Here is a 115,343-nt window from a genome sequence, read left to right as displayed (position 1 = left end):
TGCGCTGGGAGTACACGAGGTTGACGGGGGCCTCGAAGCCGGGCACCAGGCGGTGGTAGGAGTTGATGGTCGGGTTGGTGAACGCCAGCAGCGCCGGGGCGTGCTTGAGCAGGCCGCCGATGTAGTAGCGCGCGGTGTCGGAGAGCTGGGCGTAGCCCGACTCGTCGAAGAACAGCGGTGCGCCGTCCTTCCACAGGCTCTGGTGGCAGTGCATGCCCGAGCCGTTGTCGCCGAAGACCGGCTTGGGCATGAAGGTGACCGACTTGCCCGCCTGGTACGCCGTGTTCTTCACGATGTACTTGTAGAGCTGCACGTTGTCGGCGGACTTCAGCAGGGTGCCGAACTTGAAGTCGATCTCGGCCTGGCCGGCGGTGCCGACCTCGTGGTGCTGGATCTCGACCTCGATGCCGGCCTCGATCAGGTTGCGCACCATGGTCGAGCGCAGGTCGCTGTAGTGGTCGACCGGCTCCACCGGGAAGTAGCCGCCCTTGTAGCGCGGCCGGTAGCCCAGGTTCGACTCGCCGTTGCGGGTGCCGGTGTTCCAGGCGCCCTCGACGGAGTCGATGTAGTAGAAGCTCGCGTTCTCCGAGGTCTGGAACCGGACGTCGTCGAAGATGTAGAACTCGGCCTCGGGGCCGAAGAACACGGTGTCGGCGATCCCGGTCGAGGTCAGGTACGCCTCGGCCTTGCGGGCGACGTTGCGCGGGTCGCGGCTGTAGGACTCCCGGGTGAAGGGGTCGTGCACGAAGAACGTGACGTTCAGCGTGGGGTGCTCGCGGAACCGGTCCACGACGGCCGAGGTGACGTCCGGCAGCAGGAGCATGTCGGACTCGTGGATGGCCTGGAACCCGCGGATCGACGAGCCGTCGAACATCAGGCCCTCGTCGAAGGTCCCCTCGTCGACGTGCTCGATGGGGAGCGTGAAGTGGTGCGTGGCCCCGAACAGGTCGGTGAATCGGACATCGAGAAACTTGATGCCCTCGTTGCGGGCGAAGGCCAAAAGCTCTTCGGCACTGCTGAACAAGACTTACCTCCGTGCAGGTGAAAGAGGCGCGGCCGGTTGCCCGCATCGTCGCGGAACCCTACCTAAACATCGCAACCTCCCGGCTACGGCAACGACGCTAGGAGCGGGCGATTTCCGGACCATGTCTCATATGTTTCTTGGGCGTTACGGAGACCGGTGTTTTCCCTGCCTACAGCGCATGCGCGCACGCTTGGCGGTGAAACCGGACACACGGGCGGCGGTGCGGACGCCATGTGCGAGAGCGCTACCCCGACCGTAACCCGCCTACCGCACCGATACGGTTGTGACCATGGGTGACACGACAGGCGCATCCGAGGAGACGCCGTTCCGCTACCGCGGCAACCGGCTGGGCATGCCCGAGCACGGCCCCGGGTCGGTGCCCGGCATCGGCCGCCGGCTCCTGGCCCTGCTGCTGGACTGGCTGCTGTGCCTGCTGGTGGCCTCGGCCCTGGCGGGCGGCGGCCCCGGCGACCCCGCCGGCGCCGCCGCGTCCTCGTGGCCGGCGCTGCTGGTCTTCGCCGGCTACAGCATCGTGCTGCTCACCCTCTTCGGCACCACCCTGGGCAAGCGCATCGTGGGGATCGAGGTCGCCGCCACCGGCGACCGGCCGCTGCCCTGGCCCGTGGCCATGGCCGTGCGCACGCTGCTGCTGTGCCTGGTCATCCCGGCCGTGGTCTACGACCGCGACCACCGCGGCCTGCACGACCGCGTGGCCGGCACCATCACCCGCCGCCTGTAGCGGCGGCGCGGGCGCGGATGCGCGCTCCACGAGGCCCCGCGTCAAACGCGACGGGCCGCGCCCCCGAGGGGGCGCGGCCCGCTGTGGTCTCCAGCCGTTCCCGGCCGTTGGGCGTGGGCGGGGCGGCGCCTCAGCGCCCGCCCTGGGCCTTGGGGCCCTTGGGCATCCGCACGCCCTTGGGGATCGGCCCCTTGGGCATCTGCACGGCCGGCGGCAGCGCCTTGAGCCGGTAGCGGAGTTCGGCGACCTCGGCCTTGTCGAGGTTGCGCGGCAGCTTGAGGAGGTGGCGCTGGAGGTCGGCGATGCGCACCTGCTTGTCGCCGTTGCCCACGTGGAGGTCGTAGATGGGGGTGTTGTAGGCCACCCGCGACACCCGCTTCTTCTCGGCGGCGATCAGCCCGCGCACCCGCGCGGGGTCGCCCTCGCCGACCAGCACCACGCCCGGGCGGCCCACCGCGCGGTGGACGACGTCCATCTGGCGGGTGGCGCCCACACCCGGCTCGGTGGTCCAGTCGCCGCGCATGTTGTCCAGCACCGCCATGGCGGCGCCCAGCCGGCCGTCGAGCATCTGGTACTGCACGCGCTGCGCCGACCGGGTGAAGTAGATGAACCCGGCGAGGAAGGCCACCGGGATGCCCAGCGTCAGCCAGTACAGCCAGCCGCCGAAGAGGAATCCGCCCAGGACCGACAGCGCCACCAGCACCACGAAGATGCCGACCGCGAGCGGGATGCTGCGGGGGCTCTGCTGGTGCACCACCCGGGCGACCATGCCGATCTGCTTGAGGCGGCCGGGGGGCTTCTCGGCGCCGCCGCCGCTGCCGCGGGCGCCGCCCGAGCCGCTCGCGGTGGCCGTGGTGTCCTTGGGCTTCTTCGCCATCGTCTTTCCAGGCAGGGTGCGCCGGCGCTGCACCGAAGGGGGCAACCTCCTGCTCTGCCTGTCCTCCTCCTCGGTCGAACGGATGGGGCGGTGCGACCGCGCGGGTCGGCACGGGATCGCCCGCTGACGCGCGGGCCGCGCTTTTCGGACGGCCCCGGCGGCGGCCGGAGCCGGACCGCCTGACCGTCCGTCTTCAGCATATGGCCAGTGCCCCGGCCAACGTGAAACGGCGGCCGCCCGGCCGCCGTCTCAGGTTGGTCACGGATGTGCGCGGCGGGCCGCTAGCGCGCGGCCTCGGCGCGCTTGTCGACCGCCTGCTGGTAGAGGCGCCCGGCGCGGTAGGAGGACCGCACCAGCGGCCCCGACATCACGCCGGCGAAGCCGATCTCCTCGGCCTCGGCCGCCAGCTCCACGAACTCCTCGGGCTTGACCCACCGGTCGATGGGGTGGTGCAGCTTGGAGGGCCGCAGGTACTGGGTGATGGTCAGCAGGTCGCAGCCGGCCTCGTGGAGGTCGCGCATGGCCTGGCTGATCTCGTGGCGCTCCTCGCCCATGCCCAGGATCAGGTTGGACTTGGTGACCAGTCCGTCGGCGCGGGCCTTGGTGATGACCTCCAGCGACCGCTCGTAGCGGAACCCGGGGCGGATGCGCTTGAAGATCCGCGGGACGGTCTCGACGTTGTGCGCCAGGACCTCCGGCCGCGACCCGAACACCTCGGCCAGCTGGTCGGGGTCGGCGTTGAAGTCGGGGATCAGCAGCTCCACGCCGGTGCCGGGGTTGAGCTCGTGGATCTTGCGCACGGTCTCGGCGTACAGCCAGGCGCCGCCGTCGTCGAGGTCGTCACGCGCCACGCCGGTGACCGTGGCGTAGCGCAGCCCCATGGTGCGCACCGAGTTGGCGACCTTGGTGGGTTCGAGGCGGTCCATCGGGCTGGGCTTGCCCGTGGCGATCTGGCAGAAGTCGCACCGGCGCGTGCACTGGTCGCCGCCGATGAGGAACGTGGCCTCGCGGTCCTCCCAGCACTCGTAGATGTTGGGGCAGCCGGCCTCCTGGCAGACGGTGTGCAGCCCTTCGCGCTTGACCAGGGAGTGCAGCTCGGAGTACTCCGGGCCCATCTTCGCCTTGATCTTGATCCAGGGCGGCTTCCTCTCGATGGGCGTCTGGCTGTTGCGGGCCTCAATCCGCAGCAGCTTGCGGCCCTCTGGCGCGATGGTCAACGCGGTTCCTTTCCTGCGACCCTCGTGGGGCGGTGGTGGCGGGCGGGCGCGGGCTCAGGCCTCGGCGAGCGCGGCCGGAGCGGCGGGCTCGGGCGCGCCCTGGTGGTGGCGGACGCGGTCGGCGCCCAGCACCGCCGCCAGGTGGCGCTCGACAAGCGGCACGACCTCGGCCACGGGCACCTCGCGGCCCAGCTCGCGGCTGAGCGAGGTGGTGCCGGCGTCGGTGATGCCGCACGGGATGATGCGGTCGAACCAGCTGAGGTCGTTGGCGCAGTTCAGCGCGAAGCCGTGCATGCCGACGCCGCGGGCGATACGGCAGCCGATCGCGGCGATCTTGCGCTCGGTGAGGCCGCGGTCGGGGTCGGCGTCGAGCCAGACGCCGGTGCGGCCCTCGACCCGCTTGCCGGCCAGGCCGAACTCCGCGATGGTGCGGATGATCGCCTCCTCCAGCATGCGGACGTAGGCCACGACGTCGATGGGGTCGGGCAGCCGGACGATGGGGTAGACCGTGACCTGCCCGGGGCCGTGCCAGGTGAGCCTGCCGCCGCGGTCGATGTCGACGATGGGGGCGCCGGGGTCGGTCGCCGGGCGGTCCCAGGGGCCCGTGCGCTTGCCCGCGGTGTAGACGGGTTCGTGCTCCAGCACGAGCACGGTGTCGGGGATGAGGTCGGCGACCCGGTCGGCGTGCACCCGCTTCTGCAGATCCCAGCCCTCGTGGTAGGGGACGGGGGCCTCGCCGAGGCGGGCGAAGACGAGCTGACTCATACATCCCACCTTATGCCCCGCCACCGGGCCGGGCGATGTCGCCTAGCGCACCGCCCGGCGCCGCCGCGGGGCGGGAATAACGCGCGGTGGCCGGGCGTTTCGGCGCGCTCCCGCACCGGCCCCCGCCCGCCCGCGCCGCGCGCCGAGCCGGTCCCGCCCGCGCCTCGGGAGGGCGGCGCGAAGGACCCCGCGGACGCCCGCGCGGCGGCCCCGGCGCGGGCCCCTGGCCGCACCCGGCCGGGCCGGACAGGTTTTTCCGCGGAATCAGGCGCCGATTTCCGCCAAACGGCTGCGCGCGGTCCCGCGGGGCCATACCTTTGAGTCAGGAACACGGGACTCCTCGTAACGGCCTGGGAGTTCTGGGGTTTCCGGCGGTGCCCCCTTCGCGGGGCCTCCGCCGAACACAGACCTTTGGTGATGGGGATCACCAGGGGGATGGTGAATGGTGGGGTAAAAAGCGGGGCGGTACCCGGGTCACCGGATACCGCCCCGCTGCCTTTCCGCCGCGCGGCGCGCGGCGCACCCCCGCGGGGCGGCCCCGGCCCCAAGGCCGCGGCCGCCCCCGCGCCGGGCGCTAGGCCAGGCCCAGCTCCGACTCGAAGTCGCCCTCTTCCAGGCGCTCGCGCACGTCGGCCAGGAACCGGGCGGCGTCGGCGCTGTCGATGAGCCGGTGGTCGTGGGTGAGCGCCAGGTACATCATCGAGCGCACCGCGATCACCTCGCCGAGCTCGGGGTCCTCCACCACGACGGGCCGCTTGACGACCGCGCCGGTGCTGAGGATGCCCACCTGCGGCTGGTTGATGACCGGCGTGTTGAACAGCGCGCCCACCTCACCGGTGTCGGCCAGGGTGAACGTGCCGCCGCTCAGCTCGTCGGGGTTGAGGTCGCCGGTGTGCGCGCGCTCGGTCAGGTCGGCGATCTTGCGGGCCAGACCGCCGAGGTTGAGGTCGCCGGCGTCCTTGATGACCGGCACCAGCAGGCCCGGCTCGGTGTCGACCGAGATCCCCAGGTTCTCGATGCTGTGGTAGGTGACCTCGTACTTGGCGCTGTCGATCACCGCGTTGAGCTTGGGGTGGGCCTTGAGCGCCTCGACCGTGGCCAGCGCGAAGAACGGGAAGAAGCCCAGTTCGACGCCCTCGCGGGCCTCGAACTGCTCGGCGGCGCGCTCGCGCAGCCGGGCGATGTTGGTGACGTCGACCTCGATCACCTGGGTGACCTCGGCCGAGATCTTCTGCGACTCCGCCATCTGGTCGGCGATGGTCTGGCGCAGCCGCGACATGGTCTCGGTGCGGCCGCGCAGCGTGGTGTCGGCCACCGGGCGCCGCGCCGGGGTGCGGGCGGGCTGCTGCTGGGCGGCGGCCGGGGCCGCGGGGGCCTCGCGGCGGCGGCGCGCGGCCTCCTGGACGTCCTGCTTGCGGATGCGCCCGCCCACGCCGGTGCCCTGCACCTGGCTGAGGTCCACGCCCTCCTGGGCGGCGAGCTTGCGCACCAGCGGGGTCACGTAGGCCTCGGTGACCGCGTCGGTGCCCGACGCCCGGCCGGTGCCGCTCAGGGTCTCGACGTCGACCGGCGGGGTGATGTCCTCGCGGCTGGGGCGGGGGGAGGGGGCCGGGGCGGCGGGCTCGGGCGCCGGCGCGGGCTCGGTGGCGGCCTGCTGCGGAGCGGCGCTCTCGGCCGGGTCGGACTCCGGCTCCTGGGCCTGCGGCTCCTCGGCCGCGGCGGCCTCCTGGGACTGCTCGGCGGCGGGCGCCTCGGCGGGCTCGGCGGTGTCCTCGGCGCCGGCCCCGGCGTCCTCGCCCTCACCGCTGATGATCGCGATCTCCGCGCCGATCTCCACGGTCTCGTCCTCGGCGACGAGGATCTTGCTCAGCACGCCCGCGACAGGCGACGGGATCTCGGTGTCGACCTTGTCGGTCGAGACCTCCAGGAGGGGCTCGTCGACCGCGACGGTGTCACCCTCCTTCTTCAGCCACTGGGTGACGGTGCCCTCGGTGACGCTTTCGCCCAGGGCGGGCATTGAAACGGAAGTCGGCATGGGTTCCTCTTAGATGGACGTGCGAAACGCGGGGATGCGAAAGCGGGGCGGGGACGGCCGCCCCGCCCCGCGGACGCGTCACTCGTGGACGTGCAGCGGCTTTCCGGCCAGTGCGAGGTGCGCCTCGCCCAGCGCCTCGGACTGGGTCGGGTGCGGGTGGATGAGCTGCGCGACCTCCGAGGGCAGCGCCTCCCAGTTGTAGATCAGCTGGGCCTCGGCGGTCAGCTCGCCCACGCGGCTGCCCACCATGTGCACGCCCAGCACGGGGCCGTCCTTCTGGGCGATGACCTTGACCGAGCCCTGGGTCTGCAGGATCTGGCTCTTGCCGTTGCCGCCGAGGTTGTAGTCCTGCTCGACGATCTCGTAGCCGCGCTCCTTGGCGGCCTTGGAGGTCAGGCCCACCGAGGCGACCTCGGGCTCGCTGTAGGTGATGCGCGGGACGCCGGCGTAGTCGATGGCCGGCGGGTTGAGGCCGGCCAGCTGCTCGGCGACGTAGATGCCCTCGGCGAACCCGACGTGGGCCAGCTGCAGGGTCGGGATCAGGTCGCCCACGGCGTAGATGTTGCCGACACCGGTGTGCAGGTTCTCGTCCACCTTGACGAACCCGCGCTCCAGCTGGATGCCCTGTTCCTCATAGCCCAGGCCCTCGGAGACGGGCGCGCGGCCGATGGCCACGAGCATCATCTCGGCCTCCAGGCTCTTGCCGCCCTGGAGGGTGACGCTGACGCCGGAGTCGGTGGTCTTGACGCTCTCGAACGGGGTGCCCAGCTCGTACTTGATGCCGCGCTTGCGGAAGGCGCGCTCCAGCAGCTTGGAGGAGGACTCCTCCTCGACCGGCACCAGGTGCGGCAGCGCCTCGACGATGGTGACCTCGGCGCCGTAGGAGCGCCACACGCTGGCGAACTCCACGCCGATGACACCGCCGCCCAGGACCACGACCGACTTGGGGACGCGGTCGAGCTTGAGCGCGTGCTCGCTGGTGATGATCTTCTCGCCGTCGATGTCCAGGCCCAGGGTCTTGGGCTTGGAGCCGGTGGCGAGCAGGATGTTGGTGCCCTTGTAGGCGGTGCCGTCGACGGTGACCTCGTCGGGGCCGGTGAGCTTGCCCTCGCCCTCGATCACGGTGATGCCGTGGGCCTTGATCAGGCCGGTCAGGCCGCGGAACATGCGGCTGACGACCTTGTCCTTGTAGGCGTTCACGCCGGCCATGTCGATGCCCTCGAAGCCGGCCTTGACGCCGAAGGTCTCGCTGTCCCGCGCGGCGTCGGCGACCTCGGCCGAGTGCAGCAGCGCCTTCGTGGGGATGCAGCCGACGTGCAGGCAGGTGCCCCCGAGCTTGTCTTTCTCGATCAGGCCGACCTTCATGCCCAGCTCGGAGGCGCGGATGGCGGCGGCGTAGCCGCCGCTGCCGGCGCCCAGGATCAGCAGGTCGAAGGTGCCGCCGTTGTCACTCACGGGAAGGACACTCCTTGATGTGGATGTTCGTGTTCGTCTGGTCTGACGTGTCCGCGCGACCCGGCGCGTGTCCCGCCCGGCCGCAGTCGGTCTTTCAATGTGCGCGGTCGGTCGGGCGCTCCCGCCCGGCCGCGGGTCAGTCCCGGTCGGCCGCCAGGTTCTCGGTGATCCGCACCAGGGTGCGGGTGGCGGCCCCCGTTCCGCCCTTGGGGGTGTAGCCGTAGGGCCCGCCCTGGTTGAACGCCGGGCCCGCGATGTCCAGGTGCGCCCAGCGGACGCCCTCGGCGATGAACTCCTTGAGGAACACCCCGGCGCTGAGCATGCCGCCCCAGCGCTCGCCGGAGACGTTGGCGATGTCGGCCACGGCGGAGTCCAGGCCCGAGCGGAGTTCGGCGGGCAGCGGCATCGGCCAGCCGGACTCCCCGGCGGCCGCGGCCGCGGCGACCACGTCGTCGCGGACGGAGTCGTCGTTGGACATCACGGCGAAGACCCGGGTGCCCAGGGCCACGAGCTGGGCGCCGGTGAGGGTGGCCACGTCGACGATCAGGTCGGGGTCGTCCTCGTGGGCGCGCACCAGCGCGTCGGCCATCACCAGGCGGCCCTCGGCGTCGGTGTTGAGGACCTCGACCGTGGTGCCGCCGTAGATCGTGATCACGTCGGAGGGGCGCTGCGCGCCGCCGCCGGGCATGTTCTCGGCGATGGCGAGGTAGCCCACGGCGTTGACGGCCGGGGCCAGCCGGGCGATGGCGCTCATGGCCCCCAGCACCGCGGCGGCCCCGCCCATGTCGGACTTCATCCAGTCCATGGACCCGGCCGGCTTGAGCGACAGGCCGCCGGAGTCGAAGGTGATGCCCTTGCCCACGAACGCCACCGTGCGGGTGGCCTCGGGGTGGGTGTAGGCCAGCCGCACCAGGCGCGGCGGGTTGTCCGAGCCCTGGCCCACGCCGATGAGGCCGCCGTAGCCGCCCTCGTGCAGCGCGGCCTCGTCGAGGACCTCGACGGCCAGGCCGTTCTCGCGGGCGACCTGCTCGGCGATCCCGGCCAGGTCCTCGGGCACGAGGTCCACGGGCGCGGTGTTGACGAGGTCGCGGGCGAGGTTCACGGCACCGGCGAGGGTGTCGGCGCGCTCGACGGCGGCCTGGGCGCCCGCGGCGGCCGAGACCACGCGGATCTCGGCGGCGGGGGAGCGGGTGTCGTCGCCGGTGCGGTAGCGGGTGTAGGAGTAGTCGCCCAGCAGCGCCCCCAGCGCCGCGGCGTGGGCGCGTTCGGCGGTGTCGGCGGGCAGCGCGACGGCCACCCGGGCGTGGTCGCGCCCGCGGGCGCGCAGCGCCGCGCCGGCGGCGCGCGCGAGGGTGTCGGGGTCCACCCCCTCGCCCTCGGCGGGGGCGTCGCCCAGGCCCACAGCGATCACCACGGGCGCCTTGAGGGCGCCGAGCGTGGGCACGGTGTGCACCTCCTCGGCGGCACCGCGGGCGCCCAGTTGCGCCAGCGCCCGGGAGAGGCCGCCGGAGAAGGCGGCGTCGACGTCGTGAGCGCCCGACGCGGGCTGGGGAGCGTCGGACGCCGCCGCATGGTAGCCGACCACCACCGCGTCGACGTCGAGCGAACTGGGGGATTCCGTGATTACTGACAACGACGTGCTCACGCCCCTGATGCTAGCCCTTGTGACGTCCCGCCCGGCACGCTGCCCACGGCGTGTGCGCATACACCGCGAAGATCCCCACAAGTTGCGTGCGCGGCGAAAAGCGGCCGAACTTCTCCGCGCAGCGGGGTCCGACATCCGCACCGGTCACGAACACGGCGGTCTTTGCCACTCCGGGCGCCGCCGGGATCCGGCCTGGTCGCCGCCGGAGCGGCGGCGGCCGCCCGGCGTTCCGGGCGGCGGCCGCGCGCCGAAGGCCGCCGAGAGCCCAGCTCAGCGGCCGGTCGACGCGGGGCCGTGTGAAAAATTGTGACGATGCCGACAGATCTCCCCGCTGGCGTGCCGGACACCCCGATCACGCGCCGCCACCCCCGCTGAGCGGCCAGGACGCGAAAGCGGCCGGTTCCGGCCTCATGTCCCCGGCGCGGGATTGGCCCCGCTGAGGGCGCCCGCCGGTGTGCCGGAAAGGGCGGGGTGCGTGGCGGCCCGGTGCCCGGTCGAGGGCGCTGGGGTGGCGGCCGAGGGGCGTTCGCGAGCGGGCCGCATCGGACGATCACCACCGGTTCCGCACCGTGATCGGCCCCGGCCCGCCCGCCGCCCGCGTACCCGGCCTCCCAGGTCAGCCCGCCTGGGCGGCGATGGCGGTTGTCACGAGGGCCGCTGTCGTGGCGGTCTCCGCGAGGGCGCCCAGGACGTCGCCGGTGATTCCGCCCAGGCGGCGCCGGGCGCGGTGGAGCAGCGCCGCCGCCGCGCCCGCGCCGACGGCGACCGCCGCGGCGCATCCGGCGGCGAAGGCGGGTCCCGCCGCCAGCCCCGCGAGGGCGGCGGCGGCCAGTGCCCCCGCGCTCGCGCCCGCCGCCGCGCCCCAAGGCACCGTGCCCGCGACGAACGCGCCCAGGCCCTCCGGGCGCGCCGGCGGCACGCCCGGCACACAGGCCAGGGTGATCGCCAGCCGGCCCGCCACCACGGCGGCCACGACGGCACCGGCCCCCGCCGCCGGCGACGCCTCGGCGATGCCGCCGAGTGCCGCCACCTGCACGAGCAGCACGAGCACGAGGGCCACCACCCCGAACGGCCCGATGTCGGAGCGGCGCATCACCTCCAACGCCCCCTCGGCCGGGCGGCCGCTGCCGAGGCCGTCGGCGAGGTCGGCCAGTCCGTCCAGGTGCAACCCCCGGGTGAGCAGCGCCAGCACGCCGATCGCCAGCGCCGCCGCGAGCAGGCCCGGCAGGTCCAGGGCGCGGGCGGCCAGCAGCACCAGGGCCGCCCCAAGGCCCAGCCCGGCGCCCACCAGGGGGGCCAGGGACATGGCCCGCCCCGCCACGGTGCGGTCGACGCGTCCCGCACCCACCGGCACCGCCGTCAGCGTGCCCGCCGACATGCGCAGCCCGTCGAGGCAGCCGCGCGGCAGGCGGCGGCCGCGCCGGTCGCCGGATCCGCCCGTGCCCGGACGGCCGCCCGGCTCACCGCCCTCGGCGCCCCCGCCTGGGGTACCGGTACCGCCACCGCCGCCTTCGGCACCGTTCCCGCTCCGGGTTCCGCCTGCGGCACCGCCGCCTCCGGCAGCGGTCACGGAAGCTCCAGCACGCGACCGGCCGTGGCCAGCACCACCTGCTCCGACTCCGCCGCCAGAAGCTGGTTGAGGCGCCCCAGCCAGTCGCGGAAGACGTTCCCGGCGGCCGTGGGCGGCACCACGCCCGAGCCGACCTCGTTGGTGACCGCCACCACGAGCGCCCGGCAGCCGCGCCAGGCCAACACCAGGTCGTCCACGCGCGCGGCCAGCGCGTCCTCGGCGCCGGCGGGCGCGGGCTCCTGCCACATCCCGCAGGCGTCCATGGCCGCGGCCAGCCACGTGCCCACGCAGTCGAACAGCACCGCCCCCTCGGCGCCGCGCAGCACGGCCGCCGCGTCGGGGGTCTCCTCGGTCTTCCACCACGACGGGCGGCGGGCGCGGTGCTCGGCGACGCGGCGCGCCCACGCCGCGTCCTCCGCCTCCGGTGAGGGGCCCGTGGCCAGGTAGAGGACCTCGGGCTCGCCCAGCAGGCGGCGCTCGGCCTCGGCGGACTTGCCCGAGCGCGCGCCGCCGGTGACCAGCACGCGGTGGGGGCCGCGCACCCGTTCCGGGGGCCAGGTCGACGGCGGGCACCACAGCTCCTGGCCGTCGGAGGGACAGAGCGCGCCCCACAGCCGCGCGCGGCGCTCGAACTCGGCGGGGGAGTGGACCCGGTGGTCTCCGCCGACGGCGACCACCGCGGTGGTGGCGCCCACCACCCCTGCCCGGCGCAGCGCGCCGATGGTGGCGGGGGACTCCCCGGCGTCCACGATCGCGACGTCCACCTGGTGGGCGGGTACGCCTGCGGCCGGTAAGGGGACGGTGTTCTCGCCGTCGACCCCCTCAGCGCCGGCGCCGCCGGAACCGGGCGCCGGTTTTGGCGGCGGGTCGGCGGGGGCGTCGGGGCGCGCGTACAGCAGCCGGCCGCCCCCCGGCCCCTCGACCAGGGTGCCGTAGGGCGTGCGGGCGACGGTGTAGCCGGGCGGGGCGGGGGAGACGGGTCCGGCGGCGGGGTCGCGCAGGACGAGCGCGTTGTCCACCGCGATCCGGACGGGGGCGCGCCGGTTCTCCGCCGCCCGGTTGCAGGAGGCGCAGCGGCACTGGGGCGCGGGCCATCCGGCGGGGCCGGAGGTGCCCGAGAGACGGATTCGCACGCTGGCCAGTTAACAGCATGGCGGGGTGCTTCCGGGCCGCCGAGCACCCCCTTCGCGCAGGTTGCGCGGTGTGCGCGGTGCGCGGCGGAGCGGCGCGGCCGCCGTCCGCGGTGCGCGGCGGCACCGCACCCGCCACCGGGCCGGCGCGGGCGGGGCGGCCTATCCTCGGAATTCCCACAGGGGGTCCGGCCCGAGCCCCGCAGGGGGCGGCGCCGGCCGCGCACACCGACGAAAGGGTGGCCCATGGCCTGGAGCTGGCGGTATGAGACGGAGCACGGCGAGGCGCTGGACGGCGGGTCGCTGCCCGGCGAGCTGTTCTCCTCGCGGGGCGACGCCGAGAGCTGGCTCGGGGAGAACTGGCGGAGCCTGGTCGAGGGCGGTGCGGCCCGTGTCACCCTCGTCGAGGACGACCGCGCCGTGTACTCGATGAGCCTGGACGAGCCCGCCTGACGCGCGCGGGACGCTCCCCCGCAACCCGGCGCACACGCCCGCGGGGGCGGCGCCCCGCGCCGCCCCCGCTGACCGGCGAAGGCCCTGCGCAAGGCCGGGGGCCTTACGGCCGCTTCGGGGGGCTGACCGTCAGTTCGGGGTCGCGCTGCACGCTGTCGCCCAGCACCTCGTCGATGCGGCGCAGCAGGTCGGCGTCGAGGCGCCTGCCCGCGGCGCCGACGTTGTCGCGCACCTGCTCGGGGCGGGAGGCGCCGATGATGGCCGACGACACGTTGTCGTTCTGCAGCACCCAGGCCACCGCGAGCTGGGCCAGTGACAGCCCCGCCTCCTCGGCGAGCGGCACCAGCCGCTGCACGCGCTCCAGCAGCGCGTCGTCGAGCAGGCCCCGGTTGTTGAGGAACCGCCCGCCGGCGGCGTCGGTGGCGCGCGAGCCCTCCGGCGGCGCCTGGCCGGGCCGGTACTTGCCGGTGAGCACGCCCTGGGCGATGGGGGAGAACACGATCTGCCCCAGCCCCGCGCGCTCGCAGACCGGCACGACCTCCGACTCGATCACCCGCCACAGCATGTTGTACTGCGGCTGGTTGGACACGATCCGGTCCAGGCCCAGTTCGTCGGCGATCTTCAGCGCGCGCTCGATCTGGTCGGCGCGCCACTCCGAGACGCCGACGTAGAGCACCTTGCCCTGGCGCACGAGGTCGTCGAACGCCCGCAGGGTCTCCTCCAGCGGGGTCTCGTAGTCGAACCGGTGCGCCTGGTAGAGGTCGAGGTAGTCGGTGCCCAGACGGCGCAGGGACTCCTCGACGCCGCGGACGATGTGCTTGCGCGAAAGCCCGCGGTCGTTCCTCCCCTCGCCGACCGGCCAGTAGACTTTGGAGAGGATCTCGACGCCGTCGCGACGCCGGCCCTTCAGCGCCCGCCCGAGGACCTCCTCGGCGCGGCCCTGCGCGTAGACGTCGGCGGTGTCGAAAGTCGTGATGCCCTCGTCCAGCGCGGCGTGCACGCACGCGATGGCGGCGTCCTCCTCGACCTGCGAACCGTGGGTGATCCAGTTGCCGTAGGAGATCTCACTGACGACGAGGCCACTGCTGCCCAGATGCCGGAATTCCATGGCAGCACCCTAGCCCGCCGCCGTCCGGCTGACGGGACGCGGGGCGCCCCGGCCCCGCCGCGCGGAGCGCCCGCGCCCGCCGGGCGGGCACGGGGAAGCGGCCTGTGGCGGCGGGGCCGCACCGCGGCCCCGCCGCCACAGGCCGCGGGAAGGCTCGGAGGTGTCAGCGCGTGGGCTCGGGAACCGGCTGGCCCGGCTTGACCCTGGGCTTGGGCAGCCGCAGCCGGCGCACCTGGAGCTGACGCATGGCCGCGTACATGCCCGCGCCCCGCACGGTGGGGTCGTCGGGGAACAGCTCGCGCGCCCGGCGCTTCACGCGGTTGCCCACGAAGACGCCCTCGGCCAGGATCGTGACCATCATGGCCGGCCACACCACATAGGTGACCGCGAGGTTGATCTGCGGGAACGGCAGGAAGAGCAGCGCGATGATGGCCAGGGAGAAGTACAGGAAGAACTCGCTGACGCTGCGCCGGGAGTCCACGACGTCGCGCGCGTAGGCCCGGACCGGGCCGAGGTCCTGGGGCCGGAAGTGGCGCTCCTCGCCCTTGGCGGCGCCGCCGCGCTGGGCGACGCGCTGGGCCTCGCGCTGCTGGCGCTCGCGGTACTGCCGGTAGGCCTCGCGCCGGCTCTGCGGCGCGTTCAGCGGCCGGCGCAGCGCTTTCTCGGCCTCGCGGCGCTTGGGAGTGGGCGCACCCTTCTTCGGGGTATATCCCTTAGGTTGGGTGGCCTCAGCGGTGGCAGAGCCGGGCGCGGCCGTATCTTCGGATGCGGGAACGGAGCGACGTCGGAACACGTCTTCCAGAGTAGCCGGTCCGAGCTTCATGGCGACCCCACGCGCGAGCGCGTAGGGTTGGATGCAGCGCCCGCCGGGAACAGCCGATTTACGGACCGAGAAGGGGACGGCCACGCCGATGAGCGTGTTTCAGCGACTTTCCATGATCTTCAAGTCCAAGGCCAACCGGGCACTGGACTCCGTCGAGGACCCGCGCGAAACCCTCGACTACTCCTACCAGAAGCAGCTGGAACTGCTGCAGAAGGTCCGCCGCGGCGTCGCCGACGTCGCCACCTCCCGCAAGCGCGTCGAGCTGCAGGTCCAGCAGCTCGAGCAGCAGTCCGGCAAGCTGGAGAACCAGAGCCGCGCGGCGCTGCAGGCCGGCCGCGAGGACCTCGCGCGCGAGGCCCTGACCCGCCGCTCGGGCCTGCAGTCCCAGATCGACAGCCTCAAGCAGCAGCACGAGCAGCTGCAGGGCGAGGAGCAGAAGCTCACCCTCGCCGCCCAGCGCCTCCAGGCCAAGGTCGACTCCTTCCGCACCCGCAAGGAGACCATCAAGGCCACCTACACCGCCGCCCAGGCCCAGACCCAGATCAGCGAGGCGTTCTCCGGTATCTCCGAGGAGATGGGCGACGTCGGCCTGGCCATCCAGCGCGCCGAGGACAAAACCGCCCAGATGCAGGCCCGCGCCGGCGCGGTCGACGAACTCCTCGCCTCCGGCGCCCTCGACGACGTCAGCGGCTCCTCCAAGGACGACATCCAGGCCGAGCTGGACCGCATGGCCAGCACCAGCGGCGTGGAGCTGGAGCTGGAGCGCATGAAGCGCGAACTCGGCCAGGGCAGCGGCTCCGGCACCGCCCCCCAGATCGAGGAGGGCGACTCCCGCGCCGGGGGCCCGGCCGGCAACGGCAGCCAGGTCCAGCCCTACCGCCAGGGGGAGGGCTCGTGATCGTCCGCATCATGGGCGAGGGCCAGCTGGACCTCAGCGACGCCGACCTCGACCTCCTCAACCAGTTCGACCGCACCCTTGAGGAGGCGATCGAGTCCGGCAGCGAGGAGACCTTCCGCAAGGCGCTGCACGACCTCCTGGAGCGCGTCCGCCAGGACGGCAAGCCGCTTCCCCCCGAGTCGCTGGAGCCGTCGGAGTTCATCCTCCCGCCCGCCGACGCCAGCATGGACGAGGTCCGGGACATGCTCGGCGACGAAGGGCTCATCCCCGACCTCACCTGATCGCACCGGCCGCGCCCTGACCCGGCGCCGCCTACCGGCCGCTCTCCGAAGGCCGCCGCGCACCGCGCGGCGGCCTCGGTGCCGCCCGGGGCCGGCCCCGGCCGCCGCGCCCCCGCGGCCGCCTCCCCGGAGCACCCCCGGCCCCCTCCCCGCGCCGGCACCCGCCCGCTCGGCCGCGCCCGCCGGGCCCGCTCCGCGGCCCCCGCACCGCCCGCCCCCGAAGGCCGCCGGTGCGCCCCCACGGCCCCGTTCAGCTGCGGCGACTACACTGCCAAGGAATCCGCGACGAAGCCGTCGATCCGCGGACGGAGGGGTCCCGCTGTGGCTGGTTCCAGATTCATCCCCGACCGCGGGCTGACCACCCGCATGGTCGCCACGATGGCGCTGCTGGGAATCCTCTACGTGGCGTTCGTCATCGCCCTGTACCTGGTGGGCATGCCCGTCGTCCTGCTCGTGCTGGTCGTGGTCGGCTTCGCCGTGGTGCAGTACTTCACCTCCGACAGGATCGCCATGTTCTCCATGGGCGCCCGCGAGGTCGCGCCCGCCGAGGCGCCCGAGCTCCACGCGGTCGTCGACCGCCTGTGCGCCATGGCCGACATGCCCAAGCCCAAGGTCGCCATCGCCCGCACCGACGTGCCCAACGCCTTCGCCACCGGCCACAACCGGGGCAACGCGGTCGTGTGCGTCACCACCGGCCTCCTGCGCCGGCTGGACACCGCCGAACTGGAGGCGGTCCTCGCCCACGAGCTGTCCCACGTGGCCCACCGCGACGTCATGGTCATGACCATCGCCGGGTTCCTCGGGATCGTCGCCGGGTTCCTCACCCAGATAGGCCTGCGCTTCGCCATGGTCACCGGCGGCGCCCGGAGCAACAACAACGGCCCCGCGCCCGCCGTGGTGGCGCTGCTGGTGGTGCTGGTCAGCGCCGTGGTGTGGGCGCTGAGCTTCCTGCTGACCCGGGTGCTCTCGCGCTACCGCGAGCTGTCGGCCGACCGCGCGGCCGCCTACCTCACCGGCCGCCCCTCGGCGCTGGGCAGCGCCCTCACCAAGATCAACGGCGACATGGCCCGCATCCCCACGACCGACCTGCGCCGCGCCGAGCCGTTCAACGCGTTCTTCTTCACCCCCGCGGTGTCCCAGAAGGGCTTCAGCCTCAGCCAGATGTTCGCCACCCATCCGCCCGTCGAGCGCCGCCTCGCCCAGCTCGCCGACATCTCCCGGCAGCTGGGCACGGGAGCCTGAGCCGCCCGCGCCCGGTCCACTCACACCCGTCCGCCCGCCGCCCGCGAACCCGCGAACCCGCCCGCCGCACCGGCCGACCTCGGGAGGAACCGCCCACATGAGCTTCCTGCGCGCCCTGCTGGGCCGGTCCAAGCCGGCCAAGCCCGACCTCGACGCGCTGTTCGCCCTGCCCTCGGCCGCTGTCACGCTGCGCGCCGGCGCCGGGTTCGCGCCCACCGGCACCGGATCGGTCGCCTTCCGCGCCGCCGAGGGCCGCGCCTTCGCCGACCTCCAGCGCGACATCACCGACCTGCTCAACGCCGACGACGGCCCGGCCGTCGAACCCGCCGCCGACGAGTACGGCTACACCTGGCTGGTCCTGCGCGCCGCGCCCGAGGCCGCCGCATCCGCCGACATCAGCGGCCTGGTCACCGACGTCCACGCCGTCAACACCTCGCTGGAGTCGGCCGGGTTCGGCCCCTCCCTGCTCTGCTCGCTGGTGGCCTTCGCCGACAGCGCCGGGCGCCGCGTCGCTCTCGTCTACCTCTACAAGCGCGGCACCTTCTACCCGTTCGCGCCGCTGCCCGGCCGGCGCCGCGACAACGCCCTGGAACTCCAGATCGAGGCCGCCCTCGGCGCCGACCTGCCGGTGGAGAAGGACAAGTCCCGCTGGTTCCCCGTCTACGGCGCCCCCGGCCTGTGACCTCGGCGGCCCCCGCGCCCCTGGCCGCGCCCCCGCCCGACCCCGTGCGGCCTCCCCGCCGACGGGCCCCGTCACGCGACAAGGCACACTGAACCCGTGCGTATCGTCATCGCCCCGGACAAGTTCGCCGGCACCCTCACCGCCGTCGAGGCCGCCCAGGCCATCGCCGACGGCTGGCACACCGTCGCCCCCGACGCCGACACCCGGCTGCTGCCGCTCTCCGACGGCGGCCCCGGGTTCGTCGAGGTGCTGCACACCGCCCTGGGCGGCACGGTTGCCGACCTGGAGGTCACCGGCCCCCTCGGCGCGCCCGTGCCCGCCCGCTACCTGATCGCCGGCACCACCGCCTACATCGAGAGCGCGCACGCCTGCGGCCTGCACCTGGTGCCCGCGGAGTCGCGCGACCCGGCGCGCACCACCACCCGCGGCGTGGGCGAGCTGATCGCCGCCGCGGTGGCCGCCGGAGCCGACACCGTCGTCGTGGGCCTGGGCGGCAGCTCCACCAACGACGGCGGCGCGGGCATGCTCGCCGCCCTGGGCGCCTCGCCCGCCGGCGCGCTGGGCTCGGGGGGAGGGGCGCTGGCCGCTCTGGAGGGGCCGATCGACCTCGCCGCCGCCCGCGCCGCCGTGGCCGGCGTCCGCCTGGTGGCCGCCACCGACGTGGACAACCCGCTGCTGGGCGTCAACGGCGCCAGCGCCGTGTTCGGCCCGCAGAAGGGCGCCGACCCCGACGCGGTGCAGCGCCTCGACGCCGCCCTCACCGCCTTCGCCGACGCCACCGACCCCGGCGGCCTGCGCGAGGCCCCCGGCGCCGGCGCCGCCGGCGGCCTGGGCTACGGCCTGCTGCTGCTGGGCGGCACCGTGGAGTCGGGCGTGGCCCGGGTGCTGGAGGCGGTCGGCCTGGCCGCCGACGTCGCGACCGCCGACCTCGTGATCACCGGCGAGGGCTCCTTCGACGGCCAGTCGCTGCGCGGCAAGCTGCCCCACGGAGTGGCGCGGGCCGCCGCCGACCAGGGGGTGCCCTGCGTGGTCACGGCCGGCGTGGTGGCGGTGGGCCGCAAGGAGGCCGCGGCGGCCGGAATCACCGAGACCTACGCCCTGGTGGAGTCCGCGGGCTCCGCCGAGGCGGCGCTGAGCCGCCCCGCCGAGGAGCTGACCCGGCTGGCCGCCGCGGTCGCCCGGCGCTGGGGCGGGGCCCGCCCGCGTACGCCCGGCGGCCACCCCCCGCACGGCGCGTGACGGCCGCGACTCATGATGGCCACAGTGCGCATGAGCGCCTAAGCTGGGGGAAAACAGGAGAGCGCGCCACGACCCCGCGCCCAGGAATGCGCGAAGCGAACCGCGCGTTGAACACGTGTGGCTCGACACGGGTCGAAACTACGGAGGAGCTAGCAGATGACGGTTCAGAGCGAGGCCCCCGCGCAGGGCATCATCCTGACGGACGAGGCGGCGAGCAAGGTCAAGGGCCTCCTGGAGCAGGAAGGCCGCGACGACCTTCGGCTGCGTGTCGCTGTGCAGCCGGGGGGCTGCTCCGGGCTCCGCTACCAGCTTTTCTTCGACGAGCGTGAGCTGGACGGCGACGTCGTCGCCGACTTCTCCGGCGTCGAGGTCGTCACCGACCGCATGAGCGCCCCCTACCTCATGGGCGCCACCATCGACTTCGTCGACACCATCGAGAAGCAGGGCTTCACCATCGACAACCCCAACGCCACCGGCTCCTGCGCCTGCGGCGACTCCTTCAACTAAGGGGGGTCGAGCGCCGCGCCCGCACGGGCCGGCGCCCTCGATGCGGCACGGGTCCGCGCGCCCGCGGGGCGCGCGGACCCTTTCGCGTGCGCGCCCCGCCGCGCGCGGGGCCCGCAGACGCCGCGGGGGCGGCTCTGTAGGCTTAAGCCCCGTCCCGTCTCCCGACCCAAGGAGCCCTCCGCAGTGCGCATCGCGGTTACCGGATCGATTGCCTCCGACCATCTGATGACCTTCGAGGGACGCTTCTCCGAACAACTCATCGCCGATCAGCTCGAACAGGTGTCGCTGTCGTTCCTGGTGGACGAGCTGGAGATCCGCCGCGGCGGGTGCGGCCCCAACATCTGCTTCGCCATGGGCGCGCTGGGCCTGCGCCCCCACCTGGTCGGGGCCGCCGGCACCGACTTCGACGAGTACCGCGCCTGGCTGGACCGCCACGGGGTCGACACCTCCGGCGTGCACATCTCCGAACTGCGGCACACGGCGCGGTTCGTCTGCACCACCGACCGCGACCACAACCAGATCGCGTCGTTCTACGCCGGGGCCATGGCCGAGGCGCGCAACATCGAGCTGCAGCCCCTGGCCGAGCGCGCCGGCGGGTTCGACCTCGTGCTGGTCAGCGCCAACGACCCCGGCGCCATGATCCGGCACAGCGACGAGTGCCGCGACCGCGACATCGCGTTCGCAGCCGACCCCTCCCAGCAGCTGGCGTTCATGGAGGGCCCCGACGTCCGCCGGCTGATCGAGGGCGCCGACTACCTCTTCACCAACGAGTACGAGAAGGCGCTCTGCGAGCAGAAGACCGGCTGGAGCGACGACGACATCCTCTCCCGGGTGCGGATCCGCGTCACCACGCTGGGCGCCAAGGGCGTGCGGATCGACCGGCGCGGTGAGCCCTCGATCGCCGTGCCCGCCGCCGTGGTCACCGAGAAGGTCGACCCCACCGGTGTCGGCGACGCCTTCCGCGCGGGCTTCCTGGCGGGGGTCTCGTGGGGCCTGTCCCTGGAGCACGCCGCCCAGGTCGGCAACGCCGTCGCCGTGCACTGCCTGGAGGTCAACGGCCCCCAGGAGTACGAGCTGACCCCCGCGAGCCTGCTCGACAAGATCACCGCCTCCTACGGCGAGGACAGCGCGCGGGCGATCAAGCCGCACCTGGCCTAGCCGCACCGGCCCGACCCGGGGCCTCCGCCGACGCGGGGGCCCTTCGGCGTGCGCGCTCCGGCCTCGGCGGGCGGGACTCCCGGCCCCGAACGCCCCCGACCCCCGCGCCGCCGTCCGCCCGCGTTCTCCCGAACCCGCCTGCCCCCGCTCAGCCGCGCGGGCGCCGGCGGCAGCCGCGCCGCGCCGCAGGAGGCTCCGCGGGCGCGGCCGCCTCGGCCGGGGCCGCCGCCGCGCGCTCGCCGCCGCCGGCCAGGAAGTCGAACACCGCCCGCTCCAGCTGGCAGGGCGCGCTCGCCGGCGCGCTCCAGGGCACCCGCACCAGCACCGGGTCGGCGCCCGAGACCGGGTTCACCCACACGGTGGCACCGCGGGAGTCCAGCTCCCACAGCCACGCCGCGCCGCGCGGCGCACCCGGCAGGGCGGCCGCGGCGGCGGCCAGTTCGTCGCGGTAGCGGTCGTTGACCCGGGCCAGGATGTCCTCGGCCGGGCCGACCAGCGGATCGGCCCGCGCGGCCAGGTAGGCCGGCCCCTCGACCACGCCCATGGCGTCGTAGGTGTGGTAGAGCACGGTCGCCGGAGCCACCCTGACCAGCAGCGGAGCGGGACCGGCGGGGGAGGGGCCCAGCGCCGCCAGCAGCTCCTCGTCGGGGTCGCGCTCCCACACCGCCAGGGCCGCCCCGCGCCGCTCGCGGGCCGGCACCGCACCCGCCCTGCCCTGGCACCACAGCCGAGCGCGTACAGTAGGGGTGCGACCCACACGCCGCAGCGCGGACAGTTCGACCCCGACCATCGGTCCGGTGTCACCCTGCCGCCCCTCCCGCAGCGCCTCGCGCAACGGGTGGTCGGCCGCGACCCACAGGAGCACGCGGCCGGCGTGATCGACCGCCCCGCGCACGCTGAAACGCGTGTCGGGATAGTCAGCCAACGTCGCCATGGTGGGGGTCGCCGTGGCGGCAAGGGAACGGACCCGTTCGATCGCGGACGGGCAGGGCTGTCGCATGACACCTCCTAGACTTAGGCAAGCCTTACCTAGGATTCCCGTTTTCGCAAGAGACACATAGACGGAGGACGTTAATGCGCTACACCGGACCTAAGGTGCGGTTGTCCCGGCGCGCGGGTATCCCGCTGACCCGTAAGGCGGTCAGCTACTTCGAGAAGCGGCCCTACCCCCCGGGTGAGCACGGCCGCCGAGTTCGGCGCTCCAGCAGCGACTACGCGGTGCGCCAGGCCGAGAAGCAGCGCCTGCGCTGGTACTACGACCTTTCCGAGAAGCAGCTGGCCCGCGCCTACGAGAACGCCAAGAAGCGGCCCGGCCGTACCGGTGAGGAGCTGATCGCCGAGCTGGAGCTGCGGCTCGTCTCGGTCGTGCTGCGCGCCGGCCTGGCGCCGTCGATCTACGCGGCCCGCCAGTACATCAACCACGGCCACATCACCGTGGACGGCAAGAAGGTCGACATCCCCTCCTACCTGGTGAAGCCGGGTCAGGTCATCGCCGTCCGGGAGAAGTCCCGGCAGATGGTGCCGTTCGTGGAGGCCGCCGAGGGCGTGCACGCCGACGACAAGATCGCCGGCTACCTCGCCGTCAGCCACAAGGACCTGCGCGTCGCGGTCGTCGACCGCCCCAAGCGCGAGCAGGTGCCGGTGCCCTTCGACGAGCAGCTCGTCGTGGAGTACTACGCGCGCTAGTCCCCGCTGACACGCGCGCGGGCCGTGCGACCCCTCGGGGGCGCACGGCCCGCTGTGCTCCGCGGGCCCGCCCGCGCGCGGCCCGGGCGGGCTAGTACATGCGGCGGATGTGGAACGCGCTGCCCCGGCTCAGCGGGACCTCGGCCACGAACTCCTGCATCTTCATCCGGCACCACGAGGGGATGTCCGTCCGCGCGGCGGGGTCGTCGGCCGTGACGGCGATGACCGAGCCGATGGGCACCTCCCGGATCCGCCCGGCCAGCATGATGATGGGGATCGGGCACTTGCGGCCGATCGCCTCCACGGTCACCAACGGCTGGTCCGACACCTGCGCTCTCCCCTCGACGCCTGCTCGTATCCCATTCTTTACCCAAGTCGCCGGCTAAGTGGCACCCGGTTAAGGGACGCGTGAAACCAGCGGTACTCTCGCCTTAGCCCGCTTGCGAGGGCCGCGCCGGCACCCGAGGCAGCCGGAGGCGACCCCGCCGGCGGGCCGGGCGAACACGCCGATCCGCCCCGGATCGCCGCAGGCGTCCGCACCGCGCCCCGGGCGCGGTACGGAGGCCCCAGCGCGTGTCCGGCCGGAAGCCCGCCGGGCACCCCGGTCAACACGCTGGTCAGGCATGCCCCTGGACTGCCCTGCGGGCTGATCGCGCTAGTGTTTCCCCCGAAAAGCTTTGGAATACCACCGCCCGCGCGACGACCGCGGGCATCACCGCTGGGAAGGCAATCCGTGAGTCCGACCCGCCATAGGAATCGGCGCCCCGCGCTGCGCCGATGGGCACCACGCGGCGCCGCGCTCGCCGCGCTGGGCCTGGCCGCGACCGGCTGCGCGTCGAACGAGTTCACTCGTTTGGGCGTGCCGGAGCCGATCACCGAACAGGGCCAGCGTGTCCTCACGCTCTGGCAGGGCTCGTGGGTGGCGGCGTTCGCGGTCGGCATCCTGGTGTGGGGACTGATCGTCTGGACGGTCATCTTCCACCGCAAGCGCTCCGAGCAGCTTCCGCCGCAGGTGCGCTACAACATGCCCATCGAGGCCCTGTACACCGTCCTGCCGATCGTCATCATCGCGGTCCTGTTCTACTTCACCGCGCGCGACCAGACGGTCCTGCTCGACACCGAGGAGCCGGCCGACACCAACATCGAGGTCGTCGGCTTCCAGTGGAGCTGGCAGTTCAACTACCTCGACCAGTCGCGTGTCGACGCCGAGGAGCAGGGCACCGAGCCCCAGACCGAGTTCTCGGTCGCGGGCACCCCCCAGCACCAGCCCACGCTGGTGCTGCGCGAGGGCGACGTCGTGCACTTCGACCTCACCTCGCCCGACGTGATCCACTCCTTCTGGATCCCGGCCTTCGCCTTCAAGATGGACATCATCCCCGGCCAGGACAACGAGTTCCAGGTCAAGGTCCAGGAGGGCACCGCGGGCACCTACGCCGGCCGCTGCGCCGAGCTGTGCGGTGTCGACCACTCCCGCATGCTGTTCACCGTCGAGGTCATGGAGCCCGACGACTACGACCGCTGGGTCGAGGAGCAGCGCCAGGCCGCCGCCGACGAGCAGCAGCAGCTGGAGTCCGGCGAGGAGCTGGAGCCGCGCGGCGAGGACACCGGCACCGCCATCGAGGGCCCCGGCACCGGGGACCAGGAGGGGTCGGGCGACGACGTGGCCCGCGACGAGTCCACCGAGACGCCCGAGCCTTCGGCGTCGGCCGAGGAGGAGGCAGGCCAGTAATGGCGACCGCAACACAGCCACGCGCGGAGGCGGCCCCCGCCCCCACCCGCAAGGGCTCCATCATCGTCAGCTGGCTGACGTCGACCGACCACAAGGTCATCGGGTACATGTACCTGATCACCTCGTTCCTCTTCTTCATCTTCGGCGGCATCCTCGCGCTGGTCATGCGCGCCGAGCTGCTGTGGCCCGGCCTGCAGGTCGTGACCAACGAGCAGTTCAACCAGCTGTTCACGATGCACGGCACGATCATGCTGCTGATGTTCGCGACCCCGCTGTTCGTCGGGTTCGCCAACATCATCATGCCGCTGCAGATCGGCGCGCCCGACGTGGCGTTCCCCCGCATCAACCTGTTCGGCTACTACCTGTACCTGTTCGGCAGCCTCATCGCCGTGGGCGGGTTCCTCACCCCCGGCGGCGCGGCCAGCTTCGGCTGGTTCGCCTACACCCCGCTGTCGGACGCCGTGCGCTCGCCCGGCCTGGGCGGCGACCTGTGGATCATGGGCCTGGCCGTCAGCGGTCTGGGCACGATCCTGGGTGCGGTCAACTTCATCACCACCGGCCTGTGCATGCGCGCGCCGGGCATGACGATGTTCCGCATGCCGATCTTCACCTGGAACGCGATGCTGACCAGCGTGCTGGTGCTCATCGCCTTCCCGGTCCTGACCGCGGCCCTGATCGCGCTGGGCGCCGACCGGATGATCGGTACGCACGTCTACGACGCCGAGCACGGCGGCGCCATCCTGTGGCAGCACCTGTTCTGGTTCTTCGGCCACCCGGAGGTCTACATCATCGCGCTGCCGTTCTTCGGCATCGCGACCGAGATCCTTCCGGTGTTCAGCCGCAAGCCGATCTTCGGCTACAAGAGCCTGGTGGGCGCGACCATCGCCATCGCCGGCCTGTCGGTGACGGTGTGGGCGCACCACATGTTCCCCACCGGCGCGGTGCTGCTGCCGTTCTTCTCGTTCATGACGTTCCTCATCGCGGTGCCCACCGGGGTGAAGTTCTTCAACTGGATCGGCACCATGTGGCGCGGCCAGCTCGTGTTCGCCACGCCGATGCTGTTCACCATCGGGTTCCTGGTGACGTTCCTGTTCGGCGGCCTGACCGGTGTCATCCTGGCCTCCCCGCCGCTGGACTTCCACGTGACCGACTCCTACTTCGTGGTGGCCCACTTCCACTACGTGGTGTTCGGCACCGTGGTGTTCGCGATGTTCGCGGGCTTCTACTACTGGTGGCCCAAGTTCACCGGCAAGATGCTCAACGAGGCCCTGGGCAAGTGGCACTTCTGGTTCCTGTTCTTCGGGTTCCACGGGACCTTCCTGGTCCAGCACTGGCTGGGCGCCGAGGGCTTCCCGCGCCGCTACGCCGACTACCTGCCCAGCGACGGGTTCACCGAGCTCAACATGGTGTCCTCCATCGCCTCGTTCGTGCTGGGCGCCTCCACGCTGATCTTCTTCTGGAACATGTGGGTCACCGCCCGCAACGCGCCCAAGGTGACCGTGGACGACCCGTGGGAGTACGGCTGCTCGCTGGAGTGGGCGACCTCCTGCCCGCCGCCGCGGCACAACTTCACGTCGCTGCCGCGCATCCGCTCCGAGCGTCCGGCGTTCGACCTGCACCACCCGCACGCCGCCGCACCCGGATCGGCCGCGCCGGCCTCCGCGGGCCTGAAGTAGCAAAGCGAGTACTGACATGAAGATGCAGGCATACCTGTTCATGGGCGTCTCGACCTTCTTCGGGCTGGTCGCGGCCGTCTACGCCTACTGGTCGTGGATGGCCGAGGGCTACGTGGAGTGGACCGGGACCGTCGCCCTGGTGGTCTCCATCGGCTTCGGCTGGATGGTCGGGTTCTGGCTGTGGCAGTCGGCCCGGCGCAGCGAGCGCTACCACGGGCTGCCGCCCGAGGAGCGGCTGGACGGCGAGATCGCCGAGAACTCCGGCGAGTACGGGTTCTTCAGCCCGCACAGCTGGTGGCCGCTGTTCGTGGCCCTGTCGGTGGCGTTCATGGCCGTGGGCGTCACGATCGGCTGGTGGATGGTCTTCATCGGCGCGTTCGCGGTGATCCTGACCGCCATCGGCTGGGTCTTCGAGTACTACCGCGGCGAGTTCCAGCACTAGCCCGACAGCGCGAGCCGCACAGGGCGGCGCGGGCCCGGGCCCGCGCCGCCCCGGGGGTCCGCAGTGGCCCCGAGCACCCCGGCGGACGGCGATTTCCGACGAGATCGACCATCCGCCGGGGTATTCTCTTTTGGGCGGCCGATACCCGTTCGGGGTACGGCATTCCGGGCCTGGGGCCCCGGCCGCCCCAATTCATCCCACAGGTCTCAAACTTCTCCGCCTCGCGGTGCGTCCATACTGGGTAGAGACGCGGTAAATCGCGGGCAATCCGGACACTGGAGGTCGCACGGTGAAGGGCAGCGCATTCCCAACGGCGGTTCGAGGCGCGGGCGCCGGCTTGGCCGGGCTGCTGCTCGTCCTGGCCGCCGGCTGCACGGGAGCCGACAGCGGCGCGGAGTCCACCGGGGGAGAGGGCGGCGGACCGGCGGTCGAGGTCACCATCAGCCCCGAGGACGGCGCCACCGAGGTCGCCCCGAACTCCCCCATCACCGTCGAGGCCGCCGACGCCACCATCACCGACGTCCGGGTGGAGCAGACCGGCGGCGCCGCCGACGCCCAGAACGCCCCGGCCGAGTCCCCCTCGGCCGGCCCTTCGGGCGGGGCCGCCCTCGGCGCCATGACCGGCACCTTCAACGAGGACAAGACCACCTGGGTCAGCGACTGGAACCTCACCCCGGGCGCCGAGGTCACCGTCACCGCCACCGCCGAGAACAGCGACGGCGAGGAGGCCGAGGTCGTCAGCCAGTTCAGCACGCTGGAGGCGGTCGAGGGCAAGCGGCTGGAGCTGCAGTCGAACTTCCCCACCAGCGGCCAGACGGTCGGCGTGGGCATGCCCGTCATCATCAACTTCGACCTGCCGGTGGAGAACAAGGAGCAGGTCGAGAACTCCATGGAGGTCACCTCCGAGCAGCCGGTGCAGGGCGCCTGGAACTGGTTCGGCGACCAGATGGCGGTCTTCCGGCCCGAGGAGTACTGGGAGCCCAACCAGTCGGTCACGGTCGACCTGCACCTGGCGGGCGTCGAGGCCGCCGAGGGCGTCTACGGCATCGAGAACCACCAGATCAACTTCGAGGTGGGCCGCGAGCAGATCACCACGGTCGACGACGACGCCCACACCATGACCGTGGAGCGCGACGGCGAGACCGTGAAGACGTTCCCGATCAGCAACGGCCGCGGCGACACCCGGCAGTACACCACCACCAGCGGCATCCACCTGACCATGGAGAAGTACGAGCACCTGGTCATGGACTCCTCGACCATGGGCATCCCGGTCGACAGCCCCGAGGGCTACAAGCTGGACGTGAACTACGCGGTCCGCTTCTCCAACAGCGGAGAGTTCACCCACGCCGCCCCGTGGAACGGCCAGCTCGGCGAGGCCAACGCCAGCCACGGCTGCACCAACATGAGCACGGCCGACGCCAAGTGGTTCTACGAGGAGTCGCTGATGGGCGACCCGTTCATCGTGACGGGCACCGACCGCCAGCTCGAGGTCGACAACGGCTGGGGCTACTGGCAGCGCTCCTGGGAGGACTGGCTGGCCAACAGCGCCACCGGCGAGCCCGACACCACCGACGGCAAGGGCACGCCGGGCGACGTCCACGGCGAGCAGGAGCAGGCCGACTAGGGCTTCTCCGCCAGGGGCCGCCCGGTCAGGGCCGGCCGGAAGGCGCCACACCGGCCACGGGGCCGCGGAGCACGTGCTCCGCGGCCCCGTCCGCGTTCGCGGGCCCGAGGCGCCCGCAGGCGCCGGGCGGCGGCCTAAAGCCACCGCCGCCCGGTGGGCCGGGGGCGGGGCGCCGGGCGGCGGGCGGCACGGGTGTCCGGGGGCCGGCGGCGGGCATGGCCCCGGCCGGCGCTCCCGCGTTCCGGCGGTGCCGCGCCCGCCGGGCGCAAGCGGCGCGGGCGGCCGGGGGAGGGGGAGGGGCGCACGCTCACCGGAGGGCTCGGCGGTGGCCGGGGACACCGCCGCCGGGCGCTCCAGTCGCCGCTGCGGCCGCCGGCGATCTTGGGGCGGGTTCGGGCTCGCCCCGCGAGGGCGGGGCCGTCCTCGTGCGGCTGAGCGCCGCCTCCGCCCCGGCGCCCCCGGGTCGCGGGCCGCCGCGCGCCCCGCCCGCGTCCCTACCCCGGACACGCCGAAGGGCCCGGCCCCCGCTTCCGGGGTGCCGGGCCCTTCGCCGCTCAGGTCACCGGGACGGCTAGGCGCCGCTGGTGGCCTCCTGCTTGGTGTCCGCGTCGGCCGACTCGTCGTAGTGGGCGCCGTGGTGCAGGTGGTGGCCGGTGTGCGGCTGGACGTCCTCGAACGGGACGTTGTCGCGCGTGTACCAGTCCGCCAGCCGCGTGCGCAGGCGGCCCATCATGCCGCGCGACGCCGGCGCCTCGACGCCGTTGTCGTCGTGGGACTCCACGTCGATCCGCGAGACCGGGGTCTTGCTCTGCAGCACGTGCACGGTCTCGTCCGTGGACTCCTTGTGGACCTCGATGAACTCGCCGCTGGGCAGCTGCTGGATGGTGCCGCTCTCGTAGCCGTGCTCCAGCTGCTCGCGGTCGCGGCGCTGGAGGCCCAGGCAGATCCGCTTGGCGACCATGAACCCGATGATCGGCCCGACGATCACCCCGATCCGGAAGAACCAGGTGGTGCCGTACAGCGACACCTGGAACGTCTCGGAGATGATGTCGTTGGACCCGGCCAGCCACAGCAGCCCGTAGAACACGATGCCGGCCACGCCCACACCGGTGCGCACCGGGGCGTTGCGCGGACGGTCGGCCACGTTGTGGTGGCGGCGGTCGCCGCTGATCCACGCCTCGACGAACGGCCACAGGGCCATGCCGCCGAAGAGGATCCCCGGGATCACCAGGCCCGGCACGAGCACACCGGTCGGGATGGAGTAGCCGGCGAAGTCGATGTCGAACCAGTTCGGGAAGATCCGCAGCGACCCCTCCATGAAGCCCATGTACCAGTCGGGCTGGAGCCCGGAGGTGATGGAGGTCGGGGTGAACGGGCCGAACAGGTGGATCGGGTTGATCTGGACGAAGGCGCTCAGGCCCACCGTGACGGCGAAGACGAAGAAGAAGAACCCGCCCGCCTTCACCGCGAAGCCCGGCAGCATGGGGACGCCGACGACCTTCTTCTCGGTGTGGCCCTTGCCCGGGTACTGCGTGTGCTTCTGGTGCCACAGGATCATGAAGTGGGCACCGATCAGCGCCAGCAGGATGGCCGGGATCAGCAGCACGTGGAAGACGTACAGGCGCGGGATGATGTCCTGGCCGGGGAACTCCCCGCCGAACAGGAACATCGACAGGTACGTGCCCACGATCGGGAACGCCAGCATGACGCCCTGGAGGATGCGCACGCCCATGCCCGAGGGCAGGTCGTCGGGCAGCGAGTACCCGAACAGGCCCTCCAGCATGGCCAGACCGAAGATCGCGATGCCGATCAGCCAGTTGATCTCGCGCGGCTTGCGGAACGCGCCGGTGAAGAACACCCGCAGCATGTGGATCAGCATCGAGCCGAGGAAGATCAGCGCGGCCCAGTGGTGGATCTGGCGGACCAGGAACCCGCCGCGGACGTCGAAGTCGATGTAGAGCGTGGAGGCGTAGGCCTCGCTCATCACGACGCCGTGCATCCGCTCATAGGAGCCGTCGTAGACGATCTCCGCCATGCTCGGCTTGAACCACAGGGTGAGGAACACGCCCGTGACGAGCAGGATGATGAACGAGTACAGGGCGATCTCGCCCAGCATGAACGACCAGTGGTTCGGGAAGACCTTGCGGAGCTGCTTCTCGCCGCTCTTGGCCAGGTGGAACCGGTCGTCGATGTAGTTTCCGGCGCCGCGCAGCAGCTTGGGCGCCTTGGTTGTCCTGCTCATGGGCTAGTTCCCCCTCTGCGCGTCCCAGAAGGTCGGCCCGACCGCCTCGGAGAAGTCGCCGTCCGCTACCAGGTAGCCTTCGTCGTCCACTGTAATCGGCAGCTGCGGAAGCGGCCGGTTGGCCGGCCCGAACACGACCTTGGCGCCGTTGGCGGCGTCGAACGTCGACTGGTGGCACGGGCACAGGATCCGGTGGGACCCCTTCTCGTACAGCGCGGCCGGGCACCCGACGTGGGTGCAGATCTTGGAGTAGGCCACGATCCCGTTGTGCGTCCAGTTGAGCTGCTCACGGGTCATGTCGGGGCCGAACTCGCCGTCGGGCATCCGGATGAGCAGGATGACGGTCTTGGCCTGGTCGTTCAGGCTCAGCCCGTGCGGGTGCTCCTCGGTGGGCTCGACGTAGGGCAGCGCGCTGATCATGCTGCCGGGCTCCAGGTCGTCCTGGTGGATCCAGTGGTTGTCGCCCGTGCGGTGCGCGCCCTCGACGACCATGTGCATGCCCGGTTCCCACAGCGTGTGCTTGAGGGTGTCGCCGGGCAGCGGGCCGGTGTCGCGCAGCAGCACGATCGGCGCCAGGCCCAGCGGGGCCATGGCCAGGAGCAGGGTGCGCCGCATCAGCGGGCGCTTGGTGAACCCGCTTTCGTCGGCGCTGCGCATGAAGAAGTCGCTGAAGCTGCTCTTCTCCTTGGGGGAGGAGGGCAGTTCGTCGTAGGGCGAGGACACCTCGTAGTGCGGCATCACCTGGCGCGCCCAGACGGTCATCCCCGCGCCGATCCCGAAGAGGGCCAGCGCGAGCGTGCCGCCCAGCGCCATGTTGGCCCACTGGCCGACCTGCGGGTCGCCGATGGCGGGCTCGCCCTCTGGGGGGTTCGGGAACAGGAAGTACGCCACGATGAAGCCCACGCCCGCGAGGAAGGCGACGGTGAACCACAGGGCGGCGACGCGCTCGCCCCTGCGCTGCATCGCCTCGGGGCGGACGTGGGTCTCCTCGGCGGGGTAGGGCCCCTCGTGGTCCTCGTGCGGGTCGGCCGTGCGGGTGACCACGCGCCCGCCCTCGGCGGAGGTGGGGGTGCCCAGAACCCGGTCGGGTCCCTCGGCGCCCGTCTCGCTGTCGTGGTTGCGGTTGTTGTCAGTCATGGGCTCGCTGCTTCGCGGTGATCCAGACGGCGCAGGCCACGATCAGGCTGAGCCCCACGGTCCAGCCGATGAGGCCCTCGGCCACCTGGCCCACTCGGTTGAGGTCGAAGATCCCGCCGGCGTTCGGCTCGGCCTGCAGGTTCTTCACATAGGCGATGAGTTCCTGCTTCTCGTCGGGCGTGATGGAGGCGTCGTTGAAGACGGGCATCTGGCCCGGGCCGGTCAGCATGGCCTCGTAGATCTGGCGGGGGGACGACTCGTGGATCTCGGGCGCCCACCGGCCGTCGGTCAGCGCGCCGCCCTCGCCCGACCAACTGTGGCAGTGCGCGCAGTTGGCGAGGTAGAGCCGCATGCCGACCTCGGTGTCGCTGGCCCCGGCCAGGTACTCCTCGTAGTCGGCCTCCCAGTCGGCGCGGGCCTCCTCGTAGGCGGCCTCGTCCTCGAAGTCCGAGCGCTGCGGGGCGCTGGCGGGCACGTCGGCCGCGGGAACCCGCGGAGCGTCCGCGTCGCCGATCTCGGCCTCGTAGTAGGCCACGAGGTCGTCGATCTCCTCCTGGGAGAACGCCGGCGGCTTGCGGGGCATCTGCGCGTTGGGGTTCATCGAGGGCATGCGCCCGGTGCTGACCTGGAAGTCGACGGCGGCGCCGCCCTCCCCGGTGATGTCGGGGCCGGTGTAGCCCTCGCCGCCGCGGCCGTCCATGCCGTGGCAGCTCGCGCAGCTCTTGACGTAGATCTCGCGGCCCTCGGCCACGTCGGTCGCGTCGGGCTGCTCGGCGCCCGCCGCGGCGTCGGCGGCCAGAGTCTGCGCCTCAGCGCGGTCAGCGCTGGGAGCGATGAACGCGTAGCCCGCACCGAAGAGCGTGAGCGCGAGTATGACGACGGCGTACCCCGCAAGGGGATGCCGTCGCCGCGCGGTAATCCATTTCACGGTTTCCCCGTTTCGGGTCACTGAAGGAAGTAGATGGTTGCGAACAAAGCGATCCAGACCACGTCGACGAAGTGCCAGTAATAGGACACAACGATCGCGCTGGTCGCCTGCTGGTGGGTGAAGCGCTTCGCGGCGTACGTGCGTCCCAGCATGATCAGGAACGCGATCAGACCACCGATGACGTGGAGACCGTGGAAACCCGTGGTGAGGTAGAACATCGAGCCGTAGGCGCTGGACTGCAGGGTCAGGCCCTCGTGGACGATGAGTTCGTAGTACTCGTATGCCTGGCCGAGTACGAAGACCAGGCCCATGAGGAACGAGATGAAGAACCACATACGGAGCTTCCGGACATCACCGCGCTCGGCGGCCCAAACGCCTGCCTGAGCGGTGAAGCTGGAGGCCACCAGGATGATGGTGATACCGAGGGCCCACGGCACGTTGAGGTGAGTGTCCGGCCACTCGCCAAGCTCGGGGTTGCCCTTGGTCACCGATCGGATGGTGTAGTACATCGCGAACAGCGCTGCGAAGAACATGAGCTCGTTGGCCAACCACACAATGGTGCCAACGCTCACCAGGTCAGGTCGCTTGGCCGCACCATGCACTGGTGTCGGTCCTGTCGGTTGATTCGCGGTTGCTGTCGCCACGGGAGCATTATTACGGCATCCTGCGGGGGTTGGTGCACGACCCCCCGAAAGGCGCCCGATCTGCCGTGACAACGGTATGGGCCCGTAACTGCCGGGGCCCGGTCCGCCGACCGGCTGCGCGGGGGTCGTCGACCGCGGCGCGTCCGCTGCACCGAGGATAGCGCCTCCGCCGCCGGGAGTCAGTGACCGCTGCGCGATCGTCTGAGTGCGCGGCGTAACCGGGGTTCGGGCGGGCGCCGGAGCCCGGGTGGCCGCGCACCCGGGGCGGCCGGGGCGGGGCGCGGGGGCGCCGCGCGCCCCCGCGGCGCGCGGCTCGGGCACCGCGGATGGCCCCGGGTGTGGCGCCGGTGGCATGCTGGGGTGGCGAAGGTCTCAACTCGACGGCCGCAGGGCATAGGCTCGCCTGGACGGGCGGCCCGCGCCCGCCCCGCTCCGGCGCGGCCGAGACGTACAGGGATGGTGACGGTTGACCATGGCGCCCAACGCCTCCGACTCCGCGGAGCGCGCCCCCCGCATGCGCGTCCTCCTCTACAGCGACAAGCCCGGCACCCGCGAGAAGGTCCGACTGGCCGTGGGCCGCCGCCCCGCCGCCGACGTCCCCAAGGTGGAGTTCGTGGAGTGCGCCACCGGTCCGGGCGTGCTGGCGCGGCTGGAGGAGGGCGGCATCGACGTCGCGATCTTCGACGGCGAGTCCGCGCCCGTGGGCGGCATGGGCCTGTGCCGCCAGGTGAAGGACGAGATCTACCGCTGCCCGCCCGTGCTGCTGCTGATCGGCCGCCGTGACGACGGCTGGCTGGCCACGTGGTCGCGCGCCGACAAGGTGGTGAGCCACCCCATCGACCCGGTCGCCCTGGCGGAGTCCCTGGCCGAACTCATGCGCGACCGCCTGGCCGAGACCCCCGCCCTCGGCTGAGGCCGGCGCCCGCCGGGCGCGGCGGCCACCGGCGCCGGGCGGGCCCGCGCGGCGGCCCGCCCCGCCCCGGCAGGCCGGGGCACCGGGTGGCCCGAAACTCCGCATGGTGACGGACCGACCTGCGCGGACGGCGGCCCGGACGGCAGCCCTGCCCGGGCGCGCGCGGCGGGCCGCCCGAGCGGCGCGGGCGCCCGGCGACGCGGCGGTCGGCAGCCCGCCGGGCCGCGCGCTCGGGTAGTCTCCCGCTAACGGACACCGCTTCTCCTCCCACCCCTCGTGCCGCCCGGCGGCGCCGGGGCCGGTGTCCGGGGCCCGAGAACTCCGACGCGTCGAGCGGGAGACCTTTCGATGGTGCAGCAGCCGGCCGCCGCGGCGCGCGGTGGCCGTACGCCCCGGTACTTCGGCGGTGCGGCCCACCACGGGGCCGACATCGCGCGATGGCGCTGACCCGCGTCCGCCGTCGCCCGATCCGTCCGCCGCCGATCCCCCGAACGAGGAGTAGCACCGCCGTGAGCGCCACCGAACGCACCTGGTCAGAACTGATCACCGTCCTGCTGGAGGGCCGGGCCCTCTCGGCCGAGGACACCAACTGGGCCATGAACGAGATCATGTCCGGTTCGGCCACCGACGTGCAGATCGCCGGCTTCGCCGTCGCGCTGCGCGCCAAGGGCGCCTCCGCGGAGGAGGTCGCCGGCCTGGCCGAGGGCATGCTCGACAACGCCGTGCGGATCACCGTGCCGGGACAGACGGCCGACATCGTCGGCACCGGCGGCGACCGCGCGCACACCGTCAACATCTCCACGATGGCGGCCGTTGTGGCGGCGGCGGCCGGGCTGAAGGTCGTCAAGCACGGCAACCGCGCGGCGTCGTCCTCGTGCGGCACCGCCGACGTGCTGGAGCGCCTGGGCGTGGTCATCGACCTGCCGCCGGAGTACACCGCCCGCGTTGCCGACGAGGCCGGCATCACCTTCTGCTTCGCCCCGCTGTTCCACCCGGCGCTGCGGCACACCGCCAAGACGCGGCGCGAACTCGCGGTGCCCACGGTGTTCAACTTCCTGGGACCGCTGACCAACCCGGCGCGCACCCAGGCCGCGGCGGTGGGGGTCTTCGACGCCGGGATGTGCGAGGCCATCGCCGGGGTGTTCGCCCGGCGCGGCACCTCCGCCCTGGTCTTCCGGGGCGACGACGGCCTGGACGAGCTGACCACCACGACCACCTCGCGGGTGTGGGTGGTGTCGGGCGGCGGGGTCCGCCATGAGGTCGTCGACCCCGCGGACCTGGGGATCGAGCGCTCCACGCCGGAGGCGCTGCGCGGCGGTGACGTCGAGTACAACGCCCGCGTGGTGCGCGACCTGCTCGCCGGCGCCCCCTCGACCGAGGGCGCGGTGCGCGGGGCCGTGCTGCTCAACGCGGCGGCGGCGCTGGCGACCACCCTGCCCGACTTCGGCCGCCGCCCGGCCGTGGAGTCCCTGCGCGCGGGCCTGGAGCGGGCCGAGGCCGCCCTGGCCGACGGCCGCGCGGCGGCCCTGCTGGACCGCTGGGTCGAGGTCAGCCAGTCCTACGCCAAGCAGCACGGCGAGGGCTAGCGAGGACCGGAGCACAGCGAGGGGCCGGGGCACGCGGCCGCGACCGCGCCGGGCGGCACGCGCCCGGCGCGGTCCGCTGTTCGCGGCCCCCTCGCCGGTGGCGAACCCGCAGGTCGCAGGGCGCGCGCACGCTCGGCGGCGGGCGGCGGCGCGTGACATCGCGCCGGTGGGGGGTAGGCCATGGGCACACCGACCCAGCGACCCCAGCGACCCTTCTCCCCCCGGAGGCAGCAGTGCGCGGCAGAGTCGTCCTTCCGACGATCCTGGTGATCTGGCTACTGATCGGGCTCCTCGCCGCCGTCCAGCGCGGCTACTTCAGCGACAGCGACCAGAACTGCGCCGACATCGGCAGCACTCTGGTCACCATCGGCGTGGGCCCGCTCAACTACATCGGCGTCAACCCGACCGTGGAGTGCCCCGGCCTTCCCGAGCCCTCGGAGTAGGCCGCCGCCCCCCCGGTCGGCCGGCCCGCGCGCCGGGCTCCGGCCGGACCGGGGCCCGGCGCGCGGGCCCCCGCGCGGCGCGCCCCGGCGCTACTCCATGCCCAGGGAGAACGCGGCCTCCAGGTCGTGGCTGGAGTAGGCGTGGAAGGCGATGTGGGTGTCCGACGACAGCACGCCGGGGATCTTGTTGACGCGCCCGGGGATCACCTCGGCGAGGTCCTCGTGGCGGCGGACGCGCACCATCGCGATCAGGTCGACGCCGCCGGTGACCGAGTAGACCTCGCTGACGCCCTCGATCTCGGCGATGGCCTCGGCTACCTCCGGGATGCGGCCGACGTCGGCCTTGATCATGACGATCGCGGTGATCACGAGGGTTCCTCCATGGTGGTGCGTGCGGGACATCAGTAGACGTCGGACGGGCGGGTGCCCGAGCGCCAGCGGACGCGGTGCATCAGCAGGGCCCCCACGGCGCCGGCGATGAAGCCGTAGACGTGCGCGGCGTAGGCCACGCTGGAGTCCTCGCCCGGGTACAGCGACAGGCTGATGTAGAGAAAATACTGGAGCACGAAGTAGGTGCCGACGAGCGCCCAGCCGGGCAGGCGAACCGGGATCACCAGGAAGACCAGGGTGATCACCCGGCTGCGGTGCTGCACGAGCAGGTAGGCGCCCAGCACCCCCGAGATCGCGCCCGAGGCGCCCACCAGCGGGATCTCCGAGCCCGCCTCGGTCAGCGCGAACCCGTAGGTGGCCACCAGCCCGCTGACCAGGTACAGGCCCAGGTAGCGCAGCCGGCCCAGGCGGTCCTCCACGACCGGGCCGAACACGAACAGGTAGACCATGTTGCCGATCAGGTGGGCCGCGCCGCCGTGCAGGAACATCGAGGTGAGCGCCGAGACCCACGGGACCTTGGTGTAGTCGCCGCCGGGGCAGGGCCCGGGCATGGCGATCCGGCGCCCGGTGAGCAGCTCCGCCGGCACCGCGCCCCACTGGAAGTGGTAGCGCTGGGCGTCGCAGATGCGGTCGATCCCGCCGTACCAGAAGGCGACCATCGACAGCGGCGAGAGCAGGTAGACGGCGACGTTGGCGGCGATGAGCAGGTAGGTGACCGTGGGCACGCGCCGCACCGGGTAGTCGTCACTGAGCGGGACGCCCGCCATCTGCACTCCTAGCGCGAGGACTCCGGCTGGTCGGCGGCGCCGGTGCCCGCCGGGCGGTGCCCGCCCCGCGGCCGGGCGGGGCTCAGCGGTGCGGCGCGGGCGCCTGCGCGCCGCGGTCCAAGTCTGTCAGGTGCCGGTACTTCCCGGCCCCATTGACGGGGCATGTCCAGGTTCCGGTGGCCTCGGCCAGCCGCACGCCCGGCCGCTCCAGCCAGCGCAGCACGCACTCCATCTCGCCGGGGGTGGCGCTGGGCGCCGGGCCGGGGCCGGGGAACACCGACTCGGCGGTGCGCACGAGCGCCGAGACGAACTCGGCGGGGTCGGCGCCGGGCCGCATGAGGCCGCCGGCGGCCAGGCGGCCGTGGCGGATCACGTGGACCTCCCAGCCGGGCCGCGCGGGGTCGGTGGCGGGAGCGGGTGCGGCGGCCACCAGTTCGGGCACGGCCGCCAGGGCGCCCAGGCGCTGGGCACGGGCGGCGGCCGACACGAAGGCGGCGAGGCGGTCGCGGACGCCGGCGGCCTCCTCGTAGCGCAGTTCGGCCGCGAGTTCGGCGATCTGGGCGCTCAGGCGCTCGACCACGGGCGCGGGGTCGGCGGTCATGGCGGCCAGGGCGGTGTCGGCGTGGGCGGCGTACTCCTCGGGGGACTCCCCGCCCGCGCACGGTGCCCCGCAGCGGCCCAGCTGGGCCAGCACGCACGGCGCGGTGGGCCGCCCCGGGACGATGCGGCGGGTGCACTGGCGCAGCCGGAACACCTGGTGCAGCGCCTCGCGCGCCAGTTCGGCCTCGCGGGAGGAGCGGAAGGGGCCCAGGTAGGGTGCGCCGTCGTCGCGGACGGTGCGCACCACCGACAGGCGGGGGAACACCTCGCGGGTCAGCTTCAGCCAGGGCGCGCGTTCGGGGTTGCGCGAGCGCCGGTTGTAGGGCGGCTTGCGCTCGGCGATCAGCCGGAGTTCGCGGACCTCGGCCTCCAGGCCGGTGCCGCACACGATGGGGGTGACCCCTTCGACCAGGGCCGCCATCTCGCGGATGCGGGCGCGCTTCTCCGAGCCGGTGAAGTAGGAGCGCACCCGGCGCCGCAGGTTGGTGCTCTTGCCGACGTAGAGGGTGTCGCCCTTGGCGTCGGTGAACACATACACCCCGGGCGCCTCGGGCACGCCGTCGGCGATTGCGCGCTTGCGGCGCTGGGCGGCGGTGGGCGCCGAGCGGAAGGACCGCAGTTCCTCGGCGGTGTCGACGCCGAAGGAGCCCAGCCGCTCCAGCAGCCCGTGCAGCACCCCCACGGTGGCGCGGGCGTCGTCCAGGGCGCGGTGGGTGGGCTGGTCGGGCACGCCGAAGAACCCGGCCAGGGTGGCGAGCTTGTGGTTGGGGACCTCGTCGCGGGTGACCAGGCGCCGGGCCAGCGCGACGGTGTCGACCACCTGGGGCGCGGGCCAGCGGTAGCCGTGTTCGGCGCAGGCGGCCTTGAGGAACCCGACGTCGAAGGGGGCGTTGTGGGCCACCAGGACCGTGCCGGAGTCCAGCGCGGCGAACTCCAGGAACGCCGGCAGCGCGGCGGCGATGGTGGGCGCGGGGGCGACCATCGCCTGGGTGATCCCGGTGAGCAGGGTGATGAACGGCGGGATGGGCGATCCGGGGTTGACCAGGGTGGCGAACTCGCCCAGCACCTCGCCGCCGCGCACCTTGACGGCGCCGATCTCGGTGATGCCGGCGCCGTCGGAGCGGGTGCCGGTGGTCTCCAGGTCGACGATGACGAACGTGCACTGCGACAGCGGGGTGCCGAGGTCGTCGAGGGTGCCCTGGACCCCGGTCAACTGCTCTGCCACCCGGCCAGGGTAGCCCCGGGCACCGACGCTTCCGCGGGGGGTTCCGGTCATCGGCCGCCTCCGGCGCCGCAGGTCGGGGGCGGGTCCGACCGGTTTTGCCGGCCCCGCACGTGGAAGGATGGCCCAGACCCGCGTGCCGTGCCCGGCGGCGGTGGCGACCGGCGTGCGCGCCGCGCCCGCGCGCCGCGCACGTGCACGTTCACGTGCTCGGACCGGGTGCGTTTGTTAAGAAGGAGGACATGGCTGTGAGCATTTCGGTGCCGTCCGATACCCAGCGCTGGCGGTGCACCCAGTGCGGCAACCTCACCCGGTTCGACGTCACGCGCTCCGTGCGCTCGCGCGACTACCTGCACTTCGACCTCTCCGGCGGCAGCCGGGTGGAGGAGAGCCAGACCCTGGCCGAGACGATCGAGGAGGTCCGCTGCCGCTGGTGCAACGCGGTGGACGCTGTGGAGACCGTCGACCGCCCCGACGCCGGCGCCGCGGAATCGGCATGAGTTCGGAGAACGGCGTGCCGGCGTCCTCCGCCGAGGACGCCGGCGGCGGCGCCGACCGGCCGCTGCCCGAGGCCGTGCGCGCCCGCGTCATCGAGTACGGCTCCGACGTGCTGGGCGGCCTGCGCGAGGCCGACCTCCCGCCGGTGCTGCGCCGTGTCGCCCGCTTCGAGCCGCGCCGCCGCGCCCGCCTGGCCGGCCCCCAGATCGCCGCGCAACTGGAGGCCGACGCCGGCTTTCGGGCGCGCGTGGCCGAGCGGGTCGAGCAGGTGTGGCCCGAACTGGCCGAAGGGCTGCGCAAGGGCGTGGTGCCGCCGGCGGCCGACCCGGTGGCCGTCGCCGCGGCGGCCTACCTGCTGCGGCCCGAGGGCTGGTCGGACATCGTGGCGCGTATCCGCGAGGAGCTGGACCGCCGGGACTCCGTGCGCGAGGCCGACGAGGCCGCCGACACCATCGCCGCGCTGCGCCGGCAGGTGGAGGAGGCGCGCAACGAGCAGCGTGCGGAGATCGAGCGGCTGCGCGGCGAGCTGCGCGAGTACCGCAGCACCGTCGCCGACCTGCGCCGGCGGCTGCACGGGGAGCGGCAGCGGGCCAAGGCGGCCGTGGGGAAGGCCGAGCAGGCGATCGCGGAGGCGGCGGACCGCACCGCCACGACGACCATCCAGGTCAACGCCGTGGAAGCGGAGAACCGCCGGTTGCGCAACCGCCTGGCGGCGGCCGAGGCGCAGGTCGAGAACGCCCGGCGCGCGGCGCGCGCCGGGCGCAGCGCCGACGAGGCCCGGCTGCGGGTGCTGCTGGACGTGCTGCTGGAGGCCGCCCACGGCCTGCGCCGGGAGCTGGCCCTGCCCACCTCCATCGAGAGTCCGGCCGACCTGGTGTCCGACCTTTCGCGGGCCGGGGCCGCCGCGCCGCCCGGCCAGGGGCTGCCCGACGACGACCCCGGCCTGGTCGACGAGGTGCTGAGCCTGCCCCGGGCGCACCTGCTGGTCGACGGCTACAACGTCACCAAGACCGGGTACGGCACCCTGCCGCTGGCCGACCAGCGCGGGCGGCTGCTGACGGCTCTGGAGGGGCTGGCCAGCCGCACGAAGGCGGAGATCACCTGCGTGTTCGACGGCGCCGACGTCGGCACCCCGCCCGCGCTGTCGGCGACCCGGCGGGTGCGCGTGCTCTTCAGCGACCCGGGGGAGACCGCCGACGAGCTGATCGTCCGCCTGGTCCGCGCCGAACCCCACGGCAGGCCGCTGGCGGTGGCCACCTCCGACAAGGAGATCGTCACCGCGGTCCGCCGGGAGGGCGCCCGCACCCTGTCCTCGCCGCTGCTGCTGCGCCGCCTGGGCGGCTAGCGCCGCCCGGGCCGGCCGCCGCGGCCCCCGGCGCGGGGGCGGCGACGCGGTGTGACGCAATCGTTGTGGCACGTGAGCCGCCGCGAACCGCCGCGCGGCCGCTCGCCGCGAGCTGCGCGGGGAGGCGCGCCGGGAGCCCCCTGGGGCGGCCGTGGCGGCCGGTTTCCCTGTGTCGCCGGGGGTCCCGTGGTTGAGCTGCGCAGTCCCGTCCGCTAGGTTCTTCCCGGTAGCTTGACGGGTTTCCCGAATAGGACGAGGTTCGCGTCGGCGTGCGGCCACCGCGCGCCGGTGGTCTTCACGTCCGCTGGGAGCCCCTTGCGGCGCCGAGGGGCCGAGGGATCTCGCCGCGGTGCCGTATGGATGGTCCGGCGTGCGGTGTCCGTGGTCCCCGCTCCCCGCACCGCGTGCCGCCTTCCAGCCATCGCCTGTATCCCCATCCCCGCATGAGGACCTTGACCCGTTAGGAGCGTGGACCGCCATGACGAACCCAGGTGGTCGGCGCACGGCCCGCCGGATCGCGACCGGTATCGGGGTCGTGGCCGCCGGAAGTCTGATCGTGCCCCCCGGTGTGGCCTACGCCGAGCCGACCCAGGAAGAGGTCGAGAGCAAGCTCGACGAGCTGAACCAAGAGGCCGACAGCATCGTCCAGGACTACAACGAGGCCCAGGAGGACTACGAGGCCGCCAAGAAGAAGGCCGACGAGCTCGAGGAGCAGGTCGGCGAGGAGCAGGAGCGCTACGACGAGCTGCGCGACGAGGTCGCCGAGTTCGCCAGCGCCGCCTACCAGGGCACGGACCTCGACAGCCCTGCCAACGTCATCAGCGTCGAGGACCCCGAGGACCTCCTCGCCCAGTCGGCCGACGTCGGCTACCTCTCCGAGAGCCAGCGCGACAAGCTGGACGAGTTCGGCGAGTCCGCCGAGCGCCTGTTCCGGCTGAAGGACGAGGCCGACGAGGCCCTGGCCGAGGCCAAGGACAAGAAGGACGAGATCGAGGAGAAGAAGGACGAGGTCGAGGAGAAGATCGAGGAGCAGGAGGAGCTTCTCGCGCAGTTCCCCGACGCCGACCCCGCCACCGAGGGCTCCGACACCGGCGGCAGCTACACCGGCGCGGCCTCGGGCGACGCCCGCACCGCCCTCGACTTCGCCTACGCCCAGCTGGGCAAGCCCTACGTCTACGGCGCCGCCGGCCCCGACAGCTACGACTGCTCCGGCCTGATCATGCGCGCCTGGGGCGCGGCCGGCGTGAGCCTGCCCCGCACCACCTACGGCCAGGCCGAGGCCGGCGCCCGGGTCAGCCGCGACGCGCTGCAGCCCGGCGACATCGTCTTCTTCTTCGGCGACCTGGGCCACGCCGGCCTCTACGTCGGCAACGGCCAGATGATCCACGCCCCGCGCACCGGCAAGAACGTCGAGGTCGTCGCGATGGCCGGGTACTGGGACAGCCAGTTCCAGTTCGGCGTCCGCCCCTGACACCGGGCCGCCCGCCGCTTGGCGCTCCGCCGCCGCACCCGCCGCCCCGCGGCCGGGTGCGGCGGCGGAGCCGCGTACGGGCGAATGTCACACGGCGCACCCCGCCGCGGCCCAGCCCGGCCGCTTTCCGGTCGGCGGGCCGCGCGCGCGGCGGCGGTGGCCACGGCGGTTGGGGACGGCCTCTGGTCCCGATTCGGACATACCACAAACCGGCGAAATTGGTAACGAATCGGTTGAGTGTGGTGCCGCGTATGCATTAGTGTTCGACGCCGAGCGTGGTCGACGTTCTTGCCGTCACCAGGATGGCAGCGGCCCGCTCCCGCCGAACTCCGCCGCGCACCCCCGACCCCCCGCTGCGGAGACCGGAGAACCCCCGCGGTCGCGCCGCACGTGCGCGACGCCCGCACAGCACCCGCGTGGACGCGAGCGGCGCGGCGGCCGTCAGCGGCCGCGGTGCGCGCCGTTCGCCGGCCGCGCCGGGCCCACCCCCGCGCGCTCCGGTTGAGGCGGTCCTGGGAGAAAGGTGTGCCACTATCGTGGGCGAACGCCATGAACGTGGCTCGTTCCGGCGGCATCTCGCCACCGTCGGTTTCGTCGCCGCAGGTGCTCTGATCCTGTCCACCGGCACCGCGGTCGCCGAGCCGACCGCCGACGAGGTGCGCGACAAGATCGAGAAGCTTGAGGAAGAGCACGCGAAGCTCGCCGAGAAGTACAACCAGGCCCAGGAGGACCACGAGGCCGCCAAGGAGAAGCTGGAGGACCTCCGCGAGGACAAGGCCGAGACCGAGGAGCGCATCGACTCGATGCGCGACGACATCGTCGAGTTGGCCAACGCCGCCTACACCAACGCCGACTACTCCTCCCCGGCCTACCTGCTCAGCACCGGCGGCCCCGAGGACGCCCTGCGCCAGGCCGCCGACCTCGGCTACCTCTCCGAGCGCCAGCAGGAGACCCTGGACGAGTACCTCGACGAGCAGGACGAGCTGGCGGACCTGACCGCCGAGGCGGCCGACGTCGAGGAGAAGGCCCAGGACAAGCTCGACGAGGCCGAAGAGGCCAAGACCGAGGCCGAGGAGAAGATCCAGGAGCAGGAGGACATCCTCAGCGACCTCACCGCCGACGAGGCCGCCGCGGCGACCTCGGGCGTCAACAACGGCACCGGCGGCACCAGCTACACCGGCAACGCCTCGGGCGACGCCGCGGTGGCCCTCGACTTCATCTACGCCCAGATCGGCGACTCCTACAGCCTCGGCGCCAACGGCCCCGACGTCTGGGACTGCTCCAGCCTCGTGCAGGCCGCCTGGGCCGAGGCCGGCGTGAGCCTGCCCCGCACCACCTACGATCAGGTCAACGCGGGCACCCCCGTGTCCTGGGACGCCATGCAGCCCGGCGACCTGATCTTCTTCTACGGCGGTCCCGACCACGTGGGCATGTACGTCGGCAACGGCCGCATGGTGCACGCCTCCACGTCGTCCAAGCCGGTGATGGAGGTCGAGCTGAGCGGCTACTACCAGAGCAACTTCCACTCGGCGGTCCGCCCCTAGGAGTCCCGCCCGCGGGCGGGACCGCGCGGCGCCGGAACCCCGGCCCCGCGCGCCCGCCCGCCGGCGCGCGCCGGCGCGCCGCGCCGCCCGCGAAACCCTAGACTCAGGTCCCGTGCCGCGTACCCTCATCGTCACCAACGACTTCCCGCCGCGCCCCGGAGGCATCCAGGCGTTCGTGCACGAGCTGGCGCTGCGGCGCCCGGCCGACTCCGTGGTCGTCTACTGCTCGACCCCCGGCGCGCGCGGCGCGGTCGTGTGGGGCGACCCCGAGGAGTTCGACCTCGCCCAGCCGTTCCCCGTGGTCCGCGAGCGCACGCCGGTGCTGCTGCCCACGCCCGGGGTGCGGCGCCGCGCGGCCCGCATCCTGGAGCTGGAGGGCTGCGACTCCGTCCTGTTCGGCGCCGCCGCCCCGCTGGCCCTGATGGCGCCCGACCTGCGCCGGGCGGGGGCGCGCCGCATCGTGGCGCTGACCCACGGCCACGAGACCGGCTGGGCGGTGCTGCCCGGCGCCCGCCAGGCGCTGCACCGCATCGGCGAGGGGGTCGACACCCTCACCTACCTCGGCGACTACACCCGCACCCGCCTGGCCCGCGCGCTGTCGCCCGGCGCGGCGGCCCGCATGCGCCGCCTGGCTCCCGGCGTGGACACCGGGCGCTTCCACCCCGGCGTCGACGGCACCGTTGTGCGCCAACGCCACGGGCTGACCGGGCGCCCGGTGGTGGTGTGCGTGTCGCGGCTGGTCGCGCGCAAGGGGCAGGACACGCTGGTCCGGGCCTGGCCGCGGGTGCTGGCCGACATCCCCGACGCCGCCCTGCTGCTGGTCGGCGGCGGGCCCTACCGGCGGCGGCTGGAGGCGCTGGCGGCCGAGCGGCGCGTCGCCGACTCCGTGGTCTTCGCCGGCGACGTGCCGGCCGCCGAGCTGCCCGCCCACTACGCGGCCGGCGACGTCTTCGCGATGCCGTGCCGCACCCGCAACGGCGGCCTGGACGTGGAGGGCCTGGGGATCGTCTACCTGGAGGCGTCGGCCACGGGCCTGCCCGTGGTGGCCGGCCGCTCCGGGGGAGCGCCCGACGCCGTCGTGGAGGGGCGCACCGGCACGGCGGTCGACGGCGAGCGGCCCGGCCCCGCGGCCCGCGCCCTCATCCGCCTGCTGGGCGACCCGGCGGCGGCCCGCGCCATGGGCGAGCGCGGGCGGGCCTGGGTGGAGCGGGAGTGGACCTGGGACGCGGCGGCCCAGCGCCTGGCGGCGCTGCTGGCCGCCTGATCCGGGCGCGGCCCGCCCCGATCAGGGCCGCAGGATGTCGAACCGGTCCAGGTCCACCGCGCGGTAGCGCACCCGGTCGTACTCGGGGGTGCGGGGCGCCGGGCGGGTCGCGTCGAAGCCGACCTTGGTGCCGAGGTAGTCGGGGAATCCCGGGTTCAGCCCGTGGCCGAACGCGCGGGGGATCCGCACGATGCCGTGGTCGGGGTCCAGCCGCGTGGCCATGGCCCACTCGATGTCGGAGGGGTCGCGCGGGTCCACGTCCTCGTCGACCACGGTGACCATCTTCAGCGGCGGGAACGCGGCGAAGGCCGCCATGATGGCCTGCTTGGCCCACCCGGCCCGCTTCTGCTCCATCTGCACCACCGCGTGGTAGAAGCCGCAGCCGCCGTGGGGGAGGTAGACGTCGCGCACGCCGGGCACCTGCCGGCCGACCAGGTCGAGGATGTTGGCCTCGCCGAGCAGCCCGACCGAGTTCCACACCTCGGCCCCCGACAGGATGGTGTGGAAGACCGGGGCGGCGCGGCGGTGCACCGCCCTGACGGTCACCACCGGCCGGGGGACCCGCTTGGCGTAGTACCCGGTGACCTCGGCGAACGGCCCCTCCTCGGCGAGGACCCCGGGGACGATCTCGCACTCCAGGGCGTACATCGCCTCGGCGACGAGTTCGACGTCGGAGAACGTGCCCGGGACCAGGCGCAGCGGGGCGCCGTGGAAGGCCGAGGCGATGCCCAGTTCGTCCTCGTCGGCGCCGGCGGCCTCGGCGGGCGCGGCGGCGGCGAAGTGCAGTCCGGGGCCCACGCCGATGTTGACGGTGATCGGCAGGGACCGCCCCAGCCGCGCGGCCTTGTCGAGGTAGAGCCCCAGGTGCCGGCCCGCGTCGATGTTGATGTGCAGGGTGTCGGGGCCGGCGGCCATGAAGCGCTGGATGGAGGCGTTGCGCACGCCGGTCTCGGGGTCGCGGGCGATCACCACGCCGGCGTCGATGTAGGGGCCGCCGTCGCCCTCGGCGTGGACGGGGATCGGCAGGGCGGCCAGGTCCTTCTCGGTGACCTCCAGGACGGGCCCGTCCGCCACGACGACCGGCGGCACCGGCCGCGCCTTCCACTCGGCGATCCGGCCGGTGACGTAGTGGGCCAGGGTGGGCTCGGGCCGGCCCAGCAGCCCGGCGAGCAGGGTCCGGGACCAGTACGGGCGCGGTGTGGCCCTTGACCCGCTCGAACAGGACGGCCTGGTCGGTGCCCTCGAAGGCGGCGGCGATCCCCGCCAGCTCCAGGCGGGGGGCGACCTCGCCGCGGACCCGCACCAGGCGGCCGGCCGCGTCGAGGTCGTCGATGATGAGCGCGAGGTCGTGCACGCGGGGCGCGGCGGCGGTCATGCCCGGCTCCCCGCCCAGCGCCGCACCAGGCCGCTCTCGATCCCGAACTGGTCGAGCACGCGGCCCACGGTGTGGTCGACCACCTCGTCCAGGCTCGTGGGCCGGGTGTAGAAGGCGGGCAGCGGCGGCATGATGACCGCACCGTCCTCGGCCGCCGCGGCCATGGCCCGCAGGTGGGTGACGCGCAGCGGCGTCTCGCGCACCAGCAGCACCACCCGGCGCCGCTCCTTCAGCGCGACGTCGGCGGCGCGGGTGAGCAGGCCGGTGGTGGTGCCGTGGGCGATCTCGGCGAGCGAGCGCACCGAGCAGGGCGCCACCACCATGCCCATGGTGGGGAAGGAGCCCGAGGAGATGGGCGCGCCCACGTCGTCGCTGGCGTGGGTGACGTCGGCGAGCGCGCGGACGTCCTTGACCGTGTGGTCGGTCTCCTCGACGATGGCGCGCTTGCCGCTCTGCGAGATGACCAGGTGCGTCTCGACGTCGGCCGCCCGCAGCGCCTCCAGCAGCCGGATGCCGTACACCGCCCCCGACGCCCCGCTGATCCCCACCACGATTCGACGCACCGCGGCGCACCTGCCTCTCCCTGGAACGGCTCCCACCACCGCAGCTCCGCGAGCCGGAAGCATGTCGGCAGCGTGAATGTAGCCAGATTGACCGGTTTGTGCCACAGTGCGACGCATCTTCTTGATCACGTGTTCACAACGGCTGAGCTGGGAGGACGCCCCGGGGGCCGGTGGGAGGGCGCCGCGCCCGCCCCGCACACGGCGGCGGGCGCGCCCCGAGGAAGGGCGCGCCCGCCGCCGGAGTGCGGTCGCGTGCTCGGCCGCGGCCGGGTCAGCCGGCGTAGATCTTCTCGATCTCCGCGCTGAACTGCTTGGCCACCACGTGCCGCTTGACCTTGAGGGACGGGGTCATGTGGCCGCCCTCCTGGGTGAAGTCGACCGGGAGGATGGCGAACTTGCGGATGGACTCGGCGCGGGAGACCGCCTTGTTGGCGTCGTCCACCGCCTCCTGGACGGTGGCGACGAGGTCGGGGTCGTCGACCAGGTCGGCGATCGAACCGGTCTTGTCGTGCTGCCCCTTCCAGAACTCGAACGCCTCCTCGTCGATGGTGATCAGCGCCGAGACGAAGTTGCGGTTGTCGCCGACCACCATGCACTGGCTGATGATGGCGTGGCCGCGCAGGCGGTCCTCGATCACGGCCGGGGCGACGTTCTTGCCGCCCGCCGTCACGATGATCTCCTTCTTGCGGCCGGTGATGGTGAGGTAGCCGTCCTCGTCCAGGGCGCCGAGGTCGCCGGTGAGGTACCAGCCCTCCTTGTCGAACGCCTCGGCGGTGGCCTTCTCGTTGCCCCAGTAGCCGCGCATCACGTGGTCGCCCTTGACCAGGATCTCGCCGTCCTCGGCGATCCGGTGGGAGACCCCGGGCAGCGGCGGGCCGACCGTGCCGATCTTGTTCCTGCGCGGGCTGTTGACGCAGGTGGGCGCTGAGGTCTCGGTCAGGCCGTAGCCCTCCAGCACGGTGAGCCCCACCCCGCGGAAGAAGTGGCCCAGGCGGTCGCCCAGCGCCGAGCCGCCCGACACCGCGTAGCGCGCCTGCCCGCCGACCGCCGCCAGGATCTTGCCGTAGACCAGCCGCTCGAACAGGGCGTGCCGCAGCCGCAGCCCCAGCGGCACCCGCCCGGTGTCCAGCGCGCGGCTGTAGGCGATCGCGGTGTCGGCCGCCGCCCTGAAGATCCGCCCCCGCCCCTCGGATGTGGCCCGCTGCTCGGCCTTGTTGTAGACCTTCTCGAACACCCGCGGCATCGCCAGCAGGAAGGTCGGCCGGAAGGACCCCAGCGCGTCGATCACCTCGGGCCCGGTGGTGGGGAAGTGGCCCATCACCGTGTGGGACTCGATGCAGCCCACCTGGATGATCCGGGCGAAGGAGTGCGCCAGCGGCAGGAACAGCAGCGTGGAGCGGCCCTCGATAGTGAAGACCTCCTCCAGCGGGCCGTTGATCGTGTTCAGGATGGTGAACAGCAGGTTGCGGTGCGTCAGTTCGCACCCCTTGGGCCGACCGGTGGTCCCCGAGGTGTAGATCAGCGTCGCCAGTTCGTCGGCGCCGCCCGCGCGGCGGCGCTCGTGGACGACCGTGTCGGCCACGTCGGCGCCGGTCTCCAGGAACGCGGCGAACCCGGGCCCCTCGATCTGCCAGACCTCGGCGAGGCCGTCCAGTCCGCCGCGCACCGCCTCGACGCGTTCGGCGTGCTCGGGCAGCTCCACGAAGACGGCCCTGCTCTGGGAGTCGCCCAGGATCCAGGCGATCTGCTCCTCGGAGGAGGACTCGTAGATGGGGACCGTCACCCCGCCCACGGACCAGATCGCGTAGTCGATGGTCGTCCACTCGTAACGGGTCCGCGACATCAGCCCGACCCGGTCGCCGTGCTGGACGCCGGCGGCGATGAGCGCCTTGGCGATGGCCACGACGTCGTCGCGGAACCGCGCGCAGGTGACGTCGCGCCACTGGCCGGCCTCCTGGCGGCGCAGGGCGACGGCTCCGGGCTCCTTCTCGGCCCGGGTGAAGAGCGTGTCGGGCAGCCGCGACTCGTCGGCGACCGTGACCTTCAGCGGAGTGCTGTATTCGCGCACCTGTTCTCTCCCGGACGGACGTAGTTCTGCGAGAGGGGACGAAACAGAAGGTAACAACTTTCGTTACCGCTGGGTAGAACGAGTTCTCGTCTGGTACCCGAAAGTGACCCGGCCTCAACGTGGGAGGCCTGCCGCCACGGGTGCCGAACGCGGAACCGGTGCCCCCTCCCGGAGGCCGCTACGCGGTGTGCCCGCCGAACCCGGGGATTCGCCCGGGATACCCCCGGTTTCCCCCGGGTGTCCCGACCGCACCCGCCCGGGTGCGGCTAACGTGACGGGCAGAGCCACCAACGGCCCGCCGACCGGGCCGCCCGGACCACCGGGACCACCGGGACATGCGAAACAGGGGCACCACCACCATGGCAGAGCCGAACCGCGACTCCACCGGATCCCAGGACATCATCGACGACGCCCTGCGGCTGGTCGACGCCTTGCAGCGCCGACTCATCGTGGCCGGCGTGCGCCGCGGCGCGGCGGCCCCCTCCTCGGCGCCGCCGCGCAAGGGCGACGTGTGGGAGGAGGCCGTCCGCGAGCAGTACCCCGAGCCCGAGCCCACCCCCGTGGAGCAGTTGCTCGGCATCGCCCGCGAGAAGGGCCCCGAGGTCGTCGGCCACCTCGGCCGCGCCGGGATGGCGCTCGCCGGCGCCCTCGGCGAGACCTTCAAGGTGGTCGAGAGCACGTTGGAGCGCCGCTCCCGCGAGGCCGCCGCCCGCCGCGGCGACACCCGCGCCGACTCCGGCTCCGGTGCGGACCCCGCCGACCCCGGGCCGCGCCAGATCTCGCGGGGCGGGTGACGCCGGCCGGGTGGCGCGCCCGCGGCCGGGGCCGGGGTGGGGCACTGGTCTATGCCACTGGTTTAATCCAATGGCGGCGCCCGCACCCCCGCGGCGCCGGTGCGTGCGGCGATGCAGACGAAGGAGCCGGCCATGCGGACGACGATCGGCGTGGACATCGGCGGCACCAAGGTGGCCGCCGGAGTGGTCGACCCCCAGGGGCGGGTCCACGACGTGGTGAAGCACCCCACGCCCTTCGCCGACGCCGAGGCGCTCGCTGACGTCGTGGGCGCGGCCGTCCGCGAACTGCGCGAGCGCAACGCCGGGGCCGACATCGCGGCCGTGGGGATCGGCACCGCCGGGTTCGTCGACGCCGACCGCGCCACCATCGTGCTCGCCGCCAACCTCGGACTCGCCGACGACCCCTTCAAGGAGCGCCTCCAGCGCCGCGTCGACCTGCCCGTGGTCGTGGAGAACGACGCCAACGCCGCCGCCTGGGCCGAGGCCCGGTTCGGCGCGGGCCGGGGCAGCGGCCACGTCGTCTGCGTCACGCTGGGCACCGGGGTCGGCGGCGGCGTGGTCATGAACGGCGAGATCCAGCGCGGCGGGTTCGGCGCCGCCGCCGAGTTCGGCCACTACCGGGTCGTGCCCTACGGCCGCCGCTGCGGCTGCGGCAACCACGGCTGCTGGGAGCAGTACGCCAGCGGCCGCGCGCTCGTCGGCGAGGCCCACGACCTCGCCCGGACCGACCCCGAGCGCGCGGCCCGGCTGGTCGAGCTGGCCGGCGGCGACATCGCGGCGGTCCAGGGCGGCGACATCACCCGGGCCGCCGTCGAGGGCGATCCCGGCGCGCTGGCCTGCTTCCGCGCCGTGGGGGAGTGGGTGGGGCTGGGCCTGGCCGACCTCGCCGCGATCCTCGACCCCGAACTCTTCGTCATCGGCGGCGGGGTCTCCGACGCCGGCGACATCCTGCTCGGCCCCGTCCGCGACTCCTTCCAGCGCAACGTCAGCGGCCGCGCCACCCGCCGCCTCGCCGGCATCCGCGTGGCGAGCATGGGCTCGGCCGCGGGGATCGTGGGCGCCGCCGACCTCGCCCTGCGCTAGCGTCCGCCGCCGGCCCCGCAGCCCGCCGGGCCGCCCGGCCGGTCCGCGGCGCTGCGCCGCGCCCGGCGCCGCCGGACCCCGGGGCCCACGGCGGCGATTGACCCGGCGCAGAAGGGTAGGGACACGGTGTGTCGAACTCGGACCTTCGCGTGCTCAGCTACAACGTGCGCGCCCTGCGCGACGACCCGGACGCCGTGGCGCGGGTGATCAGCGCCTGCGACCCCGACATCGTGTGCCTGCAGGAGGCACCGCGCCTGCTCGGCTGGCGGGCCAAGCGGCGCGAACTCGACCGCGCCACCGGCATGGTCCCCGCCATCAGCTGGCGCACCGGCGGCCTGGCCATCCTGTGCCGGCCGGGCGTCGAGGTCCGCCGCATCGGCCACCGCGTCCTGCGCCAGTACCCGGCCATGCACACCCGCACCCTGTCGATGGCGGCGCTCAAGGTCGACGGCAGCCCGCTGCTCGTCGGCTGCACGCACCTGGACCTCCACCCCGGCGCGCGACTGCACCACGCCGGCGAGGCGCTGGACCACCTCGGCGCGTTCGCCGCCGAGAACCCCGGCCCCTACGTGCTGGCGGCCGACGTCAACTGCCCGCCCGAGGGGTCGGCCTGGCGGCTGATCACCGCGGTGATGCACGACGCGGCCGGGGAGCACCCCTGGGGCGAGGCCGACACCTTTCCGGCGCGCCGTCCGCGTACGCGCATCGACGGGGTGTTCACCTCCGGCGACGTGCGGGTCCGGCGCGCGGGGGTGCCCGTCGACCTGGTGGACCCGGCCGATCTCGCCGCCGCCAGCGACCACCGGCCGGTGCTCGCCGACATCACCCTGTGAGCCGCGCGCGGAGGCGTGCGCCCGCCCCCGCCGGTCCCGGCGCGGGGGCGCCCCGGAGCGCCTCGCCCGCGCGGCCCCGTGCGCGCCCTCCACACGGGTGAGGGGAGCGGTCCCGGCCGGGACCGCTCACGCGGCGGCTAGCGCCACTCGGCCGTGAACGCCTGGGCGCACCGCGCGTCCGGGGAGTCGACGGCGGCCGACCGGTTGGCCCCCGCCTCCCACTGCACGGAGCCGTCCGGGGCGACCTTGACCAGCTTGTACTCGAACGCGGTGCCCTCGGGCAGGTCGACCTCGCCGCGCCACGTCGGGTAGGCGCCTTCGTCCGTGGCCAGCCGCACCCCGTCGCGCGGGTCCCACGACCCCAGCGCGGGGACCGAGCCGACGACACGCACCTCCTGCCCGTACCAGGTCTCGGCCCGGGCGCTGAAGGCGGCCGTGACGGTCGCGCACTCCTCGTCCGGCGACCCGCCTTCGTCGGCGCACGGCGCGCCCTCGGCGCACAGCGCGTCCACGTGCAGCGCGACGGCCCCGTTGGGCGGCACGGTCACCGTGACCTCGCCGCCCGACACCGCGTACCCGGCCGAGTCGCACGCCCCGTCGGCGCCGATCGTCCCGTTGGCCACGTCGCAGTAGCGGCCGTCGGGCAGGCCGGTGGCCGAGGTCACCGTCCAGCCCGAACCGCTCGCGTTGAACGCGGCGAACCCGCGCTCGCCCCGGTCGAAGGCGATGCGCGCCGCGCCGTCCTCGGCCCGCTCCACCGCCGGAGCCTCGCCCACGGCGTTGGTGAAGGTGGGCATGGCGTTGAGGTCCCGGTGCTCGCAGAACCAGCGCTCCCCCGAGCAGTCGGTGGGCGCGGTGATCGCCCCGGCCGGGTTGCCCGCCTCGGTCCCGGTGGAGGGCGGCCCCTGGGCGGTGGACTCGAACCGGTAGCTCGACATCACCTTGGGCGTGCCGTAGGGCTGGGCCAGGGTGAGCGCCTGGGCCAGCACATGCCGTTGGCCCATGGCCTGGTAGCTGATGGAGGGGTCGGAGCGCTGGGAGTCGTGGTTGTCCACGAAGACCACGGCCTGGTCGGACTCCACCGCCATGCCCGTGCGGACCGTCTCCAGCACGCTGTCCAGCCGGCCGTCGCGGATCTGCGCGCCGACCTGGTCGTGGTAGCGCTCGTCGATGACGTCGCCCAGGTGGGTGTAGCCGGGCGGCCGGATGGACTCCGGCCCGCCGCCGTCGAGCACCTCCTGGAAGATGTAGGGCCGGCCGCCGTAGCCGGGCACCTCGTCCAGCCGCGCGTAGATCGCCGCCAGGTCCGCGGCGGGGACGTGCTTGACGGCGTCGACGCGGAACCCGGCGACGCCGAGCCCGATGAGGTCGTTGAGGTAGTCGGCCACGGCGCCGCGCACGTGCGCAGAGCCGGTGTCCAGGTCCGAGAGCGCGACGAGTTCGCAGCCCTGCACCTCCGCCGGGTCGGTCCCGTCGGCGATGTCGCGGCGGCAGTCGCCGAAGTCGCCGTCGCCGTAGGGCACGGCGGGGTACTCGTACTTGGCGTAGGTGCTGCCCGCGCTGCCGGGCCCGCTGCCGACGGAACCCGAGCCGGTCATGTGGTTGACGACCGCGTCCACGTAGATCCGCACGCCGGCGTCGCGGCAGCGCGCCACCATGTCGGCGAACTCGGCGCGGGAGCCGCGCCGGGTGTTGTCGATGGAGTAGGAGACCGGCTGGTAGTCCTGCCACCAGGGGTGGCCCTCGCCGGGCAGGACGACGTGCTCCTGGGGCGGCGAGACCTGGACCGCGCCGTAGCCGTTGGGGCCGAGCACGTCCTCGCACTCCTGGGCGACGGACTCCCACCGCCACTGGAAGAGGTGGACGATGACGTCGCCGTTGGCCGGGGCGGCGGCCCCGCCGCCGGAGGCCGCCGGGCGCGGGGGAGCGGGGTCGGCGGCGGGGTCGGCGGCGGCCGTCGTCGTGGCGGTGGCGGCGGCGGGCCAGGCGGTGAGGGCCGCCGCGGCGGTGGCGTGCGGGTCAGGGCGGCGGACGGCGCGCGGGCGGGCGCCCTGACAGGCCCCGCCGATGGCGGAAGCGGGCGCGTCGGCCCGGGGCGGCGTCGGCGCCGCCCCCCGCTCTTCCCTGCCCGCTCTCGCTGTTGTGGGCGTCGCCCGCGTGCGCGCGCCCGGCCGGGCCGCGCGAGGAGGGGCGGGAGGCGCTAGGCGGCGGTCCCCGGCGGCTCGTCGGCCGCCCGGTCGGGTGCGCCCTCGGGGTCGGTGTCGGCCTCGCCGTCCGCGCCCCGCGCCTTGCGCTCCTCCCTCTTGCGGGCGCGCTCGGCCTTGCGGCGCGCCTTGCGCTCGGCCCGCTCCGCCCGCCGGCGCTCCTTCTTGTCGGCGTGCTGCTCCTTGCGCTCCTCCTTGGCCGCCGCCGCGAGCTCGGCCTTGACCGACTGCGCGTAGCGGTCCACGTACTCCTGGCCGGACAGCTCCATCAGCGCGTACATGATCTCGTCGGTGATGGCCCGCAGCACGCGGGGGTCCTTCTCCATGCCGTAGTAGCGCGAGAAGTCCAGCGGCTTGCCGAACACGACCTTGGGGCGGATCCCCAGCCGGGGGATCGTACGGCCGGGCGGCATGATCTTGTCGACGTTGATCATGGCCATCGGCACGACCGGCGCCTTGGACTCCAGCACCAGCCGGGCCACGCCCGTGCGGCCCCGGTAGAGGCGGCCGTCAGGGGAGCGCGTGCCCTCGGGGTAGATGCCCAGCAGCTTGCCCTGCTTGAGGACCTTCAGCCCGGTGCGCAGCGCCGCCTCGCTGGCCTTGCCGCCCGAGCGGTCGATGGGGATCTGGCCGACCCCGGTGAAGAACAGCCGGCTGATGAGGCCCTTGGGCCCGGTGCCGGTGAAGTACTCCGCCTTGGCCAGGAAGGTGATCTTGCGCGGCAGCGGCAGCGGGCCGAAGAAGTGGTCGGAGAACGACAGGTGGTTGCTCACCATGATCGCCGGACCCTGCCGGGGCACGTTCTCGACGCCCTCGGCGCGCGGCTGCCACAGCACCGCGAGCACGGGCCCCAGAATCGCCTTGACCACCCAATAGAACACCGGCACTCACCCTCGGACACGCGGGCCGCGCCGTGGCGTTCCCGCCGCGTCGGTCTTCCCGCTTCCATGAACGCTTCCACGAACAATCGTGGTCATCTTCCCATCGTCGGCGACCGACTACCAATATCGGGAAAAGTTACCCGCAGGTAGGGCCGGGTGGGCGGTCCCGGACGGCGCCCTCCGCGCGGTCCGCAGGCCCCGCCACCACGGGCGCGGGGCCACGCGGAGGCCGGGGGTACCGGCGGCGCGCGGCGCGTACTAATTTCGTAAAGTCGGGTCATACGCGCATCCGTGAGTCGAGGAGTCCTCATGCCGCCTGTCCCGGGCGCCGAACCCTACCGCTGCGACGGCGACGGCGCCGGGGTGGGCGTTCTGCTCTGCCACGGCTTCACCGGAAGCCCGGCCTCCCTGCGTCCCTGGGCCGAGTACCTGGGCAAAGAGGGCCTCACCGTCGACCTGCCGCTGCTGCCCGGCCACGGCACCACCTGGCAGGAGATGGCCACCACCACCAGCACGGAGTGGCTGGCCACGGTGGAGTCCGCGCTGCTGCGGCTGCACGAGTCCTGCCACACCGTCTTCGTCATGGGGCTGTCCATGGGCGGCGCGCTCGCCCTGCGCCTGGCCGAACTGCACCCCGACAAGGTGCGCGGGATCGTGGTGGTCAACCCCTCGCTCGCGCTGGAGAACTGGCTGCTGCTCGTGGCCCCCGCCCTGGCGCGGATCGTGCCCACCACCGAGAGCATCGGCGAGGACATCAAGAAGCCCGGCGTGGGAGAGGGCTCCTACGACAAGGTGCCCACGGCGGCCGCCGCGACACTCCCGAAGCTGTGGCGCGACACCAAACGCGACATGGCGGCCATTACGGCCCCCATCCTGGCCTACCGAAGTCCCCAGGACCATGTCGTCGGGCCGCGGAGTCTGCGTATCCTCACCAGTAGGGCGGTCAACGCCGAGCTGCGCGTCCACTCCCTGGACAACAGCTACCACGTGGCCACCCTCGACTACGACGCCTCAACCATCTTCGAGGGAAGCCTCGCGTTCGTCCGCGAGCACAGCAGGAGCGGGGAAGGGACGAAGCGATGACGCACCGCCGCGGCAACGGCCTGCTCGCGGACACCTATGTGCCGCTCATCGTGCTCCCGCCCGCCCTCGCCGACCTCATGCTCGACGCGCTGCGCCGCTCCGGCATCGCCGCATACGCCGTGCCGCTGGACAACGTGCTGGAGTCCGCCGACGCCCTCGACGATCCGCCCACCGACCACCTGCACGTCGATGCCCGCCAGCGCGCCGCCGCGGCCGAGATCCTGCGCGCCGAGCTGCCCGACCTGGAGCAGCACCGCTCCGAGCGGGGCGCGGCCGCCGCCGACTCCGGCGGAGCGGCCGGCGGCGGCGAGCCGGCCGAGGCCGGGCCCGGGCCCGCGGCCGCCGACCCCGCCCGCGACACCGCCGACGATGACGACGTGTGGGCCGACCTCGTCGCCCGCTTCTACGACGACGGCCGCGCCGGCGACGCCCCGCACTGGCCCGACGCCGAGAACCTCTCGGCGGGGGAGCGCTCCGGCGCCGACGGCGGCCGCGGGCGCGTCCCCGACCCGGGCGACCTGCTCGACACCCGCGAGCCCGAACCCGATCCCGAGCCCGACGACGAACCGCGCGCCCGGCTCATCCGCCCGGCCGAGACCACCGACCCCCAGGACCACTACGTCCCGCCCCCGCCGCCGCCCCTGCCCCGAGGCGACCTTGTCAGCCGGCTGTCCTGGGGCGGCCTGTTCGGCGGGCCGCTGGTCCTGCTGGGCTCGATGCTGCTGGGCGTCTCCCTGCCCGGCTGGGTGGCGTTCCTCGCCGTGGCGGCGTTCATCGCGGGCTTCGTCGTGCTGGTGGTGCGCATGGGCGACCGCCCGCCCGGCGACCAGGGGCCCGACGACGGCGCCGTGGTCTGAGCCCGGCGCCGCAGCACCCTCCCGGCAGCCCTCCCATGGCAGACACGGCCGACACAGCAGACACGGCACACACACTCCGGCCCGGCGCCGCGCCGACCGCGCCCGCCGCCTCCGCCGTGCCCACCGCCTCCGCCGTGCCCACCGCCTCCGCCGGCCCGGCTGCGGCGGGGGCCGCCGCGCGCCCCGGCTTCACCGCGCCCCTGTGGCGCGCCATCGCCGTCTTCCGGGTGGCGTCGCTGGTCTACGCCGTCGTGCTGGTGGTGCAGCACCGCGACCTGCTGGCGCACCCCTTAGGTGCCTTCGGCGTGCTGGCGGTGATGGCCGCCTGGACCGCCGGTTCGGCCTACCTTTATGCCCGCCCCAACCCGCCGCGCCGCACGTGGGCGCTGCTCGCCGCCGACCTCGCGCTGGCCTTCGGCTGCCTGGCGGGCACCGCGCTGGTGGTGGAGCCGGGCTACCTGCGCATGGGGCCGCCGCTGACCACCACCTGGTTCGCCGGCGCCGCCCTGGCCGCCGCCGTGATCGGCGGCCGCCGGTGGGCGCTGGGCGTGGCCCTCGCCCACGGGGTGGCCGACATCTGCGTGCGCCTCTCGCTGGGCCTGACCATCACCGCCGCCGTGCCGCGCGGTGTGGCGCTGCTGATGCTCGCGGGCTACGCGGTGGGCTACATGGCCAACTACGCCCACCTGGCCGAGCGCCGCTTCACCGAGGCCGTGGAACTCGCCGCCCGCACCCGCGAGCGGGAGCGGCTGGCCCGCTCCATCCACGACTCGGTGCTCCAGGTGCTGGCCCTGGTGCAGCGGCGCGGCGCCGAGGCCGGGGGAGAGGCGGCCGAACTGGGACGGCTGGCCGGGGAGCAGGAGGCCAAGCTGCGCGCGCTCATCGACCTGCGCGACGGTGCGGGAACCGGGATCGGCGGGCCGGGATCCGACGGCGCGGCGGGCGGCATCGGCACGCCCGCCACCGAGGACCTGGCCGCACGGCTGCGCGCCCGCGCCTCGGCCCGCGTCAGCGTCTCGGCCCCGGCGACCGAGGTCCGCCTGCCCCAGCACACCGCCGCCGAGATCGACTCCGCCGTCGGCGAGGCCCTGGCCAACGTCGATCGCCACTGCCCCGACGACACCCGGGTGTGGCTGCTGGTGGAGGACGAGGGCGACACCGTGGCCGTGACCGTCCGCGACGACGGCCCCGGCATGGCCGAGGACCGCCTTGCCCAGGCATGCGCCGAGGGCCGTATGGGCGTGGCCCATTCCATCCGCGGCCGGATCACCGACCTCGGCGGCACCACGATGGTCACCACCGCCCCCGGCCAGGGCACGGAAATCGAACTGCGCGTCCCGCGCTAGCCGCAGCCGCTGAGGAGAAGGGGAGCGGGGTCGACGGGATTGACTGTGGGTGTGCGGTCACCGGTCCCGCTTGCGGGTGCTGAGGCGGAGCCGGGGCACAGAGGGCGGCGGGTGGCGGCGGCAAGCGATTACCGGCACGCCTAGCAGAGGGCCAGGGCAGCGACGGGGCGGCGGCAGTGGCGGGGGTTCGGCCGGGCGGTCACCGGTTCGGGGTGCGGGTGGCTGAGGTGGCATCGGGGCGCCGAGGGTGGCGGCGGGTTGGGGTGTGCGGTCATCGGTTCGGGGTGTGGGTGGCTGGGGTGGCATCGGGCCGCCGAGGGTGGCGGGGGGCAGGGGCGGGCGGTCACCGGTTCGGGGTGCGGTTGGTCCGGGTGGCGTCGGGGCTGCGGGGTTGGGTGTTTCCTGGCGGGGGCGGGGGGTTGGTTGGGTGTCCGGGGCGGTGTGCGCCTGCCGGGTTGGGGGCGGGGCCGGTCGCGTGCGGTCGTTTCCCGCTTTGCGTCGGCCCCGAGTCCGTTCGTCCGGAGTGCAGAACCGGGCAAACCGGTCGTCGAAGCCCTTGGATCTCGCATGGTGAGACGGAATCGGGGTCTTTCACGACGATCTAGCATCCCCGGTCACCCGAACGGCCGTCAGCCCACACTCGTCGCCGTTGAAAAGCGGCATAGAGGGCAAAGTACCCCCTGTAGCCCCGAGATTGTCTCACCATGTGGACGCCTTGGGTGCCCGGCGGCCTCCAGGATCTGGGCGTGGCAGTCGAATGAAAGCGCAAATGGGGCAATGCACCCCAAAGCGAGCGGGCGTGGGTCGACGATATAGCGGTTTGCGACCCCCTGCCTCGCCACCAGGCCCGATAAGCGCGACCGGCCAGGCCGCCCCCGGGCCTGTCTCGCCCTCCCGCCCGGCCGCAGCCACCGGAACGGGGGGCCGCCGAGCCCCACCCCACGGCCTTCGCCGCCCCGACGCCACCTCGACCACCCCGGGCCGGGAGCCGATGACAGGGCGACCAACCCCCGCCGCCCCGATGCCACCCCGCCCCCGCCTCCGGCCCCGGTGGCCGCCCGGCCGGACCTCCGCCGCCCTCGCCGCTCCGTCGCCACCTCGATCACCCGAGGCCAGGCCGATGACGGGGTGGCCAGCCCCTGCCACCCTCGCTGCCTCGCTGCCACCGTAACCCTCGACCGCCAGAACCGATGATCGCCCGGCCGGACCCCCGCCGCCCTCGCCGCCCCGTCGCAACCGCAACCCCCCACCGCCAGAACCGACGACCGCCTATCCGGACCCCCGCCCCCTCGGTGTCGCGTGGTGTGATCGTCCCCCCGCCCCCCGGCGGCCTGTCCCGTCGGTGGCCCGTCGCCCGCAGTGGTCGGCGTCCCCGGGGGTCAAGGGCGGCGCCGCTACCGCCGTCGGGGCGGGGTGCCCTGCTCCTCTACGGGGTGCGGCCGGCTCTAAAAAATTCCGAATCAGAAAAATTTCCCATTCGGAAGTTTTTGGGTAGGGTGGCCGCATGGACGCCGAGGACCCCGCCCCTCCCGGGCTTCGCGAGCGGAAGAAGCAGCGGACCCGCCTGGCGCTCAGCTGGGCCGCCATCCGGCTGTCCGTCGAACGGGGGTACGCCAACGTGCGGGTCGAGGACATCGCCGACGAGGTCGGGGTCTCGGCACGCACCTTCAGCAACTACTTCGCCAGCAAGGGCGAGGCCATCGCCGCTCGCCAGCTGGACCGGGCGCGGCTCATCGCCGACGAGCTGCGCGCCCGGCCTGCCTCGGAGCCCCTCTGGACCGCCATCCGCAACGCCGCGCGGGCGCGGATCGCCCTCGACCGCCCCACCGACGGCCAGGCAACGCCCGACGACCAGTGGATCGCCGGTGTCCGGCTGATGCTCACCGAACCCGCCCTGCAGGCCGAGATGTTCCGCATCAGCGCCGCAGCCCACGACGCGCTGGCCGCCGCCGTCGCCGACCGCGTCGGCGTCGACCCCGAGGACCTGTACCCCCAGCTCGTTGCCGGTTCGGTGGGGGCCGCCATGCAGGCGGCCATGCGGCGGTGGCTGCGCGCCGACCCGCCCGGCCCGTTCGCACCGCTGCTGGACGACGCCATCGGCAGGTTGCCCGCCGGCCTGCCCCCGCCCTGACCGTCCCGCACCCCGACCGCCCCTGCCCGTCCCCGCCCGCCTTCAACTTCCCGGGCTTCCCATCCCTTCAGAGCCCGACCGACGCGGGCCCGCTTCTCGTGCCCATCCGGGCCCCGGCCTTCCGCAAGCCCACCGGCGCCGTTCAGACCCCCGCCCCAGTCCCGGCCCTGACCTCAGTCCCGCTCCGACCGGCCAAGACCGGCACCACCGAACCCGTCACCACTCCACGCCCCGGCCACCCCGGCCGCGCCGGGGCGGCGTCCGCCATGCCCGCGATCCCCGACCCACGGAGGAACCCATGCCCGCCAACGCACCCATCCCCGCACCTGTCCCCGCCCCCACCGCACCTACCGCCGCCACCGCCGCCACCGATGTCGTCATCGCCGGAGCCGGCCCCAACGGGCTGATGCTCGCCTGCGAACTCGCCCTCGCCGGGGTGCGGCCCATCGTGCTGGAGCAGCGCACCGAACCCGCCACCGACAACCGGGCCAACGGCCTCGTCGGCCGCGTGGTGCCGCTGATGCACCGGCGCGGTCTGCGCCGGCGCCTGACCGGGGACACCGAGCCGCCCGTCCCCAATGACGTCTTCGTGTTCGGCGCGCTCCTGCTGGACCTCCGCCTGGCCGCCGACAACCCCCTCCACGGCCTGCCGGTGCCGCAGCGGCGTATCGAGGCGATGCTGGCCGAGCGCGCCGCCGAACTCGGCGTGGAGGTCCGCCGGGGACACGCCGTCACGGGCCTGGTGCAGGACGCCGAGGCCCACCCCAACACCGGCCCCACCCCCGGCCCCACCCCCGACCCCGACCCCGACCCGACCGCCGCACCTGACCCCGCCGCCGTCACCGTCGAGGTCGCCGGGCCCGCCGGCGCCTACCGGTTGCGCGCCCGCTACCTGGTCGGCGCCGACGGCGGGCACAGCGCCGTCCGCAAGCTCAGCGGCATCGGCTTCCCCGGAGTCACCAAGGACAACACCGTCACCCGGACCGCCCACGTCAGCGTCCCGGCCGCGCTCGTCGACCCCGCCACCGGCGGCCTGGACGTCCCCGGCTACGGCCCCGTCCCGCCCTTCGCCCACCACCGCACCGACCACGGGCTCATCGCCTTCGCCCCGTTCACGCCCGAGGCTCCACTGCTCAGCGTCACCGAGTGGACCGACCCCGGCGCCGCCGTCGGCGGAGACCCCGACACCCCGCCCACCCTGGCCGAGCTCCGCGACAGCGTGCGCCGCGTGCTGGGCGCCGACGTGCCGCTCGCACCCCCGGCCGGCCCGGGGCCGCACGTGCTCCGCCGGGTGCTGGGCGGCAACACCCGCCTGGCCGACCGGTTCCGCGCGGGCCGCGTCCTGCTGGTCGGCGACGCCGCCCATGTGCACTCCGCCATGGGCGGACCCGGCCTCAACCTGGGCCTGCAGGACGCCGTCAACCTCGGCTGGAAGCTGGCCGCCGTGGTGCGCGGCCGCTCCGCGCCCGGCCTGCTGGACACCTACGAGGCCGAGCGCCGCCCGGTCGCCGAGCGCGTGAACATGCAGACCCAGGCGCAGTCCGCGCTGATCGCGCCCGGCGCCGACGTCACCGCCCTGCGGGAGCTGTTCACCGAGCTGCTGCGCCTTCCCGACGTCGTCCAGCACGTCGCCGACACCATGGCCGGCGCCGACGTCCGGTACGACATGGGCCTGGCCGACCCCCACCCGCTCGTCGGACGCTGGGCGCCCGACCTGGTGCTGGAGCCCGCCGACGGCGGCCCGGCCCAGGCCCTGGACGCCCTCACCCGTGACGCCCGTCCGCTGCTGCTGGACCTCACCGGAAAGGGGGAGTACGCGGCGGCGGCCGAGAGCTGGGGCGACCGGGTGCGCGCCGTCACCGCGCGCCCTTCGGGCGCGACACCGGCTCCCGCCCGCGCGCTGCTGCTGCGCCCGGACTGCCACACGGCGTGGGCGACGGCGGCGGAGCAGCCCACCGACCGCGACCTCGGCGACCTGCGCGCCGCGCTGGAACGCTGGTTCGGGCCCGCCCACTGACGCACCGGTGGGTACCGGCCGGAACCGTCCTCCGCACCGGCTGTCCTTGCGCCGGCTGTCCTGCGCACCGGCCCTCCGCACACGCCGCACCGGCTGCCCGTCGCGCCGGCCGTCCTCCGCACCGGCGCGCCTCCACCCGCCCGTCCGCGCGGGTGCGGCCTGTCGGGTCCGCCCGCACCCCCGCAGGCGGCACCTGACAGGTCCCCCCGACGGCCGCGTCCGGCCGGCGCAGACCTGGCCACCCGGTCGTCCCCGGTCACCAGGTCCCGGGCAGCCCTGGCACTCGAAGCCCGATCCCGGTCCCCCTCCCGGTCCCGATCCGACTCCACGCCGCCAGACGCAGCCACCCGGCGGCGAACCCGGGACCGGACCCGCCCCTTCACACCAGCGGCGGCCCGTCACCCGGTTCCTCCTGGTAGGAGTAGCGCTGCTCCTTCCAGGGGTCCGCCCGGTTGTGGTAGCCGCGCTCCTCCCAGAACCCGCGCCGGTCGGCGGTCAGGTACTCCACCGCCCGCACCCACTTCACGCTCTTCCACCCGTACAGGTGGGGCACCACCAGCCGTACCGGGTGGCCGTGCTCGGGGGCCAGCGGGGCGCCCTCCCGGTGGGTGGCCAGCAGCACGTCGTCGGCCAGGAAGTCGCCGATGCGCATGTTGGCGCTGTAGCCGTACTCCGCCCACACCAGCACGTGGGTGACCGAGGGCGCCGGGGGCGCCAGCTCCACCAGCGTGCGGGTGGAGACCCCGCTCCAGGCGACCTCGGGCATGGTGAACCTGGTCACGCAGTGGAAGTCGGAGACGGTCCGCACGCGCGGCAGCGCGTCGAACTCCGGCCACGTCCACCGGTACTCGCCCAGGCTCTCGGTGAACCCGTAGACCCGCAGGTCCCACCGCTCGGGCCGGAAGCGCGGCACGGGCCCGTAGTGCAGGGCGGGCCAGTCGCGCGGTACGTACTGCCCCGGCGGCAACGGCTGTTCCGACAATCGGTTCTCCTCGGTGCGCTCTCCCTCACATCCTGCCAGGGCCGTACCGCCGAGCCACTCCGCCCCTCAGCCGCCCGGGCCGCCGCAGGGGTGCGCTATAGTCGCTTCCATGCAGCACAGCTTTTGGCGCTTTTATGGCTACCGGCCCACGGCTAGGACGGTCGCCCGCCAAGCGCTGCGCTGACACGGACGACATCGAAGAGCCCCGGGCCGGTAACCGGCCCGGGGCTCTTTCGTGTCGCTGGGCCGGTCCGGTCCCGGACCCGCCCGGTGCGCCCGAGCACGCCAGCCACGTCCGGCCACGGACGCACACGACGCCGAAGGGACAACCACCATGGTCATCGTCATGGGGCCAGGAGCAACACCCGAACATATCGACAACCTCGTCGACCTCGTCGCGAGCGCGGGAGGCGAGGCCTACGTCACGCGCGGTGTCAGCCGCACCATCATCGGTCTGGTGGGCGACGTGCGGCAGTTCGAGACCCTGGACCTGCGCGCCATGCCCGGCGTCAGCGACGTCCTGCGCATCAGCGTCCCCTACAAGCTCGTGAGCAGCGAGAACCACCCCACCCGCTCCACCGTCCGGGTGGCCGGGGTGCCCATCGGCGGCGACCACCTCACCGTCATCGCCGGGCCGTGCGCGGTCGAGACCCCCGACCAGACCCTGCGGGCCGCCCAGATGGCCAAGGCGGCCGGTGCGGCGCTGCTGCGCGGCGGCGCCTACAAGCCCCGCACCTCCCCCTACGCCTTCCAGGGCCTGGGCGAGGCCGGCCTGAAGATCCTGGCCGACGTGCGCGCCGAGACCGGCCTGCCGATCGTCACCGAGGTGGTCGACGCCGCCGACGTCGAGCTGGTCGCCGGCTACGCCGACATGCTGCAGATCGGCACCCGCAACATGCAGAACTTCGCGCTGCTCCAGGCGGCCGGCGAGGCGGGCCGCCCGGTCATGCTCAAGCGCGGCATGAACGCCACCATCGAGGAGTGGCTGATGGCCGCCGAGTACATCGCCCAGCGCGGCAACCTCGACATCGTGCTGTGCGAGCGCGGCATCCGCACCTTCGAGAAGGCCACCCGCAACACCCTGGACATCAGCGCGGTGCCGGTCGCCCAGCGGCTGTCCCACCTGCCGGTGATCGTCGACCCCTCGCACTCGGGCGGCAAGCGCGAACTGGTGCTGCCGCTGTCGCGGGCGGCCATCGCGGTCGGGGCCGACGGCATCATCGTCGACGTCCACCCCCACCCCGAGACCGCGCTGTGCGACGGCCCGCAGGCGCTGGTGGACTCCGACATCGCCGAGCTGGCCGACATCGCCGCCACGCTGCCCGCGCTGCTGGGCCGCACCCTCACCCCCGCGCCCGAGCCGCGGCGCGAACCGGTCGGGGTCTGACGGCCCGCCTCTGCCGGCCCGCCAGGCCCACCCGGCCCGCCCCTTCGGCTCCGCTCCGCCCGGCCTTGTGCGCCGACCCGCACGCGTCGCAACGGCGGCGGCCCCGGTTCCGACCGGAACCGGGGCCGCCGCGGGACGGCGGAGGGGCTCAGACCGTGGCGGGGGCGGAGTCGCCCAGGAAGCTGGGCCGGTGCAGCTGCGCCGTGGTGACCAGGTGCTCGGCCAGCTCCTCGGCGTCCAGCCGCTTCTCGATCTGGCGGAGGTCGGGGATCTTGGCCGCGGTCTCGACCTGGCGGGGGGTCAGCAGCGTGCAGCAGTCCTCGTCGGGCAGCTCCGAGATGGTCAACGTGCCGATGCGCCGCGCCTGGTCCATGATCTCGGTCTTGTCCATGCCGATCAGCGGCCGCAGGATCGGCAGGTCGACCGCGTCGTCCAGCGCCGTCAGGTTGGTCATGGTCTGGCTGGAGACCTGGCCCAGCGCGTCGCCGGTGATCAGCGCCTCGGCGCCGAGGTCGTCGGCCAGCGCCTCGGCGGTCTTGAGCATCAGCCGCCGCTGCGCCACGATCTGCAGCCGCTCCACACCCGAGCTCTTCAGCTGCTGCTGGGCCTTGCCGAAGGGCACCACGAACAGCCGCGAGCCCACCTGGAAGCGGTCGAGCTGGCGTACCAGGCTGTAGGCCTTGTAGATGGACTCCGGGCCGGTGAACGGCATGCCGGAGAAGTGCAGGTAGTCGACCTTGAGGCCGCGGCGCATCATCCGGTGCGCGGCGACGGGGGAGTCGATGCCGCCCGACAGCAGCACCAGCGCGCGCCCGCTCATGCCCACCGGCAGGCCGCCCTGGCCGGGGATGCCGTCGGTGAAGACGAACACCTCGTCCTTGTCGACCTCGATGGCCACCGTGTTGGCCGGCCGCTTGAGGTCGACGGGCAGGCCGTGCGCGGCGACCACGGCCGAACCCACGTGCCGGGCGATCTCGGAGGAGGTCAGCGGGAACCGCTTGTCGCGGCGGCGCGCCTTGACCGCGAAGGTGCCGGTGCGGTCGGCCAGCGCGGCGACGGCGGTGGCGGTGACGGTGTCGAGGTCCTTGGGCACGCGGCGCACCAGGTGCACCCACACCACGCCCATGACGTTGCGCATGCGCTCGGCGAGTTCGGCGACCTCCAGGTCGGAGCCGCCGGGCATGCGGACGATGATGACGCCCGCGCCGCGCTGGGTCAGCTTGATCTCGCCCAGGCCGCGCGCGGCGGCGCGGATGTTGTTGTGCAGGCGGCGCTCGAACAGGCGGCGGTTGCTGCCCTTGAGCACGATCTCGCCGAGTTTCATCAGCACGCACAGCTCGTGCGGTCCGGAGGCGGACCGCACCGGGACGGCGGCTTCGGCGGCCTCGCGCCCGTCGACGGCCTCGGGCTCGGACATGACGGCCATGGCGGCGGCTCCTGAGATCGATCGCGTGCGGGGAACCCGGGGCGCGCGGGCGGCCGTGGAGACGGCCGCGCCCGCGTCGGCGGGTGATATCCCAGTATCGAACATCCCAACGACCGGTCGGGACAAGCCGATTCCCGATCGGCAGAGGCGGGCGCCGCACCGGCCGCACGCCGACGGCGGCGCGCGAAGTGGCCTCGCGCGCCGCCGCCGGTCGCCCCCGTGGTGCGCGGCCGGGCCGCGCCCCCGCGGTCAGCCGAAGAAGACCTCGGCCTCCTCGTAGCGCTCGGTGGGGACGGTCTTCAGCTTCTCGGTGGCCGCCGACAGGTCCACGCGCACGATGTCGGTGCCCTGCAGGGCGACCATCTTGCCGAAGTCGCCGTCGTGGACGGCGTCGATGGCGTTGACGCCCAGGCGGGTGGCCAGCACGCGGTCGAACGCCGAGGGGGTGCCGCCGCGCTGCACGTGGCCCAGCACGACCGAGCGCGCCTCCTTGCCGGTGCGCGACTCGATCTCGTCGGCCAGGCGCTGGCCGATACCGCCCAGCCGGACGTGGCCGAAGGCGTCCTTCTCGCCGGTGGACAGCTCCATCTGGCCGTCCTTGGGGTGGGCGCCCTCGGCGACGACGATGATGGGGGCGTAGTTGGTCTTGAAGCGGCTCTCGACGTGCGCCACGACCTGGTCGATGTCGAAGGGCCGCTCGGGGATGAGGATGACGTTGGCGCCGGCGGCCATGCCCGAGTGCAGGGCGATCCACCCGGCGTGGCGGCCCATGACCTCCACGACCAGCGCGCGGTGGTGGGACTCCGCGGTGGTGTGCAGCCGGTCGATCGCCTCGGTGGCGATGTTGACGGCGGTGTCGAAGCCGAAGGTGAAGTCGGTGGCGTTGAGGTCGTTGTCGATGGTCTTGGGCACGCCCACGACCTTGACGTCGCGGTCGGTGAGCTGGGTGGCCACGCCCAGGGTGTCCTCGCCGCCGATGGCGACCAGGGCGTCGATGCCCAGTTCGGCCATGTTGGCCTTGACCCGCTCGACCCCGCCCTCGATCTTCATGAGGTTGGTGCGGGAGGAGCCCAGGATCGTGCCGCCGCGCGGGAGGATCCCGCTGACCGCCGCCCGGTCCAGGGGCATGGTGTCGCCCTCAAGCGGGCCGCGCCAGCCGTCGCGGAACCCCACGAACTCGTAGCCGTAGTCCTTGATTCCCTTGCGGACCACCGCGCGGATCACCGCGTTCAGCCCCGGGCAGTCACCGCCGCCGGTCAGCACCCCGACTCGCATGCGCGTACTCCTCGAATTCAATGACAAAACCCTGACTGCCATGGCCGGCGCGGGGCGCCTCCAGGCGTTGCGGACCCCGGGGTCGCCCGCTGCCGGCCCGGCAGCGAGAATGTGACCGGTGTCACGGAAGACGTCCGGTGCGCGTTGCAAGCCCCGCACCCCCGGGTAGACCCCTCGGGTGATGTCTGGGAGCGGGGGCCGGTGCCTCCGTTCACACCGTCCGCATGGTCTAGACCATAGTCGTCCAACGTGCTGGAGGCCAACCCATGACCGTCCTCGCGATCGACGCCGGAACCACCGGTGTCACCGCCCTCATCGTGGATGAGAACGGCGCCGTTCTCGCCCGGGGTTACCAGGAGTTCGCTCAGCATTATCCCGAGTCGGGGTGGGTCGAGCACGTACCCGAGGAGATCTGGCAGGCCACCCTCTCCGCGTGCCAGACCGCGCTGGACGGCACCGAGGCCCAGCCCACCTGCATCGGTATCACCAACCAGCGCGAGACCGCCGTGCTGTGGAGCCGCAAGCGGGGCGGGGCACCGCGCAGAGCCATCGTGTGGCAGGACCGCCGCACCGCCGGGATCTGCGCCGAACTGCGCGACGCCGGCCACGAGGAGCGCGTGACCCAGGTCACCGGCCTGCGGCTGGACCCCTACTTCACCGCCACCAAGCTCACCTGGATGAGCCGCAACGACAAGCGCGCCTGGAGCGGGGTGGAGTCCGGCGACACCGTGGCCGGCACCGTCGACTCCTACATCATCAGCCGCATGACCGCCGGGGCGCGCCACGTCACCGACGCCTCCAACGCCTCGCGCACCCTGCTCTACGACATCAACGAGGGCCGCTGGTCGGAGGAGATGTGCGAGCTGTTCGGGGTGCCGGTGTCGGCGCTTCCGGAGGTCGTGCCCTCCTACGGCACGGTCGGCGAGACCGACCCCGAGGAGTTCCTCGGCCTGCGGCTGCCCGTCGCCGGAATCGCCGGCGACCAGCAGGCGGCCATGTTCGGCCAGAACTGCTACACCCCCGGCTCCTCCAAGTGCACCTACGGCACCGGGTCCTTCGTGCTCGTCAACACCGGGGAGTCGCCCGTGGCGCCCGAGCACGGCCTGCTGAGCACCGTGCTGTGGCAGCACCCCGACGGCCGCCTGGAGTACGCCCTGGAGGGCTCCATCTTCGTCACCGGCGCCGCCGTGCAGTGGCTGCGCGACGGACTGGGGCTCATCGACACCGCGGCCCAGACCGAGGGGCTGGCGGCCAGCGTGCGCGACTCCGGCGGCGTGGTGTTCGTGCCCGCGCTCACCGGCCTGGGCGCCCCCGACTGGGACCCCCACGCGCGCGGCGCGATCTTCGGCATCACCCGCGGCACCGGGCGCGCCCACATCGCCCGGGCGACCCTGGAGGCCATCGCCTTCGAGGTGCGCGACGTCGCCGAGGCCATGGCGCGCGCCTCGGGCACCGAACTGCCCGAGCTGCGGGTCGACGGCGGCGCCTCGGCCAACAACCTGCTCTGCCAGATCCAGGCCGACCAGCTCCAGGTCAGCGTCGCCCGGCCCGAGGTGCAGGAGACCACCGCGCTGGGCGCGGCGTTCCTCGCCGGGCTGGGTACCGGCGTGTGGTCCTCCACCGACGAGCTGACCCAGACCTGGAACCTCGACCGCCGGTTCGAGCCGGGCGAGCGCGACGAGGGCGCCCACCGCCGCTGGCGCGCGGCGGTGGAGCGGACCAAGGGCTGGGCCGACATCGGCTGACCGCCCGGCCGGTCAGGGGCGGCCCGGTCCCCGCCGCCCTCGGCCCTGCCACCCCGCCGCGGCCGACGCGCCTCGATGGCGCGCGCCCGGTGCCCCACGGCGCCGCCGGCTCAGCCGTCGGCGTCCAGGCCCCGGTCGATCGCGTAGCGCGCCAGCTCCACCCGGTTGTGCAGGTGCAGCTTGTTCAGGGTGTTCTGCACGTGGTTCTGCACCGTGCGGTGCGAGATTGACAGCCGCTCGGCGATCTGCTTGTAGCCCAGCCCCTTGGCCACCTGGCGCAGCACCTCGGTCTCGCGGGGCGTGAGGGAGGGCGCGGCGGCGGAGTCGGCGCGGGTGCCGGGCTCGGCGGCCATGCGCCGGTACTCGCCCAGCACCAGCCCGGCCAGCCCGGCGGTGTAGACGGCCTCGCCGGAGTGCACCCGCCGCACGGCGTCCAGCAGCTCCTCGCGCCCGGCGGACTTCACCAGGTAGCCGGTGGCGCCCGCCTTCACGGCCTCCAGCACGTCGGCGCGCTCGCCGCTGGCCGACAGGATCAGGATGCGCGGCGGCTCGGCGGCGGCCAGCAGGCGGCGGGTGACCTCGACACCGGACATGTCGGGCAGCTGGAGGTCGAGCACGGCCACGGTGGGCCGGGCGGCCGGGGCCACCCGCACCGCCTTGGCGCCGTCGCCGGCCGTGGCGACGACCTCCAGCCCGGCCTCGGCGAGGTCGCGTGCCACCGCGTCGCGCCACATCGGGTGGTCGTCGACCACCATGACGCGGAGGGGGCGGGGGTCGGCGGGGCGGTCGGAGCGGGGCCGGCTGTCCATGCCGCGAGCTTAGCGAACGGGTGCCGCCGGCCGGGGCGGCCGGCGGCCGGGCTCAGTCGTCGCCGCCGCGCCCGTTGCCGTTGCCGTTCCCGTGGCCGTCGTCGCCCTCGTCGCCGTTGCCGCCGGGGCCGAACGGGCTGACCCAGAGCTGGATCTCGGTGCCCTTCTCGGCCTCGCCGGTGGGGCTGTAGCGCACAACCCGGTCGCCGCCCAGGATCTCGGTGACGGTGACCTCGAAGCCGAGTTCGCGCAGCTCCTTCTCGGCGTCCTCGACCTTCCAGCCGGTGACGTCGGGGATCTCGATCTTCTCGGGTCCGGTGGAGACCGTGAGCGCGATGTCGTCGCCGGCGCTGGCGGTGGAGCCGGCCCCCGGCTCCTGGGAGATCACCTGCCCGGCGGGAACGTCGTCGCTGGGCTGCTCGGTGACCGACACCCGCAGGCCGAGGTCCTCCAGGGTGGTCCGCGCCTGGTCCTGGTTCTGGCCCACCACGTCGGGCAGGTCGAAGCCCTGGGCGACCGTGAGGACGATCTCGCCCTCGCGGTCGGCCTCGGCGCCGGGTTCGGGGTCGGTGCTCAGCACGGTGCCGGCGGGCTCCTCGTGCGAGGTGGTCTGCTCCTCGGTGATCTCGGTGAAGCCCTGGTCCTCCAGCGCCGCGCGGGCGTCGGAGGCGGACTGGCCGACCACGTCGGGCATCTCGACGGTCTGGGGGCCCTTGGACAGCGACACGGTGACGGTGTCGTTGGGCAGCACGCGGTCGTCGACGGCGGGGTCGACCTCGGCGATCAGGCCGGGCTCGACGCTGTCGCTGTAGACCTCGGAGTCGGCGACCTCCATGCGCAGGCCGGCGTCGCGCAGGACGTTGGCGGCCTCCTCCTCGCCCATGCCCACCACGTCGGGCACGGGTTCGTAGCGGCCGATGAAGAACCACCAGCCCAGCACGACCAGCACCACCGCGAGCACGGCCGAGACCAGCAGCATGGGGTAGTGCCGGCGGTCCAGGCTGCCCCGCCGCGCGGGAGGGAGGTCGTCGTCGAGGTCGTCGTCGGGGTCGCGGAGGTCGGCCAGGCCGCCGGCCTCGACGACCAGGGTGTCGTTGGGGCCGGGAGCGGGGCCGACCGCGGCGGGCACGACGGCGGTGGCGGCGTCGCGCGCCGGGTCGGCGCCCGCGGCCGCGGGCAGGGCGTTGCGGGCCTCCAGGACCAGGGCGAGGTACTGCCCGGCGTTGGCGGGGCGGTAGCGGGGGTCGCGCTCGGTGGCGCGGGTGACCAGGGTGTCGACCTCGGGCGGGATACCGGGCACCATCCGCGAGGGGCGCGGGACGTCCTCGTTGACGTGCTGGTAGGCGATGGAGATCGGGGTGTCGCCGGTGTGCGGCTGGCGGCCGGTGAGAAGTTCGTACAGCATGATCCCGGCGGCGTAGACGTCGGTGCGGGCGTCGGAGGTGCCGCGCTCGATCTGCTCGGGCGCCAGGTAGGCGGCGGTGCCCATGAGCGTGCCGGTCTTGGTCATGCCCTGCTGGGACTCCACGGCCCGGGCCAGGCCGAAGTCGGCGACCTTGACCAGGCCGTCCTCGGTCAGCAGGACGTTCTCGGGCTTGACGTCGCGGTGGATCATGCCCGCCTGGTGGGCGGCGCCCAGCGCCGCCAGCACGGGGGCGATGATGTCGAGGGCGTCGCGCGCCGCCAGGCGGCCGCGCGCGTGCAGCATGTCGCGCAGGGTGCGGCCCGGCACGTACTCCATGCACAGGTAGACGTGGCCCTGGTCGGTGCCCTGGTCGAAGACCTGCACCACGTTGGGGTGGGACAGCTTGGCCACCGAGTGCGCCTCGTTGATGAAGCGGCGCACGAACGTGGGGTCCTCGGCCAGGGAGGGGTGCATGACCTTGCACGCCAGGCGGCGGTCCAGGCGCAGGTCGTGGGCCACATAGACCGTGGCCATGCCGCCGCTGGCGACGCGCGCCTCGACGCGGTAGCGCTGGTCGAGGGTCGTGCCGACAAGGGGGTCCGCAGTCGTCATGTCCACACAGGGGAGTTTAGGGCGTATGGGACAGCCGGTCGTAGCCGATCCACAGCCCCGCCGCCGCGATGGCCGCCGCCGCCGGCGCCCCGATCGCCCGCCACGGCCGCGTTCGCGGGAGCGGGGTCCCGGTGCGGCCGCCGCCCGATCCTTTACCCGGAAGGCCGGCCCCCGGCGTCCCGGCGGCCGGGTGCGGCCACCGGGACGCCGGCGCGGTCGGCCGGCCGCGAGGGGAGGGCGGCCCGCCGCGAGGGCGGGGGTCAGTCCACCGCCGGGGAGGACGCCTGGGCGTAGCGCCGCACCGGGATGCGCCCGGCCCGGTGGGCGGCCCGTCCGGCGGCCACGGCGTCGCGCATGGCCGCCGCCATCAGCACGGGGTCCTTGGCCCGGGTGACGGCGGTGGCCAGCATGACCGCGTCGCAGCCCAGCTCCATGGCCAGCGCGGCCTCGCTGGCGGTGCCGATACCGGCGTCGATGATCACCGGCACCCCCGCCTGCTCCACGATCAGCTCGATGTTGTGCGGGTTGCGGATGCCCAGCCCCGAACCGATCGGCGCGCCCAGGGGCATGACGGCGGCGCAGCCCACCTGCTCCAGGCGGCGGGCCAGCACCGGGTCGTCGTTGGTGTAGGGCAGCACGGTGAAGCCCTCGTCCACCAGGCGCTCGGCGGCGTCCAGCAGCTCCACGGGATCGGGCAGCAGGGTGCGGTCGTCGGCGACGACCTCCAGCTTGATCCAGTCGGTCTCCAGCGCCTCGCGGGCCAGCCGGGCGGTGCGCAGCGCGTCGCCGGCGGTGAAGCAGCCGGCGGTGTTGGGCAGGGGGCTGATGCCGTTGCGGCGCAGCACCTCCCACACCGAGCCCTCGGTGTCGGGCGCCACGCGGCGCAGCGCCACGGTGGTCAGCTCGGTCCCGGAGGTCACCAGCGCGTCCTCCAGCACCCGCAGCGAGGGCGCGCCGCCGGTGCCGGTGATCAGCCGGGAGGTGAAGGTCCGCCCGGCGATGACGAGCGGGTCGGCCGCGGGGTCGGGGAGGGCCGGCGCGGCCGCGGGGGACGCGGGGGCTGCGGGGGTCTCAGGGGCGTAGGTCATGGGGTTCAGCCTCCTTGCACCGCGGTGAGCACGTCGATGCGGTCGTTCTCGGCGACCACGGTGGCCGCCCAGTCGGCCCTGCGCACCACCTCGTCGTTGAGGGCGACGGCCACGCCGCCCGGGGACCGCGTCAGGGTGCGCACGACCTCGGCCACCGTGGTGCGCGGGGCGACCTGGCGCGGTTCGCCGTTGATGATCACGTCCACTGGTCTGGATCGCCTCCCGTGCCGGTGCCGCCGACCGCCTCCAGCGCGCGGGTGGCGGCGAACCGGCGCGCGTACCCGGGCAGGGCGCCCGTGGTCAGGGCCTCGGCCATGGCGTCGCCGGTGGCCGGGGTGAACAGCACGCCGTGGCGGAAGTGCCCGGCGGCCAGGTGCAGGCCGGGCACCGCGGTGGGGCCCAGCAGCGGCTCGTTGTCGGGTGAGCCCGGGCGCAGGCCCACGCAGGTCTCGGCGACCTCCAGTTCGCTGACGCCGGGTACCAGCTCGTGGGCGTCGCGCAGGACCTCCCACAGGCCGCCGGCGGTGAGCCGGGTGTCGTGGCCCTGCTCCTCCTGGGTGGCGCCCAGCACGATCTCGCCGTCGTCGCGCGGCACCAGGTACACCGGCGAGCCGCGCACCAGGCCGCGCACCGTGCGCTCGACCAGCGGGGGTTCGCCGGGCGTGGTGCGCAGGCGCAGCAGCTGGCCCTTGACCGGGCGCAGCGGCGGGACCACGCCGGGCGGCAGCCCGCCGATGGCGGGGGTGCCCACACCGGCGGCCAGCACCACCTGGCCCGCGGCCAGCTCGCCGCCGGAGGCCAGGCGCACGCCGCGCACGCGGTCGCCGTCGAGGACGACCTCGCGCACCCGGTCGCGCACGCCCACGGCGCCGCGCCGCTCGGCGGCGGCGTAGAGGGCGGACAGGAGCCGCCGGGGGTCGACGGAGTGGTCGTCGGGGGCGAGGTAGCCGCCGCGCACGGCGGGGGCCAGCATCGGCTCCAGGCGGCGGCACTCGCGCCCGGTGAGCCGCTCGGTGCGCAGGCCCAGACGGGCGCGCAGCTCGCTGAGGTGGGCCAGCCGGGCGAGGTCGTCGGCGTCGAAGGCGACCTGGAGGGTGCCGTGGGGGCGGTAGCCGGCGGGCAGGCCGCTGTCGTCCTCCAGTTCGGCGACGAAGGCGGGGTAGCGGTCGCGGGAGAGGACGCCGAAGCGCATCAGCGCCTCCTCGCCGAAGGCGGCCTCGGTGGCGGGGGTCAGCATGCCCGCCGCGACGGGGGAGGCGGCGCCCTCGGCGGTCTCGGCCACGACGGTGACGGCCAGGCCGCGCCGGGCGGCCCGCCAGGCGGTGACCAGGCCGATCAGGCCGGCGCCGACCACGACGACGTCGGGGGAGCGGGATGCGGATATCGCTGCGCACACGGTTGGCCGCCACTTCCTTCGCCGGAATGACCCGGATCAGGTTCATGCGGTCGGAGGCTGACAGCCTCCCTCTCAGCCGGGTCCCGACCCGGCTCCCGCGGGTGTCCTTGTCCGGACCCATCCTATGACCTTGCGCGGCGGGCGGTTGGGGCGGGTGGCGGCGGACCGGCGGCGGCGCCGGGCGCGGGGGAGGGGGCGGCTGAGGCGGTCGAGGGCTCGACCGCGCGGGGCCGCCCCCCGCCGCGCCGGTCGGCGTCGGTCCGAGCGCCGGTCACGCCGTGAGCGAACGGGGGCGCCGCGGGGACGTTGGCCGCGTTTGCGAGGGGCCGGGGTGTGGGACATTGGCAGCGTGACCGAGAACGACCACGACACCGACACCCTCGTCGGTGAATGGATGACCATCAAGGACGTCGCGCGGGCGCTGAACACCAGCCCCAACCGCGTCAAGCAGTACATCGCCGACCACAAGCTGCTCGGCGTCCGCCGCAAGGGTGAGCTGTGCGTCCCCGCCGCGTTCATCGCGGGCGACGACATCGTCAAGGGCCTGCCGGGCACGCTGACCGTCCTGGCCGACGCCGGGTTCAGCACCGACGAGGCGCTGCAGTGGATGTTCACCCCTGACGACACGCTTCCGGGCGCGCCCATCCAGGCGCTGACCGAGAACCGCGGCACCGAGGTCCGCCGCCGGGCCCAGGCCATGGCCCTGTAGGCGCCGGGGCGGAGGCCGCCCGCCGGGCGGGGACCGCCGGTCCCGCCCGCGCGCCCGGCCGCCGCCCGCCGCGCCGCCCCGTCCTGCCCGGTGCCCCGCTCCGTGCGCTCGACCGGGCGCGCCGCCGGGTGCGCGACCGGATGGGGGAGCACCCGGCCACGCAGGGGCCGGGGCGTGCGCCCACCCCGGGCCGGGGCCGCCCGCCCGGCGCGGGCTAGGCTGGCGCGCGTGAGCACCAGCACCCGCCTGCGCGAGCGCCTGGCCCAGGCGCGCCTGTACCTGTGCACCGACTCCCGCGCCGAGCGCGGCGACCTCGCCGAGTTCCTCGACGCGGCGCTGTCGGGCGGCGTCGACATCGTCCAGTTGCGCGACAAGTCGCTGGAGGCCCGCCAGGAGTTGGCGGCCCTGGAAATCGTGCGCGCCGCCTGCGAGCGCCACGGCGCGCTGATGTCGGTCAACGACCGCGCCGACATCGCCCGCACCGCCGGCGCCGACGTGCTGCACCTGGGGCAGGAGGACCTGCCCGTGCCCGCGGCCCGCGACATCATCGGCCCCGAACCCCTGATCGGCCGCTCCAACAGCGACGCCGCCATGGCGGCGGCCTCGGCCGGGCAGGAGGGCGTCGACTACTTCTGCGTGGGCCCGACCTGGGCCACGCCCACCAAGCCGGGGCGCGCCGCGGCCGGGCTGGAGCTGGTCGAGCGCACGGCCGCGCTGGGCACCGGGCGCCCCTGGTTCGCCATCGGCGGGATCGACCTGGGCAACCTCGACCAGGTCCTGGCGGCGGGCGCGCGCCGCGTGGTGGTGGTCCGGGCCATCACCGAGGCCGACGACCCCCGCGCGGCGGCGGCGGAGTTCCGGCGCCGGCTGGAGGCCGCGGCGCACGCGGACGAGAACGCGGACGCCTCCCGGTAGCGGGGGCTGGGCGGCCGGCCGGGGCGGGCCCTCGGACGGCGGTCCGCGTGCCCTCGCCCTGGGGCCGCCCCCGCGCTCGGGCGGTCGCCGGCCCCGTGTTCAGGCGGCGGCGGACGGCGCGGGGAGCGGAGCCGGGACACCGTGCCGCCCCGAAATCCCTAACACCGGTAGGTAACGATCTCTGTTACGTCCTTTTCCCTGCCGCGCCCGGCTCCTAGCGTCGGTCGCACCCGTGATACCCGTAACAACGGATTTGCGAAGGGTGTGGGCTGATGCGCAGCACCATGCAGGACGTACCCCTCTCCATCGCCGACCTCGTCCGCTACGGAACCACCGTCCACGGCCGCGCGCGGGTCGTCACCTGGACCGGAGACGCCGCCAACCCGCGCCGCTCCACACTCGCCGAGGTCGGCGCCCGGGCCGCCCGGCTGGCTCACGCGCTGCGCGGCCTCGGGGTCACCGGCGACCAGCGCGTGGCCACTTTCCAGTGGAACAACCAGGAGCACCTGGAGGCGTACTTCGCCGTCCCGGCGATGGGCGCCGTCCTGCACACCCTCAACATCCGACTGCACCCCGACCAGGTCGTCTACATCGCCGACCACGCCGAGGACCACGTCGTCATCGTGGACGCCTCGCTGCTCCCGCTCTTCGCGCCGATCCTGCCGCGCCTGCGCACGGTGCGGCACGTCGTCGTCTCCGGAGGCGGTCCCGCTGACCTCGGCGCGCTCGCGGCCGAGGGGGTGGCGGTGCACTCCTACGAAGAGCTGCTCGCGGGGCGCCCCGACACCTTCGACTGGCCGGCCGGGGACGAGCGCGACGCCGCCGCCATGTGCTACACCTCGGGCACGACCGGCGCCCCCAAGGGCGTCGCCTACAGCCACCGCTCGATCTACCTGCACTCGATGCAGGTCTGCATGACCGACGGCAAGGCCCTCAGCCAGGGCGACACCGCGCTGGCCGTGGTGCCGATGTTCCACGCCATGTCGTGGGGCCTGCCCTACGCCGCGCTGATGGTCGGCGCCTCGCTGCTGCTGCCCGACCGGTTCCTCCAGCCCGGGCCGCTGGCCGACATGATCCAGGCGGAGCGGCCCACCATCGCCGCCGCCGTGCCCACCATCTGGCAGGGCGTGCTGCAGGAGCTGGAGGCCGCTCCGCGCGACGTCTCCTCGCTGCACCGCGTGGTCGTGGGCGGCATGGCCTGCCCGCCCTCGCTGATGCGCCGGTTCGAGGAGCTGTACGGGATCCCGGTGCTGCACGCCTGGGGCATGACCGAGACCTCGCCGCTGGGCAGCATCGCCCGGCCCCCGGCGGACTCCGAGGGCGAGGAGCGCTGGGCCTACCGGCTGAGCCAGGGGCGGCTGCCCGCCTCGGTGCACGGGCGGCTGATCGGCGCCGACGGGCGTCCCGTGCCCCACGACGGCAGCGGCGTGGGCGAGCTGGAGGTGCGCGGGCCGTGGATCACCGGGGCCTACCACCGCGACGACGCCCCGGAGAGGTTCCACGACGGCTGGCTGCGCACCGGCGACGTCGGCACGCTCACACCCGACGGGTTCCTGCGGCTCACCGACCGCGCCAAGGACGTCATCAAGTCGGGCGGGGAGTGGATCTCCTCGGTGGAGCTGGAGAACCAGGTGATGTCGCACCCGGCCGTGGCCGAGGCGGCCGTGGTGGCGGTGCCCGATCCCACGTGGGACGAGCGGCCGCTGGTGGCGGTCATCCTCAAGGACGGCGCGGTGGCCGAGGCCGCCGAGCTGCGGGCCTTCCTCGCCGGCCGGGTGCCGCGCTGGCAGCTGCCCGAGTACTGGACCTTCGTCGACGAGGTGCCCAAGACCAGCGTCGGCAAGTTCGACAAGAAGGTGCTGCGCACCCGGCACGCCGAGGGCGGCCTCAAGGTGGCCGAGGTGCGGGGGTAGCCGCGGGGCGCCCGCCCTCAGCCGCCCGCGGCCGTCGTGGCCGGCGCACGCCCGTGTCGGCCACGACGGCCGCGGGCGGCGGAGAAGCCGGGGCCCAGGTGCCTACGGGCCGCGCCGCGTCCGCACGGGGTCCGTGGAGCGACCGCGCACCGGCCGTGCATCGACCACGCATCGGCCGTGCGCCGGCCGGGCGTGGTCCGCCGGGCGGGGGCGGGACGGCGGTGCGCTCGGCCGGCCGCTAGACGAGCACGTGCCGCAGGGCGGTGGGGTGGGTGCGCAGGAAGCCCTCAAGCGACTGGGCGGGATGGCCGGTGAGCGACGGCACGGCCGGGGAGAGCACGTCAAGTTCCCCCGCCGCGATCGCGGCGTAGGAGCCGGCCCACCCCTCGATCTGCCAGTCCGGGGCGCCGGTCAGCCGGCGGGAGGCCATCGCCTCCTCCCAGGTCTCGGGCACGTAGGCGATCACCCGCCCGGTCAGCGCGGAGAGCCGCTGCGCGGTCTCGCCCAGCGTCATGGCCTCGGGGCCGGTGAGGTTGTAGGTGCGGCCGTGGTGGGCCGGGCCGCCGGTGAGGACGGCCACCGCCGCGTCGGCGATGTCGTCGCGCGAGACCCACGCCACCCGGCCGAGGCCGGCCGGGCCCCGGATGATGCCGGTGTCGTCGGCCCAGGAGGGCAGCAGGTCCAGGTAGAGGCTGGGCCGCAGGAAGGTGTGGGCGGCGCCCGAGGCCCGGATGTGCTCCTCGGTGTGGAAGTGGTCGCGGGCGAAGGTGAACACCGACGCCGGGCCGGCGCCCAGGAACGACGTGTAGACGATCCGGCTCACCCCCGCGGCCAGCGCGGCGTCGACCGCCCGGGCGTGCACCGGAACCCGGTCGGGCGCCTCGGGGAGCGACACCAGGAAGAGGGTTTCGACGCCCCGGGCGGCGCGCTCGAAGGCGGCGGAGTCCTCGTAGGAGGCCATGACGGCGCTGGCTCCGGGGAGCTCCGGCGCGCGGTTGAGGTCGCGGACGATGAGCCGCTGCGCCACCCCACGCCGGGCCAGCCGCTCGGCCACGCGCCTGCCGAGGGCGCCGGTGGCGCCCGTGATGCCGATGGTGTGCGTTATTGCCTGATCGTCGCCCATGGCGGTCATTATCGGGCAACCGTGCGTGATGGTCACCGACCGTGGCTGCCGTGCTGCGCAACCCGCGCGGGCGCGGGGGTCGGGCGAGGGGCCAGCGTGTTGTGCCGAGGTGGGGGAGTGAGAGAGCGGGGCGCGTGCGGGCGCCCGTGGGCTGACGCCGGGGGAGGGGTGCCGTGTCTTTGCAGCGCTCCGACCGCCGGCGTCCGCGGACGGCCGGCGACCGGAGCGGTTGCGGCGGGGAGCGCCCGCCGCGACAGGCGTCCGCTCAGCGGGTGGGCGGCGCGGTCGGCCCATCGGCGGGAGGCGTGGGCGGCTGAGCGGGCGCGGTGGGGTCGCCGGGGGCGGTGGGGTCGCCGGGGGCGCCGAACGCGGTCGGCTGGGCACCGGCGGTCGCGGGGGCGGCGGAGTCCGAGCGGGGTCGGCCCCGGTAGGTGAGGCCGCGCAGCAGCACCTCGGCCGGCCCGCGCCGGTCGGCCCGCTCCAGCGCGTAGGCGCCCACGGCGGTCACCAGCCACACGCCCACCGCGAAGGCCGCCATCTGCGCGCTGCCGAACACGCCGCCCAGGCCCAGGCCCCAGGCCGCCAGCAGCGGAGCGCAGATCACCGACTGGGCCAGGTAGCAGGAGAGGGAGCGCTTGCCCACGGCGGCGATGGCCGTCGTGACCACGCCCCGGCGCGGGCGGCGGGACATCGCGTAGCCGATCAGGCCGAACAGCGCGGCGTACCCCGCGCCGCCGAAGACGCCGCTGAACTGGCGCACGCCCGACAGCGAACCCTCCACCAGGGGGGACATCTCGATCAGCCGGACGTGGCCCATCGCCTCGGGCAGCCCGGCGACCCAGGCGACGCCGATGCCGACCACGGCCGTCCACACCAGTGTCCGGCGGTAGTGGTCGGCCCGCTCCAGCATGCGGAGGCGGCCGATCACCATACCGACGACGACCATGGCCGGGACCACCACGCCCAGCGCCTGGAGGATCACCATGCCCGGCCACACGCTGACGCGGTCGACCATGGCGGCGAAGAAGTTCGGCTCGGCGAAGGAGTCGTGCAGGGCACTGGGCACGCCGCCGGGCGACTCGCCGCCGACTTCGGGCGGGGCGAGCGCGGCCAGGGCCGAACCCAGCGCGGACAGCAGCATCAGCGCGCCGGACAGGCCCACGAGCACCCAGGCGGTGATGCGCATGGCGCGGTCGCTGCGCCGCAGCAGCAGCCAGCCCATGAGGAGGCCGACGAGGCCGTAGGGGGCCAGGATGTCGCCTATGAACAGGAGAAGGCAGTGGACGAAGCCGAACACCAGCAGCCAGAGATGGCGGCGGCGCAGCACGGCGGCCGCGGCCTTCTCGGTGGCGCCCGCCTCCCGTTGGCGGTCGTAGACGCGGATGAGGCCGTAGCCGAACAGCAGGGCGAACATCGGGTAGATGCGCCCGTCCACGGCGACGATCATGACGAACTGCACGATGCGGTCGGCGACCGAGCCGCCGATCGGGTGGGCTCCGGCGATGGACCGCTCGTCGACGGCCCACAGGTACCACGGGGTGTTGGCCAAGGCGATGAGCAGGAGCATGAAGCCGCGTGCGAGGTCGGGCGCGAGGGCACGCTCGTCCGGGCGGACGGGCCCTCGCACGGGGGATGCTGTGGCGTTCACGGTGGTCACTCCAGATTCCTCACGTGCGGGGGCGCGGCGCACTCTGTGTCGACGGTCTGCGTCCTACACTGCCGCAGATCGTCGGATATCTACTTATCAGCCAGCAGGTGGGGAATTGTCCTCATTTTCGCCGGGGCCCGTACTGCCGCCGTGGGGTGTTCGGCGGTGGAGAACCCGCTGACCAGCGCTGACAGGACGACGGTGCGGTTCGCGGGAGAGGCGGCTCACGTCAGGCGAAGAGGGGCGAACAGGCGCGAACGGTCGCGAACAGGCGGATGGGACGCAAGGGCAGGCAGGGATGCGCGCTCGTGTCCCGATGTGGCCGCGACCTGATCCGGACGCTCAGGCGCGGCCGGCGGCCGGACGGCCCCGGAGCGCGCACGGCAACGGCGCACGGGGAGTGGGGAGTGGGGAGTGCGGGATGCACCGGGGGCGCGGAGAGTGCTCGCGGCCGCATGGGCGCCAGGCGAGAGGCCACGACGGCGACGAAGCCCGGGTCGGGCGGTCTCCGGTTCCGGCGGATTGTGGCTGGGTGGGTGGCGGGGGCGGCGGGGGTCCGGCTGGGCGGTCACCGGTCCGGGCGGTCGGCGGTTGCGGTTGCGTCGGGGCGGCGAGGGGGGCGGGTGGGTCGGCCGGGCGTTCATCGGGGCCGGAGGTGGTGGCGGGGTGGGCGACGGGGCGGCGAGGGTGGCAGGGGCTGGCCACTCCGTCATCGGCCTGGCCTCGGGTGATCGAGGTGGCGAGGGAGCGGCAAAGGCGGCAGGGGTCCGGCTGGGCGGTCACCGGTCCGGGCGGTCGAGGGTTGCGGTTGCGACGGGGCGGCGAGGGGCGCGGGGGTCCGGCCGGGCGATCATCGGTTCTGGCGGTGGGGGGTTGCGATGGCAGCGAGGGCGTGCGGGGGTTGGTCGCCCTGTCATCGGCTCCCGGCCCGGGGTGGTCGAGGTGGCGTCGGGGCGGCGAAGGCCGTGGGGTGGGGCTCGGCGGCCCCCCGTTCCGGTGGCTGCGGCCGGGCGGGAAGGCGAGACAGGCCCGGGGGCGGCCTGGCCGGTCGCGCTTATCGGGCCTGGTGGCGAGGCAGGGGGTCGCAAACCGCTATATCGTCGGCCCACGCCCGCTCGCTTTGGGATGCATTGCCCCATTTGCGCTTTCATTCGACTGCCACGCCCAGATCCTGGAGGCCGCCGGGCACCCAAGGCGTCCACATGGTGAGACAATCTCGGGGCTACAGGGGGTACTTTGCCCTCTATGCCGCTTTTCAACGGCGACGAGTGTGGGCTGACGGCCGTTCGGGTGACCGGGGATGCTAGATCGTCGTGAAAGACCCCGATTCCGTCTCACCATGCGAGATCCAAGGGCTTCGACGACCGGTTTGCCCGGTTCTGCACTCCGGACGAACGGACTCGGGGCCGACGCAAAGCGGGAAACGACCGCACGCGACCGGCCCCGCCCCCAACCCGGCAGGCGCACACCGCCCCGGACACCCAACCAACCCCCCGCCCCCGCCAGGAAACACCCAACCCCGCAGCCCCGACGCCACCCGGACCAACCGCACCCCGAACCGGTGACCGCCCGCCCCTGCCCGCCGCCGCCCTCGGCGGCCCGATGCCACCTCAGCCACCCACCGCCGGGACCGGTGGCCGCACACCCCAACCCGCCGCCGCCCTCGGCGGCCCGATGCCACCTCAGCCACCCACCGCCGGGACCGGTGGCCGCACACCCCAACCCGCCGCCGCCCTCGGCGGCCCGATGCCACCTCAGCCACCCACCGCCGGGACCGGTGGCCGCACACCCCAACCCGCCGCCGCCCTCGGCGGCCCGATGCCACCTCAGCCACCCACCGCCGGGACCGGTGGCCGCACACCCCAACCCGCCGCCGCCCTCGGCGGCCCGATGCCACCTCAGCCACCCACCGCCGGGACCGGTGGCCGCACACCCCACCCCCCGCCGCCCTCGGCGCCCCGTCGCTGCCTTAGCCACCCGCACCCCGAACCGGTGCCCGCACACCCCAACCCCCCGCCGCCCTCGGTGCCTCGTCGCTGCCTTAGTCCGCTGCCATGCGCCCCGGTAACCGCTTACCCCTGCCACCCGCCACCGCCGCGCCACAACCGCCACCACTGCCCGCCGACGTTGGCGTCGTCGTTGCTGCCCTCGGCGCCGTCACTGCTCTCGGCGTTGTTGTGACCGGGGAGGTGCGGCGAGTCCTCGCGGTCGGGGCGGTTAGGGCGGTTGTGGTGTTTGTGGCGGTTGCGGCGGTGTGGCGGTCCCCGGCGCCGGAAGGCTCAGTGCTTGCGGGCGGTCGCGGCGACGATCAGGTCGGCGAGGGGGGCGCGGGCGGTGTCGTCGATGAGGTCGGTGTTCAGGGCTGCGGTCGCCTGGCCGACCAGGTCGTCGATGCGGCGTTCGCACGCCGCCAGGGCGCCGCAGTCCTCCACCAGGGCGCGCATCCACTCCACCCGCTCGGGGGTGAGGGCGGGGTCGCCCAGGTGGCGGCGGAACTCGGCGGCGTCGGCCGGGGCGGCGCGGTCGAGGGTCTCGGCGACGAGCAGGGTGCGCTTGCCCTCGCGCAGGTCGTCGCCCGCCGGCTTGCCGGTCTGGCCGGGGTCGCCGAAGACGCCGAGGATGTCGTCGCGGAGCTGGAAGGCCAGCCCCAGCGGCAGGCCGTAGGCGCTGTAGACCGGCCCCAGGTCGTCGTAGCGCCCGGCCAGGGCGGCGCCCAGGTGCAGCGGGCGCTCGACGGTGTACTTGGCGGCCTTGTAGTGCATCACCCGCAGCGCCGCCTCCACGCCGCCGTCCTCGCGCACCTGCTCCAGCATGTCGAGGTACTGCCCGGCCATGACCTCGGTGCGCATGGCGTCGAAGGGCCGCCGCCCCGCGCGCAGCGCCTCCAGGCCCAGGCCGCTGGCCTGGTACATGTCCTCGCTCCAGGCCAGGCACAGGTCGCCGATCAAAATGGCGGCGCCGCGCCCGAAGCCGTCGGCCGCGCCGCTCCACCCCGAGCGGGCGTGCAGCTCCTCCATGCGCTTGTGGGTGGCGGGCATCCCGCGCCGGGTGTCGCTGTTGTCTATGACGTCGTCGTGGACGAGGGCGCACGCCTGGAGGAACTCCAGCGACGCCGCCGCCGCGTGGATGTCGGGGGTGTCGGCGCCCCCCGCGCCGCGCCAGCCCCAGTAGCAGAACGCCGGACGCAGCCGCTTGCCCCCGGCGAGCATGGCCTCCAGCGCGTCCACGACGGGGGCGAGCTCGCCCCCGATCTCCAGCAGTTGGGCGCGGCGTTCCGCGACGAACCGGGCCAGTTCGGCGTCGACGGCCGCGCGCACGAAAGCGACGGGCGAGGAGTCGGAGGAGGTCATGGGCAGAGGTTATCGGGTGTGCGCACCGGGGTTGGCGCACCGACCGATTCCTCCCCGCGCGCGTGTCAGGTCGACTCCACCGGCGGGAGGGGTTCGCCTAATGTAGAGGGCATGCTCGCCTCATCGACACGCCCCGGAAGCGCGCCGACCGCATCCGCCCGGCCGCGCCGGATCCGCGAACTGCTCAAGGCCGGCGAACCCACCTTCTCCTTCGAGTTCTTCCCGCCCAAGACCCCCGAGGGCCTGCGCAAGCTCTGGCGCGTCATCCGCGAGATCGAGGCGCTGCAGCCGTCCTTCGTCTCGGTCACCTACGGTGCGGGGGGCGGCACGCGCGACCTCACCGTCGAGATCACCGAGCGCATGGCCACCGACACCACGCTCCTGCCGGTGGCGCACATGACGGCGGTCAACCACTCCGTGCGCGAGCTGCGCCACCTCATCGGCCGGTTCGCCGCCGTGGGGGTGGGCAACATCCTCGCCCTGCGCGGCGACCCGCCCGGCGACCCCCTGGGGGAGTGGGTCAAGCACCCCGAGGGCCTGGAGTACGCCGAGCAGCTGGTGCGGCTGCTCAAGGAGTCCGGCGACTTCTGCGTGGGTGTGGCGGCCTTCCCCTACAAGCACCCGCGCTCGCGCGACGTGGAGTCCGACGTCGAGTACTTCGTGCGCAAGTGCCGCGCCGGCGCCGACTACGCCATCACCCAGATGTTCTTCGACGCCGACGACTACCTGCGGCTGCGCGACCGGGTCGCGGCCAAGGGCTGCGACGTCCCGATCATCCCCGAGATCATGCCGGTGGTGAAGCCGGCCACCATCGAGCGCTCCGAGCAGCTCTCCGGCGCGCCCTTCCCGCGCCACCTGGCGGCGGAGTTCGAGAAGGTCGCGCACGACCCCGAGGCCGTGCGGGCGCTGGGCATCGAGCAGGCCCGGCGCATGTGCGAGCGGCTGCTGGACGAGGGCGCGCCCGGCATCCACTTCATCACGTTCAACCAGTCCACTGCCACGCGCGAGATCTACCAGCAGGTCGCCGCCGACCGCCTGCCCGCAGCGGCAGCGGGGCGGCCATGATCGCGAAGGGCTGATGCGGGTTGCCGGGGAAGCGGAACTCCGGCAGCAGGTCCACGAACCCGCACGACAGGTACAGGCTCCGGGCCACGGTGGGCCCGGCCGGCGTGGACAGGACGGCGGTGCGCTCCCGGCGCGCCGCCGTCAGCGCCTCCAGCATCGAGCGGCCCACGCCCCGGCCCTGCTCCTCGGGCAGCACGTGCACCTCGGCGACCTCGAAGGAGTCGCCCAGCCAGTGCCGCTCGGCCTCGGGGTCGCGGGCCCGCACCTCGCCCGAGACGATGTCGTGCCACCACTGCCCGCGCCCGCCGTGGAATCCGTAGGCGAACCCGGCCGCCCCCGCGCCTTGGGGCCCCAGCGCCACCACGCCGCGGAAGCGCGGGTGGCGCGCGTGCTCGCGCATGATGGCCTGGCGTCCGGGGAGCTGGTCGTGCGGAGGTTTCATGGCGGCCGCGTAGACCTCCAGCAGGGCGGGAAGGGTGTGGAGGAAGGCGGGGGCTGCCAGCTCCCACAGCTCGATGTCAGCGGACACGCCGCCACCCTAACCCGCGTCGGCCGCGCACGCGGGAGCCGCTGTTGACGAGGGCGGTGGGGTGCGCTTAACTTGGACCTGTTCGTACTTCTGTTCGAAGTCGGCTGGTCGGCGGACGGCCGGCGAAGCACGGGAGTACGCTCCGGCTCGCGTTCGCCGGCGCCCGACCACTGGCGCCACGCGGACGCGGGGAAGCGGCCGGGCGGGGGGAGGGGAAGCCTCTTGCCCGGCCGCCTTCGTGTGCGCGCGATCCCTGCCGCTCGGTGCCGGGTCCGGGGCTGCTGTCCTTCCGCGGCGCTTCGCTCGCGCTGCGGCGGGTGCGCCTTCGCCCCGGCCGGTCGGGCCGCCGCGGGATGCGCCCGCCCCGGCGGTCGGGGGTGTGAGATGAGCTCCTGGGATTCCAGGTCGGACGCCGCGAGCCGCCCGCGCCGGCGCAGCCGCGGCGGCGCCCCCGCGGCTTCCGCGAATCCCGCAGGAACGCGAAAACGGCCACGTCCTGATGAGGGGGCGTGGCCGTTTACGTGGTGTCCGGTGCGCGTACTGCGGCCCCTGGGGCACGGGGGCGTCGACGAAGAGGACCGGAAGGCGCCGTGCGCGCGGCGCGTTCGGCTAGAACGCGTCGACGGCGCGGCGCGCCTCGGGGTCGAGGACGCCCCAGTTGATCAGCTCCTCGGTGAGGTCGCCCGGCGAGCGGTCGTAGATCACCGCGAGCGACCGGAGGTCCTCCTGGCGGATGGACAGCACGCGGCCGTTGTAGTCGCCGCGCTGGCTCTGGATGGTGGCGACGTAGCGTGCCAGCGGCCCGGCCTTCTCCTGCGGCAGCTGCTGCATGCGCTCCAGGTCGATGACGAGCTTGGGTGTGGGGCCCAGCGGGGTCGGCGCGGCGCCGCCCGGCAGCAGCTCCGACATGGGCACGCCGTAGAAGTCGGCCAGCTCGGCCAGCTTCTGGACGGTGACGGCGCGGTCACCGCGCTCGTAGGAGCCCACGACGACGGCCTTCCAGCGGCCGTGGGACTTCTCCTCGACCCCGTGCAGGGACAGGCCCTGCTGGGTGCGGATGGCGCGCAGCCGCGCGCCGAGTGACTTGGCGTATTCGGATGGCATCTTCTTCGTCGCTCCCCGGCCGTGAAGGTGCTTGGCGTGGGCGGTGTGCCCCGAGTTCGCTCGGCGGTGGCCGCACCCCGCGGCGGGCTCCCGGTGGGGGAGCCGCCCCAGGGGTGGCACCAAGCTGCGCCGCCCAAGATTGGTTACGGACAGTGACGGTAAGGCCGTTCGGTTGCCAGGTCAAGCCGTTGGGCGGAAACGCGATGAATCAGTGGCCAAACCGTGTGTAAGTGAGGTCCCTCTCAAAACGTGACTGAGCGGACATCGCGCCCCCGTAGGTGGCGCGGAAAGCCCGAGAACGCTGGGATTCCACGCGTTCGCCCCAGACACGCGGCGTCCGAGGTGTCCCGAACGCCACCACATCGGCGGATATGTCAACGCGCGGTGGTGTGACAAGTGTCATATTTTTGCCCGGTTTCACTGCGGGCGGTGATCACCGCTGTCCCCGGCCGCTGATAGCGTGTGCGCGATCGACATCCTTTAACGACCTGTCCAGTGAGGCAGGAAAGGGGGTCACTACTGTGTGTGCGCGAAAACGCGCGGAAAGTGACGCCGAGGCGTCCGGGGCAGCCGATCCGACGGCTCCCGGCACCGGCACCGCGCGAACCGTCCTCGACGGTCCCGAGATCCAGCGGGCCCTGACCCGCATCGCCCACGAGGTCCTGGAGCGCACCAAGGGCGCCCACGACGTCACCCTGCTGGGCATCCCCTCCCGCGGCGTCCCGCTGGCCCGCCGCCTGGCCGAGCGCATCGAGCGCGTCGAGGGCCGCGCCGTCCCCTGGGGCTCCCTCGACATCACCATGTACCGCGACGACCTCCGCCTGGCGCCCGCGCGCGCCCTGGGCCGCACCGACATCCCGCCCCAGGGAATCGACGGCCGCGTGGTCGTCCTCGTCGACGACGTGCTGTTCTCCGGCCGCACCGTGCGCGCCGCGCTGGACGCCCTCAGCGACATCGGCCGCCCCCGCGCGGTGCAGCTGGCCATCCTGGTCGACCGCGGCCACCGCGAGCTGCCCATCCGCGCCGACTACGTCGGCAAGAACCTGCCCACGTCGCTGCGCGAGACCGTCGACGTCCGGCTCACCGAAACCGACGGCCGCGACGCCGTGCTGCTGGGCCCGGCCCGGCCGCGCCCCGGCGAGGAGGACGACCGCTGATGCGCCACCTGCTGTCCACCGGCGACCTCTCACGCGAGGAGGCCACGCTGGTGCTCGACACCGCCGCCGAACTCGCCCAGGTCAGCGGCCGGTCCGTGAAGAAGCTGCCCACCCTGCGCGGACGCACCGTGGTCAACCTCTTCTACGAGGACTCCACCCGCACCCGCACGTCCTTCGAGTTGGCCGCCAAGCGGCTCAGCGCCGACGTCGTCAACTTCTCGGCCAAGGGCTCCAGCGTCTCCAAGGGCGAGAGCCTCAAGGACACCGCTCTCACGCTGCAGGCCATGGGCGCCGACGGCGTGGTCGTGCGCCACGCCGCCTCCGGCGCGGCCCACCGGCTGGCCGGCTGGGTCGACGGCGCCGTGCTCAACGCCGGCGACGGCACCCACGAGCATCCCACCCAGGCGCTCCTGGACGCCTACACCATGCGCGCGCGCATGGGCCGCGTCGAGGGCCTGCGCGTGGCCGTCGTCGGCGACGTCCTGCACAGCCGCGTGGCCCGCTCCAACGTGCTCCTCCTGCACACCCTGGGTGCCGAGGTCACCCTGGTGGCGCCGCCCACCCTGATGCCGGTCTCGGTGCACACCTGGCCCTGCGCGGTCTCCTACGACCTCGACGCGGTCCTGCCCAAGAGCGACGTCGTGATGCTGCTGCGGGTCCAGGCCGAGCGGATGCGGCACGCGTTCTTCCCGACCGCGCGCGAGTACAGCCGCCGCTACGGCCTGGACCGCGACCGCCTCGCCCGCCTGCCCGACGACGCGATCGTCATGCACCCGGGCCCCATGGTCCGCGGCATGGAGATCTCCGCCGAGGTCGCCGACTCCCCGCGCAGCACCGTCAACGAGCAGGTGGCCAACGGCGTCAGCGTCCGCATGGCAGTGCTCTACCTGCTGCTGGGCGGGTCCTAGCCTCCGCGGGCCCCGCCCGCGCGCCGCCGCGCCGCCGGCCCCGCCCGCGCGCCCGCCGCCGGTCCGGGCCCGCCGCACCGATAGCCGCCACTGACACAGAAGTGAAGTACGAGATGACCCAGAGCAGCGCCGCCTACCTGATCCGCGGCGCCCGCGTCAACGGGCGCGACCCCGCCGACATCCTCATCCGCGACGGAGTCGTGGCCGAGGTCGGCCCCGGCCTCAGCGCCCCCGACGCCCGCGTCGTGGAGGCCCACGGGCTCATCGCCCTGCCCGGCCTGGTCGACCTGCACACCCACCTGCGCGAACCCGGCCGCGAGGACGCCGAGACCGTGGCCAGCGGCGCCCGCGCCGCCGCCGCCGGCGGCTACACCGCCGTGCACGCCATGGCCAACACCGACCCCGTCGCCGACACCGCCGGCGTGGTCGAGCAGGTCTGGCGCCTGGGCCGGGAGTCCGGCCACTGCGACGTCCAGCCGGTGGGCGCCGTCACCCGCGGCCTGGCCGGCGAGCGCCTGGCCGAACTGGGCGCCATGGCCGAGTCCGCCGCCGCCGTGCGGGTGTTCTCCGACGACGGCATGTGCGTCTCCGACCCCCTGCTCATGCGCCGCGCCCTGGAGTACGTCAAGGCGTTCGACGGCGTCGTGGCCCAGCACGCCCAGGAGCCCCGGCTCACCGAGGGCGCGCAGATGAACGAGGGCGTGGTCTCCGACCGGCTCGGCCTGGCCGGGTGGCCGGCCGTCGCCGAGGAGGCGATCATCGCCCGCGACTGCCTGCTCACCGAGCACGTCGGCTCGCGGCTGCACGTCTGCCACGTCTCGACCAAGGGCTCGGTGCAGATCCTGCGCTGGGCCAAGAGCCGGGGCTGCGACGTCACCGCCGAGGTCACCCCCCACCACCTGCTGCTGACCGACGACCTGGCCGAGGGCTACGACCCCGTCTACAAGGTCAACCCGCCGCTGCGCACCGCCGAGGACGTCCAGGCCCTGCGCGAGGCCCTGGCCGACGGCACCATCGACTGCGTCGCCACCGACCACGCCCCCCACCCGGCCGAGGCCAAGGAGACCGAGTGGGCCACCGCCGCCATGGGCATGCTCGGCCTGGAGACCGCGCTGTCGATCGTGCAGCACACCATGGTCGACACCGGCCTGCTCGACTGGGACGGCGTCGCCGAGCGGATGTCGGCGGCACCGGCCCGCATCGGCCGCCTCAGCGGCCACGGCCGCCCGATCGCCGCAGGTGAACCCGCGAACGTTACCCTGTACCAGGCGGACACCGCCTGGGAGGTCGACCCGGCGGCCCTGGCCTCCAAGAGCGCCAACACCCCCTACCGGGGCATGCGGCTGCCCGGCCGCGTCACCGCCACGTTCCTGCGCGGCACCCCAACGGTCCTCGATGGGAAGATCCAGTGAGTTCAACAGCAGCAGGCGGACCTGAGCACGCCGAGGCGATCCTCGTCCTGGAGGACGGCCGGCACTTCAGGGGCCGCTCCTTCGGCGCGCCCGGCGAGACCCTGGGCGAGATCGTCTTCAACACCGGCATGACCGGCTACCAGGAGACCCTGACCGACCCGTCCTACCACCGCCAGATCGTCGTGATGACCGCGCCGCACATCGGCAACACCGGCGTCAACGACGACGACCCGGAGTCGGGCCGCATCTGGGTGGCCGGCTACGTGGTCCGCGAGCCCGCCCGCGTCTCCTCCAACTGGCGCGCCAAGCGCACCCTCGACGAGGAGCTGCGCCGCCAGGGCGTGGTGGGCATCGCGCTCGACGGCACCCGCGCGCTCACCCGCCACCTGCGCGACCGCGGGGCCATGCGCGCCGCCATCAGCACCACCGAGACCGACCCCGAGCGGCTGCGCGAGCGGGTCCTGGCCAGCCCGCGCATGGCCGGCGCCGACCTCGCCGGCGAGGTCACCACCACCGAGCCCTACACGGTGCGCCCGCCCGAGGGCGTGGCCACCCGCTTCCGCGTGGCGGCGGTGGACCTCGGCATCAAGGCCATGACCCCCCAGCGCTTGGCCGAGCGCGGCTGCGAGGTCACCGTGCTGCCCGCGGCCACCACCGCCGAGGAGATCCTGGCCCTGGACCCCGACGGCGTGTTCTTCAGCAACGGCCCCGGCGACCCCGCCACCGCCGACGGCGCCGTGGCGGCCATGCGCGGCGTGCTGGAGGCCCGCAAGCCGCTCTTCGGGATCTGCTTCGGCAACCAGATCCTGGGCCGCGCGCTGGGCCTGGGCACCTTCAAGCTGCGCTTCGGCCACCGGGGCGTCAACCAGCCGGTGCGCGACGTGCACACCCGCCGGGTCCACATCACCAGCCACAACCACGGGTTCGCGGTCGACGCCCCCCTCGACGGCCCGTTCGACACCCCCTACGGCCGCGCCGAGGTCAGCCACGTCGACCTCAACGACAACGTCGTGGAGGGCCTGCGGCTGCTCGACCGGCCCGCCTTCAGCGTCCAGTACCACCCCGAGGCCGCCGCAGGCCCGCACGACGCCGCCGAGCTGTTCGACGCGTTCTGCGACCTGATGGCCGCCTCGTCCGATCCGTCCGCGAGCACGGGCCGCCCGGCCCAGCCCGCGCAGTCGTAGAGCCGGGGGACCACACACCATGCCGCGCCGTAAAGACCTGAAGTCCGTCCTCGTGGTCGGGTCCGGGCCGATCGTGATCGGGCAGGCGGCGGAGTTCGACTACTCCGGCACCCAGGCGTGCCGGGTGCTCAAGGCCGAGGGCCTGCGCGTCGTCCTGGTCAACTCCAACCCCGCCACGATCATGACCGACCCCGAGATCGCCGACGCCACCTACGTCGAGCCGATCACACCGGAGATGGTCGAGAAGATCATCGCCAAGGAGCGCCCCGACGCCCTGCTGCCCACCCTGGGCGGGCAGACCGCGCTCAACACCGCCGTGGCCCTGCACGACTCCGGCGTGCTGGCCAAGTACAACGTCGAGCTGATCGGCGCCAACGTCGAGGCCATCCAGTCCGGCGAGGACCGCGAGACCTTCAAGGGGATCGTGGAGCGCGTCGGCGGCGAGTCCGCCCGCTCGCGCATCTGCCACACCATCGAGGAGTGCCTGGCCGCCGCCGAGGAACTGAGCTACCCCGTGGTGGTGCGGCCCTCCTTCACCATGGGCGGCTCGGGCTCGGGCTTCGCCCACAACGAGACCGAGCTGCGCCGCATCGCCGGGCAGGGGCTCGCGCTCTCGCCCACCACCGAGGTCCTGCTGGAGGAGTCCATCCTCGGCTGGAAGGAGTACGAGCTGGAGCTGATGCGCGACGGCCACGACAACGTGGTCGTCGTCTGCTCCATCGAGAACTTCGACCCCATGGGCGTGCACACCGGCGACTCGGTCACCGTGGCCCCGGCCATGACCCTGACCGACCGCGAGTACCAGCGCATGCGCGACCTGGGCATCGCCATCATCCGCGCCGTGGGCGTGGACACCGGCGGCTGCAACATCCAGTTCGCCGTGCACCCCGACACCGGGCGCATCATCGTCATCGAGATGAACCCGCGCGTCTCGCGGTCCTCGGCGCTGGCCTCCAAGGCCACCGGGTTCCCCATCGCCAAGATCGCCGCCAAGCTCGCCGTGGGCTACACCCTCGACGAGATCCCCAACGACATCACCGCCGAGACCCCGGCCAGCTTCGAGCCGAGCCTGGACTACGTGGTGGTGAAGGTCCCGCGCTTCGCCTTCGAGAAGTTCCCCGGCGCCGACCCCGCCCTGACCACCACCATGAAGTCGGTGGGCGAGGCCATGGCCATCGGCCGCTCCTTCGCCGAGGCCCTGCAGAAGGCCATGCGCTCGGTCGAGAAGAGCGGCATCGGCCTGACCTGGGCGGGCGAGCCCGGCGACCGCGACGAGCTGCTGCGCGCCGCCGCCACCCCCGGCGAGCACCGGCTGCGCCTGGTCCAGCAGGCCCTGCGCGCCGGCGCCACCGTCGAGGAGCTGCACGAGGCCACCAACATCGACCCCTGGTTCCTGGACCAGATGCTGCTGCTGGAGGAGACCGCGCGCGAGCTGGCCGCGGCGCCCAAGCTCGACGCCGCCTCGCTGCGCGCGGCCAAGCGGCTGGGCTTCTCCGACCTCCAGATCGGCGAGATCACCGGCAAGTCCGAGGAGGTGGTGCGCGAGCTGCGGCACGCGCTGGGGATCCACCCCGTCTACCTCACGGTCGACACCTGCGCCGCGGAGTTCGCCGCCAAGACGCCCTACCTGTACAGCTCCTACGACGAGGAGACCGAGGTGCCCCCGGGCACCCGGCCCAAGGTGATCATCCTGGGCTCGGGCCCCAACCGCATCGGCCAGGGCGTGGAGTTCGACTACAGCTGCGTGCACGCGTCCTTCGCGCTGGCCGAGGCCGGCTACGAGACCGTGATGGTCAACTGCAACCCCGAGACCGTCTCCACCGACTACGACACCAGCGACCGGCTCTACTTCGAGCCGCTGACCCTGGAGGACGTGCTGGAGGTCGTGCTCGCCGAGCGCGCCGCCGGCCCGGTGGCCGGGGTCATCGTCCAGCTCGGCGGGCAGACCCCGCTGGGCCTGGCCCGCCGGCTCAAGGAGGCCGGGGTGCCCATCGTCGGCACCAGCCCCGAGGCCATCGACCTGGCCGAGGACCGCGGCGAGTTCGGCAAGGTCCTCACCGACGCCGGCCTGCCCGCGCCCAAGCACGGCACCGCGCACTCCTTCGCCGAGGCCAAGGAGGTCGCCGACGAGATCGGCTACCCGGTCATGGTGCGGCCCTCCTACGTGCTGGGCGGGCGCGGCATGGAGATCGTCTACGACGAGGCCATGCTCGCCGACTACATCGAGCGCAACGCCGAGGTCAGCCCGGAGTACCCGGTGCTGATCGACCGCTTCCTCGACGACGCCATCGAGATCGACGTCGACGCCATCTACGACGGCACCGAGCTGTACCTGGGCGGCATCATGGAGCACATCGAGGAGGCCGGGATCCACTCCGGCGACTCCGCGTGCGCCCTGCCCGCCATCACGCTGGGCCACGAGGACTTCGAGCGCATCCGCTACTCCACCGAGGCCATCGCCCGCGGCACCGGGGTGCGCGGCCTGCTCAACGTCCAGTACGCCCTGGCCTCGGGCGTGCTCTACGTGCTGGAGGCCAACCCGCGCGCCTCGCGCACCGTGCCGTTCGTGTCCAAGGCCACCGCCGTGCCGCTGGCCAAGGCCGCCGCGCGGGTCATGATGGGCGCCACCGTGCGCGAGCTGCGCGCCGAGGGCGTGCTGCCCGCCGAGGGCGACGGCGGCCCTCTGCCGCTGGACGCCCCCGTGGCGGTCAAGGAGGCGGTGCTGCCGTTCAACCGGTTCATCGACCGCCACGGCGAGGGCGTCGACACCGTGCTGGGCCCCGAGATGCGCTCCACCGGCGAGGTCATGGGCCTGGACGTCGACTTCGGCGCCGCCTACGCCAAGTCCCAGCTGGCCGCCTACGGGTCGCTGCCCACCAGCGGCACGGTGTTCGTGTCGGTGGCCAACCGCGACAAGCGCACCATGGTGTTCCCGGTCAAGCGGCTGGCCGACCTCGGCTTCGAGATCCTGGCCACCGAGGGCACCGCGGCGGTGCTGCGGCGCAACGGCGTGACCGCCCGCGTGGTGCGCAAGCACAGCGAGGGTCCCGGGCCCGACGGCGAACCCACTATCGTGCAACTCATCCACCGCGGCGACGTGGACCTCATCGTCAACACCCCGTTCGGCAGCGCCGGCCAGGCCGGGCCCCGGCTGGACGGCTACGAGATCCGCACCGCGGCGGTCGTGCGCGGCGTCCCCAGCGTCACCACGGTGCAGGGCCTCGCCGCGGCGGTGCAGGGCATCGAGGCGCTGGCCCGGGGCGACATCGGCGTGCGCTCCCTCCAGGAGCACGCCGCGGCCCTGCAGGGGGCGCGGGCGTGAGCCGCCCCTAGGCGGGGAGGGAGACCGGGCGGGGGCCGGCCAGGCGGCGGCGCGCCGCAGCGAAGCGAGGCAGGGCAGCACGAGTGAGCGACAACGGGCCGGTGCAGACGCGGAGCCCCGTACTGACCGTGCGCCGGGTCGACGCCTACTACGCCATCACCGTGGTGGCCCCCCAGATCGCCGAGCGGTTCCGCTCCGGGCAGTTCCTGTCGGTGGCGGTGGGCGGCGAGCAGTCGAGCATGCTGCTGCGCCGCCCCTTCGCCATCCACGACGTCAAGCCCGACTACGGCGGCACCGTGGAGTTCCTCTTCGCGGTGCGCGGGCCGGGCACCGCCTGGCTGGCCGAGCGGCGCCAGCGCGACCTGCTGGACGTGGTGGGGCCGCTGGGGCGGCCCTTCCCGCTGCCGCGCGACCCCGTCAACTGCATGCTGGCGGGCGGGGGCTCGGGGGCGGCGCCGCTGTTCCCGCTGGCCCACGCGCTGCGCCGGCGCGGCTGCCGGGTGGACTTCGTGCTCGGCGCCGCCTCGGCCGACCGGGTCTTCAGCGCCATCAGCGCCCGGCGCATCGCCGAGACCACCACGTTCACCACCGACGACGGCTCCTTCGGGGTGCGCGGCCGGGTCACCGACGCGCTGGAGCGCGCCATGGACGACGCCCGCTCCGACGTGGTCTACGCCTGCGGCCCCATGCCGATGCTGCGCACCGTGGCCGCGGTGGCGGCCCGCCAGGGCGTGCCGGTGCAGGTGGCGGTGGAGGAGACCATGGCCTGCGGCACCGGGATCTGCATGAGCTGCGTGATCCCGGTGGTGGGGGAGGACGGGATCACCCGCATGGTGCGCGCGTGCGTGGACGGGCCGGTCTTCCGCGGCGAGCGGGTCCGCTTCGACGACGTCGGCACGATCCCCTTCGACGCCCTGGGCGCGCCCGGCTGGAAGGCGCGCGGCGAGGACTCCGCCGACTCCGCGGGCGGGGTCGCCGACCGGGAGGCGGGCTGATGACCACCGACATGCGCACCCGGCTGGCCGGGCTGGAGCTGCCCAACCCCGTGATGGCGGCGGCCGGGTGCGCCGGCACCGGCCGGGAGCTGGCCCAGTTTTTCGACATCGCGCGCATCGGCGCCGTGGTGACCAAGTCGGTCATGCTGGAGCCGCGCGCGGGCCGGCCCGCGCCCCGCGTGGCCGAGGCCCCCAGCGGCATGCTCAGCGCGATCGGGCTGCAGGGGCCCGGCATCGAGGTGTTCCTCCAGCGCGACCTGCCCTGGCTGCTGTCGCGCGGCGGGCGCGCCGTGGCGTCGGTGGCCGGCGCGGGCGCGGGGGAGTACGCCGAGCTGGCCCGGCGGCTGTCGGCGGCCGAGGGCGTGGAGATGATCGAGGTCAACCTGTCCTGCCCCAACCCGGCGGGCGGGGGCCTGGACTTCGCCGACGACCCCGCCGAGGCGGCGCGCGTGGTGCACGCCGTGCGTTCCCACACCCGCTCCGACATCCCCGTCTTCGCCAAGCTGGCCGCCGACGTGCCCGACCTGGTCGCCCTGGCGCGGGCCTGCGTGGACGCCCGCGCCGACGGCCTGTCGCTGATCAACAGCGTGCGCGCCATGGCGGTGGACCCCCGCACGCTGCGCCCGGCGGTGGCCGGGGGCGTGGGCGGGCTCTCGGGCCCGGCCATCCGCCCGATCGCGGTCGCCAGCGTCTACCGGGTGCACGCCGCCCTGCCCGAGGTCCCGCTGATCGGCATGGGCGGGGTGCGCACCGGCGTCGACGCCCTGGAGCTGCTGGCGGCGGGCGCCTCGGCGGTGGGGGTGGGCACGGTGACCTTCTCCGACCCCTCGGCGTGCGTGCGCATCCTCCGGGAGCTGGAGGAGCTGCTGGAGGAGCGCGGCGCCGACCGGGTGGCCGACGTCGTGGGCGCCGCCCACCGACCCGTCGGCGCGCCGATCGGAGCTGTGCTGGGCCGATGACGCGAAATGCACTGAGTCGGCCTGTAGGCTGCCAGCGGTGCCGGGGGATGTACCGCCTACCCCCGGGGGCGGAACGCGCCGCTACGGCCGTTTGAGCCGCACCGGCGCACGTCTCATCGGCTTATACGCATGAAGCGGGCGTTCGGGGGGAACCGCTCCGGACAGTGCCCGAGCCCGTGCGGCGGCCGGCCGTGCGGGCCGGCCCGTCCGCGGGCCGCGCCGCCGCCCCCGAGCGGGCGTCCGCCCGCCCAGCCCGTGCCGAGTGACCCCAAAGGAGACCAACCGTGGCCGCGCCCATCGCCGTCGCCATCGACGCACCCGACATCGAGACCGCCGCACGCTGGGCGTCCGAGGTCGCCCCCCACGTGAGCACGGTGAAGGTGGGGCTGGAGCTCTACCTGCGCTACGGACCGGAGGTGGTGGGCACGCTGCGCGGCGGGACCAAGACCTCGGTCTTCCTCGACCTGAAGCTGCACGACATCCCCGCCACGGTCGCCGGAGCCGCGCGCAACGTGGCCCGGTTCAAGCCCTCCATCCTGACCGTGCACGCCGCCGGCGGGCGCGACATGATCGCCGCGGCGGTGGAGGCCGCGCCGCAGACCACCATCGCGGCCGTGACCGTGCTGACCTCGCTGGACGACTCCGCGCTGGCCGAGATCGGCCTGGCCGGCCCCGCCGGCGACGCCGCCCGGCGGCTGGCGGTGCTGGCGGTCGAGGCCGGCGCCCGGGCGCTGGTGTGCTCGCCGCACGAGGTCGCCTCGCTGCGCGCCGAGGTCGGGCCCGACGTCATGCTCATCACCCCGGGGGTGCGCCCGGCCGGGGCCGACCGCGGTGACCAGGCGCGGGTGGCCACGCCCGAGGAGGCGATCGCGGCCGGCGCCGACCTGCTCGTGATCGGGCGCCCGATCACCCGCGCCGCCGACCCCGGCGCGGCGGCGGCCAAGATCGCGGCCGCCCTGCGGCGCGTCGAGGCGCCCTCGGCCTGAGCGGGCGGCGCGCACCGGCCGCCCCGCGCGGACGTCCGGGGCGGCCCGGTCGGCGCGGCCGGCGGCCGACCGGGTGGCCGGGCGCCGGCCGCGCCCCCGGCGGCGGGGACACGCCGGGGGCCGCCTGCGTGTGACCGATTGCGGCCAACTGACCGTGTGCGATTGGGCACGGCCGAAACCCGGTTCGGGCACCCGGCCCTGACCTGCGGGGGCCGCCGGAGCGTCGCCGGACGAGTACGCTGGGCGGTCGATCCAACCGGGCCAAAAGTCCCGAATTCGGCGGCGCTGAGCAATCGTTCCATTACCTAGAGTAATTACTTTGATGAAATGGCGCTTGAAAGGCCACTTTGCGTTGCCGAACGGGGTCGGAACCTACTAACTTGCGCAGGCGTCCGCCCTCTACAAACGAGAGAAAACCGAGGTGACCCGGCGTGGCCCTTCCTCCCCTCACACCCGAACAGCGCGCCGCGGCTCTGGAGAAAGCCGCGAAGGCCAGAAAAGAGCGCGCGGAAGTCAAGAACCGTCTGAAGCACGGCGGCGTCTCGCTGTCGGAGGTTCTGGCCGACGGCCAGACCGACGACGTCATCGGCAAGATGAAGGTCTCGGCTCTCCTGGAATCCCTGCCCGGTGTCGGCAAAGTCCGCGCCAAGCAGATCATGGAGCGGCTGAACATTGCCGAGTCGCGCCGTGTCCGCGGGCTGGGCGCCAACCAGCGCGCGGCTCTGGAGCGTGAATTCGGCGGAGCCGAGTAGCGTTCAAAGGCGGATGTGCCGTTTTTCACGGCGACTTCCGGCCGTCCCCCGGGCGGCCGGGTGAGTGCGACCGCCGATGCCGTGTCGCCGCAGCCCCGCGGTGGCGGTGTCGGCGGTGTGTCGAACACCGGGCGGTACCGGACTCGGACAGCCCCCACCTGCGCTGACGCGGCAGGCCGCGTGGCCATGCGGCGCCGCGGGAGCGCTCTCGGAGACTCCGGACCGGTCGGCGGGTGGGCTCCGCGCCACCCCCGGGCGAACGCCCGCCGCGTTCGGTAGGACGGCCCCTCAGCCGCTCCCCGACACCCCGGACCGCCATTCGGCACCGCACGCCAAGGCACGACCTGCGCCGCGGCCGTGCCCCTGCCGCGCCCCTTCGGGGGCGTGCGCACGGGGCGCGCCGCGGCGCAGTGGTATAACAGACCAACCGGCGCCGCCGCCGGCCCCGCCCGGCCGCGGCCGCGCGACCCGGTGCCGCCCGCCCGCGTGCGGCACCCGCCGGCCACCGCGCCGCGCCTTCCACACCCGCCCTCGGCCCCTTCGAGAGTTTGATTCGCCCGTGCCCAACGACTTCGCCGAGTCGGCACCGCCCGCACCCGGCACACCGCGCACCGGCCCGGCCCGCCGCCTGACCGTGCTCTCCGGGCCCTCGGGGGTCGGCAAGAGCACCGTCGTGCGCGAGATCCGCGCCCACCACCCCGAGGTGTGGCTGTCGGTGTCGGCCACCACCCGCGCGCCCCGCCCCGGCGAGACCGACGGCGTGGAGTACCACTTCACCGACGACGCCGGGTTCGACCGCATGGTCGCCGAGGGCGAACTGCTGGAGTGGGCGGAGTTCGCCGGCAACCGCTACGGCACCCCGCGCCGCCCCGTCGAGGAGCGGCTGCGCCGGGGGGAGCCGGTGCTGCTGGAGATCGACCTGCAGGGCGCCCGCCAGGTGCGCGCCACCATGCCCGAGGCGCTGCAGGTCTTCCTGGCGCCCCCGACGTGGGAGGAGCTGGTGCGCCGGCTCACCGGGCGCGGCACCGAGCCGCCCGAGGTGATCCAGCGCCGCCTGGACGCCGCCCGGGTCGAACTCGCCGCCGAGAAGGAGTTCGACGTCACCCTCGTCAACACGTCGGTGAGCGAGGTCCGCGACGAGCTGCTAGCGTTGATCCTTGAGCCGCAGGTGTGATAACCGCGGCACAGCACCGGCGGATCCGCCGAGTCCACCGACTATCCTGGCGTGAGTCCGTTTCCGCAGGTCCCCTACGGGGCCTTTGACACCAATCCAGGGGGACGCACGTGGCAGGCACCGAGCCCGTCGCCGAAGGCATCACCAACCCGCCCATCGACGATCTCCTGGAGACCGTCGACAGCAAGTACAGCCTGGTCACCATGGCCTCCAAGCGGGCCCGCCAGATCAACGCCTACTACGCCCAGCTGGGCGAGGGCCTGCTGGAGTACGTCGGCCCGCTGGTCGAGACCCAGGTCCAGGAGAAGGCGCTGTCCATCGCCCTGCGCGAGATCAATGGCGGCCTGCTGACCGCCGAGCCCTACGAGGGCGCCTGATCCGCACGCCGCCGCACCCGGGGGCCGGTCCGCGCCCGCGCGGTGGCGTCTGCTGAGATCGTGTCGTGAACACCGAGCACCGTCCCGAGATCGTCCTGGGGGTGGGAGCCGGCATCGCCGCCTACAAGGTGTGCGAGCTGCTCCGCCGCCTCACCGAGTCCGGGCACAGCGTCACCGTCGTCCCCACCGCCGACGCGCTGCGGTTCGTGGGTGAGCCCACCTGGGCCGCGCTCTCGGGCCGGCCCGTGGCCACCGGGGTGTGGGAGTCCGTCCACGAGGTCCCGCACGTGCGCATCGGACGCGCGGCCGACCTCGTGTTCGTGGCCCCCGCGACCGCCGACCTGCTGGCCAAGGCCGCGCACGGCATCGCCGACGACCTGCTCACGAACACCCTGCTGACGGCGCGCTGCCCGGTCGTGTTCGCCCCCGCCATGCACACCGAGATGTGGGAGCACCCGGCCACCCGCGCCAACGTGGCCGCGCTGCGGGCCCGCGGCGCGGTGGTGCTGGAGCCCGCCGTGGGCCGCCTCACCGGCGCCGACACCGGCAAGGGCCGGCTGCCCGAGCCCGCCGACCTGTTCGCCGCCGCCCGGCGGGTCCTGGCGCGCGGCGCGCTGCCGGTCGACCTGGCCGGGCGGCGGGTGCTGGTCACCGCCGGGGGCACCCGCGAGCCGCTGGACCCCGTCCGCTACCTGGGCAACCGTTCCTCGGGGCGGCAGGGCTACGCGCTGGCCGCCACCGCTCTGGCGCGCGGTGCGCGGGTGAGCCTCATCGCGGCCAACGTCGACCTGCCCGACCCGGCCGGCGCCGACATCACCCGCGTGGGCACCGCGCGCGAACTGCGCGAGGCGGTGCTGGCGCACCGGGAGCGGGCCGACGCGGTGGTGATGACCGCCGCCGTGGCCGACTTCCGGCCGGCCGAGGTCGCCGAGGGCAAGATCAAGAAGGGCGAGGGCGGCCCGCCCGTCCTCGAACTGGTCGAGAACCCCGACATCCTGCTGGAGCTGTCGCGGGAGCGCCCGCGCCCCGGGCAGGTGGTCGTGGGCTTCGCCGCCGAGACCGACCACGTGCTGGAGCACGGCCGGGCCAAACTGGAGCGCAAGGGCTGCGACCTGCTCGTGGTCAACCAGGTCGGCGCCGGGCGGGCGTTCGGCACCGAGGACAACCAGGCGGTCGTGCTGGGCGCGGACGGCTCGGCCACCGAGATCCCGCACGGGCCCAAGGAGAACCTGGCCGACCGGGTGTGGGACCTGGTGGCCGCCCGGCTGGCGCCCGGCGGAGAGCCGTCCTGACGGCGCCGCGAGGCGGGGACCGGGCGGCGGGGCCGCCGGGCCCCGCCGAGGCGCCCGGCGCGCGGGCACTCCGGGCGCTTCGGGCGGTGCGCCCTGTTGCGCGTGCAGCGTCCGGTTTCGCTGTACGCTACGGGAAACCCCAGCACAACGGCATGATCACCGCGCATCCGGAAATTCGACTGTGCCGTGCGTCACACCGGCTGGGGAACCGTCTGAAAAGGGCTTCCGCGGCCGCGCGCGGAGGCGCCCCACCCGCGGGAAGGCGGCGTACCTGACCTATCCGGGCCGGTCGCCCGAGCGTTCCGGACAACGTCCCACTACAGTGGACGAAAGAAAACCAACCGCGTCGGTCGGTTTCGTCGTGGCCCCCTTGTTCCGCGGCGGGAGCCGAGCCGAGCCGACAACTGTCAGCCAGCAGCCGCTGCAAGGAGTCACTCAACGTGTCCCGTCGCCTTTTCACCTCCGAGTCGGTCACCGAAGGCCACCCCGACAAGATGGCCGACCAGATCAGTGACGCGATCCTCGACGCGATGCTCCAGGACGACCCCGCCAGCCGGGTCGCCGTAGAGACCCTGATCACCACCGGACAGGTACACGTGGCCGGTGAGGTCACCACCAAGACCTACGTCGACATCCCCGCCATCGTGCGGCAGAAGATCCTGGAAATCGGCTACGACTCCTCCGCCAAGGGCTTCGACGGCCAGTCCTGCGGGGTCTCGGTCTCGATCGACGCGCAGTCCCCCGACATCGCCCAGGGCGTCGACACCGCCTACGAGGCCCGGGTCGAGAAGGGCGCCGACGCCCTCGACCTGCAGGGCGCGGGCGACCAGGGCCTGATGTTCGGCTACGCCAACCGCGAGACCCCCGAGCTGATGCCGCTGCCGATCAAGCTGGCCCACGCGCTGTCGCAGCGGCTCGCCGCGGTCCGCCACGACGGCACCGTGCCCTACCTGCGCCCCGACGGCAAGACCCAGGTCACCGTCGAGTACGAGGGCCTCCAGCCGGTGCGCCTGGACACCGTGGTGGTCTCCAGCCAGCACGCTCCCGACATCGACATGGAGGAGCTGCTGACCCCCGACATCAAGGAGCACGTGATCGCCCCGGTGGTGGCGAGCTACGGGCTTGAGGCCGACAACTACCGGCTGCTGGTCAACCCCACCGGCCGCTTCGAGATCGGCGGCCCGATGGGCGACGCCGGGCTCACCGGCCGCAAGATCATCGTCGACACCTACGGCGGCTACGCCCGCCACGGCGGCGGCGCCTTCTCGGGCAAGGACCCGTCCAAGGTCGACCGCTCGGCCGCCTACGCCACGCGCTGGGTCGCCAAGAACATCGTCGCCGCCGGCCTGGCCGACCGCGCCGAGGTCCAGGTGGCCTACGCGATCGGCAAGGCGCACCCGGTGGGCATCTTCATCGAGACCTTCGGCACCGAGCAGGTGGCCCCCGACGTCATCGAGAAGGCCGTGAAGGAGGTATTCGACCTCCGCCCCGCGGCGATCGTCCGCGACCTGGACCTGCTGCGCCCGATCTACTCCAACACGGCCGCCTACGGCCACTTCGGCCGCGAGCACGCCGACTTCACCTGGGAGCAGACCGACCGCGCCGCCGCCCTGAAGTCCGCCGTGGGCGCCTGACCCGCCACCCCACCCCGTCCCCGCAGCGACCGCCGTCCGGCCGCGCCCCGCCCCGGGGCGCGGCCGGACGCGTGTGTGCGGGCGGGTTCCCTCCGTAGCGCTCGCGTGGCATCATGTCGCCGGTCGGCTGTATGCGGTATGCGAACCTGTGTGCGGTGAGGGGGCCGGATGTCCGCGTTGAGCGTGCTGGACCGGGAGAGGTCGGTGGCCTCCTGGACCTACAACCGGTGGCTGATCCCGCCCGCCGCGCTGGCGGTGCACCTGTCCATCGGGCAGGCCTATGCCACCAGCGTGTACAAGAACTCCCTGGTCGAGCACTTCGACACCGGGCAGACCCAGATCGGGATCATCTTCTCCATCGCCATCGTGATGCTGGGGCTCTCGGCGGCGGTGGGCGGCACCTGGGTCGAGCGGGCCGGGCCGCGCAAGGCGATGCTGGTGTCCGCGCTGTTCTGGAGCGGCGGGTTCCTCGTGGGCGCGCTGGGCATCGCCCTGGGCTGGCTGTGGCTGCTCTACGCCGGCTACGGCGTGCTCGGCGGGATCGGCCTGGGCATCGGCTACATCTCGCCCGTCTCGACGCTGATGAAGTGGTTCCCCGACCGCCCCGGGCTTGCCACCGGCATGGCGATCATGGGCTTCGGCGGCGGCGCGCTGGTGGCGACCCCGGTCTCCAACCAGCTCATGGCCTTCTACGACCCCTCCTACGACGCCTCGGCCGCCGGGTCGGTGGCCTCCGGTGGGGCGGTCGTGGGGCTGTTCGCCACCCTGGGCCTGGCCTACCTGGTGCTGATGACGATGGGCGTCCTGCTGATCCGGGTCCCGCCCGAGGGGTGGCGGCCCGCCGGGTACGACCCCGGCACCGCCCACGCCGGCGCCCGCATGATGACCGCGCGCGGCGTCTCGGCCGCCAACGCGGTGCGCACGCCCCAGTTCTGGCTGCTGTGGGTGGTGCTGTTCACCAACGTCACCGCCGGGATCGGCATCCTGGAGCACGCCAGCCCGCTCATCCAGGACTTCTTCCGCGACGGCGGCGGCGCCAGCGCCGTCACCGCCGCCGCGGCGGGCGGGTTCGTCGGGATGCTGTCGCTGTTCAACATGGGCGGCCGGTTCGTCTGGTCCTCGACCTCCGACCTGGTGGGCCGCAAACCGATCTACATGTTCTACCTGGGCGCGGGCGCCGTGCTCTACCTGCTCATGGCCACGGTCGGCGGCACCTCCACGGTGGTGTTCGCCGCCACGGCGGGGATCATCATCTCCTTCTACGGCGGTGGATTCGCCACCGTGCCCGCCTACCTGCGCGACCTGTTCGGCACCTACCAGGTCGGCGCGATCCACGGGCGGCTGCTCACCGCGTGGTCGGCCGCCGGGATCGCCGGGCCGCTGATCATCAACGCCTTCCTCGACGCCCAGGGCGAACCCGGCACGCTCACCCAGTCGGCCTACCAGGCGCCGCTGCTCACCATGGTCGGCCTGCTGGTCGTGGGGTTCGCCGCCAACCTGCTGATCCGGCCGGTGGCCGAGCGCTTCCAGGAGCCCGCCGCGGCTGAGCCCGCCGCGCGACCCGCCCCCGGCGGGCCCGCCGAGGGCGCCCGCGCGCCGGACGCCGCCGCCCCGTCGGTGCCCCGGGGCGGCGGCGCGTGGCTGGTGGTCTCCTGGGCGGTGGTGGCCGTGCTGCTGGGCTACGCCGTCGTCCGCGTCACCGCGACGGCCGCCCAGCTGTTCACCGGGTAGGCGGGCGCGGTCAGCGGTGGCCGGGCACCGCGTCGGCCGCCGGGGAGGCGTCGGGGCCGGCGCCGGGCCGAGGGCCGGTCTCCGCCCGCGCGGCGGCGCGCGCCGGCTTCTCCGGGATCCGGGCCAGCACCCACTTCTGCGCGGCCTCCAGGGGCCCGTTGCCGAACCGGCGCAGCCACAGGGTGGCGGCGGTCAGCAGCACCAGGCAGATGGCCGCCCACAGGCCCATCACCCACCAGGGGCCGGTGTGCTCCAGCCGGGCCGCCAGGCCCAGGCCGATCCCGTAGCAGGCCAGCATCGCCAGCACGTTCTGCAGCACGTAGCCCGACAGCGCGGTGCGGCCCAGCGAGGAGAACGCCGTGACCAGCACGCCCGGGGCCCGCCGCCGCGCCGACACCGCGTCCATGATCCTCCCGACCAGCCCGATGATCCCCAGCGCCACGATGGGCGCGGCGATGTAGCGGTCGACGAGGAAGAGGCTGCCTCCGGCGACCGTGGTGGCCAGGTTCAGCGGCACGCCCGCGCCCAGGCCCCACAGCAGCAGCCGGGTGCGGATCGCCCGGCCCGCGGCGTCGGGGGAGAACGCCCCGGCGCGGAACAGCCGCACCCCCAGCAGGAACAGGAAGACCAGCAGGGCGAACGACAGCACCGGCTCGATGCGCAGCATGCCGGCGTTCTCCAGCCGGAACGCGACCTGCTCCAGGTAGCCGCCCTCGGCGTAGAGGCGGACGACCTCGGCGCCCGCGCCGGTGTCGACCTGCTGCTCGGGCGGCACCAGCCGCTCCAGGGCCACCAGCGCGGCGGTGAGCAGCGCCATCAGCAGCACGTGCGCCCCCGCGCTCACCCACAGCGCCACCCGCTGGGCGCGCCGCGAGCGCGTCAGCAGCCAGGCCACCAGCAGCGCGGTGACGGCGTAGCCCATCAGCACGTCCCAGGCGAAGACCAGCACGAAGTGCAGCGTGCCCTCGGCGAACAGCAGCAGCGCCCGCCACTTGTAGCGGCCCGGCCAGCGGTTGCCCCGCCTGGCGGCCGAGCGGAACTGGATCGCCAGGCCCGCGCCGAAGAGCAGGGTGAGCAGGGCGAGGAACTTGCCGTTGGCGGCGAACCGCATCGCCGCCTCCAACGCGGCGCCCACCGTGGCGCCGGTGTCCTCCACCGCGCTCTCGGGCGCGCCGCCGCTGGTGCTCGACAGCACCGCCCACTCGCCGCCGGGCGAGGCGAAGATCCAGATGTTGGTGGCCAGGGTGCCGAGGATCGCCACCCCGCGCAGGACGTCCAGCAGCGGCAGCCGCCCTCCGCCGCGGGAACCCGCGGGTGCGGCTCCGGCTCGGTCGGCGGTCGTTTCCATGATCGTTGAGCCCCCGTTCAGACGGTCACCGACCGGGCACGCACGGTGCGCCCCCGGTCCTGGGACCAGGCTCCCCCGACCGCCGGGTACCGCGCGTCCTGCGCGCTGCCGAATTGGGGTGCTGCTTAAGTTGTACGAGGTGAGTACGACCCCGCCCCGCTACAGGCGCACGGTGGTGCTGCGCACGATCTCGAAGACCGGGTGGGTGGCGGCCTCGCGCGCGAAGTCGTCGTCGGGGGAGTCGGGGGCCGCGGTGAACTGCCCGGACACCATCACCGCGCGGGCGTGGTCGAGGTACTCCCGCAGGACGGGCGCGGCGCGCTCGGGTCCGACCTCGACCACGCTGACCAGTTCGATCCAGCCGCCGTGGCGCAGGGTGCCGAAGCCGTCCTTGCGCAGGTTGCGCACCCAGCCGGTCTCGCCGTAGGCGCCGACGAGGAACCGGCCCTGGGTGTTCTCGACCAGGCTGACGGGCGTGGTGCGCAGGAACCCGGACTTGGCGCCGCGGGTGGTCAGCAGCCGAAGGTCGGAGGGGGCGAGCCCGAAACTGATGAACCCCCCGATCACGGCGTTGGCTGTGCGCCTCACCCGGGTACGGCGGAATCGCCCGGCGTCGTTGCCCATCGACCTCTCCCTTACTCGGCTCCCCCCATTGTGCGGGTTTTCGCCCGTTGCCCGCACCTCGCAGCGCTAGCGGAACGCGGATACGCCCGTCACGGCCTGCCCGATGCTCAGCGCGTGGATCTCCTCGGTGCCCTCGTAGGTGGCGACCGTCTCCAGATTCACCATGTGCCGCATGACCGGGTACTCCAGGGTGATGCCGTTGGCGCCGTGCAGCGACCGCGCGGCCCGCGCCACCCGCTGGGCGGCGGCCACGTTGCCGAACTTGCCGAGGCTGACGTGGTTGTGGTGGCAGGCGCCCGCGTCCTTGAGCCGGCCGATCCGCAGCGCGGTGAGACCGGCCTGGTTGACGTCGAGCACCATCTCGGCGAGCTTGCGCTGGGTGAGCTGGAACCCGGCGATGGGGCCGCCGAACTGCTCGCGGGTGGCCGCGTACTCCAGCGCGGCGGCGTAGCAGGCGCGCGCGGCGCCCACCACGCCCCACACGATCCCGTAGCGGGCCTCGTTGAGGCAGGACAGCGGCGAGCCCAGGCCCGCCGACCCCGGCAGCAGCGCGTCGCCGGGCAGCCGCACGCCCTCCAGCACCAGTTCGGAGGTGATCGAGGCGCGCAGCGACAGCTTGCGGTGGATCGTGTTGGCCTGGAACCCGGGGGTGTCGGTGGGCACCAGGAACCCGCGGATGCCGTCGTCGGTGGCCGCCCACACCACGGCCACGTCGGCGACCGAGCCGTTGGTGATCCACATCTTGGTGCCGTCCAGGACCCAGTCGGCGCCGTCGCGGCGGGCCCGGGTGCGCATCGAGCCGGGGTCGCTGCCGGAGTCGGGCTCGGTCAGCCCGAAGCAGCCGATGGCCTCGCCGGCGGCCATGCGCGGCAGCCAGGCCGTCTTCTGCTCCTCGGAGCCGAACTTGTGGATCGCGGCCATGGCCAGCGACCCCTGCACCGAGACGAAGCTGCGCAGCCCGGAGTCCACCGCCTCCAGTTCGCGGCAGGCCAGGCCGTAGGCCACCGCGCTCGCGCCCGCGCAGCCGTAGCCCTCCAGGTGCATGCCGAACACGCCGAGGTCGCCGAACGCCTTGGCCAGGCCGCGCGGGTCGGGCAGGGTGCCGGCCTCGAACCACTCGGCGACGTGCGGCAGCAGTTCGCGGGTGGCGTAGTCGCGCACGGTGTCGCGGATGTCGCGCTCCTCCTCGGCGAGCGTGGAGTCCAGGGCGAGGAAGTCGTGCGGGTCGGGCGCTGCGGGGCGGTGCGGGGCGGTCATGGCGCGGTCCCTTCTGCTGCGGCGGTGTCGGGTGCGGGTGGCGCGGGGTGGTGCGGGCGGGCGCTGGGCGCCGGGCCGGGGGTCAGCCGGCGGGCGGGCCCGGCCGGGGCGCCGGGCCGGGCCGTGGGGGCGGGGCGGCCTGGTGGACCGCTCCGCGCGCGATGAGGGCGGCGACGCGCTCGGGCGCCAGCCCGGCCTCGGCCAGCACCCGCGCGGAGTGCTCGCCCAGCAGCGGCGGCGGGGCGGCGGGGGCGCGCCGGCCCGCCGCCGGCGCGGAGTCCAGCCGGAACCCGGCGCGGACCAGCTCCAGCGGTCCGGCGGCGGGGTGGTGGGCCGCGAGCAGCACGTCGTCGCCGGCGGCCTGGGCGGTGCGCACGGCGTCGAGCACGCCGCGCACCCGGCCGACCGGCACACCGGCGTCCAGCAGGTCGCGCACCCACTCCGCCGCCGGACGGGCGCGCAGCGCGGCGGAGATCTCGGCGACCAGTTCGGCGCGGTGGGCCACGCGCAGCGGGTTGGTGGCGTAGCGGGGGTCGTCGGCGAGGTCGGGGCGCCTGAGCACCGCGCACAGCCGCTGGAACAGGGAGTCGTTGCCGGCCGCCACGACGATCTCGGAGTCGGCCGTGGGGAACGCCTGGTAGGGCACGATCGAGCCGTGGGTGTTGCCCACCCGCTCGGGCTCGGCACCGGTGACCAGCGCCTGCTGGGTGACGTTGGCCAGCCCGGAGAGGGCGGAGTTGACCAGCGAGACGGACACGTGCTCGCCCCGCCCGTCGGCGCGCGCCCGCACCAGCGCGCCCAGGACAGCCACGGCCGCGTTCAGGCCGGTGAGCACGTCGGTGATGGCCACGCCCGCCTTGGTCGGCGGTCCGTCGGGGGAGCCGGTGGCGGCCATGAACCCGCTCTCGGCCTGCACGATGAGGTCGAACCCCGGGCGGCCGGGCGGGTCGTGCTCGGGGCCGAACCCGCTGATGGAGCAGTAGACCACGGCGGGGTTGCGCGCCCGCACCGAGGCGTAGCCCAGCCCGAGGCGGTCGGCCACGCCGGGGCGGAAGTTCTGCACCACGACGTCGGCGGCGGCGCAGATGTCCTGGACGGCGGCCAGGCCGTCGGGGTCCTTGAGGTCGACCGCCAGGCTGCGCTTGTTGCGGTTGACCGCCAGGAAGTAGCTCGCCTCGCCGCCCGCCCAGGGCGGCCCCCACGCGCGGGTGTCGTCGCCGCGCCCGGGGTGCTCGATCTTGACCACGTCGGCGCCCAGGTCGGCCAGCAGCATGGTGGCGTAGGGGCCGGCCAGGACCCGCGAGAGGTCGGCCACCCGCACTCCGGCCAGCGGCCGGCCGGGCGGTGCGGCGCCGTCCGCGCCGCCGGGGGAGGGGGCGGGGGCCGCGCCCGCCCCGGTGCCCGCCGTCTCGTCCGTCATGTCCTCCGCGCTCCCTTCGCCGCTGCCCTCGGGCGGCCGCGTGGCGGGCCGCCCGCCTCCCGCGCCGGCGCCGTGCTCACCCGCGCGCCGGGCCCGTGCGGCGCGGTGCGGCGGGTTCGGCGGCCTCGGCCGCGCGTGCCGCCCGCACCTGGTGGAACGTCTCCAGGCAGCGGCGCAGCGCCGTGGTGAGCGCGCCCCCGGACTGGCCCGCGTAGCGGCGCTGGACGCGCTCGGCGATCTCGGTGATGTCCTCGGTGACCGACAGGCCCTCGACGAGCGCGCGGAAGAACTCCTTGGCGAGGTCGGTGAGCAGCGTGGTGTCGGCGGCGACGATCCGGCCGTCGGCCAGGTTCACGGCGAGGACCACGCCCAGGCGCTCGTACTGCGAGTGGCTCGCCACGGCGTCGGGCAGGCGGGCGTAGCCCGAGACGAGGACGACGTCGGGGTCCTCCAGCAGCGGGCGGATCCGCTCGGGTGCGGGCACGGTGCTCCCTCCGTTGGGCACGCGGAAACTCCGGGGGTGCTGGAGTCTCACGCCTGGCGGGGCGACCGGGGGACGCCGGGCGCCCTCAGCGGGAGGGCAGACGGCACTCAGTATCGCCGAACCCCGCCGCCGCCTGTCAACAACCGGCGACGGCCCTGTCGGCGCCGCGGCGGCCCGGGAACCGGGTTGCGGCCGCCGCGGGGCCGTGGGCTATAGTCGGGGGCAGGTCATGAGTGCCAGCGTCAAGCCCCGGCTAGCTGGCCGGCAACCCTCCTTCCGCGGTGGGGTGCCCCGGGTGAGGACCAGGTCAGGACACGACCATCTCGACCGTGTCAGGCAAGCGCGGACCCCCGAGGTTCCACGCGCGCGGCCACCGCGACGGCAGCGGGGCGGCGCGTACTCCAGGGGTCCCTGACGGCCCCTGGAGGTGCCACTGTGACTACCACTGCCGCCGCTCCCGCCCGCCCCGGCGCCGCGCAGCCCGCGCCGTTTGCTCCGGCGGCCCACGAACCGCCCGCCGCGCCCGCCGGCTCCTGTGCGGTGCCCGCCGTGGTCGGCGCCGGCGCCCGCGTCGAACTGGCCACCGGAGGGCACGCCGAGTACGCCAACCTCGACCACGCCGCCAGCGCGCCGTGCCTGGCCGCGGTGAGCGACGCCGTCGCCGCCGCGCTGCCCACCTACGCCAGCGTGCACCGGGGCGCCGGACTGCACTCCCAGGTCACCACCCGCGCCTACGAGGCCGCGCGCGCCTCGGTCGCCCGCTTCGTCGGCGCGCGCGGCAGCGACGCCGTCGTGTTCGTGCGCGGCACCACCGACGCGCTCAACCTGCTCGCCCGCGCCCTGCCCGAAGGCTGCGCGGTGGTGGTCTTCGCCGCCGAGCACCACGCCTCCCTGCTGCCCTGGCAGCACCGGGGCAGCCGCGCCGGGTCGGTCGCCCGGCTGCCGCTGCCGCCCACTCCCCAGGCCGCTGCCGCGGCCGCCCGCGCCGCGCTGCGCGCGGCGCCCGAGGGCCCGCGCCTGCTGTGCGTGACGGCCGCCTCCAACGTCACCGGCGAGGTGTGGCCCGTGGCCGAACTCGCCGAGGTCGCACACGAGGAGGGCGCCCGCCTCTGCGTGGACGCCGCGCAGCTGGTGCCGCACCAGGCGTTCAGCCTCAGCCGCTCCGGCGCCGACTACGTCGCCTTCTCCGCGCACAAGCTCTACGCGCCCTTCGGCGCCGGCGTGCTCGCCGGGCGCACCGACTGGCTGCGCGCCGCCGCGCCCTACCTCGCCGGGGGCGGCGCCACGGCCGCCGTCACCGACACCGACGTGCGCTGGAACGACCTGCCCGCGCGGCACGAGGCGGGCAGCCCCAACGTGCTGGGCGCGGTGGCGCTGGCGGCCGCCTGCGACACCCTGGCCGCCGCCGGGCAGGACCGGCTGCACGCGCGCGAGCAGGAGCTGCTGCGCCGGCTGCGCACCGGCCTGGCCGCCGTCCCCGGCGTCACGGAGCTGCGCCTGTGGGCCGCCGACCATCCGCGCGTGGGCATCTCCTCGTTCGTGGTGGACTCCCTGCCCGCCGACGTCGTGGCCGCCGCGCTGTCGGCCGAGTACGGCATCGGCGTGCGCGACGGCCTCTTCTGCGCCCACCCGCTGACCCGCCACCTGCTGCCCGAGGGCCACGGCAGCGCGGTGCGCGCCAGCATCGGCCTGGGCACCACCGCCGAGCACGTCGACCGGCTGGTGCGGGCCGTGGGCGAGCTCGCCCGGCGCGGGCCGCGCCTGCGCTACCGCCCGGACGAGTCCATCGGCCACCTCGTCCCCGAGGTCCCCGGGCCGCGCTGACCGGCCCCGCGGCGGCCGCGCCGACCGGGGCCGACCGGCGGAAGAACGCGTGAGTTTCTCCCCGGGTGAATGACGTACCTCACACCAGGTACCATCGGGCGCTAACGAAGTGCGGTGGGTCACCGCCCCGGAGCAACCCTCCGGCGCGCGGGCGGCCCTCGGCACCGGCCGACGGCTCGGGGGGCGCGATCGTGACCGACGACGGGCGTGCAGTCCACATCGACGACGACCAGGCCGTGGCCGCGATCCCCGATCCGCGCGTCGTGCACATCAGCGAGCGCCTGGCGCGCGGCCCGGGCCCCGCCGCGCCGGCCCGCCCGGCGCCGCCGCCCCGCGGCCACGCCCTTGGCGCCGACCGCCTCCGCACGGCCCGGCGCGGCTTCCTGCGGCGCGCCGTGGGCTACCTCGCCGCCGACGCCGGGGTGCGCCAGTTCGTGGACCTCGGCTCGCGGCTGCCGGCGGGCGAGGGCATCGGCCGCGCCGCCGCCGAGTACGCGCCCGGCTCCCGCGTCGTCTACGTCCACGCCGAGCCCACCGCCGCGCTGCCCGGCGGTTCGGGACCGGGCGAGAACGGCGCGGCCGTCCTGGCCGTGGAGCGCATCGACCCCGACCGCCTGCTGTCCGCCCTCAGCGGGCGCGGCCTCATCGACCTCGCCGAGCCGGTGGGGGTGCTGCTGACCGACGCCACCGCGCCGAGCCGCCACGGCGTCCTGGCCCACGACCTGGTCCGCGCGCTGCACGCCGCGCTGGCCCCGGGGGCGCACATCGCCATCGCTCAGCCCGCCTCCGACGCCCGCGACCCGCACTGCCGCGAGGTCGCGGCGGCGGTGTTCGAGCCCTTCACGCTGATCGAGCCGGGACTGGCCGACATGGCGTGGTGGCCCTACCCCGACGAGGAGGTCAGCGCCGAGCCCACCGGCGTCCTCGCCGGAGTGGGCCGCCGCGACTGATCCGGCGCCGCCGCGCGCGGCGCCCACGGCAACCGGGCGGCGGGCGGGCCGCCCACGACCACGGGCGGGAGGACGCCATGGCCGCAACCGCCGGGCCCCGCTGGGGCGCGGAGATCGCCGACCAGTTGGAGTTCCACTGGGACACCACCATGTGGCCGCGGCTGCGCGGACTGGACGACGACGAGTACTTCTGGGAGCCGGTGGAGGGCTGCTGGTCGGTGCGGCCCCGCCCCGACGGCACGTTCGTCCCCGACCACGCCTACCCCGCGCCCGACCCGCCGCCGGTCACCACCATCGCCTGGCGGCTCAGCCACGTCGTGGTGACGGTGCTGGAGTTGCGCCTGGACCACCACTTCGGCGAGCGCCGCCGCACCCTCGCCGACGCCCGCTGGCCGGGCGGCGCCGCCGAGGCCCTGGACCGGCTGCGCACCGCCTACGGGCGCTGGATCACCGGGCTGCGCGGCCTCACCGACGCCGACTTCGCCGCGCCGGTGGGGGCCGCCGAGCCCGAGCAGTGGGCGGAGTTCCCGTTCGTCACGCTGGCCCTGCACGTCAACCGCGAGGTCATCCACCACCACGCCGAGATCGCCCTGCTCCGCGACCTCTACCGCGCCCGCCCGGGCGCCCACTGCGACGCGCTGTAAGGCGCGCGGGCTCAGCGGCCGGGCTCGCCGCCGAGGACGTGGTCCTCCCAGTCGTCGCAGTCGGCGAGCAGCCAGTGCGGCACCAGCCGGTAGGGGAAGGGCGCGTCGGTCTGGAACAGTTCCCGGCCGAACGCCTGATTCGCGGTGCGGTACTGGTCTCCGTCCAGCCGCAGTTCCATGATCCCGATCTCTTCGAGGTTGGGATCGATGATCCAGTAGGACTCGATGCCGAACTTGGCGTACTCCGCGCGCTTGGTGTGATGGTCGGTGAACACGGTCGACCTTGAGACGATCTCCACGGCCAGCAGCGGCGGCCGGGTGAGGTGGGCGGCCGAACGGTCGGCGCGCGGAATGACGCACAGGTCGGGGATCCGGTGATGCGTCCGATCAGCGTTGAAATTGATCCCGGCGGCTGCGGAGACGTTGTGCCCTCGCGGCGTCTGCGGGTGCAGTACCAGAAGAAGCCGGTCGGCGATGACGGTGTGAGGGTAGAGGGGCGCGGGGGTCACTTCAAGCCGCCCGTCGACCAGTTCGTACCGCCTGCCGTCGTCTGGCATCTGTTCCAGGTCGTCGACGGTCAACGGCCGCGACTGCGGTGCTGACTTCCGCATGCTCATAGCCGTCATCATGCCTCCTTACTCGCATGGGGACCAGTATCCGAACGCGCGGCCCGCCGTGTGCGGAAACGGCGAAACCCGCGCCGGCCCCGGCGCGGCGCCGCCCGCGTCCCGCGCCTCCTACACGACCTCCAGCGGGTCCACGCGGACCTGGGCGGCGTGCTCCTCCTTGCGGGCGCTGCGGGCCGACGCGGCCGCCTTCAGGGCGGCGGCGAGCCGGCCGATGTCGGCGCGCGGCACGCGCAGCAGCGCCCGCTCCGAGGCGGCCTCGGAGCCGGAGCCGCCCGCGTTCACCGGCACCGGCCCCAGGACCTGCGCCGACTCCGGCAGCCGCACACCCTCCAGCAGTTCGCGCACGTGCGCGGCCTCACCCGTCACCGACGCCATCGCCACCGCCGGGGGGAACCCCAGCTCGCGGCGCTCGGTCAGCTCCCGCTCCGCGAACCCGCCGGGATCCCAGCGCACCAGGGCCTGCACGGCGGGCAGGCCGGCCTCGGCCACCACCACGACCTGGCCGCCCTCGCCCGCCGGGCGCACCAGCGCGGCGGCGTTGCACCACCGGCGCAGCGCCTCCTCGGCCGCGCGCAGGTCGGCGCGGCCCAGCAGTGCCCAGCCGTCCAGCAGCACCGCCGCCGCGTAGCCGCCGCGCGCGGCGGGCTCGGCCCCCGGGGTGGCCACCACCAGCGCGGGGCGCTCGGAGACCTCGGTCAGCACGTCGTCGCGGCCCGAGGTGCGCACGGTCAGCGACGGGAACGCCCGGCCCAGCTCCTCGGCGGTGCGCCGCGCGCCCACCACCCCGGCGCGCAGCCGGGTGCCGCCGCAGTCGGCGCACCGCCACTCGCCCGCGATGCGGCCGCACCAGCGGCAGTAGGGCATGGCGTGGGCGCCGCGCAGCGCCAGCGGCCCCTGGCAGGCGCCGCACCGGGCGGGCGCGCGGCAGGAGGCGCAGGCCAGGGAGGACAGGTAGCCGCGCCGGGGCACCTGGACGAGCACCGGTCCCGTGCGGGCGGCCTCGCGGGCCACGCGCAGCGCCAGGTGGGGGATGCGGGCGGTGCGGGCGGCCTCGTCGCGCGCCAGTTCGCTGTCGTCGCCGGTGGCGCGCACGCGGGGTGCCCGCTCGCGCAGCAGGGCGCGGTCGGCGGCCAGAGGGTGGGCCCACCCCGACTCGACGAGCTGGGTGGCCTCGGTGGTGCGGGTGAACCCGCCGATGAGCGCGCCGGCCCCCGCGCGGTGCGCCCGCATCGACAACACGGTGCGGGCGTGGGGGTAGGGCGCGTGCGGCTCGGAGTGGACGTCGTCGCCGTCGTCCCAGATGGCCACCAGGCCGAGGTCGCGCACGGGCGCGAACGCCGCCGCCCGCGTGCCCACCACCGCGCGCACGTGGCCGCGCAGCACGCGCAGCCAGCGGCGGTAGCGCTCGGCCGGGCCCAGCCCGGCCGTCAGCGCGACGTGGCGGCCCTCGCCGAGGCGGCGCGCCATGGCGGCGTCGACCGCCGCCACGTCGCGGCCGTCGGGGACCACCACGACCGCGCCCCGGCCCGCCGACAGCGCGGCGGCCACGGCGACGGCGATGGCGT

Annotated in this window: 98 protein-coding genes, 1 pseudogene and 2 riboswitches (2 of these 101 cut by a window edge); of the genes and pseudogenes, 53 read left to right on the top strand and 46 right to left on the bottom strand. The window is 74.1% G+C overall.

Annotated elements, in window-relative coordinates:
• A protein-coding gene (gene glnA / locus HNR12_RS06165; protein ID WP_179766595.1) for a type I glutamate--ammonia ligase crosses the window boundary here: on the bottom strand, window positions 1-1,024 show its 5' portion. It extends 401 nt beyond the left edge of the window; only the first 1,024 of its 1,425 coding nucleotides appear in the window; it begins with the start codon at window positions 1,022-1,024; the stop codon falls past the left edge of the window.
• Window positions 1,025-1,313: 289 nt separating this feature from the next.
• Here glnA and HNR12_RS06160 point away from each other — a divergent pair, with 289 nt between their 5' ends.
• The gene (locus tag HNR12_RS06160; RefSeq protein ID WP_179766594.1) at window positions 1,314-1,763 is read left to right on the top strand and encodes an RDD family protein; all 450 of its coding nucleotides are present in this window, start codon (window positions 1,314-1,316) and stop codon (window positions 1,761-1,763) included.
• Between the two features lie 130 nt (window positions 1,764-1,893).
• Here HNR12_RS06160 and HNR12_RS06155 read toward each other — a convergent pair whose 3' ends face one another.
• The 8 genes from HNR12_RS06155 to HNR12_RS06120 all read right to left on the bottom strand — a co-directional run bounded on the left by HNR12_RS06155 (window position 1,894) and on the right by HNR12_RS06120 (window position 12,352).
• The gene (locus HNR12_RS06155; protein ID WP_179766593.1) at window positions 1,894-2,640 is read right to left on the bottom strand and encodes a DUF4191 domain-containing protein; all 747 of its coding nucleotides are present in this window, start codon (window positions 2,638-2,640) and stop codon (window positions 1,894-1,896) included.
• A 281-nt stretch (window positions 2,641-2,921) separates the two neighbouring features.
• Window positions 2,922-3,857 carry a lipoyl synthase gene (gene lipA, locus HNR12_RS06150; RefSeq protein ID WP_179766592.1) on the bottom strand — a complete coding sequence of 312 codons (936 nt, stop codon included), beginning with the start codon at window positions 3,855-3,857 and terminating at the stop codon, window positions 2,922-2,924.
• Between the two features lie 54 nt (window positions 3,858-3,911).
• Window positions 3,912-4,622, bottom strand: a complete 711-nt coding sequence (gene lipB / locus HNR12_RS06145) for a lipoyl(octanoyl) transferase LipB (RefSeq protein WP_179766591.1) — start codon at window positions 4,620-4,622, stop codon at window positions 3,912-3,914.
• A 574-nt stretch (window positions 4,623-5,196) separates the two neighbouring features.
• Window positions 5,197-6,657 (bottom strand): 2-oxoglutarate dehydrogenase, E2 component, dihydrolipoamide succinyltransferase, encoded by a 1,461-nt coding sequence (sucB, locus tag HNR12_RS06140; protein WP_246425009.1) that lies wholly within the window; start codon window positions 6,655-6,657, stop codon window positions 5,197-5,199.
• A gap of 78 nt (window positions 6,658-6,735) precedes the next feature.
• Window positions 6,736-8,112: a dihydrolipoyl dehydrogenase gene (gene lpdA, locus HNR12_RS06135; RefSeq protein WP_179766590.1), complete on the bottom strand. Its 1,377-nt coding sequence runs from the start codon at window positions 8,110-8,112 to the stop codon at window positions 6,736-6,738.
• Window positions 8,113-8,248: 136 nt separating this feature from the next.
• Window positions 8,249-9,757, bottom strand: a complete 1,509-nt coding sequence (locus tag HNR12_RS06130) for a leucyl aminopeptidase (RefSeq protein WP_179766589.1) — start codon at window positions 9,755-9,757, stop codon at window positions 8,249-8,251.
• Between the two features lie 616 nt (window positions 9,758-10,373).
• Window positions 10,374-11,135 carry an adenosylcobinamide-GDP ribazoletransferase gene (locus HNR12_RS06125; protein ID WP_179766588.1) on the bottom strand — a complete coding sequence of 254 codons (762 nt, stop codon included), beginning with the start codon at window positions 11,133-11,135 and terminating at the stop codon, window positions 10,374-10,376.
• Window positions 11,136-11,323: 188 nt separating this feature from the next.
• Window positions 11,324-12,352, bottom strand: coding sequence for a bifunctional adenosylcobinamide kinase/adenosylcobinamide-phosphate guanylyltransferase (locus HNR12_RS06120; RefSeq protein WP_179770437.1), 1,029 nt, complete (start codon window positions 12,350-12,352; stop codon window positions 11,324-11,326).
• Window positions 12,353-12,703: 351 nt separating this feature from the next.
• Here HNR12_RS06120 and HNR12_RS06115 point away from each other — a divergent pair, with 351 nt between their 5' ends.
• Window positions 12,704-12,910, top strand: a complete 207-nt coding sequence (locus HNR12_RS06115; RefSeq protein ID WP_179766587.1) for a hypothetical protein — start codon at window positions 12,704-12,706, stop codon at window positions 12,908-12,910.
• A gap of 103 nt (window positions 12,911-13,013) precedes the next feature.
• Here the strand turns inward: HNR12_RS06115 and HNR12_RS06110 are convergent, their stop codons facing one another.
• Together HNR12_RS06110 and HNR12_RS06105 are read right to left on the bottom strand one after the other, a co-directional pair.
• Window positions 13,014-14,018, bottom strand: coding sequence for an aldo/keto reductase family protein (locus HNR12_RS06110; RefSeq protein ID WP_179766586.1), 1,005 nt, complete (start codon window positions 14,016-14,018; stop codon window positions 13,014-13,016).
• Window positions 14,019-14,181: 163 nt separating this feature from the next.
• The gene (locus tag HNR12_RS06105; RefSeq protein ID WP_308118984.1) at window positions 14,182-14,811 is read right to left on the bottom strand and encodes a DUF3043 domain-containing protein; all 630 of its coding nucleotides are present in this window, start codon (window positions 14,809-14,811) and stop codon (window positions 14,182-14,184) included.
• 118 nt (window positions 14,812-14,929) lie between these two features.
• Between HNR12_RS06105 and HNR12_RS06100 the strand changes: the two genes are divergently transcribed.
• From HNR12_RS06100 to HNR12_RS06070, 7 genes are all read left to right on the top strand, one after another.
• Window positions 14,930-15,739 carry a PspA/IM30 family protein gene (locus HNR12_RS06100; RefSeq protein ID WP_179766584.1) on the top strand — a complete coding sequence of 270 codons (810 nt, stop codon included), beginning with the start codon at window positions 14,930-14,932 and terminating at the stop codon, window positions 15,737-15,739.
• Complete coding sequence (pspAA, locus tag HNR12_RS06095; RefSeq protein ID WP_179766583.1) at window positions 15,736-16,020, top strand: PspA-associated protein PspAA; 285 nt, start codon at window positions 15,736-15,738, stop codon at window positions 16,018-16,020. The genes HNR12_RS06100 and pspAA overlap by 4 nt, the downstream gene beginning before the upstream one ends.
• A gap of 321 nt (window positions 16,021-16,341) precedes the next feature.
• Window positions 16,342-17,262, top strand: a complete 921-nt coding sequence (gene htpX, locus HNR12_RS06090; protein WP_179766582.1) for a zinc metalloprotease HtpX — start codon at window positions 16,342-16,344, stop codon at window positions 17,260-17,262.
• A gap of 97 nt (window positions 17,263-17,359) precedes the next feature.
• Window positions 17,360-17,944 (top strand): PspA-associated protein PspAB, encoded by a 585-nt coding sequence (pspAB, locus tag HNR12_RS06085; protein WP_179766581.1) that lies wholly within the window; start codon window positions 17,360-17,362, stop codon window positions 17,942-17,944.
• Window positions 17,945-18,040: 96 nt separating this feature from the next.
• Window positions 18,041-19,183: a glycerate kinase gene (locus HNR12_RS06080; protein ID WP_179766580.1), complete on the top strand. Its 1,143-nt coding sequence runs from the start codon at window positions 18,041-18,043 to the stop codon at window positions 19,181-19,183.
• Window positions 19,184-19,339: 156 nt separating this feature from the next.
• Complete coding sequence (gene erpA / locus HNR12_RS06075; RefSeq protein WP_179766579.1) at window positions 19,340-19,690, top strand: iron-sulfur cluster insertion protein ErpA; 351 nt, start codon at window positions 19,340-19,342, stop codon at window positions 19,688-19,690.
• A gap of 183 nt (window positions 19,691-19,873) precedes the next feature.
• Complete coding sequence (locus HNR12_RS06070) at window positions 19,874-20,848, top strand: PfkB family carbohydrate kinase (RefSeq protein WP_179766578.1); 975 nt, start codon at window positions 19,874-19,876, stop codon at window positions 20,846-20,848.
• Window positions 20,849-20,996: 148 nt separating this feature from the next.
• On the opposite strand, the gene HNR12_RS06065 is transcribed toward HNR12_RS06070, so the two are convergent.
• Complete coding sequence (locus HNR12_RS06065; RefSeq protein WP_179766577.1) at window positions 20,997-21,773, bottom strand: DUF2470 domain-containing protein; 777 nt, start codon at window positions 21,771-21,773, stop codon at window positions 20,997-20,999.
• Between the two features lie 149 nt (window positions 21,774-21,922).
• On the opposite strand from HNR12_RS06065, the gene rpsD reads away from it, so the two are divergent.
• Window positions 21,923-22,534 (top strand): 30S ribosomal protein S4, encoded by a 612-nt coding sequence (rpsD, locus tag HNR12_RS06060; protein WP_179766576.1) that lies wholly within the window; start codon window positions 21,923-21,925, stop codon window positions 22,532-22,534.
• A gap of 91 nt (window positions 22,535-22,625) precedes the next feature.
• Here the strand turns inward: rpsD and HNR12_RS06055 are convergent, their stop codons facing one another.
• Window positions 22,626-22,862, bottom strand: coding sequence for a sulfurtransferase TusA family protein (locus HNR12_RS06055; RefSeq protein WP_179766575.1), 237 nt, complete (start codon window positions 22,860-22,862; stop codon window positions 22,626-22,628).
• A gap of 405 nt (window positions 22,863-23,267) precedes the next feature.
• Here HNR12_RS06055 and ctaC point away from each other — a divergent pair, with 405 nt between their 5' ends.
• The 4 genes from ctaC to HNR12_RS06035 all read left to right on the top strand — a co-directional run bounded on the left by ctaC (window position 23,268) and on the right by HNR12_RS06035 (window position 28,005).
• Window positions 23,268-24,263 (top strand): aa3-type cytochrome oxidase subunit II, encoded by a 996-nt coding sequence (gene ctaC / locus HNR12_RS06050; RefSeq protein WP_443729151.1) that lies wholly within the window; start codon window positions 23,268-23,270, stop codon window positions 24,261-24,263.
• The gene (gene ctaD / locus HNR12_RS06045) at window positions 24,263-25,939 is read left to right on the top strand and encodes an aa3-type cytochrome oxidase subunit I (protein ID WP_179766574.1); all 1,677 of its coding nucleotides are present in this window, start codon (window positions 24,263-24,265) and stop codon (window positions 25,937-25,939) included. Before ctaC ends, ctaD begins: the two co-directional genes overlap by 1 nt.
• A gap of 16 nt (window positions 25,940-25,955) precedes the next feature.
• Complete coding sequence (locus HNR12_RS06040; RefSeq protein ID WP_179766573.1) at window positions 25,956-26,381, top strand: cytochrome c oxidase subunit 4; 426 nt, start codon at window positions 25,956-25,958, stop codon at window positions 26,379-26,381.
• A 289-nt stretch (window positions 26,382-26,670) separates the two neighbouring features.
• Window positions 26,671-28,005 (top strand): L,D-transpeptidase, encoded by a 1,335-nt coding sequence (locus tag HNR12_RS06035; RefSeq protein ID WP_179766572.1) that lies wholly within the window; start codon window positions 26,671-26,673, stop codon window positions 28,003-28,005.
• Window positions 28,006-28,576: 571 nt separating this feature from the next.
• On the opposite strand, the gene qcrB is transcribed toward HNR12_RS06035, so the two are convergent.
• The 4 genes from qcrB to ctaE are packed head-to-tail and all read right to left on the bottom strand — an operon-like array spanning window position 28,577 to window position 32,956.
• Window positions 28,577-30,247 carry a cytochrome bc1 complex cytochrome b subunit gene (gene qcrB, locus HNR12_RS06030; RefSeq protein WP_179766571.1) on the bottom strand — a complete coding sequence of 557 codons (1,671 nt, stop codon included), beginning with the start codon at window positions 30,245-30,247 and terminating at the stop codon, window positions 28,577-28,579.
• 3 nt (window positions 30,248-30,250) lie between these two features.
• The gene (qcrA, locus tag HNR12_RS06025; protein WP_179766570.1) at window positions 30,251-31,384 is read right to left on the bottom strand and encodes a cytochrome bc1 complex Rieske iron-sulfur subunit; all 1,134 of its coding nucleotides are present in this window, start codon (window positions 31,382-31,384) and stop codon (window positions 30,251-30,253) included.
• The gene (gene qcrC / locus HNR12_RS06020) at window positions 31,377-32,312 is read right to left on the bottom strand and encodes a cytochrome bc1 complex diheme cytochrome c subunit (RefSeq protein WP_179766569.1); all 936 of its coding nucleotides are present in this window, start codon (window positions 32,310-32,312) and stop codon (window positions 31,377-31,379) included. The genes qcrA and qcrC overlap by 8 nt, the downstream gene beginning before the upstream one ends.
• A gap of 17 nt (window positions 32,313-32,329) precedes the next feature.
• Window positions 32,330-32,956 carry an aa3-type cytochrome oxidase subunit III gene (ctaE, locus tag HNR12_RS06015; protein ID WP_179766568.1) on the bottom strand — a complete coding sequence of 209 codons (627 nt, stop codon included), beginning with the start codon at window positions 32,954-32,956 and terminating at the stop codon, window positions 32,330-32,332.
• 472 nt (window positions 32,957-33,428) lie between these two features.
• Between ctaE and HNR12_RS06010 the strand changes: the two genes are divergently transcribed.
• From HNR12_RS06010 to HNR12_RS06000, 3 genes are all read left to right on the top strand, one after another.
• Complete coding sequence (locus HNR12_RS06010; RefSeq protein ID WP_179766567.1) at window positions 33,429-33,869, top strand: hypothetical protein; 441 nt, start codon at window positions 33,429-33,431, stop codon at window positions 33,867-33,869.
• A gap of 509 nt (window positions 33,870-34,378) precedes the next feature.
• On the top strand, window positions 34,379-35,455 hold the full coding sequence (gene trpD / locus HNR12_RS06005) for an anthranilate phosphoribosyltransferase (RefSeq protein WP_372451054.1): 1,077 nt from the start codon (window positions 34,379-34,381) through the stop codon (window positions 35,453-35,455).
• Between the two features lie 233 nt (window positions 35,456-35,688).
• Window positions 35,689-35,898, top strand: a complete 210-nt coding sequence (locus HNR12_RS06000) for a hypothetical protein (protein WP_179766565.1) — start codon at window positions 35,689-35,691, stop codon at window positions 35,896-35,898.
• A 90-nt stretch (window positions 35,899-35,988) separates the two neighbouring features.
• On the opposite strand, the gene HNR12_RS05995 is transcribed toward HNR12_RS06000, so the two are convergent.
• From HNR12_RS05995 to HNR12_RS05985, 3 genes are all read right to left on the bottom strand, one after another.
• A complete protein-coding gene (locus HNR12_RS05995; RefSeq protein ID WP_179766564.1) occupies window positions 35,989-36,267 on the bottom strand; it encodes an Lrp/AsnC family transcriptional regulator in 279 nt (92 codons plus the stop codon).
• A 32-nt stretch (window positions 36,268-36,299) separates the two neighbouring features.
• Window positions 36,300-37,055: a rhomboid family intramembrane serine protease gene (locus HNR12_RS05990; RefSeq protein WP_179766563.1), complete on the bottom strand. Its 756-nt coding sequence runs from the start codon at window positions 37,053-37,055 to the stop codon at window positions 36,300-36,302.
• 82 nt (window positions 37,056-37,137) lie between these two features.
• Entirely contained in the window at window positions 37,138-38,931 is a 1,794-nt protein-coding gene (locus HNR12_RS05985; protein ID WP_179766562.1) for a DEDD exonuclease domain-containing protein, read from the bottom strand.
• 194 nt (window positions 38,932-39,125) lie between these two features.
• Between HNR12_RS05985 and HNR12_RS05980 the strand changes: the two genes are divergently transcribed.
• The 5 genes from HNR12_RS05980 (at window position 39,126) to HNR12_RS05960 (ending at window position 44,999) form a co-directional block, all read left to right on the top strand.
• Window positions 39,126-39,377, top strand: a complete 252-nt coding sequence (locus HNR12_RS05980; RefSeq protein ID WP_179770435.1) for a hypothetical protein — start codon at window positions 39,126-39,128, stop codon at window positions 39,375-39,377.
• Window positions 39,374-40,720 (top strand): NYN domain-containing protein, encoded by a 1,347-nt coding sequence (locus tag HNR12_RS05975; RefSeq protein WP_179766561.1) that lies wholly within the window; start codon window positions 39,374-39,376, stop codon window positions 40,718-40,720. The genes HNR12_RS05980 and HNR12_RS05975 overlap by 4 nt, the downstream gene beginning before the upstream one ends.
• 478 nt (window positions 40,721-41,198) lie before the next feature.
• Window positions 41,199-42,191, top strand: coding sequence for a C40 family peptidase (locus tag HNR12_RS05970; RefSeq protein ID WP_179766560.1), 993 nt, complete (start codon window positions 41,199-41,201; stop codon window positions 42,189-42,191).
• Window positions 42,192-42,727: 536 nt separating this feature from the next.
• On the top strand, window positions 42,728-43,735 hold the full coding sequence (locus HNR12_RS05965) for a C40 family peptidase (RefSeq protein WP_308118581.1): 1,008 nt from the start codon (window positions 42,728-42,730) through the stop codon (window positions 43,733-43,735).
• A 112-nt stretch (window positions 43,736-43,847) separates the two neighbouring features.
• Window positions 43,848-44,999 (top strand): glycosyltransferase, encoded by a 1,152-nt coding sequence (locus tag HNR12_RS05960; protein WP_179766558.1) that lies wholly within the window; start codon window positions 43,848-43,850, stop codon window positions 44,997-44,999.
• 21 nt (window positions 45,000-45,020) lie between these two features.
• Here HNR12_RS05960 and HNR12_RS05955 read toward each other — a convergent pair whose 3' ends face one another.
• From HNR12_RS05955 to HNR12_RS05945, 4 genes and pseudogenes are all read right to left on the bottom strand, one after another.
• Complete coding sequence (locus HNR12_RS05955) at window positions 45,021-46,088, bottom strand: UbiD family decarboxylase (RefSeq protein ID WP_338119727.1); 1,068 nt, start codon at window positions 46,086-46,088, stop codon at window positions 45,021-45,023.
• Window positions 46,089-46,194: 106 nt separating this feature from the next.
• Window positions 46,195-46,374, bottom strand: a pseudogene (locus HNR12_RS29700) (hypothetical protein); the annotation flags it as partial.
• The gene (locus tag HNR12_RS05950) at window positions 46,371-46,937 is read right to left on the bottom strand and encodes a UbiX family flavin prenyltransferase (protein ID WP_179766557.1); all 567 of its coding nucleotides are present in this window, start codon (window positions 46,935-46,937) and stop codon (window positions 46,371-46,373) included. The pseudogene HNR12_RS29700 and the gene HNR12_RS05950, both read right to left, overlap by 4 nt.
• Window positions 46,938-47,208: 271 nt before the next feature.
• Window positions 47,209-49,005, bottom strand: coding sequence for an AMP-dependent synthetase/ligase (locus tag HNR12_RS05945; protein WP_179766556.1), 1,797 nt, complete (start codon window positions 49,003-49,005; stop codon window positions 47,209-47,211).
• Window positions 49,006-49,364: 359 nt separating this feature from the next.
• Between HNR12_RS05945 and HNR12_RS05940 the strand changes: the two genes are divergently transcribed.
• The 3 genes from HNR12_RS05940 (at window position 49,365) to HNR12_RS05930 (ending at window position 51,715) form a co-directional block, all read left to right on the top strand.
• Window positions 49,365-49,799 (top strand): hypothetical protein, encoded by a 435-nt coding sequence (locus tag HNR12_RS05940; protein WP_179766555.1) that lies wholly within the window; start codon window positions 49,365-49,367, stop codon window positions 49,797-49,799.
• 132 nt (window positions 49,800-49,931) lie between these two features.
• A complete protein-coding gene (locus tag HNR12_RS05935; protein WP_179766554.1) occupies window positions 49,932-50,882 on the top strand; it encodes an ROK family glucokinase in 951 nt (316 codons plus the stop codon).
• A gap of 128 nt (window positions 50,883-51,010) precedes the next feature.
• Window positions 51,011-51,715, top strand: coding sequence for an endonuclease/exonuclease/phosphatase family protein (locus tag HNR12_RS05930; protein ID WP_179766553.1), 705 nt, complete (start codon window positions 51,011-51,013; stop codon window positions 51,713-51,715).
• 137 nt (window positions 51,716-51,852) lie between these two features.
• On the opposite strand, the gene HNR12_RS05925 is transcribed toward HNR12_RS05930, so the two are convergent.
• Both HNR12_RS05925 and HNR12_RS05920 read right to left on the bottom strand, forming a co-directional pair.
• On the bottom strand, window positions 51,853-53,529 hold the full coding sequence (locus tag HNR12_RS05925) for a carbohydrate-binding module family 20 domain-containing protein (protein WP_338119726.1): 1,677 nt from the start codon (window positions 53,527-53,529) through the stop codon (window positions 51,853-51,855).
• 386 nt (window positions 53,530-53,915) lie between these two features.
• Window positions 53,916-54,800 carry a 1-acyl-sn-glycerol-3-phosphate acyltransferase gene (locus tag HNR12_RS05920; protein WP_179766552.1) on the bottom strand — a complete coding sequence of 295 codons (885 nt, stop codon included), beginning with the start codon at window positions 54,798-54,800 and terminating at the stop codon, window positions 53,916-53,918.
• Window positions 54,801-55,109: 309 nt separating this feature from the next.
• Here HNR12_RS05920 and HNR12_RS05915 point away from each other — a divergent pair, with 309 nt between their 5' ends.
• The 5 genes from HNR12_RS05915 to HNR12_RS05895 all read left to right on the top strand — a co-directional run bounded on the left by HNR12_RS05915 (window position 55,110) and on the right by HNR12_RS05895 (window position 62,234).
• Complete coding sequence (locus HNR12_RS05915) at window positions 55,110-55,883, top strand: alpha/beta hydrolase (RefSeq protein ID WP_179766551.1); 774 nt, start codon at window positions 55,110-55,112, stop codon at window positions 55,881-55,883.
• Complete coding sequence (locus HNR12_RS05910) at window positions 55,880-56,740, top strand: hypothetical protein (protein ID WP_179766550.1); 861 nt, start codon at window positions 55,880-55,882, stop codon at window positions 56,738-56,740. Before HNR12_RS05915 ends, HNR12_RS05910 begins: the two co-directional genes overlap by 4 nt.
• A 134-nt stretch (window positions 56,741-56,874) precedes the next feature.
• Complete coding sequence (macS, locus tag HNR12_RS05905; protein WP_338119725.1) at window positions 56,875-58,086, top strand: MacS family sensor histidine kinase; 1,212 nt, start codon at window positions 56,875-56,877, stop codon at window positions 58,084-58,086.
• 1,504 nt (window positions 58,087-59,590) lie between these two features.
• Window positions 59,591-60,217 (top strand): acyl-CoA-like ligand-binding transcription factor, encoded by a 627-nt coding sequence (locus HNR12_RS05900; protein ID WP_179766548.1) that lies wholly within the window; start codon window positions 59,591-59,593, stop codon window positions 60,215-60,217.
• Window positions 60,218-60,515: 298 nt separating this feature from the next.
• Window positions 60,516-62,234: an FAD-dependent monooxygenase gene (locus HNR12_RS05895; protein ID WP_179766547.1), complete on the top strand. Its 1,719-nt coding sequence runs from the start codon at window positions 60,516-60,518 to the stop codon at window positions 62,232-62,234.
• Window positions 62,235-62,613: 379 nt separating this feature from the next.
• Here HNR12_RS05895 and HNR12_RS05890 read toward each other — a convergent pair whose 3' ends face one another.
• Window positions 62,614-63,216, bottom strand: a complete 603-nt coding sequence (locus HNR12_RS05890; RefSeq protein WP_179766546.1) for a molybdopterin-dependent oxidoreductase — start codon at window positions 63,214-63,216, stop codon at window positions 62,614-62,616.
• Between the two features lie 334 nt (window positions 63,217-63,550).
• Between HNR12_RS05890 and aroF the strand changes: the two genes are divergently transcribed.
• Window positions 63,551-64,603 (top strand): 3-deoxy-7-phosphoheptulonate synthase, encoded by a 1,053-nt coding sequence (gene aroF, locus HNR12_RS05885; protein WP_179766545.1) that lies wholly within the window; start codon window positions 63,551-63,553, stop codon window positions 64,601-64,603.
• Window positions 64,604-64,751: 148 nt separating this feature from the next.
• Here aroF and thiI read toward each other — a convergent pair whose 3' ends face one another.
• Window positions 64,752-66,029, bottom strand: coding sequence for a tRNA uracil 4-sulfurtransferase ThiI (gene thiI / locus HNR12_RS05880; RefSeq protein ID WP_179766544.1), 1,278 nt, complete (start codon window positions 66,027-66,029; stop codon window positions 64,752-64,754).
• Between the two features lie 249 nt (window positions 66,030-66,278).
• Window positions 66,279-67,304 carry a 6-phosphofructokinase gene (locus HNR12_RS05875; RefSeq protein WP_179766543.1) on the bottom strand — a complete coding sequence of 342 codons (1,026 nt, stop codon included), beginning with the start codon at window positions 67,302-67,304 and terminating at the stop codon, window positions 66,279-66,281.
• A 266-nt stretch (window positions 67,305-67,570) separates the two neighbouring features.
• Between HNR12_RS05875 and glpK the strand changes: the two genes are divergently transcribed.
• On the top strand, window positions 67,571-69,049 hold the full coding sequence (glpK, locus tag HNR12_RS05870) for a glycerol kinase GlpK (protein ID WP_179766542.1): 1,479 nt from the start codon (window positions 67,571-67,573) through the stop codon (window positions 69,047-69,049).
• 110 nt (window positions 69,050-69,159) lie between these two features.
• On the opposite strand, the gene HNR12_RS05865 is transcribed toward glpK, so the two are convergent.
• The 5 genes from HNR12_RS05865 to thiO all read right to left on the bottom strand — a co-directional run bounded on the left by HNR12_RS05865 (window position 69,160) and on the right by thiO (window position 74,359).
• On the bottom strand, window positions 69,160-69,858 hold the full coding sequence (locus HNR12_RS05865) for a response regulator (RefSeq protein ID WP_179766541.1): 699 nt from the start codon (window positions 69,856-69,858) through the stop codon (window positions 69,160-69,162).
• A 52-nt stretch (window positions 69,859-69,910) separates the two neighbouring features.
• Complete coding sequence (gene pknB / locus HNR12_RS05860; RefSeq protein ID WP_179766540.1) at window positions 69,911-71,881, bottom strand: Stk1 family PASTA domain-containing Ser/Thr kinase; 1,971 nt, start codon at window positions 71,879-71,881, stop codon at window positions 69,911-69,913.
• Window positions 71,882-72,135: 254 nt separating this feature from the next.
• Window positions 72,136-72,963: a thiazole synthase gene (locus HNR12_RS05855; RefSeq protein WP_179766539.1), complete on the bottom strand. Its 828-nt coding sequence runs from the start codon at window positions 72,961-72,963 to the stop codon at window positions 72,136-72,138.
• Window positions 72,964-72,968: 5 nt separating this feature from the next.
• Window positions 72,969-73,169 carry a sulfur carrier protein ThiS gene (thiS, locus tag HNR12_RS05850; RefSeq protein WP_179766538.1) on the bottom strand — a complete coding sequence of 67 codons (201 nt, stop codon included), beginning with the start codon at window positions 73,167-73,169 and terminating at the stop codon, window positions 72,969-72,971.
• Window positions 73,160-74,359: a glycine oxidase ThiO gene (thiO, locus tag HNR12_RS05845; protein WP_308251208.1), complete on the bottom strand. Its 1,200-nt coding sequence runs from the start codon at window positions 74,357-74,359 to the stop codon at window positions 73,160-73,162. Before thiO ends, thiS begins: the two co-directional genes overlap by 10 nt.
• A riboswitch (TPP riboswitch) is annotated at window positions 74,355-74,468 on the bottom strand. Its footprint overlaps the gene before it by 5 nt.
• Before the next feature lie 240 nt (window positions 74,469-74,708).
• Between thiO and HNR12_RS05840 the strand changes: the two genes are divergently transcribed.
• From HNR12_RS05840 to HNR12_RS05830, 3 genes are all read left to right on the top strand, one after another.
• Window positions 74,709-75,068 (top strand): helix-turn-helix domain-containing protein, encoded by a 360-nt coding sequence (locus HNR12_RS05840; protein WP_179766537.1) that lies wholly within the window; start codon window positions 74,709-74,711, stop codon window positions 75,066-75,068.
• A 219-nt stretch (window positions 75,069-75,287) separates the two neighbouring features.
• Window positions 75,288-75,983, top strand: a complete 696-nt coding sequence (thiE, locus tag HNR12_RS05835) for a thiamine phosphate synthase (protein ID WP_246425329.1) — start codon at window positions 75,288-75,290, stop codon at window positions 75,981-75,983.
• A gap of 272 nt (window positions 75,984-76,255) precedes the next feature.
• The gene (locus tag HNR12_RS05830) at window positions 76,256-77,896 is read left to right on the top strand and encodes a long-chain fatty acid--CoA ligase (protein ID WP_179766536.1); all 1,641 of its coding nucleotides are present in this window, start codon (window positions 76,256-76,258) and stop codon (window positions 77,894-77,896) included.
• Window positions 77,897-78,134: 238 nt separating this feature from the next.
• Here the strand turns inward: HNR12_RS05830 and HNR12_RS05825 are convergent, their stop codons facing one another.
• The 3 genes from HNR12_RS05825 to HNR12_RS05815 all read right to left on the bottom strand — a co-directional run bounded on the left by HNR12_RS05825 (window position 78,135) and on the right by HNR12_RS05815 (window position 84,017).
• On the bottom strand, window positions 78,135-79,019 hold the full coding sequence (locus HNR12_RS05825; RefSeq protein WP_179766535.1) for an SDR family oxidoreductase: 885 nt from the start codon (window positions 79,017-79,019) through the stop codon (window positions 78,135-78,137).
• A 265-nt stretch (window positions 79,020-79,284) separates the two neighbouring features.
• Window positions 79,285-80,676, bottom strand: coding sequence for a DUF418 domain-containing protein (locus HNR12_RS29435; protein WP_338119724.1), 1,392 nt, complete (start codon window positions 80,674-80,676; stop codon window positions 79,285-79,287).
• Between the two features lie 2,270 nt (window positions 80,677-82,946).
• The gene (locus tag HNR12_RS05815; RefSeq protein ID WP_179766534.1) at window positions 82,947-84,017 is read right to left on the bottom strand and encodes a polyprenyl synthetase family protein; all 1,071 of its coding nucleotides are present in this window, start codon (window positions 84,015-84,017) and stop codon (window positions 82,947-82,949) included.
• A 111-nt stretch (window positions 84,018-84,128) separates the two neighbouring features.
• Here HNR12_RS05815 and metF point away from each other — a divergent pair, with 111 nt between their 5' ends.
• Window positions 84,129-85,082, top strand: coding sequence for a methylenetetrahydrofolate reductase [NAD(P)H] (gene metF, locus HNR12_RS05810; protein WP_179766533.1), 954 nt, complete (start codon window positions 84,129-84,131; stop codon window positions 85,080-85,082).
• Here the strand turns inward: metF and HNR12_RS05805 are convergent.
• Window positions 85,000-85,611, bottom strand: a complete 612-nt coding sequence (locus HNR12_RS05805) for a GNAT family N-acetyltransferase (protein ID WP_179766532.1) — start codon at window positions 85,609-85,611, stop codon at window positions 85,000-85,002. The genes metF and HNR12_RS05805 overlap by 83 nt on opposite strands.
• Before the next feature lie 609 nt (window positions 85,612-86,220).
• Window positions 86,221-86,715, bottom strand: a complete 495-nt coding sequence (gene bldD, locus HNR12_RS05800) for a transcriptional regulator BldD (protein ID WP_017591133.1) — start codon at window positions 86,713-86,715, stop codon at window positions 86,221-86,223.
• A gap of 521 nt (window positions 86,716-87,236) precedes the next feature.
• Here bldD and pyrR point away from each other — a divergent pair.
• The 14 genes from pyrR (at window position 87,237) to HNR12_RS05730 (ending at window position 104,598) form a co-directional block, all read left to right on the top strand.
• Window positions 87,237-87,872: a bifunctional pyr operon transcriptional regulator/uracil phosphoribosyltransferase PyrR gene (gene pyrR / locus HNR12_RS05795; RefSeq protein ID WP_179766531.1), complete on the top strand. Its 636-nt coding sequence runs from the start codon at window positions 87,237-87,239 to the stop codon at window positions 87,870-87,872.
• On the top strand, window positions 87,872-88,780 hold the full coding sequence (locus HNR12_RS05790) for an aspartate carbamoyltransferase catalytic subunit (RefSeq protein WP_179766530.1): 909 nt from the start codon (window positions 87,872-87,874) through the stop codon (window positions 88,778-88,780). The genes pyrR and HNR12_RS05790 overlap by 1 nt, the downstream gene beginning before the upstream one ends.
• A gap of 113 nt (window positions 88,781-88,893) precedes the next feature.
• A complete protein-coding gene (locus HNR12_RS05785; protein ID WP_179766529.1) occupies window positions 88,894-90,192 on the top strand; it encodes a dihydroorotase in 1,299 nt (432 codons plus the stop codon).
• Entirely contained in the window at window positions 90,189-91,376 is a 1,188-nt protein-coding gene (gene carA, locus HNR12_RS05780; RefSeq protein WP_308118587.1) for a glutamine-hydrolyzing carbamoyl-phosphate synthase small subunit, read from the top strand. Before HNR12_RS05785 ends, carA begins: the two co-directional genes overlap by 4 nt.
• 19 nt (window positions 91,377-91,395) lie before the next feature.
• The gene (gene carB / locus HNR12_RS05775; RefSeq protein ID WP_179766528.1) at window positions 91,396-94,698 is read left to right on the top strand and encodes a carbamoyl-phosphate synthase large subunit; all 3,303 of its coding nucleotides are present in this window, start codon (window positions 91,396-91,398) and stop codon (window positions 94,696-94,698) included.
• An 83-nt stretch (window positions 94,699-94,781) separates the two neighbouring features.
• Complete coding sequence (locus HNR12_RS05770) at window positions 94,782-95,693, top strand: dihydroorotate dehydrogenase electron transfer subunit (RefSeq protein WP_179766527.1); 912 nt, start codon at window positions 94,782-94,784, stop codon at window positions 95,691-95,693.
• A complete protein-coding gene (locus HNR12_RS05765; RefSeq protein WP_179766526.1) occupies window positions 95,693-96,652 on the top strand; it encodes a dihydroorotate dehydrogenase in 960 nt (319 codons plus the stop codon). Before HNR12_RS05770 ends, HNR12_RS05765 begins: the two co-directional genes overlap by 1 nt.
• A gap of 284 nt (window positions 96,653-96,936) precedes the next feature.
• On the top strand, window positions 96,937-97,638 hold the full coding sequence (pyrF, locus tag HNR12_RS05760) for an orotidine-5'-phosphate decarboxylase (protein WP_179766525.1): 702 nt from the start codon (window positions 96,937-96,939) through the stop codon (window positions 97,636-97,638).
• A 431-nt stretch (window positions 97,639-98,069) separates the two neighbouring features.
• A complete protein-coding gene (gene mihF, locus HNR12_RS05755; RefSeq protein WP_179766524.1) occupies window positions 98,070-98,390 on the top strand; it encodes an integration host factor, actinobacterial type in 321 nt (106 codons plus the stop codon).
• 628 nt (window positions 98,391-99,018) lie between these two features.
• Entirely contained in the window at window positions 99,019-99,564 is a 546-nt protein-coding gene (gene gmk, locus HNR12_RS05750) for a guanylate kinase (protein ID WP_218902331.1), read from the top strand.
• A gap of 110 nt (window positions 99,565-99,674) precedes the next feature.
• The gene (rpoZ, locus tag HNR12_RS05745) at window positions 99,675-99,941 is read left to right on the top strand and encodes a DNA-directed RNA polymerase subunit omega (RefSeq protein ID WP_179766522.1); all 267 of its coding nucleotides are present in this window, start codon (window positions 99,675-99,677) and stop codon (window positions 99,939-99,941) included.
• 65 nt (window positions 99,942-100,006) lie between these two features.
• The gene (gene coaBC, locus HNR12_RS05740; RefSeq protein WP_179766521.1) at window positions 100,007-101,233 is read left to right on the top strand and encodes a bifunctional phosphopantothenoylcysteine decarboxylase/phosphopantothenate--cysteine ligase CoaBC; all 1,227 of its coding nucleotides are present in this window, start codon (window positions 100,007-100,009) and stop codon (window positions 101,231-101,233) included.
• A 440-nt stretch (window positions 101,234-101,673) separates the two neighbouring features.
• The gene (metK, locus tag HNR12_RS05735; protein ID WP_179766520.1) at window positions 101,674-102,867 is read left to right on the top strand and encodes a methionine adenosyltransferase; all 1,194 of its coding nucleotides are present in this window, start codon (window positions 101,674-101,676) and stop codon (window positions 102,865-102,867) included.
• A gap of 168 nt (window positions 102,868-103,035) precedes the next feature.
• A complete protein-coding gene (locus HNR12_RS05730) occupies window positions 103,036-104,598 on the top strand; it encodes an OFA family MFS transporter (protein WP_179766519.1) in 1,563 nt (520 codons plus the stop codon).
• A gap of 10 nt (window positions 104,599-104,608) precedes the next feature.
• Here HNR12_RS05730 and HNR12_RS05725 read toward each other — a convergent pair whose 3' ends face one another.
• From HNR12_RS05725 to HNR12_RS05705, 5 genes are all read right to left on the bottom strand, one after another.
• Window positions 104,609-105,946 carry a DUF418 domain-containing protein gene (locus HNR12_RS05725; protein WP_179766518.1) on the bottom strand — a complete coding sequence of 446 codons (1,338 nt, stop codon included), beginning with the start codon at window positions 105,944-105,946 and terminating at the stop codon, window positions 104,609-104,611.
• Between the two features lie 159 nt (window positions 105,947-106,105).
• Window positions 106,106-106,570 (bottom strand): nitroreductase/quinone reductase family protein, encoded by a 465-nt coding sequence (locus HNR12_RS05720; protein WP_179766517.1) that lies wholly within the window; start codon window positions 106,568-106,570, stop codon window positions 106,106-106,108.
• A gap of 66 nt (window positions 106,571-106,636) precedes the next feature.
• On the bottom strand, window positions 106,637-107,827 hold the full coding sequence (locus HNR12_RS05715; protein ID WP_179766516.1) for an acyl-CoA dehydrogenase family protein: 1,191 nt from the start codon (window positions 107,825-107,827) through the stop codon (window positions 106,637-106,639).
• A gap of 82 nt (window positions 107,828-107,909) precedes the next feature.
• Window positions 107,910-109,247, bottom strand: coding sequence for a CaiB/BaiF CoA transferase family protein (locus HNR12_RS05710; protein WP_179766515.1), 1,338 nt, complete (start codon window positions 109,245-109,247; stop codon window positions 107,910-107,912).
• Between the two features lie 76 nt (window positions 109,248-109,323).
• Window positions 109,324-109,731, bottom strand: coding sequence for a DUF3870 domain-containing protein (locus HNR12_RS05705; RefSeq protein ID WP_179766514.1), 408 nt, complete (start codon window positions 109,729-109,731; stop codon window positions 109,324-109,326).
• Between the two features lie 225 nt (window positions 109,732-109,956).
• Window positions 109,957-110,080, top strand: a riboswitch (SAM riboswitch).
• A 191-nt stretch (window positions 110,081-110,271) separates the two neighbouring features.
• Between HNR12_RS05705 and HNR12_RS05700 the strand changes: the two genes are divergently transcribed.
• From HNR12_RS05700 to HNR12_RS05690, 3 genes are all read left to right on the top strand, one after another.
• Window positions 110,272-111,555 carry an aminotransferase class V-fold PLP-dependent enzyme gene (locus HNR12_RS05700; RefSeq protein WP_308118779.1) on the top strand — a complete coding sequence of 428 codons (1,284 nt, stop codon included), beginning with the start codon at window positions 110,272-110,274 and terminating at the stop codon, window positions 111,553-111,555.
• Between the two features lie 191 nt (window positions 111,556-111,746).
• Window positions 111,747-112,505: an SAM-dependent methyltransferase gene (locus HNR12_RS05695; protein ID WP_179766512.1), complete on the top strand. Its 759-nt coding sequence runs from the start codon at window positions 111,747-111,749 to the stop codon at window positions 112,503-112,505.
• Between the two features lie 77 nt (window positions 112,506-112,582).
• On the top strand, window positions 112,583-113,149 hold the full coding sequence (locus HNR12_RS05690) for a DinB family protein (protein ID WP_179766511.1): 567 nt from the start codon (window positions 112,583-112,585) through the stop codon (window positions 113,147-113,149).
• An 11-nt stretch (window positions 113,150-113,160) separates the two neighbouring features.
• Here the strand turns inward: HNR12_RS05690 and HNR12_RS05685 are convergent, their stop codons facing one another.
• Both HNR12_RS05685 and HNR12_RS05680 read right to left on the bottom strand, forming a co-directional pair.
• Window positions 113,161-113,766, bottom strand: a complete 606-nt coding sequence (locus HNR12_RS05685) for a Uma2 family endonuclease (RefSeq protein WP_246425008.1) — start codon at window positions 113,764-113,766, stop codon at window positions 113,161-113,163.
• A gap of 120 nt (window positions 113,767-113,886) precedes the next feature.
• Window positions 113,887-115,343 carry the 3' portion of a primosomal protein N' family DNA-binding protein gene (locus tag HNR12_RS05680; protein ID WP_179766510.1) on the bottom strand. The gene runs 1,207 nt beyond the window's last position, so the window shows 1,457 of its 2,664 coding nt (coding positions 1,208-2,664); the start codon falls outside the window, past its right edge; the stop codon is at window positions 113,887-113,889.

The organism is Streptomonospora nanhaiensis (assembly GCF_013410565.1).
GTDB lineage: Bacteria > Actinomycetota > Actinomycetes > Streptosporangiales > Streptosporangiaceae > Streptomonospora > Streptomonospora nanhaiensis.
This window is presented reverse-complemented; position numbering and strand designations above follow the sequence as displayed.

Coding starts and splice junctions, on each gene's coding strand:
- HNR12_RS06160 (WP_179766594.1), top strand. CDS start 1,314: ATGGGTGACACGACAGGCGCATCCGAGGAGACGCCGTTCCGCTACCGC.
- HNR12_RS06155 (WP_179766593.1), bottom strand. CDS start 2,640: ATGGCGAAGAAGCCCAAGGACACCACGGCCACCGCGAGCGGCTCGGGC.
- lipB (WP_179766591.1), bottom strand. CDS start 4,622: ATGAGTCAGCTCGTCTTCGCCCGCCTCGGCGAGGCCCCCGTCCCCTAC.
- sucB (WP_246425009.1), bottom strand. CDS start 6,657: ATGCCGACTTCCGTTTCAATGCCCGCCCTGGGCGAAAGCGTCACCGAG.
- HNR12_RS06125 (WP_179766588.1), bottom strand. CDS start 11,135: ATGTCGGCGGGCACGCTGACGGCGGTGCCGGTGGGTGCGGGACGCGTC.
- HNR12_RS06115 (WP_179766587.1), top strand. CDS start 12,704: ATGGCCTGGAGCTGGCGGTATGAGACGGAGCACGGCGAGGCGCTGGAC.
- HNR12_RS06110 (WP_179766586.1), bottom strand. CDS start 14,018: ATGGAATTCCGGCATCTGGGCAGCAGTGGCCTCGTCGTCAGTGAGATC.
- HNR12_RS06100 (WP_179766584.1), top strand. CDS start 14,930: ATGAGCGTGTTTCAGCGACTTTCCATGATCTTCAAGTCCAAGGCCAAC.
- pspAB (WP_179766581.1), top strand. CDS start 17,360: ATGAGCTTCCTGCGCGCCCTGCTGGGCCGGTCCAAGCCGGCCAAGCCC.
- erpA (WP_179766579.1), top strand. CDS start 19,340: ATGACGGTTCAGAGCGAGGCCCCCGCGCAGGGCATCATCCTGACGGAC.
- rpsD (WP_179766576.1), top strand. CDS start 21,923: ATGCGCTACACCGGACCTAAGGTGCGGTTGTCCCGGCGCGCGGGTATC.
- ctaD (WP_179766574.1), top strand. CDS start 24,263: ATGGCGACCGCAACACAGCCACGCGCGGAGGCGGCCCCCGCCCCCACC.
- HNR12_RS06040 (WP_179766573.1), top strand. CDS start 25,956: ATGAAGATGCAGGCATACCTGTTCATGGGCGTCTCGACCTTCTTCGGG.
- qcrB (WP_179766571.1), bottom strand. CDS start 30,247: ATGAGCAGGACAACCAAGGCGCCCAAGCTGCTGCGCGGCGCCGGAAAC.
- qcrA (WP_179766570.1), bottom strand. CDS start 31,384: ATGACTGACAACAACCGCAACCACGACAGCGAGACGGGCGCCGAGGGA.
- HNR12_RS06010 (WP_179766567.1), top strand. CDS start 33,429: ATGGCGCCCAACGCCTCCGACTCCGCGGAGCGCGCCCCCCGCATGCGC.
- HNR12_RS05990 (WP_179766563.1), bottom strand. CDS start 37,055: ATGGCGGGCGTCCCGCTCAGTGACGACTACCCGGTGCGGCGCGTGCCC.
- HNR12_RS05985 (WP_179766562.1), bottom strand. CDS start 38,931: ATGACCGGAACCCCCCGCGGAAGCGTCGGTGCCCGGGGCTACCCTGGC.
- HNR12_RS05975 (WP_179766561.1), top strand. CDS start 39,374: ATGAGTTCGGAGAACGGCGTGCCGGCGTCCTCCGCCGAGGACGCCGGC.
- HNR12_RS05970 (WP_179766560.1), top strand. CDS start 41,199: ATGACGAACCCAGGTGGTCGGCGCACGGCCCGCCGGATCGCGACCGGT.
- HNR12_RS05940 (WP_179766555.1), top strand. CDS start 49,365: ATGGCAGAGCCGAACCGCGACTCCACCGGATCCCAGGACATCATCGAC.
- HNR12_RS05935 (WP_179766554.1), top strand. CDS start 49,932: ATGCGGACGACGATCGGCGTGGACATCGGCGGCACCAAGGTGGCCGCC.
- HNR12_RS05915 (WP_179766551.1), top strand. CDS start 55,110: ATGCCGCCTGTCCCGGGCGCCGAACCCTACCGCTGCGACGGCGACGGC.
- HNR12_RS05910 (WP_179766550.1), top strand. CDS start 55,880: ATGACGCACCGCCGCGGCAACGGCCTGCTCGCGGACACCTATGTGCCG.
- HNR12_RS05900 (WP_179766548.1), top strand. CDS start 59,591: ATGGACGCCGAGGACCCCGCCCCTCCCGGGCTTCGCGAGCGGAAGAAG.
- HNR12_RS05895 (WP_179766547.1), top strand. CDS start 60,516: ATGCCCGCCAACGCACCCATCCCCGCACCTGTCCCCGCCCCCACCGCA.
- aroF (WP_179766545.1), top strand. CDS start 63,551: ATGGTCATCGTCATGGGGCCAGGAGCAACACCCGAACATATCGACAAC.
- thiI (WP_179766544.1), bottom strand. CDS start 66,029: ATGGCCGTCATGTCCGAGCCCGAGGCCGTCGACGGGCGCGAGGCCGCC.
- HNR12_RS05875 (WP_179766543.1), bottom strand. CDS start 67,304: ATGCGAGTCGGGGTGCTGACCGGCGGCGGTGACTGCCCGGGGCTGAAC.
- glpK (WP_179766542.1), top strand. CDS start 67,571: ATGACCGTCCTCGCGATCGACGCCGGAACCACCGGTGTCACCGCCCTC.
- HNR12_RS05865 (WP_179766541.1), bottom strand. CDS start 69,858: ATGGACAGCCGGCCCCGCTCCGACCGCCCCGCCGACCCCCGCCCCCTC.
- HNR12_RS05855 (WP_179766539.1), bottom strand. CDS start 72,963: ATGACCTACGCCCCTGAGACCCCCGCAGCCCCCGCGTCCCCCGCGGCC.
- HNR12_RS05830 (WP_179766536.1), top strand. CDS start 76,256: ATGCGCAGCACCATGCAGGACGTACCCCTCTCCATCGCCGACCTCGTC.
- HNR12_RS05825 (WP_179766535.1), bottom strand. CDS start 79,019: ATGGGCGACGATCAGGCAATAACGCACACCATCGGCATCACGGGCGCC.
- HNR12_RS05815 (WP_179766534.1), bottom strand. CDS start 84,017: ATGACCTCCTCCGACTCCTCGCCCGTCGCTTTCGTGCGCGCGGCCGTC.
- metF (WP_179766533.1), top strand. CDS start 84,129: ATGCTCGCCTCATCGACACGCCCCGGAAGCGCGCCGACCGCATCCGCC.
- bldD (WP_017591133.1), bottom strand. CDS start 86,715: ATGCCATCCGAATACGCCAAGTCACTCGGCGCGCGGCTGCGCGCCATC.
- HNR12_RS05790 (WP_179766530.1), top strand. CDS start 87,872: ATGCGCCACCTGCTGTCCACCGGCGACCTCTCACGCGAGGAGGCCACG.
- HNR12_RS05785 (WP_179766529.1), top strand. CDS start 88,894: ATGACCCAGAGCAGCGCCGCCTACCTGATCCGCGGCGCCCGCGTCAAC.
- carB (WP_179766528.1), top strand. CDS start 91,396: ATGCCGCGCCGTAAAGACCTGAAGTCCGTCCTCGTGGTCGGGTCCGGG.
- HNR12_RS05765 (WP_179766526.1), top strand. CDS start 95,693: ATGACCACCGACATGCGCACCCGGCTGGCCGGGCTGGAGCTGCCCAAC.
- HNR12_RS05730 (WP_179766519.1), top strand. CDS start 103,036: ATGTCCGCGTTGAGCGTGCTGGACCGGGAGAGGTCGGTGGCCTCCTGG.
- HNR12_RS05725 (WP_179766518.1), bottom strand. CDS start 105,946: ATGGAAACGACCGCCGACCGAGCCGGAGCCGCACCCGCGGGTTCCCGC.
- HNR12_RS05720 (WP_179766517.1), bottom strand. CDS start 106,570: ATGGGCAACGACGCCGGGCGATTCCGCCGTACCCGGGTGAGGCGCACA.
- HNR12_RS05715 (WP_179766516.1), bottom strand. CDS start 107,827: ATGACCGCCCCGCACCGCCCCGCAGCGCCCGACCCGCACGACTTCCTC.
- HNR12_RS05710 (WP_179766515.1), bottom strand. CDS start 109,247: ATGACGGACGAGACGGCGGGCACCGGGGCGGGCGCGGCCCCCGCCCCC.
- HNR12_RS05690 (WP_179766511.1), top strand. CDS start 112,583: ATGGCCGCAACCGCCGGGCCCCGCTGGGGCGCGGAGATCGCCGACCAG.
- HNR12_RS05685 (WP_246425008.1), bottom strand. CDS start 113,766: ATGAGCATGCGGAAGTCAGCACCGCAGTCGCGGCCGTTGACCGTCGAC.